Genomic DNA, 113,416 nt, shown 5'->3' with positions numbered 1-113,416 from the left:
CCAACTCGTCCCTTGATCCAGACGTGTACATCCTTGTCGCCGCACTTGTCTGCGATGAGGCCATCTCTTCGGTTCGAAGCCGGATGGCCGCGGTGAGCGCAAACTCCACTGGGTCAAGGAGTCGGCTCGGCGCCGCGCCGAGATCATTGCGATCCTGGAGGACTTGGATGTCCTCTTCGTCTTCGTGGTGCATGAGGGGGAACCTGCGGCGAAGTCGGAACGGCGGCGGCGTAAGTGTTTCGAGCGGCTGGTCTGGGAGCTGTCAAAGGCGGGCGTCGCGGAGATCGTCATCGAGTCCCGGGAAAAGACCCAGAACAAGCGTGACCGGGACCTGCTGGGAGCGCTGCTCGCCCGTCACCGGATTCCCGGCGGCCTCCGGATCCAGCATGTGGCAGGTGCGGTCGAACCGCTTCTCTGGATCGCGGACTGTGCCGCCGGAGCGCTTGTCGCCTACCGATGCGACGACCCCAGCTATTTCAAGAGACTGTCCGAGGTGGCGGAGATTTACCGGATTGGCGGATGAAAGCCGCGAGCCCGGGACCCCACCTCCGGAGGGATCTTCCCGGGCTCACTTCCAACCGCTCCGCAAAGCGGCGGCGATGTCACAGATAGTACTCGACTCGCGCCTCCGGGTCGAGGCCCTTCCTCCCAACGCCCCCAGCGAGGGAACGCTGATTCCCAGCAACCGAGCTCGCCCACAAGTCCCGCGTTTTGACCGTCGGCCCTCACGATCACCGTCCCGCCGCTGCTCGCCGTTGGCGGTTGAAAGGCTTCTCCCGTACGTCGACATGCGCATGCGTGGAGACGGCACGCTGCTCGTCGTCGAGGTCTGCTCGCCGGGCACCCGGATGGTGGACTGGCACGAGAAGCCGCTGGACTACGCGCGGGCCGGGGCACCGCTCTACCTCATCGTCGATCCCGTGACCGATCCTCCGACGATGACGCTGATGAGCAGGCCGGTCGGCGATCTCGCTCCGGACGACGAGCGGCAGCCGTACCAGGAGATCGTGATGGTGGAGGCGGGTCAGCCGCTGGAGCTGCCGGAGCCGTTCGGGATCAAGCTCGACACATCGCTGATCTTCGGCTGAGCTTTCCGGACCGCCTCACGAATCGGCCTGCGGGATCCGGCGGATCAGCTCGGCCAGGCCCTCGGCGTCGAGGAGGTCGACGGGCCGCACGGTCTCGTTCGAGCGGACGTAGTGGAAGGCCGCCCCGACCTTCTCCAGCGGCACCCGGGCGAGCGACGCCCAAGCCAGGCGGTAGGCCGCGAGCTGGACGGCGGCGGTGCGGGCGGCCCGGCCCCGCGGGCGCTCACCGGTCTTCCAGTCGACCACCACATAGCCGTCGCCGTCGGTGAACACGGCGTCCATGCGGCCGCGGACGAGACGGTCCGCGATCATCGTCTCGAACGGGACCTCCAGGTCGAGCGGCTCCCGCGCGGCCCACACGCTCTCCTCGAACCGCTCCTGCAGCTCGGCGACCTGGACGTCGGCCTCGGACAGGTCGTCAGACGCCCCGGGCAGCTCGAAGTCGTCGATCAGCCGCTGCTGCCCCCAGCGCGACTCCAGCCAGGCGTGGAACGCGGTGCCCCGCCGGGCCAGGGGTGCCGGCTTCCTCGGCAGCGGACGCCGTACCTGCCGGGCGAGCGCGGACGGGTCCCCGGCCAGCGTGACGAGTGACGACACGGACAGCCGCGCGGGCAGGTCGACGACCGCCGCCTCTTTGCGCTGCTCGCGCTCCCTGAGGAGCAGCTCGGTGTCACGGGCCCAGGCCCGCGTCCGCTCCCCTCTGTCGGGCGCGGGAATCGCACGGCCTTCCAGCGCCAGTTCCATGGCCTCCTCGACCATGCGGGCGCCCTCCAGCACCGCGTCGCGTACGGACACGGACGGCCAGGCGGCCTCGGGAGGCTCGGCGAGCAGCGGGTTCTCCGCTCCGTCGCTCTCGTTCCAGCGCGCCACCGTGGCCCCCGCGTCGCGGATCTCCGTCAGGAAGTCGGAGGGTTCGAGCGGCTTCGAGGAGGTGCCCCAGCGGTACCCCGAGGCGATCAGCAGGTAGTGCGCGCGGGTCACGGCCACGTACGCGAGGCGACGCTCCTCCAACAGGTCCCGGTCGCGGCAGCGTTCGTCGAAGTCGGCGAGCGCGTCCTTGTCGAGGCCCGCCAGCACCGGCAGGTCGGCCACGTCGCCACGGAGCGGGTACGGCAGCTTGCGGGGGTTCTCCGTCCATCGCGAATTGGTGACCGGCGTGGCGGGGAAGACGCTGCCCTTGGCCAGGCCGCCCTTCTGCGTGGTGATCTGCGACAGGCCTGGGACGACGACGACCGGCCATTCCAGGCCCTTGGACGCGTGGACGGTCATGAGCTTCACGCTGTCAGTCTCGCCGACGCGCCCGGCCTCCAGGCCGAACTCCTCGCTCTCCGCCGCCTTGAGGTAAGCGAGGAACGCGCCGAGCGTGGGGTCCTCCGCGTCCCCGGCGAACCGGGCCGCGGCGTCGAGGAACGCGTCGAGGTCGGCCCGGGCCGCCAGCGCGCTCCCGCCCCGGGCGGCCACCTCGATGTCGAGGCCGAGCCGCCGTTCGATCTCGGTGATGAGGTCGGGCAGCGGCTGGCCCGCGCGGGCGCGCAGCGACCTGAGCTCGCCCGCCAGCGCGGGCAGGCGGACCCGGGCCAGCGGGGAGAACAGCTCCAGCCACTCCGGCCGCTCGGGCAGCTCGTCCAGCGCGTCGATCAGGCTGCCCCGCTCGCTCTCCAGGTCGGCCATCACCTGTTCCAGCGGGTCGTCGGCCCGCCTGCTCTCCTGGCTCAGCTCGCGGGCGAGGTCGCCGAGGACCTTCAGGTCGGCGGGGCCGATCCGCCAACGCGGCCCGGCCAGCAGCCGCACGAGCGCGTCTCCCGCGGTGGGGTCGTAGAGGACGCGCAGCGTGGCCACGATGTCGGCCACCTCGGGGACGGTCAGCAGGCCGCCCAGCCCGACGACCTCGACCGGGATGCCCCGTTCTTCGAGGGCGCGGCGCAGGGTGGGGAACTGCGATCGCTTGCGGGCCAGGATCGCCACGTCCTTGGGCTGTACGGCGTGCGCCCGCTCGCCCTCGCCCCAGGGCAGGCCGTCGGGCGCGTCCTCCGCGCCGAGCGTCCTGGCGATGCCGTCCGCGATCCAGGCGGCCTCGTCCTCGGCGGTCTCGTGGAAGGCGCAGACGACCCGGCCGCGGTCCACCCGGTTGGAGCCGGGCACGAGCACGGGCACGCTCCCGCGCCGCCCGTCCCGCAGCGGGACCTGGATCTTGGCCGCCACGTCGAGTACCCGCTCCCCGTTTCGGAAGCTGACCGAGAGCTGCCGGACCGGCGCGGGATCCCCCGCCGCCGTCGGGAAGTCCTCGGGGAACCGGGACAGGTTGCCCGCCGACGCGCCGCGCCAGCCGTAGATCGACTGGCAGGGGTCGCCGACCGCCGTGACCGGGTGGCCGCCGCCGTACAGGGCGCGCAGCAGCACGAGCTGGGCGTGGCTGGTGTCCTGGTACTCATCCAGCAGGACGACCGAGAACCGCGACCGCTCTGTCGCGCCCACCTCGGGGTGGGCCGTCGCGATCCGCGCCGCGAGGGCCATCTGGTCGCCGTAGTCGATGACCTCCCTGCCGCGTTTCACCCGTTCGTACGCCTCGGCCAGCGGCAGGAGCTGCTCGCGTACCGCCTGGGTGCGCACCGGACGCTGCTGGGCCAGCGTGGTCTTCCCGGGCAGCTCGGCGAGGCGTTCCCGGAGCCACGCGCCCACTTCGCGCACCTCGTTCGCGCCGCGCAGGTGCTCGGCCATCTCACCCGCCAACTCCAGGACCGCGGCGGTGACGCTCGGCGGCCCGAGATCGACCAGGTCCATGGGGCCGTCGTACTGGCCAACGACGCGTGCGGCCATCTGCCAGGCGACGGCCGGCGTCATCAGCCGCATCGTCGGCTCCAGCCCCTCGCGGAGCGCGTGGTCGGTGACCAGCCGGGCGGCGTACGCGTGATAGGTCGAGACGGTCGGCTCGGCGTCGAGCAGCTCTGCCGGGACCAGGCCGGCCGAGGCGAGCCCGCCGAGCCGCCTGCGCACCCGGTCGGCCAGCTCCGCCGCGGCCTTGCGGGTGAAGGTCAGCCCGAGGATCTGCTCCGGCCGGACCAGGCCCGCCGCGACCAGCCAGACGACCCGGCCCGCCATGGTCTCGCTCTTGCCTGACCCGGCGCCGGCCACGACGACCATCGGCTCCAGGCCGGCCTCGATCACGACCGCCTGCTCCTGGGTGGGGGGAAGGATGCCGAGCTTTCCGGCGAGCTCGACCGGGCTCAGCACAGCTGACCTCCGCTGTCGTTGACCGGGCAGGAGATCTTCGCGGCGCAGGTGCGGCAGCCGTCGTTCACCTTGGCGACGAACAGGTTCGCGGACATGCCGGCGGCGACGGTCTCGACGAGCTCCTGCGCCCAGCCGGGTTCGGGGTCCTCCCCGAGCGCGCCCTGCGCCTGCTCCTTCGCCCCGCCCGAGGTGCCCGCCGCCTTGCCCACCTGGACGAGCGCGGCCCCTCCCGGCTCCACCAGGCCGTGCCGTTTGAAGGCGCCCAGCAGCGTGGCGAGCTGGTATGCCCCAAGCTGCGGGTGCCGGTCGAGATCGCCGTCCTTGGGCTTGGTGCCGCCGGTCTTGATGTCGATGATGACCGCCCGGCCGTCACCGTCCCGTTCGACCCGGTCCACCCGGCCCTTGATGTGCACACCCTCGGACAGCACCGCGGTGAACGGCTCCTCCAGCGCGACAAGCTCGCGGGGGTTCTCGCGGTGCCAGCGCAGGAACCGCTCGACCATCTGCTCGGCGACCCTGCGCTGCTTGCGGTTGAACCACACCCCGCCGAAGTCGAACTGGTCCCAGACGTCGTCCAGCCGCCTCGCGAGATCCGGGTCGTCGCCCGTCGCCAGCACGGCGATCGCGTGGATGACGGTGCCGAGGCTCTGCGTCACGCTGGCGCTGCCCGCGCCCACCGCCGTCTCCAGAACCCAGCGGAGCCCGCACTTGGTGAAGTTCTCCACCGCGGACGGCGAGACGCGGACGATGTCGTCCGGCCAGCCGAGGGGGCGGTCGTCGGACAGCGGGGTCAGCGCGTACCAGTCGCGGGGGCTCGCGCCGGGCACCCCGGCCCGGGCCAGCCGGGCGAGGTGCGTCGCGGCGGCCCGGCGCAGCGCCTCGGGCTTCGCCGGGTCGCAGACCGCCGCGCGCAGGTCCGCCACGAGCGCGGGCATGCTGAGCCAGCGGGCCTTGTCGTCCATGGTCACCGGCTCGGCGCCGCCGGGCAGCAGCTCGGACAGGAACCGGGAGGGACGCTCATCGGTGTCCTCGCCGCCGACCGCCGTGACGACCAGCCGGTGGCGCGCCCGCGTGGCCGCGACGTAGAACAGCCGTCGCTCCTCGGCGAGCAGCTTGGACGCGAGCGCGGCCGCGGCCGCCCCGGTGTCGAGCCCGGCTGTGTCCGGCGCGGTGCCTCCGGCCAGCTCGACGAGCGTCTCGATGCCGAGGACCGAGCCGCGCAGCCGCAGGTCCGGCCAGACGCCCTCCTGGACGCCGGGAACCACCACGACGTCCCACTCAAGGCCCTTGGACCGGTGTGCGGTCAGGATGCGTACGGCCTCGCCGTCCGGCGCCTGCTCGGCGAGCGAGTCACCGGGGATCTCCTGCGAGATCAGGTCGTCGAGGAAGACCTCCGCGCCCGCCTTGGGCAGCCGGTCGACGAACCGGGCCGCGTAGTCGAACAGCGCCACGACGCCGTCCAGGTTGCGGTCGGCCTGCGCGCCCCGCGCCCCGCCGGACACGCTGACGTCGGTCCATCGCTCGGCCAGCCCGCTGGCCTGCCAGATCGCCCACAGCACGGCCTCCGGCCCATCCTGTACGGCGGAACGCGCGATCTTGAGTAGCCCGGCGACGCGCTCGGCGGGCGCGGCCACGTGCGGCTCGACCGGGATCAGCTCCCGGGCGTCACGGATCGCGGCGACGAGTAGCTCGTCCGAGGATCGGGGCGTGAACGGCAGCGTCTCGTCGTCGGCGGCCTCGGCGTGTTCCGCGGCGCGCAGGGCGCGACGCAACCTGCGGACGCCGATCATGTCGGTGCCGCCCAGCGGGCCGGTGAGGAGTTCCTCCGCGGTCGCCGCGTCGAGCGCGGACGGCCGGACCGCGACCTTCAGCAAGGTGATGAGGGGCCGCACCCCGGGCTCCTGGATCAGCGGCACCTCGTCGCCGCCGACGACGACCGGCACCCCCGCCGTGACCAGCGCGCGGCGCAGGACCGGGATCTGCCGGGCGGCGCTGCGCACGAGCACGGCCATCCGGGACCACGGCACGCCGTCGAGCAGGTGCGCCCGGCGCAGGGTGTCCGCGACGACGGCGGACTCCTGGCTGGCGCTGTCGGCCACCAGGACGCGCACGCCGCCCGGCTCCGCCCCGGCGACCGGTCGCAGGTCGCGGTGGCCGGTGCGGGTGGCGGGCAGCCGCGCCGCGACCCGCCGGGACGCGTCGAGCAGCTCGGGGCCGCTGCGGCGGCAGACCTTCAACGCGACGGCCGGCGCCTCGTGGCCGTCCAGGGTGCGGAACCGTTCCGGGAACCGGAGGATCGCCTGGACGTCCGCGCCGCGGAAGCCGTAGATGGACTGGTCGGGATCGCCCACCACGATCAGGTCGCGCCCGTCGCCCGCGAGCTGCCGGAGGACGAGCTCCTGAGCAGGGTCGGTGTCCTGGTACTCGTCCACGAAGACCACGTCGTAGGCCGCCCGCTCGCGCCGCCGTACGTCGCCGTCGGTGAGCAGTCCTGCGGCGGCGCGGATCAGCTCGGCGTAGTCGAGCGAGGGCACCGGGTCGAGGTCGAAGCGGTCCTGGTAGCGGTAGGAGAAGAGCCCCACGGCCTGCCAGTCCTCCCGCCCGTGAGCGCGACCGAGCCGGACCAGCGCGTCGCCGTCCAGGCCGCGCTCCGCCGCGCGGGACAGGAAGTCGCGCAGCTCCTCGGCGAACCCCCGGGTGCCGAGCATCTCGCGCATCCGGTCCGGCCAGTGCCGCGCGCCGTCCTCCAGTTCGCCGTGCAGCAGGCGGCGGATCTCCAGCAGCTGTTCCGGGCCGGTCAGCAGCCGGGGCGGCGGCTCGCCCGCCAGGACCGCCTCGCGGCGCAGCAGCGCGTACGCGTAGCTGTGGAAGGTGAGGGCAAGCGGCGTCCTGGTCGTCCTGCGCATCCGGCCGGTGATACGTTCCCGCAGCTCACCGGCGGCCTTGCGGCTGAAGGTGAGGACGAGAACGCGCTCGGGGTCGACTCCGCGGCGCTCGATCCGGTCGACCACGCTCTCCACGATCGTGGTGGTCTTGCCCGTGCCCGGGCCGGCGAGGACGAGGAGCGGTCCCGAACCGTGCTCGACGACGGCCCGCTGGTGCTCGTCCAGAACGGGGGCCGCGTGCCGCCCGACCGCTCCACGCCGCACCAGCCGATAACTCATAACACGCCATTCCACCAGACCACGGGAGCTGATCGTGCCCCGTTGGGCACAGGGTCAGGAGGAGAACACGTGATCGACGAGGCGGGCGGCCGCCTTGCCGTTGTCGTGCGGCGCGTAGGTGCGGACGAACGCGGCGTACCGGTCGGCGAGCTTGGCCGACACCGAGTCGATCGACCGCAGGACCTCGACGACCTCCGGAGAGGTGGCGAGCCGCGGTCCCGGCCGCTGCGCCTCCAGGTCGAGGTAGAGCTCGCGGGCCGACCGGTAGCGGTCCAGGTCCGGCGTGAACAGCACGACCGGCCGGCCGCTCGCCACGAAGTCGAACATCGACGAGGAGTAGTCGGTGACCAGCACGTCCGCGATCAGGAGCAGGTCCGCCATGTCGGGGTAGGTGGTCACGTCGACGGCGAACCCGTCGAGGGACGGCACGTGCGGGAACGCCTGCATCGCGTGGCCGCGCACGAGGACGACGTGGTCCGCGCCCAGGGCGCGCCGCGCGTCCACGAGGTCGAGCTTCACCGAGGCGTTCCTGCGGTCGTAGTCCCGGAACGTCGGCGCGTAGAGGATCACCCGCTTGCCCTCGGGGACGCCGACGCGCCGCCTGATCGCGCTCGCGACGGGCTCGCGGTCCCCGGCCAGCACGTCGTTGCGCGGGTATCCGCTCTCCAGGATCTCGCCCTCGTAGCCGAACGCCTTGCGCAGCACGGAGGAGGCCCAGGGGCTCTGCGAGACCAGGACGTCCCAGCCGCGCACCTCGGCGGCCTGGCGGTGCCAGACCGGCGGCCTCGGCTCGCGCCGCATGTGCGGCAGGTCACGGCCGATGTGCTTGACGGGGGTGCCGTGCCAGGTCTGGACGCACACCTGGTCGTCACGCGTACGGAACCACGGGGGCAGGAAGCCGTTGGACACGATGTACCGGGCGCGGGCCAGCGCCTCGTAGTGCTCCCGGCTGCCCTCCCTGACGACCTTCGGGACGATGTCGCCGCCGAGGCCCAGCTCGGCCGAGCCCGGCGGGACGAAAGCGCCGTCCCTGACGACCCAGATGTGCTCGCTGTCGTCGCCCCGGCGCAGCCGCTCCTCGTAGACCGCGCGCGGGCTGTCGGAGTATGACCTGCCGTCGAAGGAGACGTAGACAGCGGCCTCGCGCACGGGCAGGGCCCGCTCTGAAGGGTAGAAGTTGCGGCTCAGCGCCCAGACTCCGGCGGCGCTGCGCTCGTCGCCCGGCCGGTCCTCGGCCGCCACGAGCACGGGCACGTCGTACCGCGTCGCGACGAACCGGTAGACGCGGCCGTCGATGGTGCGCCGCTCCTCGTCCAGGGCGTCCAGCCCGGCATGGTCGAAGCGGGTCGGCGCGATGGCGGGGCCGTGCTTGCCCGGCGGCGCGACGGACATGCTCCAGATGCCCTCGGCGAGCGGGACGCTCCCTCCGAACCTCGGCATCGCGCCGGGCGCGAGCCGTACCGAGAAGTCCTCGCCGTCCCGCCGCAGCGGAACGCGGATGATCAGGCCGCCGCGGTGCCGAAGCAGCAGGTCACGCGGCCCCGGATCGGGGTCGGGGTACCTGCCGGTGAGGGTGAGCGCGTCGTCCTGCCACTCGGCCGAGGTGATCACGGGCAGGATCTTGTGCCCGGAGATGACCATCCGGTCGCGCCGGTCGCCCTGGACGGTGATCTCGCGGTCGCCGACGATGAGCCGGGTCTCCTCGGCGCCCTCCAGCATCACGGCCGCGGCCGGCTCTCCCTTGGGCTCGACCCAGAGCCGGCGCGCGTCGCGGTCCTTGAGCAACGTCTGGACGCCCAGGGTCAGCGAGAACTCGCTGCCGCCCTCGACGGGGGCGAACTCCGCGGCCATCCGGTGGCCGCCGACCCTGGCCTTGCCCCTGGTGACGGGGTGGCCGGGGATGAAGCCGGTGAGCACGACGTTGTCGCCCTCCAGCCGGACGCGGATCAGCTCGGCCCTCGTCGGCTGCAGCACGACCTGGAGCGCCTTGTCGGACGTCCACACGGGGCGCACCCACCAGCGCGGCTTGACCTGCAGCCCGGCCGGGCGCTCGGTGCGGCCGATGGCGGGGCCGCGGAGCGCGCCGGTCGCCCGCGCCATGCGGCTCCAGATCGCGATCTCGGCGCGCCAGGTGGTGGTGTCCTGGACCGTGTGGCGGCGCTTGAGCACGCGCTTGCCGCCGCGGACCACGGCGCGCAGCGCGGCCCGCCAGCGGAGCGAGAAGGGGTGCAGCTCGGCGGTGAACCCCGCCCAGTCGTAGTTGCAGCCCGGCTCCTTGGCGGCGTGGGTGGCCTCCGGCCGGTAGACGCGCCGGGTCTTCAGCGTGATGTGCGGCAGCCAGCGCGGCCCCTTGAGCACGACCGTCGCGTGGTTGAACCGCCTGCTGCGCACGGACAGCCCGGCGAGGTAGGCGTGGCCGGTGATCCGCAATCGGCCGCCGACCCAGGAGATGTCGTCGATCTGCGTCACCGGCACGAGGTCGGCCTTGCGCAGCCGGAGCAGCTTGTCGTCCACCTCGACGGGCAGATCGGCGTACCACCGTAACCCCTTGCGGACCCGCCGGGACGGCTCCGCCGCGGCGGCGGCCAGCTTGGCCAGCGCGTCGCTCTCGGCGAGTTCCTCGGGGTCACGGGTCTCGATCAGGTGGTACGCGGCGCGACGGCCGACCGGGAGATCGCTCTTGACACGGGCGTCCACCTCGGCGAGGTAGGGTCGCAGAGCCGCGATGGCGTCACGACGGCGCGCGGCCCCCCGCTTGGCCGCCGCGTCCAGCCGCAGTCCGAGCGCTCCGCCGAGCGCCTCGCGATCGACGGCGCGGCGCTCGGCCGGCCCCAGGCCCGCCTCCCGGACCAGGGCGATCAGCGCCTCTATGGACTCACCCCGGTCATAATGCTCCTGAACAGCCCGCAATCGGTCAGCGACCGCGTCGCTCGTGGGCGCGGGTGTCATAGAGGAGGCACCACCCTTCGGAGACCGGTGTTCTAGAAATGGTAAGCGGTCAGCGAGTGCGTCCGTCCCATCGCGCGACTCTCATGTCCGCTCGGTCTCCCCGGAGTGGCGTGCCCTCTTCTCGCCACCGGGCGAGGCATTCGGCCTCGTGTCCCACCGGCGGGGATCCGTCCGCCCTGGGCACGCGCCACCACGGGACGCCGCCGCCCCAGTGGGACAGGACGCGTCCCACCTGCCGCGGTCCACCCTCCCCCAGGTATTCCGCGATGTCCCCGTAAGGCATGACCTTGCCTGGCGGTATCCGCTCGACCACGTCGAGGACCCGCTCGGCGTAGCCGCTCAGGCGCTCCATTCGGCCGGTCCGGCCGCGATGATCTCTTCCAGCTTGCCGAATTCGTAGCTCGACGACCCGTTGATCTGCTCGACGATGCCGTTCCTGATGCCGTACTCCTCACCGTCCTCGCCGATGAGACGGGCGCGGACGAGATCGGAGAGCAGGGCCAGCTGGGCCACGTGCCAGTCCGACCCCGGCTGGCCGGCCAGCCGTCCCGACCAGGTCGCCACCGAATGCACGGCGTCGCCGTGCCGCGCGAGAACCTCGCCGGCCTCCTGCGACCCGCGCAGCTCGAATCCGGCCTCCGCCGAAACCACGCTCGCGAGTTCGGCGTAGGCGAGCGGTGCTTCACGCTCAACGCGCAGCTCGTACCCCATGAGCCGCGACCCTAGCGAACCTTTGCCCCCGACTGTGCCCGATAGTGCCGGGATCGGCCATACCGCAGCCGAACCGCAGCCGAACGGCCATCAACATGTGATCACCGGCGGGTGAGACACACGGCCGCCGCCGCGAAGGCGCCGACGCCGAGGAGGACGCCGATGCCGTAGATCCAGAGCCTAACGGGATCGGCTCCCGGTCGCACGGGTCCCGGCGCGAGCCTGCCGTCGCCGAAGTGCAGGTCCTCGTTCACCCGCACCGTACGGTCGTAACCGCCCAGCTCCCCCGCCCTGGCGAGGGCGGCCGCCGCGTCGACCACGCCGAAGCCGGTCTTCTTGTCATATCCGGGGGCCCCGCGCCGCGAGGTGGAGGTGAGGGCGCGGGCCACCAGTTCGGGTTTCAGGTCCGGATATCGCGCCTTGATGAGGGCGACGACCCCGGCGACGACCGCGCTGGCCGGGCCGCTGCCCGTGCCGCGGCCGTGCCCGCCCCCCGGGAGGGCCACGGGCAGGTCCACGCCGGGCGCGGCGACGAGCACGGACAGGTTCGTGCTGGTGGGGGCGTTCTTCCCGGCCGCGGCCACGCCGACGACGCCGGGATATCCGGCGGGGAACCGCCAGTGGTCCCCGCCGTCGCCCACGCCCGAGACGATCACCACGCCCCGGGAGAGCGCGTAGGAGATCGCGTCGCGGTCCATCCTGCCCACGGAATAGGAGCCCGCGGGGATGCTGATGACGCTCGCCCTGTTGTTCGCGGCGTGCCGGATGGCCCGCGCGAGCGGGGTGTCGATCGCGATGTCCGGCTCCGCCTGCGGATCGACGAAGCCCGCAGTCGGGCTCTCGGAGATCACCGGGATCGACAGGATGCGCGCCCGGGGCGCGACGCCCCAGGCGCCGCCCCCGCTCCCGTCGCCGGCGATCAGCGACGCCGTGGCCGTGGCCTGTCCCGGCGGCGATTTGGCCGTGCCGTAGACGGTCCCCGTCATGTCGGGTCCATGCTCGACCCGGCCTTTCAGCTCGGACGCGCCGTCGTCCACGCGGCCATCGAGGACGGCGACGATCGCGCCCTCGCCCTTGGTCACCTTCCATGCTTTCTCGGCGTTGACGGCGTCGAGCACCGTGCGGTCGCCGCCCTGCGCCGCCGAGGCCGGCGCGGCGGGAAGGAGCGAGAGCGTCACCATCGGCAGCGTCACCATCGGGGCCACGATCGACAGGGCCAGGGCGGCGGCGCGCGGCGCCGCGCGCCTCAACACACGTTCCCCTGGGTGCAGCGCGGGACGTCGGGCGGCTCGGCCAGGGAACGCGCGACGCGTCCGGCGATCGATTGGGCGACCGGCCACATCTCGCTGTTCAACTGCTCCTCCGCGGGCACGGAGTCACGGGTCCGACCGTCGGTGTACCCCACCGACGAGAAGACGATGTACGGCCCGGCCCCCACCCAGCCCGTCCGCTGCCGCTGGGCCGCGCCGAAGAGGTCCGTCACCGTGTTCGGGAAGGCGACCGGCCGTACGCCGACCCGGTCGTCCTGCGGCAGTTCGGCGGCGGTGTCCGCCCTGGTCAGCTCGTCGCGGAGCACCGCGACCCCCACCGTGACGGCGAACGTCGCGGTCTGGTCGACGTACGTGGCCCGCAGCATGGTGACGCAGCGGTGTCTCCGCAGCACGGACGCGACGGGCGAATCGACCGCGGCGGCGCAGGCGCTCTCGGGGGCCACCCCGACCCGGCGGGCGGACTGCTGCGCGCGGCCGAGCCCGGCGTATCCGATCTCCTCAGGGAACACCATGCCGACCGGCCAGGCCCGCCATCGGCGTGCGACGTCCTCCTGGGCGTATTTGGCGCGCTCGGCCCCGGTCAGCGGGCGCGATCGCGTCTCCCGGAGCACGCCGACCGCGCCGAGCAGGACGTTCACGGCGGCGACGGCGAGGACGACGCCCATGATGGCGACGTACGTCGAGCGGAACCTGACGCCCCGCGCCAGCGCGGCCCGCTCCGCGGCCGCCCGGGCCGCCTCGGCCCGCCGCGCGGACGCGGGCCGGCGATGCGCGCGGGGCTGCTTCCCCGGCTGGTCGGGCGACATACCTCGATGCTACGGCTGCGGCTCCGGACGCCAAGGATCAGGCGGAATCAGAGTGTCGTCGTCCTCGCGCCTAGCCCGCCGCATGAGCAGGACGAGGACGACCACGCCGGTGCCGGCCCCGATGAGACCGCCGAGCGCGACGGCGGCGTAGACGGCGATCGCCCGCTGGTCGCGCCGCACCACCGCCACGGGTTCGGGATCGCGCCGCCTGGCCCCGACCTTTCGGGAGGGGCCCTGGACGCCCGGTCCCGTCGCCGTGGCCCGGTGCCGCGCGAGGGCGGCCGCCGTCGTCAGGGCCCGGTTCGCGTTGACCACGCCGAAGCCGGTGCCGGTGTTGTACCTGTTCCTCGTGGAGGTGGACGAGGTGAGCGCCTGCGCCACCAGGGCCGGCGACATCCGGGGATGGCGGGCCTTGATCAGCGCGGCGACCCCGGAGACCAGGGCGGTCGCCTGGGAGGTGCCGCGGCCCACCCAGTACTCGTCGCCGGGGCCGGCGCCGAGGATGTCCACACCCGGCGCGGCCAGCATGACCGAGGAGTTCCGGTTGGAGAACGACGCCCGGCGCAGAGCGGGCGTGACCGCGGCGACGGAGATGACGCCGGGGATGGCCGCCGGGTAGGAGTAGGGGGCGTCGCGCTTGCCCGCCCCCTCGTTTCCCGCCGCCGCGACCAGGACCACGCCTTTGGAGATGGCGTACCGGATGGCGTCCCGCTCCTCCTCGGTCGGCAGGTCCTTCGAGATCGACAGGTTGATCACGTCGGCGCCGTGGTCCACGGCGTACCTGATGCCCTTGGCGACCACGCCCTCATAGCGCATGTCGGAGTTGAACGAGCGGAAGCCTGGTTCCTCGTCTTCGAGGATCACCCGCACCGAGAGCACCTTCGCCTCCGGCGCGACGCCGATGACGCCGTCCTCGTGGCCGGGACCGTGCCCGTGCCCCGCGATCAGCGAGGCCATGTACGTGCCGTGCAGGCGGACGGGGGCCACGCCCCTGGGGTTCGCGCCCGTCGTGAAGTCCCTGCCGATGGTCACTGATCCGGCGAGGTCCCGGTGCTGGGGATCCACCCCGGAGTCGAGGACGGCCACGGTGACGCCCTCGCCCTTGGTGAAGCGCCATGCCTGGGCGAGGTCCAGGGTGCGCAGCACGGGGTCCTGGCTGGCCCGCACGTCGTCGGCGAGCGCCGTACCGGGGAGCAGGGCGACCGTGCAGGCGGCCAGCGTGGCCAGTGCGGCCAGGACGCGGGGCCTCAGCATCGCCATTCCTTGGCCTCGCAGTCGGGCGCGACCGGCGCGGTGAGCGCCGTCCCGATCTGGGCGGCCAGGTCGCCGGCGAAGGTGAAGATGGTGGGCCGCTGCTTGCCGACCCAGCGGGCCGGCCTCCCGTCCACCTGCCCGACCGTGGTCAGCACGACGTACGGCCCGGCCTGCCTGGCCGTGCTCGCCTGGCGGCTGGCGGCGCTGAACCGGTCGGTCACGGTGCCGGGGAAGGCCAGGGCGCGCAGCCCGGGCGAGGGTTTCCCGGCTTTGGGGAAGGCGGCCTCGGCGGCCGAGGCGGAGACGGGGTCGGGGAAGGCGGCGACACCGACGGTGACGACGATCCCCTGGAGCGCGTCGAGGTAGGTGGCCCGCAGGATGGCCCGGCATCCGGCGGCGCGCACGGGGGCGCGCAGCGGGGCGTCGACGGACGCGGCGCAGTCGGTGCGCGAGGAGATGCCGACCCTCCTGGCCGTCTCCCGGCCGCCCTGCTCGCCGGTGTAACCGAGGGTCGCGGGGAAGATCCGGCCGGCACTCCAGAGCTCCCAGCGGCGGGCCACCTCGGCCGCGGACGCCTGTCGCAGCTCAGCCGCGCTCGGGCCTCTGGTGAGTTCGCCGACCGCCGCGCTCGCCGCCACGCCGGCGATGATCGCGCAGATCACGGTGAGTGCGGACGCCACCATCAGCGCCGGCCACGTCCGTGTCCCACTCACGTCAGCGACCTTAACCCCACCTGGGCACAAATCCATCAAATAGACAAAACGACGATGCCGCGGCCGCCGTCCTGATCGTGAGGACGGCGGCCGGGGGACTGGACGTCAGTAGACGGGAAGCGAGGGGTCGACCGTCTTGACCCAGCTCAGCACGCCGCCACCGACGTGGACGGCGTCGGCGAAGCCGGCGTTCTTGAGGATCGCGAGGACCTCGGCTGACCGGGCGCCGGACTTGCAGTGCAGCACGATCTTCTTGTTCTGCGGCAGGCCCTCCAGGGCGGAGCCGTTGATGAACTCTCCCTTGGGGATGAGCACGGCGCCGGGGATGTTGACGATCTCGTACTCGTTCTGCTCGCGGACGTCGATCACGTAGATGTCGTCGCCGCGCTCCTGCATGTCCCTGAGCTCGGCGGCGGTGATCGTGGAACCGGCGGCGGCCTCCTGGGCCTCGTCGGAGATGGTGCCGCAGAACGCCTCGTAGTCGATCAGCTCGGTGATCGTGGGGTTCTTGCCGCAGAGCGGGCACTCGGGATCCTTGCGGACCTTGACGTCGCGGTACTTCATCTCCAGCGCGTCATAGATCATCAGGCGGCCGACGAGCGGCTCGCCGATGCCGGTGATGAGCTTGATGGCCTCGTTGACCTGGATGGAGCCGATCGACGCGCACAGCACGCCGAGGACGCCGCCCTCGGCGCAGGAGGGGACCATGCCGGGAGGCGGGGGCTCGGGGTAGAGGCAGCGGTAGCAGGGGCCGTGCTCGGCCCAGAACACGCTGGCCTGCCCGTCGAAGCGGTAGATGGACCCCCAGACGTACGGCTTGCCGAGCAGCACCGCCGCGTCGTTGACCATGTAGCGCGTGGCGAAGTTGTCGGTGCCGTCCACGATCAGGTCGTAGCCGGAGAAGATGTCCATGACGTTGTCGGTGGTGAGGGCCACGTTGTGGATCACCACGTTGACGAGCGGGTTGATCTCGCGGACGCTCGCCGCGGCGGAGTCGGCCTTGAGGCGGCCCACGTCGGACTGGCCGTGGATGACCTGGCGCTGCAGGTTGGACTCGTCCACGACGTCGAAGTCGATGATGCCCAGCGTGCCGACGCCCGCCGCGGCGAGGTACAGCAGCGCCGGGGAGCCCAGGCCGCCGGCTCCCACACAGAGCACCTTGGCGTTCTTGAGCCGCTTCTGCCCGGCCATTCCCACGTCGGGGATGATCAGGTGACGCGAATAGCGGCGCACCTCGTCGACGGTCAGCTCTGCTGCCGGCTCTACCAGCGGTGGCAACGACACAATCCCACTCCCATTTCAGGGGGTCATCACAAGCATCTAATGACAACCTAGCCGGGGCCCTCCGGCATTCCCCAATCGAGAGGTCAGGCGGGTGGAACGCGTGTCTCGGAGATCAGGCGCGCGGCCTCGCGCGCCACGATCTCGGGGAACTCCATCTGGGCGACGTGCCCGGCGTGCCGGATGGTGACGAGCCGTACATCGGGGAAGGTGCGCCCGGCGCGCAGCGCCATCCGGGCGTCGACCAGCCGGTCCCGCCGACCGTGGATGATCAGCGTGGGCGCGGTCACGCGCGCGGCCTGCCGCCACAGGTTGTCCGGACCGGCGCGGAAGTACTCGCCGACGATGCCCCTGGCGGAGCCGACCAGCGCCGAGGCGGCGTGTTCGAGCGCGTCCCGCCGCCGCAGTTCCTCCACCGCGAGCCGTACGCGTTCGGGGTGGACCCGGTCCAGGTCCGCATAACACATGCCGAGCGTCGCCCGGACCCTCCGCTCCGCGGGGAGCGTCCTCAGCCGCCGGACCGCCCACTCCCCGATGCCGGGGGCGGCGGAGGCGGCCACGCGGGCCGGGCCGTACCTCGGGAGCAGGTCCGGCAGTGCCGGTGACACCAGGACGAGGGACCTGATCAGCTCGGGCCGGGTGGCCGCGACGCGTACGGACACCGCGCCGCCGAGCGAGTTGCCGAACAGGTGGACCGGCCCGCCCAGGTGCTCGATGAGCGCGACGACCGCGCGGGCGTGGCCGTCCACGGAGTAGTCGCCGTCGGCGGGCGCCGGCGAGAAACCCGCGCCCGGCAGGTCGAGGGCCCATCCGGTGACCTCGCCCGCCAGCTCGCCCATCAGGTCGGTCCAGTTGGTCGCGGAGCCTGCCAGCCCGTGAACGAACACGGCCGTCTCCGCTGGGCCGCGGAGGGTGGATCGCACGTGGATCCGCGTCTCCTCCAGCTCGATCAGCTCTCCCGGCCAGTCCGGAATCGGCTCGACACCCACGCGACCTCCCCTGTTCGCCTGCCGTTCCGACGATATCTCCGTCCCGGTACCAGGCGGTCTCAAATCGGACATTCGGGGACATTTCACGCCATAACTAGCGATAAGAGTTCAACATCGTCAATAAAGCGACAAGCAAGGAGTAAAAGCCCAGAGTTGCCGTTTGTCGGGCACTCTGCGCGGAAATCAAGACAACCAGGATGCAGCATTCAGGGGCATCCAGGCCGTTTTCCAAGAATATTTGGGAAATGTCGCAAAACGGGGCAACCATCCTTTCAAGGGGGAAACACAATGCCCAAGCTCAAGAGCGTCATCACGGGGCTTGCCATCAGCACGGCGCTGACCGGCGGCGCCGTCGCACTCGGTGCTGCGACCACCACCACCGCGGCGAGCGCCGGCGTCGTCCACACCTGGGGCGGCGGCTGCGGCGGCGGCTGCGGCGGCGGCGGCTGGGGCGGCGGCGGCTGGGGCCGTGGCGGGCGGAACCACAACCGCAACTTCAACCGGAACCACAACCGTCAGCACCAGCGCAACCACCAGAACCAGAACCAGAACCAGCGTCAGAATGTGATCAACAACATCCGGATCGACCGTGAGCGGGGCTTCGACCGGCGGGGCTTCGACGACGACTTCTAAAGCGAAAGCGATGGCAGGCTCATAGCGCGTCCCCGCCCCACCGAAACCACGGCGTGAACACGAGACACACCGAGGGGCGTGGACCCGCAGGAACAAGGTGGCCACCGAGATTCCCTCACCACACGGTGAGACGTGATTCTCTGCCGCGATGATACGAGGGCTCCCGCAGCGAAGATCGCGGGAGCCCTCACCACAGCGAGACCAAGACCATCCGGTCGGCAGCTCTGTCGACCGGATGGTCTTTTGTGTTCCCACACGCTTTCCGTACGCCGTTCATACGCCTGCTACACGCCTGCCACACGCGCCTTTCACGTTCCGAATGAGACGCGCTCCGGGCGTGCCCGACGACCGCCGTCGACGCACGACCGGCGACGCTCCACCGAGCGCACAATTGCGACATCAGCGACATTTCCCCGCATAATTAGCACTAGTCACGCAACGTCTCCAATAAAGCGACAAGCAGAGGGCAAAAGCCTCCGATCACCGTTTATCCCTCGCCCTGAAAGGAAATCACAACGGCGCGAAGATGATCCGCATAAGGGTCATCCGCCTGTTCTCCGAATTCAGAGAACGTATGAGTGTCGGGGCAAATCAATTCCTTTCAAGGGAGAACCACAATGCCCAAGTTCAAGAACCTCGTCGGGCTTCTCACCCTCAGCACCGCGCTGACCGGTGGTGCCCTCGCGCTGGGCGCCGCAGCCACCACCACCGCGGCGAACGCCGCGGTCGTCCAGGCCGGCGGCTGCGGCGGCGGCGGCTGCGGCGGCGGCGGCTGGGGCGGCGGCGGCTGGGGCGGCCGCCAACACAACCGCAACCACAACCGCAACCACAACCGCCAGCACGAGAACCAGCGCTCGCACCAGCGCGAGCGCCAGACGCAGCGCCAGCACGTGATCAACAACATCCGGGTGGACCGGGGCCGCGGCGACGACGAAGGCGACGACCTGCCGGAGATCCTGACCAACGCCGCCGCGCTCGACGGGCTCGACGGCGACGACGACGGCGCGTAAAGAGCCGCCTGTCGGCGGCGACAAGAAGTGATCCGCGTGCCCGCGTTCAACCGGACCCCGTACGTCTCAGAGCAGGAGGCGAGGAAGGTCAGGGGAGCGCGGGCACGCCCGATGAGGAGACATTCCACTCCCGGAGGAGAGGCGGAACCCTGCCGGCGGTAGGGCTCCGATGAGGGCGGCGACCGCCGCGGCCCTCGCCGGGAACGCGTCCCATCCGGCCGGCATCCTGTCGGCCGGATTTTTTTCACATCACGCCAATTCGGACATAACTTACATTTTCCAGCCAATGCCCGCATACCGCTTCAACACTAGTAATAGAGCGACAAGCGGCACCTAAAAGCCGTCAATCACTGTTTGCCCTCCGATATGGAAGGAAATCACAAACGGACGGGAGTGATCACCAGAGGTCGCCCCCGCGGTCCTTCACGACGATCCGGAGAAACCGGAACGCGAGGGCGACTCGATTCCTTTCAAGGGAGAACCACAATGCCCAAGTTCAAGAACCTCGTCGGACTTCTCGCCATCAGCACCGCACTGACCGGCGGAGCCGTCGCGCTCGGCGCGGCCGTCAGCGCCACCGCGGCGAGCGCGTCCGTCATCCAGACCGGCGGCTGCGGCGACGGCGGCTGCGGCGACGGCGACGACGGGAACGGCGGCGACGGCGGGAACGGCGGGAACGGGCGGAACCGCAACCGGAACAACAAGCACCAGAGCCAGAGCAACCAACAGAGCCAGCATCAGGAGCAGACGCAGTTCCTCATCAACGATGTCGTGATTCCGTCGGACAGGACGCTCCCGCCGACCGCCACCACGACGTCCAGCTCCGACGGCAGGGACATCGTCCGCGAATTCCGGGTCCTCGACTGAGCCCACCGCGCGTGAGAACCGCGAACGAACAGTCGCGCCACCGAGAACGCGATTTCCCGAGCGGGACGTACGGCGGACGCGCGGACGCCGTCCGGTGTGACCGAAAAGCGTTCTCTGCCGGAAGATCGCCTACAGAATTTCCATTGCCACGGTCGGCGGCTCCGCACGCGAATCGCCACCATCTCATATCCGAAGAACGCATCCATCCGGCCGGCGCCCTGCCGGCCGGATGTCTTTTCGGCCCGGGCCGTGCAAGGAATTCACCGGCGGAGCCGCTCGCCGAAGAGCCCGCGCCCTCAACGGCGTCCTGGATCGTCCCCCCGCCCCCCCCCGGAAGCCCTCCACGTCAAATCCGACATATGGGGCATCAAGTCGCAAATCAACTTCTAACGCCTCACTTCATTAATAGAGCGACAAGCAGAGACTAAGAGCGGCCAACCACCGTTTGCCACCCGACATGGACGGAAATCTAGGACAACGTAGCGATGATCCGCCAAGGGTCGTCCGGACATTCTCCTGAGAAGACTCTCAAGAATGTCGGAGTTTCGGCGCAAATCAATTCATTTCAAGGGAGAAAACGCAATGCCCAAGTTCAAGAACCTCGTCGGGTTCCTCGCCATTAGCACCGCGCTAACCGGCGGAGCGGTCGCCCTGGGCGCCGCGACCACCACGACCACGGCGAGCGCCGGCGTCGTCCACACCTGGGGCGGCGGCGGGGGCGGGGGCGGCTGGGGCGGCGGCCGCGGCAACCGCAACCACAACCGCAACCACAACCGCAACCACTCGCGCCAGCACCAGCGCGACGACCAGCGCGAGGAGCAGCGGCAGCGCCAGAACGTGATCAACAACGTCCGTATCCGCCAGCCGGAGGAGCGGCGGGAGCGTGAGGTCCGTGAGGTCCGTGAGGTCCGGGAGAACCGGATCCCGGCTGAGATCCTCGCCCAGCTCGTCGCGGCCCGTGGCGGCAACGGCGGCAACGGCGGCGCCATCGCCGGCGGCGACCGCAACAACGCCAACGGCGGCAACGGCGGCAACGGCAACGCCGCCGGGGCTGCCGACCAGAACCAGCGGTAAGCGCATTCTCCGGCCGTGAGACCACCGAACGACAACCGGACGGCCGGTCTCACCTGATGGAACACCGGCGGCATGTGCCGTCGTCGCGCCTGAAGGCCGTTTCAACGGTGTCCGCGTTCCACAGGGACGCGGTTCTTCCTGGCTGATGTTCATAAAGAGTGCGGGCAGGCCGGAAGGGACCTCGCCGGTCCCGGACGTTGAAAAGGCGCTGGCGCGAAAAGCGCGGGAATCCGTGAGCGAGCCGCCTTGCGTCTCTCGCCGAAAACACCATCCTGTCCGGCCCGCATCATGTGGGCCGGGCAGGGTTTTCAGTTTTCTCCGCTTTCCGGCACCCGCGGTGTGGCGCCCGCCGCCCTTCGACGACGACGCGTACGCCGCAGAAGTAGGCGGCGGTCCCATGCCGGACTCACGTCACCCTACGCAAGTAAATAACCTGCGCGGAGCGACGTGCGCATCAAAACGGAAAAAGCTGACTAAGAACCGTATGGCGTCGTTTGCCGCCCATCGCGTCAGGACATCAAGACAATACGGAAATGCCTCATCAAGGGGCATCCGAGGCATTCTTCGGGGAAATCGCGAAGATGTCAGAGCGTCAAGAGGAACTGATTCCTTTCAGGGGAGAAACGCAATGCCCAAGTTCAAGAACCTCGTCGGGCTTCTCGCCCTCAGCACCGCGCTGACCGGCGGAGCGGTCGCGCTGGGCGCGGCGACCACCACCACCGCGGCGAGCGCCGGCGTCGTCCACACCTGGGGCGGCGGCGGGGGCGGCTGGGGCGGCGGCGGCTGGGGCCGCGGCAACCGCACCCGCAACCACAACCGCAACCACAACCGCGAGCACCAGCAGCAGCGCACGCACCAGCGCGAGGAGCAGCGCCAGCGCCAGTTCGTGATCAACAACATCCGTATCCGCCAGCCGGAGCAGCGGCGGGAGCGCCTGGTCCGTGAGATCAGGGAGAACCGGCCGGAAGACATCCTCGCCCAGCTCATCGCCGCCCGCGGCGGCAACGGCGGCAACGGCGGCGCCATCGCCGGCGGCGACCAGAACAACGCCAACGGCGGCAACGGCGGCAACGGCAACGCCGCCGGGGCTGCCGACCAGAACCAGCGGTAAGCGCATTTCTCCGCCGTGAGACCGCCGAAACGGTCGGTCTCACCCTGCTGAAAACCGGCGGCATATGTCGTCGCCGCACCTGAAGGCCCATTCAACGGCTTCCGCGTTCCACAGGGACGCGGTTCTTCCTGACCGACGTTCATAAAGAGCGCGGGCAGGCCGGAAGGGACCTCGCCGGTCCCGGACGTCGAAAAGGCACCGGTGCGAAAAGCGCGAGCACCCGTGAGCGAACGCCCCACGTCCCTCGCCGAAAACACCATCCTGTCCGGCCCACACCATGTGGGCCGGGCAGGATTTTCGATTTTCCGCCTCTTTCACGGACGCCTCGGTTTCGCGCCTCGATCCGTTGGTGACGCACAGGCACCACCCGTACGCGACAGAGCGCGTTCGCAAACCACGCCATCGCACGCAAGGCAATAACCGGCTCGCGTGGCGTGCTCAATTATATGAAAAGAGCTGACTAAGAACCGTATGGCGTCGTTTGCCACCCCGCACGTCAGGAAATCAAGGAAATACGGAAATGCCCCATCAAGGGGCATCCGAGACATTCTTCGGGGAAATCGCGAAGATGTCAGAGCGCCAAGAGGAAATGATTCCTTTCAGGGGAGAAACGCAATGCCCAAGTTCAAGAACCTCGTCGGGCTTCTCGCCCTCAGCACCGCGCTGACCGGCGGAGCGGTCGCGCTGGGCGCGGCGACCACCACCACCGCGGCGAGCGCCGGCGTCGTCCACACCTGGGGCGGCGGCGGGGGCGGCTGGGGCGGCGGCGGCTGGGGCCGCGGCAACCGCACCCGCAACCACAACCGCAACCACAACCGCAACCACCAGCAGCAGCACGAGCACCAGCGCGAGCACCAGACGCAGCGCCAGAACGTGATCAACAACATCCGTATCCGCCAGCCGGAGCAGCGGCGGGAACGCGAGGTCCGCGAGGTCCGTGAGGTCAGAGGAAACCGGGGCATCGAGATCCCGGCCGATGTCCTCGCTCAGCTCGTCATCGCCCGCGGCGGCAACGGCGGCAACGGCGGCGCCATCGCCGGCGGCGACAACAACAACGCCAACGGCGGCCGGGGCGGCAACGGCAACGCCGCCGGGACTGCCAACCAGCGGTAAGCGCATTCACGAAACTGTGAGACCGCGAGCGACTGTCGGGCGGTAGCCGCATCTCGTCCACACCTCGTCCGCACCGGCGGATGAATTCCACGACACCGGTGCGGACGATCGGGCCGAATAGGCGGTGACTCCCGCCACGAAGCGCGAGGGGTCTCACCTTTCCGGAAACACCGAGGCCCGTCCGGCCGGCGCCATGCCGACCGGACGGGCTTTTCCACATGTGCGGCGACGCGGCACCAGGTCGGATTCCACACGGCGCCGCGTTCGACGCGAAATTCCACCGGCCCGGGTAGGAGTTCCGCACGTGCCCCGATCCGCCGGGAGGCTCACCGGCGATCTCTCCCAGTTTCCGCAATCAATCGCTCATTACGCGGCATCCTCAACGAAACGGCAAGCACACCATAAAAGCCTAATTCGACCGTTTACGGCCTTGCTCGCCAGGCAATCAAGACAATAAGAGATGATCCACTACGGACAATCTCGGACATTCTTCGCGACAATCCAGAGGATGTCCAAAGGCGGGGAAATCACATTCCTTTCAAAGGAGAAGCGCAATGTCCATGCTCAAGAGCGCCGTCGCGGGACTGGTGATCAGCACCGCGATGACCGGCGGGGCCGTGGCCCTGGGGGCCGCGACCACCGCGACCACGGCGAGCGCCGCCGTCGTCAGCACCTGGGGCGGCGGCGGCGGCTGGGGCGGCGGCGGCTGGGGCCGCGGCAACCGCAACCGCAACCACAACCGCAACCACAACCGCCTCCGCCAGCACCAGCGCGACCACCAGACCCAGCACGAGCGGCAGCGCCAGCACGTGATCAACAACATCACGATCCGCCTGCCCAGGCAGATCCTGGACAGGCAGATCCTGGAGAGGCGCGATGAGCCCGAGAGGCCCGCCGTCGTGCAGGTCGCGCCGGGCGAAGTCGGCTGAGCGGAACTCCGAACAACGACCTCGCCGTGATCGCCGCTCGTCCTGGACGAGAGGCCGCGACGAGGGGCACACGGACGAGGGGCGCACTGTTTCCTCGCCCACACGATGAGATTCATCAGTCAGCGCAAAAAGGCGGACGCCACGGGTGAGAGCCCGCGGGTCAGCGCCTTCCACCCACGAGGGCCATCCGGACCGGACGAATTCCGGGCCGGATGGCCGTTTTCTTGTCCGGCTTCCTCGGCTCGGTTTCCCGGCCCAGCCCCTCACCTCGGTTTCCCGGCCCGCTCGGATACGCGTACCGGCGAAGGCGGCCCAAGATCGGCGCAGCCGAGACCGCCGGGATGACGAGCGACCGAGAGCGGGCGGTGGGAGATCGGAGAAAGACTCCTATGGGGTGACAGGTGATCAGCACATCGCCGGGGGCCTACCGACCACAGGCCGAGGGCGCCGCCGGACGCTTCCACCGCCGCCCTCGTCGTCGAACGGGATCACGCGGAACGGCGCGTCCCGCGCTTGCGCGGCGCCTTCTCCTCGTTCTCAGCTCCCGCGGCCGCCTTCTTGCCCTCGGCCTTCCCACCGGACTTCCCGCCGGACTTCCCGCCCGCCGCCGCGGCCGCCTGCTTCCCTGTGGGTCGGCGCGCTTCGCGTTCCTTCTTGGCGGCCTCCACGCTGGCGCGGAGCGCGGCCATCAGATCCACGGCGGGCTTCTCCTCGACCGGGACCTCGGGGGCCACCACTTCCCTGCCGGCTATCTTCGCCTCGATGATCGACTGGAGCGCCTCGCGGTAGGTGTCCTTGTACTCCCCGGGATCGAAGTCCGCGACCATCGTCTCGATCAGGGACTCGGCCATCTTGAGCTCCTGTGGCCGGACCTCGATGTCCTCATCGAGGAACGGGAACGCCGAATCGCGCACCTCGTCCGGCCACAGCATCGTCTCCAGCACGAACACGCCGTCGCGGACGCGCAGCGTCGCCAGCGACTCGCGCTGCCGCAACGCCACCTTCACGATCGCCACCTGGCCCGAGCGCTCCAGCGCGTCCCTCAGCAGCACGTACGGCTTCGCTCCCAGGGCCTCCGGCTCCAGGTAGTACGACTTGGCGAAGTAGATCGGGTCGATCTGCTCGGCGGGGCTGAATTGCAACACGTCGATCCGGCGGGACGTGGTCAGCGGCAGGTCGGCGAAATCCTCGTCGGTCAGCACGACCATGTCGCCGCTCGCCAGCTCGTAGCCCTTGGCGATGTCGGAGTACGGCACCTCTTCACCGTCGACGGTGCACACCCGCTTGTACTTGATGCGCCCGCCGTCCGGCCGGTGCACCTGGTGGAAAGCGACGTCCTTCTGCTCCGTGGCGGAGTAGAGCTTCACGGGGATGGTGACCAGCCCGAACGATATGGCGCCTTTCCAGATGCTGCGCATAACCACATTCTCGTCTCTTTGTTCGAACTACACCATCTTGGGATTCAAAGGACTTACCTGTTGGGCAGGTACCCACTGTGGCGGTGCCTTATCGGCGCCTTGTCGGCGCCTCGGAGGTGCCACAGAGGTATTGCGCGGAGGATGCGGCGTGACCGGGAAGGTACGGGTCGAGGTCGAGGGTAGGAGCCTCACGCTCACCAACCTCGGCAAGGTGCTCTACCCCGACGCCGTGTTCACCAAGGCCGAGGTCATCGACTACTACACCAGGACCGCCCCGGTCCTCCTCCCCCATCTGCGGGGCCGTCCGCTGACGGTCAAGCGCTACCCCGACGGCGTGGACGGCCAGTTCTTCTTCGAGAAGAACGCCCCCGGGCACACCCCTGACTGGGTCCGTACGGTCACCCTGCCCGCGCCCGGCAGCTCGAAGGGCCGCGAGAAGATCGACTTCGCGGTGGTGGACGACCTGGCGACGCTCGTGTACTACGCCAACCTCGCCGCGCTGGAACTCCACGTCCCCATGTGGCGCGTCTCCGAGGAAGGAGTCCCGCTCCCGCCGGACACCCTGGTATTCGACCTCGACCCCGGCGCTCCCGCGACGATCGTGGAGTGCTGCGAGGTCGCCCTTCTGCTCCGCGAGGCGCTGGACGAGGACGGATACGAGGGATCGCCCAAGACCAGCGGGATCAAGGGCATGCAGCTCTACGTCCCGTGGGACTCCGACGAGGACGCCTCCGCGTACGCCAGGGCTCTCGCCCGGCGGCTGGAGCACCGGCACGCGTTCGTCACCAGCGTGATGGCGAAGCGGGAGCGCCCGGGGAAGGTGTTCATCGACTGGAGCCAGAACAACCCGGCGAAGACGACGGTCGCCCCTTACTCCCTGCGGGCCGGCAGCGCCCCAGCCGTGTCGACCCCGCTTTCGTGGGAAGAGGTGGATGCCTGTACGAGCCCGGAACAACTCGTCTTCACGGCACGGGACGTGCTGGACCGGGTCCAGCGGCATGGGGACCTGTTCCGGGCCTCCACCGCATAGCCGGAAAGGCCTGTGGCCGTAGTGTTGGACCTGGCGCGCATCGCGCAGGCTCCGCGGAACGGAGGACGGCAGATGTCCGAGATGGACTCCCTCGGCGAGACCGCCGAGGAGCTCTCGATCGAGACACCCGAGGCGGACGCGGTCGAGCAGCACCAGCGAGTGAAGTCGTCCGACGAGACCCGCTGGCCCGACCAGGTCCCGATCGAGGCCGACCCCGCCGACGCCACCGATCAGGAACGCGTGGTCGAGCAGGACGACGAAGAGGACTACCGCTGACCTGGTTACCCGCGCGTAGGATGGGCGCGTTCCCGCAACGAGGAGACGAGAGTGCCGTGACCGCTACCCCGGACGCCAAGCCCCGGGGCACCCGCCTGCCCCGCATGGCCCGCCGTCGCCAGCTCCTGAGCGCGGCGCAGGAAGTGTTCGTGGAGAACGGCTACCACGCGGCGGCCATGGACGAGATCGCCGAGCGGGCCGGCGTCAGCAAGCCGGTGCTCTACCAGCACTTCCCCGGCAAGCTCGAGCTGTACCTCGCCCTGCTCGACCTGCATGTAGACGACATGGTGACCCGGTGCCACGAGGCCCTCGCGTCCACCACCGACAACAAGCAGCGGGTCCAGGCGGCGATCGGGGCGTTCTTCGACTTCGTGTCCAGCCAGGGCGAGGCGTTCCGGCTGGTCTTCGAGTCCGACCTGCGCAACGTCGCACCAGTACGCCAGCGGATGGAGAGGTCCCTCCGGGAGAGCGCCGACGCGATCAGCCAGGTCATCCAGGAGGACACCGGCTGCTCCAGCGACGAGGCCCACCTACTCGGGGTCGGCCTGGTCGGCATGGCCGAGGTCAGCGCGCGCTACTGGCTCAGCAGCCACGGTTCCATCCCCAAGGAGGCCGCCACCCAGCTGATGGCGCGCCTCGCCTGGCGCGGCATCGGCGGCTTCCCGCGGACCGGCTGAACGCGCGGGATTTCCTGTTCGCTTGACGCGATCAAAGGGCTCACCGCGGCGGCGGACGGCGACCATGGGGATGAGGCGCTGTGTGACGCAGCCCTCTGTGACGCAGCCCTCTGGAAAGGGGAGCCCGATGGAAGTCAAGATCGCTGTTCGGTCGGTACACCGCGAGCTCATCGTGGAGACCGACATGTCGGCCGAGCAGATCGAGGAAGAGCTCCGCCAGGCTCTCGCCGCGGACAAGGGCGTCTTCTCGCTCACCGACACGAACGGCCGGCGGGTGGTCGTCCCCGTGTCCGCACTCGGTTTCGTCGAGGTCGGCGAGGACGAGCAGCGCACGGTCGGCTTCGGCGCCACGCTCTAGGAGTACTGACCACGGACGTTGGTGACAGGCGGGGCGACCGCTGAGGGTCGAACCAGTTGCAAAGGTGAGGGCTTTCGTGGCTCGGCGTGCAACAACCAAACCGCACCCGGCCAGAAAGCCCTCCGATCGGGAGGTTGATGAGGGCCTTCCCTCGCCGGCTCACCGCGGCCCGTAGCGGCATCCAGGAGGAAGGCGGGTGCGGTTCACGCGGTGCGCGTCGTCGCGCCTGCGTCCGATGGTCGGACAACCCGCGCTCCCCCTCCTCAACACGGCGCGTGTCGTCCAGTGGTTCGGCCCGCATCTCGTCAAGGACCTGCTGTAGCGGCGCGAGGCGCTCATGCCTCGCACGGTACAACCGTTGGCCTCGGCACGCCTCTCGATCAGCGGAGCCTGCGGACCCCAGTGGGACCGGACCCCAGTGGGACCAGGCCCCAGCGGGACAGGATCAGCGGACCAGGACCCGGCGGACCAGAACCCCCGGCGGACCGGCCGCCGGGTGGGCGCCGATCCCGCCGCTCACGGGCCCGGCGTGAGTCCCAGGGCCGACATGCGCGTGCCGTGCGCCTCCGTCAGCCGGGCGAACAGCCGCCCGATCTCGGCGAGGTCCTCGCTTCCCGGTTCCACCAGCAGGCCGGCCAGGTCCGGACGGGCCGCCGCGAGCCGCTGCCCCTGGCTCAGCGCCTCACCGACCATCCGGCGGGCCCACAGCGCCAGCCTGCTGCTCAGCCGCGGATCCTCCTCGATGGCCGTGCGGACCCGCTCCACGGTGAACTGGGAGCGCATCCCGTCGGTCAGCACCTCCTCCACCAGCTCGGTGACGGAGGGATCGGCGTGCCGGGCCGCCTCGCGATAGAAGTCCCCCGCGATCCCCGTGCCGACGTACGCCTTGACCAGGGCCTCGTACCAGTCGCGCGGCTTCGTCTGCTCATGCCAGGCGTCGATGGCGGCCACGAACGGCGCCATCGCCTCCTCCGGGTCCACGCCGAACGAGGCGAGCCGGTCGCGCAGCAGCCGGAAATGCCCGTACTCGGCCGCGGCCACGTCGCCGAGCGCGGCCCGGTCGGTCAGCGTAGGCGCCAGCAGCGCCGCGTCCTCGGCCATCCGGAGGAACGCGGTGAGCTCCGCGTACGCCAGCACGCCGAGCAGGTCAACGACACCAGGAGGAGTTTCGTTCATGGATGCAGCGTACGCGGGCCGCTTTCGTCCCGCCCGCGCCGCTGCGCCGGGTGCAAATCACCGGAAAACCTTGACCGAACATCGGGAACGCGGAGAAAACGGTTCCATGTTGTGGTATCGAGTAGACTGGTTCGCGAAAGTGCGACCGCACTGTATTGATCTGGGCCGTCCGGCCCCAGACCCCCAGTAACTGGATGCCGCGGTCGCTGATGACGCCGAAGGCGCAACATCCGTGAGAACACGGCCTGGGAGACCTTACGGCCGAGCAGGTTCCGGAGGCCGCCTTCGCCAACGACTGAGGCAGGTCACCCTGACGACGTTCCGAGACCTGGGAGTGATCCCAGAGATCGCCGATGCCCTCGAGACAGAGGGCATCACTTCACCGTTCCCGATCCAAGAAATGGCGCTCCCGCTGGCAATCGCCGGCCAGGACGTCATCGGCCAGGCACGCACCGGCACCGGCAAGACCTACGCCTTCGGCGTCGCGATGCTGCAGCTCGTGGGCAAACCGCGGAAGAACCGCAAGAAGCCGCGCGGCCTGGTCCTCGTCCCCACCCGAGAGCTCGCCTTGCAGGTCACCGAGGACCTCGTCCTCGCCGCGGGCAAGCTCGGCTCCCGAATCCTCACCGTGTACGGCGGCCGCGCCTACGAGCCGCAGATCGAGGCGCTCAAGAGCGGCGTCGACGTCATCGTGGGCACCCCCGGCCGGCTGCTCGACCTGGTAAAGCAGAAGCACCTCGACCTCGGCCAGATCACCATGCTGGTCATGGACGAGGCCGACCGCATGCTCGACCTGGGCTTCCTCCCCGACATCGAGCGGATCATCAAGCTGGTCCCCGAGAAGCGGCAGACCATGCTGTTCTCCGCCACGATGCCGGGCGAGATCGTCGCGCTGTCACGGCGATACCTCAACCGCCCGATCCACGTCCGCGCCGAGCACAACGACGCCGAGGCCGAGGCGACCCCGCAGACCACGCAGTTCGTGTACCGCACGCACCGCATGGACAAGATCGAGATCGTGGCGCGGCTGCTGCAGAGCACCACGAGCGGTCTCACCATGGTCTTCTGTGAGACCAAGCGCGCCTGCGACATGGTGGCCGAGCAGCTCCACGACAAGGGCTTCGCCGTCGCCGCCGTCCATGGCGACCTCGGCCAGGGCCAGCGTGAGCAGGCGCTGCGGGCGTTCCGCAACGGCAAGATCAACGTCCTGGTCGCCACCGACGTGGCGGCCCGTGGCATCGACATCGACGACGTCACCCACGTGGTCAACTACGACTGTCCGCAGGACGAGAAGACCTACGTCCACCGCATCGGCCGGACCGGCCGCGCCGGGCGCACCGGCGTCGCCGTGACGTTCGTGGAGTGGACCGAGCTCACCCGCTGGAAGGTGATCAACAACGCGCTCAGCCTCGACTTCGCCGAGCCGGTTGAGACCTACTCCAGCTCGCCGCACGTCTACACCGACCTCGACATCCCCGAGGGCACCAAGGGCGTGCTGCCGCGCGCGAACCGCTCCCGGGCGGGCCTGAACGCCGAGGAGATCGAGGACCTCGGCGAGACCGGGCGCACCCGTTCTCGCGGCCGGAACGACCGGTCCGAGCGGGAGGAGCGCCGCGAGCGTCCCGCCCGCACGCCGAGGGAGCGCCGCCGCACCCGCGGGGGCCGTACGACCGAGGCGGCGGCGACCGCCGGCGACCGCAAGCCGCAGGAGACCCCCCGGGTCGAGAAGGTCCGCGAGGCCGAGGAAGCCCTGGAAACGGTGGCCGCGATCCCCGCGGCCGTCGAGGAGATCCGCCCCACGCCCGTCCCCGAGCCCGAGCCCGAGCACGAGCACGATCTCGTGCCCGAGCCGGTGGCCGCGCCCCGGCCGAAGCCGGAGCCGGAGCCGGAGCGGATCATCCCGCCGAGCCCGTTCGTCGTGGTGTTCCGATCTCCCGACCTCGCGACCGAGGACGACATTCCGGCGCCCTCGGCCGCGACGGAGCGCGCGGTCCAGCGCCGCCGGCCATCGCGGTCGCGGCGAGGCGGATAGCCACGGGAGGAAGACCGATCCCCGGCCCGCCGGCCGGGGACGGGAGACCGCCATCCGGCAGTGGGTAAACCCTCTGTAGGAGGCAAGGAGTTATGGGTCACAACCGGCAAAGCGCTGTTGGCGGTGTCGCTGACAGCCTCGCTGGGTATCGTGGTGCCACGTGAGTACGCCGCGATTCCTGACGCTGCCCCCGGGTGTCACCGCCCAGCAGATCGAGACGCCGGCGGGCACGTTCGCGGTCCTCTCGGCGGAGCCCGTCAGCGGTGTCCCCGAGCGCTGGCCCGCGCTCCTCGTCCCCGGATTCACCGGGAGCAAGGAGGACTTCATCTCCGTCCTCCAGACGCTCGCGCAGGCGGGGCGCAGGGTGGTCGCCGTCGACGTCCGCGGCCAGTACGAGACCCCGGGCCCCGACGACCCCTCGGCGTACACCTGCGCCGCCCTGGGCGCCGACATCGACCTGATCGCCCACGCCGTCGGCCAGGGCGAGCCGGTCCACCTGCTCGGGCACTCCTTCGGTGGCCTGATCGCCCGTGAGGCCGTGCTGGACGGCACGGCCAAGCTCGCGTCGTACACGCTGATGAGCTCGGGCCCCGCCGGGATCATCGGGCCCCGCGAGAAGACGGGCCGGATCATGCTCACCGAGCTGCCCGAGTACGGCATCGACCATCTCTGGGCCAACCGGATGGAGCCTGATGCGCTCAAGGCGGGGGTTCCCGACGAGATCGTGGCCTTCCTGCGTAAGCGCCTGTTCGCCCACTCGCCCGCCGGGCTGCTCGCCATGGCCGAGGCGGTGCTGAACGCCCCCGACCGCGTGGACGAGCTCGCCGAGTGCGGCCTCGCCATCCTCATCCTGTACGGCGAGCACGACGACGGATGGCCGCCCCTCCTGCAGTCGGAGATGGCCGATCGGCTCGACGCCGAGTGCGTGGTCGTGCCCGGCGCCGTCCACTCCCCCGCCGTCGAGGCTCCGGAGACGACGGCCGCGGCGCTCACCCGGTTCTGGAACGCCGCGGAGAGCCAGATCCTTCACCACTCCTGAACGGACCCCGTGAGGAGCCCGCGCGGCGTACCGCCTGGGCTGCTGGGGAAGTCGCCTGTCCGACCTGTCGGCAGCGACCTTCCCCAGCCACCTGACGAAGCACTACTGGCGAAGGCCGTCCCAGGAGTTGCGTTCCGGCGCGATCTGGAGGCCCTGCGGGCAGTGTCTCCGGAAGTCGCACCAGGAACAGATCGGCCCGGGGTTGGGCGGGAAAAGCGCGTCGATCTCTGGGGGCACCGGGCCGGCGGCGGCCGCAGGTGATCTGGGGGCGCCGGACCACGCGCGGTAGGCCTCGTCGGCCTCGGACGCCTCCAGCGCGATCTCCTCGGCCCGGCCCAGATGCCGCCCGAGGGACGCGTCGTCGTGCTCCCATTCGGCGACCGAGCCCGTCGGCAGATGGTGCAGCTCGACCTTGCGGCAGGTGCGGTGCATGACGCGCGACGCGGCGATCGCGTACACCGCCAGCGCCAGGGAGGACCGCGCGTCGTCCGCGTCCGGCGCCCGGCGGCCGGTCTTGTAGTCGACCACGACGAGCTCGTCGCCACGCCGGTCGAGCCGGTCGATCCGCCCGGAGACCGCGATGACTGCGGTCCGGGTGGCCACCGTGCGCTCGACGCCGACCGGCTCGTCCGAGGGATCCAGCGTCGCGACGTATCCGGACACCATCTCGCGGGCACGGTCACGCCAGGTGAGGGACTGCTCCTGGTCGCGGAACCCCTCGGTGATCCATCCGCTGGTGAGGAGGGTCGCCGCCGTCATCGGCGTCCGCCGCTCGTACGGCTGCCGCCACCACCCGGCCAGCGCGTTGTGGACCGAGGCCCCCACGCTGTTGTGCGCCCAGGGCGGCCCCTTCTGGGGCATCGGCCGGTCCAGGTAGGTGAAGCGGTACCGGCGGCGGCAGTCGAGCCACGAGTTCAGCCGTGAGGGCGTGCACGCGTACAGCCGTCGCGGCATGCCCTCGAATCCCAGCTGCTCCATGGGGATCGGCTTACTCGTCGTCGAGCGTCAGCCTGATACCGGAGACGCCGGTGCCGTCCACGAGGGGCGACTCGTGCGTCTGCTCGCCACCGCCGGTGAGGGAGCCGGACAGCCAGTGGTCGAACTGCGGCTCCAGGTCGCCGATCGTGGACTCCCCGCCGTGGGCGGGCAGCACACGGGTCCCGTGCGGGAGCGTGAACAGCCGCTCGCCGATGGCGGTGAGCTGGTCGGCCAGCGCGGGGTAGTCTCCGCCGAGCTTGCCCGGGCCGTCGGCCTGGAGGGACTTGCCGGTGAAGACCGCGCCGAGCGACTCGCAGTAGAGCGAGACGCCGCCCTGGGTGATGCCGGGCGTGGTGAGGACCTCGAGCTCGACACCGCCGACGGAGAACATGCCCTCGTCCTCCATCTCGATGTCCGGCCAGGTCTCCTCCCAGGTCTGCCGCCACAGGCGCTTATCCTTGGGGTGGAGGGCGATGACGGCCTCGTCCTTGGCGGCCACCTCGATGGCGCCGCCCACGTGATCGGGCAGCCCGTGGGTGCAGATGACGGCGAGGACCTCGCGCTCGCCCACCTTTTCGAGGATCTTGCCGGCGTCCCGCGCCGGGTCGATGACGATCACCTCCTCGTCGTCACCCACGATCCAGGTGTTGTTCTCAACCTTGTGCTCGACGTCGTCGATCTCGACCACGCCGGAGGTCACCACTCGTTCGATACGCGCTGTCACATTCAGAACCCTACTAGGGAGTGTCTGACACATGCTGCCCGTGGCGAGCGCGGATCCAGATGGATGCGTCGCGAGGCGGAGGAGGCTCATGCCTCGCGCGGCTCGTCGTCGAGGCGTGGGGAGAACGCGCCGAACGGGAGGTCGAGCTCCTGGTCGTTGTCACGGAGGTCGCGCAGGGAGAGCTGAGCGAGCGAGATGAAGCAGCCCACCTCGGCCGGCCAGGCGATCAACCACAGCCAGTTGCCGAGGGCCTCTCCCACGTACACCGCGCGGTCGGGCGGGACCCCCTTGAGGCACCACAGCGCGCCGGGGTGTCCGCGTATCTCGATCTTCGCGTTCGGAGGGCCGGCGTCGAACTCGGTTCCCGGGTCGGGACCGTCCAGCCCCGCGTACGCCGCGCCGAGGCCCACGCCGGGCTCCTCGGCGATGAGCAGCAGGTCGGCGGGGCCGTGCGTGACCGAGGGCCCGGAAAGGGCGACGACGCTGGCTCGGCCTCCGGTGCGCTCGTCCCCCACCTCGGCGAAGCCGGTCACGAGCCAACCGGCGGGCAGCGGCCACGGTACCCACACAGGGACCGCGGACGACTGCCTGAGGGCGTCGAGCGCCGCCTGTGAGGGATGGTGGGGCGGTTGGAAGGGGAGGACGTCCCCGTGCGCGTCGCAGCGCCAGGAGCTGTTCCAGACGTTCGGCTCATGCAGCGGTCCGAAGCACCGCGGGCAGGAAGGCGCGGCTCTCACAATTACCCACGGTGCTTTCCAAGAACCATAGGCGTCAAGAATCTCCCGGTTATCCGGTCGTAATGTTCTGTATGTGGTGAGATGCGTGGGCGCGATCGTCCAGGATCCAGCCGGACGGTTACTGCTGATCCGCCGGGGCCGTCCGCCCGGCGAGGGCCTGTGGTCCCTTCCCGGCGGCAGGGTCGAGCCCGGCGAGAGCGACGCCGACGCCGTACGGCGCGAGCTGCGCGAGGAGACCGGCCTCGACGGCACGGTGGTCGCCCTGGCCGGGACCGTGCTGCGCCCGGGCCCGGCGGGCGTGACCTACGAGATCCACGACTACCTGGTGACCGCCGCGGACGGCCGCCTGACGCCCGGCGACGACGCCACCGACGCCCGCTGGTACGACCTCGACGAACTGGTACGGCTGCCGCTGACCGACGGCCTGCTGGACGCCCTCGTCTCCTGGAAGGTCATCGGTCCGCCGACGACCTGAGCGTGCTCCGCCAGACCGTGAGGTGGTCTTCGTTGTAGGTCACCGACCTGCCGGTGGCGACGACCCGGTCACCCGAGACGGCGACCGAGCCGAGCCACTGCGCCCCGGCCCCGCCGAGGCCGTCCGCGGTGAGCGTGTGGCGGGTCCAGTCCAGCCCGTCGCCGGAGATCCAGACCGTGCTGTCCCCCTCTCCGGCCGGGCCGTGCGCGCCCACCGCGACCACGCCCTGGTCCGCCGCCGCCAAGTCGAGCACCGCGGCCGCCTCCTTCGCCGGCAGCCACGCGTACTCCCAGTGGGAGCCCTCGTCCGACGACACCGCGGAGAAGGGGCGGCCGCCGTCGGCGACGCCGACCGCGATCACCTCGCTCCCGCGCGCCACCACGTGGCGCAGCCCGGCGGAGTGGGTGTCGTCGGGGAGCACCCGCCCCTTGGCCGACCAGTTGATCCCGTCGGAGGACACCCACACGACGCCGGTCTCCCGGTCGGCGGTGCCGGAGCCGCCCACGGCCATGAACCCGGACGGGGTGGCGGTGACGTCCGCGATGCGCACGCCCGCGCCTCCGGCCGGCATGGCGCCCTGGGGCGCCCGGGTGAACCGCTTGAGATCGGGGCTGAACCAGAGAGCGGGCAGCACTCCCATCGCGCCGCGGTCCTCGCCCGCGACCACGTAGCCCTTCGGCCCGGCCGCGACCGCGTTCGGCGCGAGGAGGAAATGACCGGCGGGCACCTCGACGGCCGGGCCGGGCTTCCACGTCCTGCCGTCGGCCGAGGTCACCATGAGGGGCCGGGTGACCGCCGGGTCGGAGGTCGTGGTGCCGACCGCCAGCCAGCCCTTCCGCCCGTGCGCGACCGCGCTCAACGCCTGGCGTCCGGAGCCGCCGAGCAGGTCGGGATAGGTGAGGCTCTTCCAGTTGGCGCCGTTGTTGCCACTGATCCAGATGCCGGCGTCGCCGCCCCCGGAGCCGACGGCGACGAACAGGCCGCCCGCCGCCGCGAGGTTGGTCGTCTCCCTGGCGAGCCGGGTCAGCCCGGCGATCTCCTCGGGAGGGACGGCCTTCGCCTTCCTGCCCTCCCTCGCCGTCATCAGCACGGGCAGGTTCTCCACGTCACCGGGCCCGCGCTCGTCCCCGCCCGCGACGAGCACGCCCGCGTCGGTGATGGTGAGGCCGCGCAGCGTTCCAGGGATCTCACCGAGGTCGGCACTCTTGGTCCACTTGTGCCCGTCCGCGCTGGTGTAGAGCGCGTACCGCTCCCAGGCCGACTCCGTCACCGCCGCGATCCCCGCCGCGGAGGAGGCGAGGCCGCGCACGCCCGCGCCTTCGGGTCCGAGTTTCCCGATGGTGCCGCACCGCTTCCATTTCGCGCCGTCGCCGGAGCAGAGGACCGGCACCTCGCCCGCCGCGGACCGCTGCCGCGTCGGGACCAGCACGAAGCCCTTGCCCGTCGCCGCCAGCGCGCCCGCCTCCGGCCGCACGTCCGCGAGGGCGACGGCCGTACGGAGCCAGGATCTGCCCCCGTCGGCCGAGCGGAGGACCACCGAAGTGGAGTCGCCCTCGCCGGGATCGGCCAGGGCGACGACCTGGTCGCCGCGCGCGGCCACGGCACGCATGCCGCGCACCTTGTCGGGCGGGCCGATCTGGGCGGTGTCCACCCGGGTCCATCCCCGTCCGTCGGGCGAGACCCAGGCCACCGGGCCGGCCGTGCCGTCCCGGAGGGTCGCGGTGCCCACCGCGACGAATCCGGTGGAGGTCCTGGCCAGATCGGTGATCCGGTCCTGGCTCCAGAAGGCGGTCAGCCGGGTGGGGTCCACCGCGGTCCAGGTCCTGCCGTCGGAGGAGACCCACATGCCGCGCGCCGCCGGGCCGGCGGATCCGGGCGCGTCGGTCCCCGCGGCGAGCCAGTGCCCGCCGCCTCCCACGACCCTGCCCACCGCTCCGCCGACGGTGTCGTAACCGGACGGTCCGACGACCCGGCCCAGCTCCCATTTCTTGCCGCCGTCCGCGGAGACGAGGAAGAGCGGTTTCGGCACCGGGCCGCTGATGTCGCTGCCCACGGCCACGACCGTGGAGTCCGCCGACGTGACCGCGTTGAGCACCTGGCTGGAGCCGTTGCCCGGGATTCCGGGGGCGGGGAACGCCGCGTCACCCGACTGGCCGTCGCCCGACGCGAGGAGCAGGCCGCCCGCGGACGGGCCCGAGACCCACCGGGCGACGCCGAACGCGGCCGCGATCAGCACGGCGAGCGCCAGCACCGGCGCGACGTACCTGCGGACCCGGAAGGGGCGCTTGGGCTCGCTCCGCCGCCGGTGGTGATGGTGACGGCCGCCTCCCGGCCGGGGCGGACCCTTGGCCACGAGCACGTCGGGACGGGCCGGACGACCTCCCGGCGGGGCGCCGATCCTCCGCACCGACTCTTGTCGCTCTTGTTGCCGCTGCTCTTGTTGCTCGCGTTGCTCTTGCTGCCGCTGCTCTTGTTGCTCGGGTCGCTCTTGCTGCCGTTGCTCTTGTTGCCGCTGCTCTGGTTGCTCGCGTTGCTCTTGCTGCCGTTGCTCTTGTTGCTCGGGTCGCTCTTGTCGCTGCGGCTGCTCTGGTCGCCGCGACGGCTCTGTCTCCGGCTGTCGCGGTGCCCGGGGCGGGCTCAGATGCCAGGGCCCCGCCTCCTGCTCCGGTTCCCGTACGCGATCCCGTCCGGGCTCGGGTGCGGGATCCCGTACGGGCTCGGGCGGGGCCTGCGGGGCGGGGCGGCCGGAGGCGACGAGCTTGTCCGGCCGGTCGACCAGGCGCCGGGGCGGCCGGGCGGGCTCGTCGGAGTACGGGCGGCGCCCGGCTCGGCGCTGCGGTGGTGTCTCGTCGGACACGGGCGCGCCGAAGGGGGGCAGCGCCCAAGGTGAGGAGCGCTGTGAGGAGCGCTGTGAGGATCCCTCCGCCGAGCCCGGTGAGGGATCGTCCGGGGCGGGCGGGATCGCCGGTGGCGTCGCCAGGTCTTCCTCATCGCGTGAAGGGGGGTCCGAATTCACGCTCCGTGCCTCCACTAGAACGGCGAAACGGACGCGAGCATGTTGATACCCCGTCTCCGGCTGGCGATCACGTCTACAGACCAACACGCGAACGCCGCGCTGACCATACCTCTCTAGTGAGATTTATCGGGAGAGAGTCTGAATTGACCGCTTTTGGGCGATTATCACGATGGCGATGGCGTAGACGCCGAACTGGACGATCGTGCCGACGATCGACTGCCAGGGCACCGACCCCTGCTGCAGCGCGTTCTGCAGCCCGCCCGCGGCGGCCGTCATCCCGAACGCGAACACGTTGTTGACGGCGTGCAGTGCGATGGCCGCCTCCAGGCCCCCTGTACGGATCGCGAGCCACCCCATCAACACGCCGAAACCGAAGACGTAGGCGATGCCCCAGTCGGTGTAGCCGTGCAACGAGGCGAAGGCGGCCGCCCCGACGACGATGCCGGGCACCGGGTTGCGCAGGTAGGCCCCGAACGCCTGGAGGATCCAGCCGCGGAACACGTACTCCTCAGCGGCCGCCTGGAACGGCACCAGCGCGAGAATGACGATCAGAGGGGCCAGGAAACGGTCCCACCCCACCCAGGTGAACCCCGTCGACACACCGGTCGCCAGGAACGTGAGCTGCTGCGCGACCTCACCGAGGACCACCGCGACCAGCGCGACCGGGACGCACCGCAGCAACCAGCGCCAGCGCAGCCGCCCCGCGACGGATGACAGCGTGCCGGGACGCCGCCGCTGCACCGCCCAGGCCGCCCCGGCCACCAGTGGGATCGCCAGGGCGATCAGAACCAGGTTGAACCCGAGCGTCAGGAGGGGATCCGCGAAGATCTGGGTGCCCTCCAGCACCATCGGGACGCCGGCGAGGAGCGAGACCACCGCGGCGACGAGCCCGACCACGACCGACACCACGAGGAATCCGACGACGATGGCGAGCGTGCCGACGATCGGCCGCCACCAGCGATGCAGCGCCGTACGGGCGAGCCGGTCGTAACGGGTGCCCGGCGGCGGGGTCACGCTCCACGGAACCCGCTGCGGCGGAGGAGGCCACTGGTACGGCGGGGCCGGATAGGGCGGCCCCTGATCCCACGGCCCGGGACCCTGCTGTCCCGGACCCCACGGCCCAGCACCCCACTCCCCGGGACCGGGCTGTCCCGGACCCCACGGCGGTGGCGGCTGCCCTTGCGGGGGCCGCTCCGTGGGTGGCTCACCCTGCGCGTTCGGATCCGCCTGCGGAGGCGGGTTCCACTGGGCGGCTGGGTTCCACTGCGGGTCGGTCATTAGTCCATTGTCGGCCGCTCGAAGGTCCGTGCCCTCGTCAGGCCCGCGGCACGGCCCTTGGCCGCCACCACGAGGGCCATCTTGCGGGAGGCCTCGTCGATCATCTCGTCGCCGAGCATCGCCGCCCCGCGCCGCTCCACGGTCGTGTAGTACTCGTACGCCTCCAAGATCATCTCGGCGTGGTCGTAGTCGTCCTGGGACGGCGAGAACACCTCGTTGCCCGCCTCCACCTGGGAGGGGTGCAACACCCATTTGCCGTCGAAACCGAGCGCGGCCGCCCTGCGGGCCACCCGGCGGAAACCGTCCACGTCCTTGATCTGGAGGTACGGCCCGTCGATGGCCTGAAGGTCATTGGCCCGGGCGGCCATCAGGATCCGCATGAGGATGTAGTGGTAGGCGTCGCCCTCGCCGTACCCGGGCGGTTGCTCCCCGACGACCAGGGTCCTCATCCCGATGGACGCCATGAAGTCCGCGGGGCCGAACACCAGCGTCTCCAGCCGGTCGGACGCGGCGGCGATGGCGTCCACGTTGACGAGTCCCCGGGCGCTCTCGATCTGCGCCTCGATGCCGATCCTGCGCGACAGCCCGAGCGCCTTCTCGATCTGGGTGAGCAGCGTGTCCAGCCAGACCACGTGCGAGGCGTCCTCGACCTTGGGCAGCAGGATGCAGTCGAGGCGGTCGCCCGCGCCCTCGACGACGTCGATCACGTCGCGGTAGGTCCACTGCGTGGTCAGGTCGTTGACCCTGACGACGATCGTCTTCCCGGTCCAGTCGCCGTCGCGGAGCGCGCGGACCACGTTCTCGCGCGCCCGCTCTTTCGCGGCGGGCGCCACGGCGTCTTCCAAATCGAGGAAGACCTCGTCGGCGGCGAGCCCCTGGGCCTTCTCGATGAAACGCGGGTTGCTGCCCGGCACGGCCAGGCACGAACGTCGAGCACGCATGGCCCACACGCTAGCGGGAGGCTGTCCGATCGCTACAAAGGAGGTGCCGCGTTCTTGGCTCCGAACTTGCACGGCCATCGGCGAGGCTTTCGCGAAGAATGGCACCGTCTACGAGCTTTGAGGGAGAAAGCGTTGACCGAAATCGCCACCGGGGTGCGCCCCGCCGTCCTGTCCGATCTCATCCCCGGAGCCCGGGTCCGCGACGCCGCCCTCGTCCTCGGCGGAGCCGCGCTGACCGGCCTGGCCGCCCAGTTGGCCTTCCCCGTCCCGGGCTCCCCTGTGCCGGTGACCGGCCAGACCTTCGCCGTCGTGCTCGTCGGCGCGGCGCTCGGCACGAATCGCGCGGCGCTCAGCATGCTCCTGTACGTGCTGGCCGGCATCGCGGGCGTCCCGTGGTTCACCGGCGGCGGTCACGGCCCCGGCGGCGCGGCCTTCGGCTACCTGATCGGGTTCCTCGTCGCGGCCGCCCTCGTCGGCAAGCTCGCCGAGCGCGGCGGTGACCGCACCCCGGCGCGTACGGCCGGCACGATGATCCTCGGCAACCTGGCGATCTACGCCTTCGGCGTCCCGGTCCTGATGGCCGTCACCGGCATGGGCCTGGTTCCCGCGCTCGCCGCCGGCGTGGTGCCCTTCCTCGTGGGCGACGCCATCAAGATCGTCGTCGCGGCCGGGCTGCTGCCCGCCGCGTGGAAGCTCACCGGGCGTTCCGGCCGATGAGCGCTCCCCTGATCGAGGAGGGCGCGAAGAAGTCCGGCGTGCTCTGGGTGACCCTGGCCGCCGGACCGCGCCTGGCCTGGCACGTGTGGCACGCCGGGGCGATCTATCTGGTGACCGGCGGCGGCGAGCAGGAGCTGCCGGGCCTTGCGGAGGCGTCCCGGGTGGAGGTGACCCTCCGCAGCAAGGACAACGGCGCCGAGCTGGTCAGGTTCACCGCCTCGGTCGAGGTGGTGGACCAGTCCGGCTCCCCGGAGGCGGTGGCCGCCCTCGCCAAGGAGCGCCTCAACGCCCCCGACGCCGCCACCCTGACCGACCGCTGGGCCGCCGGGGCCGTCATCCTGCGGCTGACGCCTCCGGCGTGAGCCGTACGGCGGGGTCGGTCTTCGGCCGCGCGGCGGCGGACTGGGCGAGCAGTGCGCCGGCGAGGACGATGACGCCGCCGACGATCTGGGCGCCGCCGAGCCGTTCGCCGAGCAGGAACCAGGCGATGACGGCGCCCGCGATGACCTCGAGCGTCGCCACAGTGGCGCCGACCGCGGCCGAGAGGCGGCGTACCGCGATCACGCCCGTGATGTAGGCGGTGACCGTCGCCACCACGACCAACCACAGCGCGGCGCCGAGCACGGGCAGGGTGTTGCCGCCCACGGTCGCGGTCCGGCCGAACACGGTCCAGTCGATGTTCCAGGGGCGCGAGAGCGGAATGAGCACCACGGCGGCGCCGGCCATGCCCCAGGCGATCAGACCGAGGGGGTCCAGTTCGTCATCCGAAAAAGCATCGTTCATCAGGAAATATCCGGCACAACAGGCGGCGGCGACGAGTCCCGCCATCAGCCCGAGCGCGTCGAGCCGGATGCCGTCCCAGACCTCGACCACGACGGCCAGGCCGGCCACCGCGACCACGGCGCCGAGATAGGCCGACCGCGCCAACCGCAGCCCCCGGACGAAACGCACCCAGACCACGACCAGCACCGGCGCGGTGTACTCAAGGAGCAGCGCGACACCGACCGGCAGCCGCGTGATGACGAAGAAGAACAGGCCCTGGACGGCGGCCACCGCGACCAGCGCGTACGCGGCGACGAACAGCAGCCGGTCGCGGGGAATGCGAAGAGCGCCCGGCCGTACAATCGCGAGAGTGATGACCAGGAGCGCTCCCGCTCCGGCCATGCGCACCCAGACCGCCTCGGTCGGCGACAGCCCGGCGGCGCCCAGATAGCGGGCCATCGGCCCGGAGAAGCCGAAACAGCACGCGGAGGCGACCGCGATCGCCAGGCTCCCCATCCTCACGGGCACCACCTCATGTAACTACCATTAACCCGTTTTGATCCTGTCATACCAGGCCGTCCGCCGCATCCCGGCGTAATCTGGCAAGGTGGATCGGATCTTCGTGGCCCGATTGGCCGGGCTCGCGGTGTTCGACCCGGCCGGTGACCAGATCGGCCGGATCCGGGACGTCGTGGTCGCGTTGCGCGGCCGGCTCCCGCCACGCGTCCACGGCTTCGTCGTCGAGATCCAGCCACGCCGCCGGGTTTTCCTGCCGATCACCCGCATCACCAGAATCGAGTCCCGCGCCGCCATCTTCACCGGCAAGATCAACATGCGCAGGTTCGAGCAGCGCCAATCCGAGACCCTCGCCATCGGCGAGATGCTCGACCTCACCGTGCACTACCAGGGCAAGGAGGTCACCGTGCTCGACCTCGCCATGGAACAGGCGCGGCCGGCCGAATGGGTGATCGGCAAGGTCGCGGTGCGCCGCGGGTCCAGGCGCCGGGGCGAGACGCTCATCGTGGGCTGGGACGAGGTCACGGGCTTCGGCGTGGTCCAGAAGGACCAGGGCGCCGCCAACCTGCTCGCGGTCTTCGACACGATGCGCTCGGCCGACCTCGCCAACATGCTCCACGAGCTGCCGCGCAAGCGGATGGCCGAGGTCGCCGCCGCCCTCGACGACGACCGGCTCGCCGACGTGCTGGAGGAGCTGCCGGACCGCGACCGGGTCACCGTGCTGAGCCAACTCCACGCCGAACGCGCCGCCGACGTGCTGGAGGCGATGAACCCGGACGACGCGGCCGACCTCCTCCAGGACCTGCCCACGGACGAGGCCGAGGCCCTGCTGCGCCTCATGATCCCGGAAGAGGCGGCGCCCGTACGACGGCTGCTGACCTACGACGAGGACACCGCGGGCGGGATGATGACGACCGAACCGGTGATCCTGCCGCCGAACGCGACCGTCGCCGAGGCGCTGGCGCACATCCGGCAGCGCGAGCAGACCCCCGCGGTCGCCGCCCAGGTCTTCGTCGCCCGCCCGCCCACGGAGACGCCGACCGGCCGGTTCCTCGGCGTGGCCCATTTCCAGCGACTCCTGCGAGAGCCTCCGTCCACCCTGCTCGGCGGCGTGATAGACAACACCGTCGATCCGATCAGGCCCGATCTCCCCCTCCCGGGGGTGGCGTCCCTGCTGGCGACGTACAACCTCGTCGCGACGCCGGTGGTGGACGAGCACGGTCGGCTGCTCGGAGCGGTGACGGTGGACGACGTCCTGGACCACATGCTGCCGGAAGACTGGCGGGAGAAACATGACTGAGCTGCTCGACCAGCCGCGGGACGTGACCATGCGGCTCCGTCCTCACTACGACCCCGAGGCGTTCGGGCGGCTGTCCGAGGAGATCGCGCGTTTCCTCGGCACGGCCCGCTTCCTGGTCTACATGACCGTGTTCGTCAGCGTCTGGGTGGCGTGGAACGCTGTGGCGCCGATCAAGTTCGACCCGTATCCCTACATCTTCCTGACGCTCATGCTGTCCCTGCAGGCGTCGTACGCGGCACCGCTGATCCTGCTGGCCCAGAACCGGCAGGCCGACCGGGACCGCGTCCAGTACGAGCAGGACCGGACGGCGGTCGAGCGCAACCAGGCCGAGATCGAGTACCTCACGAGGGAGATCGCCGCCCTGCGGATCGCCATCGGGGAGACCGCGACCAGGGACTACATCCGGTCGGAGTTCCAGCGTCTGCACGAGGAGCTGAGCAGCGGCCCGAACCAGTGACCTCTTCGCCGCCGGCAGCCACGTCGCCACCAGCAGGCCACGAGGGGCCCCGGGTAGGACCCGACGAAACGGCACATGAGCGCTCCCGGTGTTCGGAGGACCACAGCCGACTCCATAGCATGGATTCATGGCACCGACCCCAGAATTGGTGACGGCGGCGCTGGCGACGGTCAATGACCCGGAGATCCGCCGGCCGATCACCGAGCTTGACATGGTCAAGAGCATCGATATCTCCCCCGACGGGGTGGTGCGCGTCGGCGTGTTCCTCACCGTCGCCGGCTGCCCCCTGAAGGACACCATCACCCGGGACATCACCAACGCCGTCTCGAAGATCGACGGTGTGACGCGTGTCCACGTGGACATGGACGTCATGAGCGCCGAGCAGCGCAAGACCCTGCAGACCAAGCTGCGCGGCGACCGGGCCCCCGAGAAGGAGATCCCGTTCGCCAAGCCCGGCTCGCTGACGCGCGTGTTCGCTGTCGCGAGCGGCAAGGGCGGCGTGGGCAAGTCGTCCGTCACCGTGAACCTCGCCGCCGCCATGGCCGACTCCGGCCTGAAGGTCGGCGTCGTGGACGCCGACATCTACGGCCACTCCGTGCCGCGCATGCTCGGCGTGAGCGGGCGGCCCACCAAGGTCGAGGACATGATCATGCCGCCGGTGGCGCATGACATCAAGGTCATCTCGGTCGGCATGTTCAAGCCCGAGGGCAACACCCCGGTGGTGTGGCGTGGTCCCATGCTCGACCGCGCGCTGCACCAGTTCCTCGCCGACGTGTTCTGGGGCGACCTCGACGTCCTGCTCATGGACCTGCCGCCAGGCACCGGCGACATCGCCATCTCCGTGGCGCAGCGGATGCCGACCGCCGAGATCCTGGTCGTCACCACCCCGCAGCAGGCCGCCGCCGAGGTGGCCGAGCGGGCCGGTTCCATCGCCGCGCAGACCCACCAGCAGATCGCCGGCGTCATCGAGAACATGGCGTGGCTGCCCTGCCCGCACTGCGACGAGCGCATCTCGGTGTTCGGCGAGGGCGGCGGCCAGTCCGTGGCCGACGGGCTGACCCGGATCCTCGGCTCCCGGGTGCCGCTGCTCGGCCAGGTCCCCATCGACATGCGGCTGCGCGAGGGCGGCGACGAGGGCAAGCCGCTGGTGCTGACCGATCCCGACGCCCCGGCCGCCGCGGAGCTGCGCCGGATCGCGGCGGGGCTGAGCAAGAAGTCCAGCAGCCTCAAGGGGCTCAAGCTGGACATCTCTCCCGCCGGTCGCTGACCTCACCCGCGACCTCACCTCGCCTGGGCCCGTTCACATCCGTGAGCGGGCCCACGCGCGTATGGGCTGTACGGGATTAGGTCGCTTCCGTGTCGTACGGCGGGATCTCGCCGAAGCCGAGGTCACCGCCCGGAGGCTGGGCCGCGGTCACGGCGGGCACGGCGGGCTCCGACGTGGCGTTCCAGTCGTTCTCGACGTCGTCGAGAAGGTGCTTGCGCACGAAGGCCTTCGGGTTGAGGTCCGCGGGGTCGAAGTTCTTGAACTCGGGCCCGAGGTTGGATTCCAGGTCCGCCTTGGCGTTGTTGGCCATCTGGCGCAGCTGCTTGAGCGTACGGCCCGCCTGCTGAGCGGCCCCCGGCAGCTTCTCCGGGCCGAACACGAGCAGCGCGATCACCACGAGTGCCAGGATCTCTGGCCAGCCCAGTCCGAACACAGGTGATCTCCTTTTTCAGGAACAGCTGGTTTCAGACTAATAGCACCGGACTGGTATTACGACGGCCGTGCCGTGGGGGCCGGGGCGGCGCCGACGGTTACGGTGGCGGTCTTCTCCTCGCCACCATGCCGGAATTTGATCTTCACGTGGTCGCCGGGAGCCTTGCTGCGGATCGTCACGATCAGCTCGCGGCTGTCGTCCACGGGCTGCCCGTCGACCTCCAGGATGACGTCACCGGGCTTCAGGCCCGCCTTGTCCGCGGGACCGCCCGGATTGACGGCGGGCTCGCCACCGCTCACCCCGGAGGCGATGCGGACGCCCTGGCCCCGGTATTCCTGGTCGATGGTGATGCCGATCCTGGAGGTGCGCGCGCTCCCCGTCGTGATGAGTTCCTGCGCGACCCGCCTGACGTGGTTGACGGGGATCGCGAAGCCCAGGCCGATGCTGCCGGTCTGCTGGCCGAGCAACGCCCCGCTGCCCAGCGTGGCGATGGCGGAGTTCACCCCGATGACCCGACCGGACGCGTCGACGAGCGGACCGCCGGAGTTGCCGGGGTTGATCGCGGCGTCCGTCTGGATCGCGTTGATCAGCGCGTAGTCGGAGCCGGTCTCCCCCCCGGCCTCGACCGGCCGGTTGAGCGAGCTGACGATGCCGGTGGTCACGGTGCCGGTGAGACCGAGCGGCGAACCGACGGCGATGACGGGGTCGCCCACCACCACGCCGTCGGAGTTCCCCAGGGTCAACTCGGGCGCCCCGAACGTCTTCGCCGGCTTCACCACGGCGATGTCGGAGTTCGGGTCGCGGCCGACGATCCGAGCGGTGGTCGACTTGCGGTTGTTGAACCGGATCCGGATCTCCCCGCTCTGGGCGGCGATCGCGACCACGTGGTTGTTCGTCACGATGTAGCCGCCGTGGATGATGAAGCCCGAGCCGGTCCCCGCCTCCTGGTTGCCCTTGATCTCCAGCGAGACCACACTGGGCAGCACCTTGGCCGCTATCCCGGCGACGGACTCGGGCGCCCGTGACGTCGAGCCCGTCGGCGCCGCGCCCAGCCGGTACGACGGGTCGGTGCCGGACGGCGGCCTGGTCAGCAGGTAGGTTCCGCAGCTCCCCGCCGCGCCCGCCACCAGCGCGATGACCACGGCGAGGGCGAAGTACAGGCGGACCGGAACCGGGCTCGCGGTACGCGCCGGAGGGAGCGGGTACGGCGGCGGCGGACCCCAGCCGGGGCCCAGGCCGGCCGACCACTGCGGCGCGGGAAGGAAGTCAGGCCGCTCCGGAGTCTCGAACGCACCCGTGTCGTCGGTCATCGGCGCGATCCCTCCTGCGTTCGAATGTCATCGAGCGAGGTGGGAGCGCAGGCTCGGCGACGGGCTGGGCGTCGGGCTCGTCTGCGGTGGAGCCATCCTCTGCTGCGGATTGACGAACTGCACCGGAGGGTTGGGGTTCTGTTGGGTCCCGGTGCCGCCGACGATGAACATCGTACCGAGCGCCACCGCGGCGGACGCGAACCCCACCGCGACATATCCCGCCCGGCGCGCACGGCTCGGCCGCCCGGGCCCCGAGTGCCCGCCGGCCAGGCGGGGACGGTTGTCCCGCGGCGCGAGGCCGTGCATCGCCGGCAGCCTGCTGGAGGCGAAGTCCGGATGGTCCGGGAACGGCCGCATACGCGGCGGGATCGGCCCCCCCGGCTCCGACATGCGCAACAGCGACATGGTGAGATCGACCGGCATGGCCGGCGGCTCCATGGAACGCAACCGGCTCTTCAGCGCGCGCATGGCGTCGACCTCGGCACGGCAGTCCGCGCAGAAGGTCAGGTGGGCGAGCGCCCGCTCGCGCTCCCTGTGACCGAGTTCGCCGTCGATGAGCGCGGAAACGCGCTCGTCAAGATGACTCATGCCCCCTCCTTGCTGAACGAAGGGGGGAATTGGTCATCGTTCCTGTTCGCCCCCGGGGCGCGGTGCTCCAGCGCCTCGCGCAACTGGGCGCGCCCCCGGTGGATCCTGCTGCGCACGGTGCCGAGCTTCACGCCGAGCGTCGCCGCGATCTCCTCATAGGACAGCCCCTCGATGTCGCACAGCACCACGGCCGCGCGGAACTCGGGTGCGAGCGCGTCGAGCGCCGCCTGGATGTCGTGCTCCAGGTGGGCGTCGTCGTACGCCTGCGCCGGGGACGGCTCCCGGCCGTGCAGCCGCTCGGCGGCGTCGTCGGCCAGCCCCTCGAACCTGATGCGCTGCCTGCGCCGCGCCATGTCGAGGAAGAGATTCGTGGTGATCCGGTGCAGCCAGCCCTCGAACGTGCCCGGCGTGTAGCTGGACAGCGAGCGGAAGACCCGGACGAAGACCTCCTGGGTCAGGTCCTCGGCGTCGTGCACGTTGCCGGTGAGGCGGTACGCGAGCCGGTAGACCCGGGCGGAATGGGTTCTGACGACCTCCTCCCAAGTGGGAGGCGTCCAGTCGGACACGGGGGCATCCGCCTGGTGGTCGTGGTCGTCCACCGGGAGTCCTCTCTGCAGGATCGTCGCTACAGCCATAGTGCCTGGTTTCGCCCCTTCCTGCGCACCGCGATCGAGCGGTCTGTACAAAGACCGTTCAAAGCGTGCAACGTCCCCGTTGTGGCGTGAGTTCCCGTTCGACCCCGACTCCCTTAGGCTGCGACAGAATGCAGGAGGGAAGGAGAGGCCGATGGCGACGACCCCGGCCAGCCTGGCCTACGCGGAGGAGTTCGTCCCCGAGGACGAGATCCTGCAATCCGCGCGCCGGCGCGGCATCGAGGTGGGAGCGCCCCCGATCCTGCCCGGAGGCGGGGCGGCGCTCTGCTTCCTCGCCACCGCGATCAACGCTCGCTCGGTGGTCGAGGTCGGCACGGGCTGCGGCGTCTCCGGGCTGTGGCTCCTGCGCGGCATGCGCCAGGACGGCACGCTGACCAGCGTCGACTCCGAGCCGGAGCACCAGCGGCTGGCCCGTCAGACGTTCGCGGAAGCCGGTTTCTCCGGCAGCAGGATCCGGCTGATCGGCGGCCGCGCCCTCGACGTGCTCCCCCGCCTGGCCGACGGGGGATACGACCTCGTCTTCTGCGACGCCGCCAAGCAGGAGTACGGCGACTACCTGGCCGAGTCCGTGCGGCTGCTGCGCCCGGGCGGGATCGTCGCGTTCGACAACGCCCTCTGGCACGACCGCGTGGCCGACCCCACCCAGCGCGACCCGGACACCGTCGCCGTACGGGAGCTGGGCAAGCTGGTGCGCTCCGACGACCGGCTCCGCCCGCTGATGCTGCCCCTCGGTGACGGCCTGCTCGCCGCGGTAAAGCTAACCCAGTGACGTGAGGTAGTGCAGCAGCAGCCGGACGCCGAATCCGGTGCCGCCCTTGGTGACCTCGCCGTCGTCGGCGGTCGCCCGCGCGGGCCCGGCGACGTCCAGGTGCGCCCACGGCCGGCCGCCGGTGAACTCCCTGAGGAAGAGCGCGGCGGCCACCGACCCCGCCGAACCGGACATCTTCCTGTCGACGTTGGCCAGGTCGGCGATGTCGGAGTCGAGGTCGGCGCGATAGTCGTCGATCAGCGGCATCCGCCACAGCCGGTCGCCGCTGGCCTCCCCCGAGGCCAGTAGCGCGTCCGCCAGCGGCTCGTCCGTCGCATAGAGCGCGCCCAGCCGCAGCCCGAGCGCGACCTTGGCCGCTCCGGTGAGGGTGGCGATGTCGATCACGATGTCGGGCTCGAGCTCGGCGTCGGCGTAGGCGAGCGCGTCCGCCAGCACGAGCCGGCCCTCGGCGTCGGTGTTCAGGACCTCGACGGTGCGCCCGCCGTACTGGGTGATGACGTCGCCTGGCCGCTGCGCGGACCCGGAGAACGCGTTCTCGGCGCACGCCACGAGCCCGGTGACCCGCACCGGCACTCCGGCCGTCGCGAGCGCCCCCATCACGGCGATGACGGTCGCGCCGCCCGCCATGTCGGTCTTCATCGTCTTCATGCCCTCTTCGGGCTTGAGCGACAGGCCGCCGGTGTCGAACGTGATGCCCTTGCCGACGAGGACGACGTGCCGGGTCGCCCCCTCGGGGGCGTAGGTGAGCTCCACGAGCCTGGGCGGGGTGGCCGATCCCTGCCCGACCGCGCGGATGCCGCCGAAGCCGACGAGCGCGGCGTCCTCACGGAAGCCCAGACCCGCGTCGGCGGCGACCGACCGCGCCTGCTCCGCGAGCCAGGCCGGGGACTTGATCGACGCCGGAGTGTTGATCAGGTCGCGGGCCAGCGCCGTCGCGCGGGCGATCGTCTCGCCCCGCCGCAGCGCCTTCTCGTCTCCGCCCACGAAGACGATCTCCGGAGGCGTACGGCGCGTACCGATCCTGAACGTGTAGGACGCGAGCAGCGCGCCCTCGGCCAGCGCGGCGGCGTCGGCGGTGTCCGAGGGGTCCGTGGAGTCCGGCACCCGGATGTAGACGGTCGCGCCGCCCTTGACCTTCCTGGCCACGGAGGCACCCGCCTTGCGCAGGTCGGCGGCCGAACCGCGGCCGATGCCGTACAGGAGGACGCGGCGGATGCCCGACCCGAGCGCGACCGGGACCTCGACGACCTCTCCCGGATCCCCCTTGGCCTCGTAATGGGACAGCAGCGCTTCCACCGGCAGAGGTAGCTCCGTCGGAGGAGCGAGATCGTGTCCGAACGGCACGGCGACGAACCGGGCGTCGGCGGCGGGCTCGGCGACGAAGGCCGGCGTGGTCTCTATCGGCACAGGCACCTCCAACAAGGCGGCCCCGGCACCGGGAACATCCCCGCCGCCAGGGCCGAAAATCGAACAGGTCGGCTGGGAGTCAGCCGACCACCTTCTTCAGTGCGTCTCCAAGGGCGCCGGCCTCGTCCGCCGAGAGCTCGACGACGAGCCGGCCGCCACCCTCCAGGGGGACCCGCATGACAATGCCCCGGCCTTCCTTGGTGACTTCCAGCGGACCGTCGCCAGTCCGCGGCTTCATCGCCGCCATGCGTGTATCCCTTCCCACATCGCCGGCTCCCCGGGGGTGGCCGACATATTCACGTCTTGTGTGATGGCCTATTATCCCGCCTCTGAGCTTAAAAAGGTAACGACCATGCCCCGTCCAGTCGATCAAAGGACGTCGGATATGCATTGTCGGCCGCGGATCCTGACAGCACACTGGGTGGGGTGAACGCCCGGGCCGCGCTTTTCGATCTTTACGGAGACCACCTCCGTACCCGCGGCTCACGCGCGTCCGTGGCCGCCCTCGTCCGGCTGCTCGCGCCACTCGGCATCGCCGCTCCGGCCGTTCGCACCGCGATCTCCCGGATGGTCCGCCAGGGCTGGCTCGATCCCGTACGGCTGCCGCACGGCACGCCGCCCTCGCCGGCGACCCGCGCGAGCTGGTGGCCCGTGCCTGGAATCTCAATTTCCTGTTCCGCGATCCCGGGCTGCCCGCCGAACTGTTACCCCCGGACTGGCCGGGAGAGAAGGCCCGCCTTTACTTTGAGCGGGAGGCCGCCCGGCTGCTTCCGGCCGCCGCCGCGTTCGTCGACCTGAACATGGATGGAGCTCATGACCACCGCCAATGACGTCGCCAGCGAGGTTTCCTACGAGATCGGCGACGCCGTCGCCACGATCACCCTGAACCGTCCGGACGCGATGAACTCGCTGACCAGCTCGATGAAGTCCAAGCTGCTGGCGGCCGTGGAGCGCGCGAGGGACGACGCGTCCGTACGCGCGGTGCTGCTGACGGGCCGGGGCCGCGGCTTCTGCGCCGGCCAGGACCTGCGCGAGCACGCGGACAACCTGGAGCGCGGCCGCGGCCTCGACGACACGGTCCGACGGCACTACAACCCGATCGTGCGGGCGCTCACATCGATGGACAAGCCGGTCGTCGCCGCGGTCAACGGGGTGGCGGCGGGCGCGGGCGCCGCGCTGGCGTTCGCCTGCGACTTCCGGGTGGCGTCGGACAGGGCGAAGTTCGCCATGGCGTTCAGCGGGATCGGCCTGGCTCCGGACTCGGGCGCGTCCTGGACGCTGCAGCGCCTGGTGGGACCGGCCCGGGCTCGCGAGTTGCTCCTGCTCGGCGACGTCGTGGACGCGGGCCGCGCGCTGGAGCTCGGCCTGGTCTCCCGGGTCGTCCCCGCCGACGAGGTGCTGACGGTGGCCCGCGAGCTGGCCGTACGGCTGGCGCAGGGGCCCACGCGGGCGTACGCGGCGACCAGGAGGGCGCTGGACTACGCCGCCTCGCACTCGCTGTCGGAGGCGCTCGACCTGGAGGCGGAGCTTCAGGACGAGTGCGCGGCCACGGCCGACCACGCGGCCGCGACCAAGGCGTTCGTCAACAAGGAGCAGCCCCGGTTCGACGGCCGCTGACGTCGTCCCGCACCCAGCAGTCGGCCAGGTGGTCGTTGACCAGCCCGATGGCCTGCATGAGCGCGTAGGCCGTGGTGGGCCCGACGAAGCGGAAGCCGTTCTTCTTCAGCTCCTTGGCCAGCGCCTTGGACGCCGAGGTCTGGGCCGGGATGTCCGTGTTGGTGTGGGGCACCGGCGCGGACAGATCGGCATATTTCCACACCAGGTCGGACAGGCCGCCGGGCAGGTCCAGCGCGGCCCTCGCGTTGGCGAGGGCCGCCTCGATCTTGGCGCGGTTGCGGACGATGCCCGCGTCGCCCATCAGCCGCTCCACGTCCGACTCGTCGAACGCGGCGACCTTCGCTATGGAGAACCCGGCGAAGGCGGCCCGGAAGTTCTCTCGCTTGCGCAGGATGGTCAGCCAGGACAGGCCGGACTGGAACGCCTCCAGCGTGACCCGCTCGAAGACGCCGTCGTCGCCGCGGACGGGCCGGCCCCACTCCTCGTCGTGGTAGGCGATGTAGTCGGGCGCCGAGGTGGCCCACGCGCACCTGATCACCATGCGTCCTCCTCCCGGGTCCCGGTGGCGGCCGCCGTCGCGACCTCGGGGCGGGACGCGGCGTCTCCCGCCGGTTCAGCGGCTTCGGCCGGCTCTGCCCGGTCGGCGTCGCCGGACGCGTTCGCGGGGCCCTCGGGCTCCACAAGGGCCGCGGAGTATGCGGAGTGTTCGGGCTCCGGGGGCACGGCGGGGACCGCGGCGTCCTGCGGGTGACCGTACAGCCGGGCCGTGACCAGCTCGGCGACGCGCTGCTCCAGGGCGGCGATGTGGAGGTCCCGCTCGCCGAGTGCGACCCCGACCCGATGGAGCGTCTCGTCGACGGCGTCCGTCTGGTAGCCCACGAGACCGATCGGCAGCTGGAGCGCGGCCAGGTCGGCCGCCTCCATCTGTCCGCCGGCGGGGAGGACGAGCGGCGGCACATCCGGCGTGAACACGGCCAGCGCGCCGCCATGGCCCTGAGAGACCATCACCGTGACCCCCACGACGGCGACCGCGGCGAGGACGAGAACGACCAGCACATACGAATCGTGCCACAACGTGGGAGCATCGAAGAATGACGCTGGTACTCGGTCCCGATGACCCGATCGACCTGGAATGGGCGCCGGCCGACTCCATGACGGAGGTTTCCGACCTCGTGCGGGCCGGCCGTACGGTCGTGGTGACCCTGCCGGATGATCCCACCGAGGCGGTCGCGGCCGCCGCCGTCTTCGCCTGGGCGGGAGCGCGGGTGTTCCGCGCGACCCCGGAGACGGCCCGGGACGTACGGCTCGCGGTCGAGATGACCGAGTCTCTGGCCGGGCGGCGGCCTCCGGCCCTAACTCGGCGTGGCCTCGCCTAGCTCCTCCGGCGTGGGGCGGAGTTCGAGGCCGGGCTTCTCCAGGAGGTCGAACGCCTCGTGGACGTCGGTCGCCCAGGAGATGGCGTCGAAGACCCCCGGCCGGGTGAAGCCCTGGTCGTACATGCCGTCCACCAGCTCGCGCAGCGGGGTGTAGAGCCCCCAGGGGTCGAGGACGACGAGCGGCTTCTCGTGCATGCCGAGCACGCGGGAGGTCCAGATCTCGAAGAGCTCCTCCAGCGTTCCGATGCCGCCCGGGAGGACCAGGAAGGCGTCGGACCTGGCGTCCATGAGGCCCTTGCGCTGCCGCATGTCCGTGGTGACGATCAGCTCGTCCGAGTCCGTGTCGGCGATCTCGATGTCCACCAGCACCTCGGGGATCACGCCGATGGTGCGGCCGCCGCCCCGCCGCGTCGCGCGTGCGACGGCGCCCATGCAGGAGACGATCGCTCCCCCGCTGACCAGCCCGTGGCCGCGCCTGGCGATCTCGGCGCCCACCTCCGTCGCGAGATCCACATATTTGGGGTCGATCTTCTGGCTGGAGGAACAGAACACGCAGATGAACATCGCTCCACCTTAGAAGCTCGGCTATTGGGCGTCACCGATCGTGTGGCGGCGGGCGGCCTCCTCCCTGCGGGCCGTTCCCTCCTGCTTCCGGTCGGCCGCCACGATGATCTCGACCGCCTCGTCCGGGTCGTCGGTGAGCCGGATCAGGTCCACGTCGGCCGGGGAGACCTTGCCGGACGTGACGAGCGTGGAGCGGATCCAGTCGATCAGCGGCGTCCAGAACTCCGTGCCCATCAGGACCACGGGGAACGAGGTGACCTTGCGGGTCTGAACCAGGGTGAGCGCCTCGAAGAGCTCGTCGAGCGTGCCGAACCCGCCGGGCAGGGTCACGAACCCGGAGGAGTACTTGACGAACATCGTCTTGCGCACGAAGAAGTACCGGAACTCGACACCGAGATCGACGTACTCGTTCATGTGCTGTTCGTGCGGGAGCTCGATGCCGAGCCCGACCGACACTCCGCCGCTCTCCAGCGCGCCCTTGTTGGCCGCCTCCATCACGCCGGGGCCGCCTCCGGTGATCACGGCGAAACCGGCCTCGGCGAGAGCGCGGCCGAGCCGCGCGCCCAACTCATATTCCTTGGAGTCACGGCCGGTACGCGCGGACCCGAAGACGGTCACGGCCGGAGGGAGTTCGGCGAGGGCGCCGAAACCCTCAACGAACTCCGACTGGATGCGCAGCACCCTCCAGGGGTCCATGTGGAGCCAGTCCGTGGGCCCCCTGCGGTCGAGAAGGCGCTGGTCATAAGTGGAGTCGGGAACCATGCTGCCCCGGCGGACGGAGGGGCCCTGGCGGCGTTCCCTGCGGATGGTAGTCATGCCGATCACGCTAGTGGACGCGTCAAAACAATCTTGAAAAATCGCGGAACCGGGATTCAACCGGCCCACGTCTAACAGCCGAGGGTGCTGCTCGGGATGAAAGTGGCTTTCCCCGCCAAATGGCCGGCGAGGAAAGCCACTTTCTTCATTTAGGCGCAGATCAGCCCACGCGGATCACGTCGCGCGGATCACACCGAGCCCGTCAGTCGCGGGCGCACCGACCAGGCGCATCAGGCAGGTGGATCAGGACAGCCAGGCGGTCATCCGGCGCTCGCACTCAACGATCTTGGAGAGCTCGGCGTGCTCGTCGCGCCGATGCGCCACGTTCGGGTCGCCGGGACCGTAGTTGACGGCGGGGATGCCGAGTTCGGAGAAGCGGGCCACGTCGGTCCAGCCGTACTTGGCCCTGGGGACGCCGCCGACGGCCTCGGCGAAGCGCGCGGCCACCGGGTGGGTCAGCCCGGGACGGGCGGCCGGGGCGGCGTCGGTGAACCGCACCTCGAAGTCGGCGAAGACGTCGCGGACGTGGTCCTTCGCCTGATCGACCGAGAGGTCGGGGGCGAACCGGTAGTTGACCGTCACCACGCACTCGTCCGGGATCACGTTGCCCGCCACCCCGCCGCGGATCCCGACCGCGTTGAGGCCCTCGCGGTATTCCAGCCCCTCCACGACCGGCCGCCTCGGCTCGTACGCGTTGAGCAGGTCGAGGATCGGCGCGGCGGCGTGCACGGCGTTGGCCCCCTGCCACGACCTGGCGCTGTGCGCGCGCACGCCGTGCGTCACGATCTCGGCCCGGAGCGTGCCCTGGCAGCCGCCCTCGATCAGGCCGTGGGTCGGCTCCATCAGCACCGCGAAGTCGCCGGCCAGCCAATCGGGGTGATTACGGGTGAGCCTGAGCAGACCGCTGCGCTCGGCCTCGATCTCCTCGCAGTCGTAGAACACGAAGGTGAGGTCGCGGTTCGGCGCCTCCAGCAGGCACAGCTTGAGCATGACGGCGACCGCGCACTTCATGTCGGAGGTGCCGCAGCCGTAGATGAGGTCGCCCTCCACCCGCGAGGGCAGGTTGCCCGCCACAGGGACGGTGTCCACGTGCCCGGCGATCACGACGCGCTCCGCGCGGCCGAGTGCCGTACGGGCGACGAGGGCCTCGCCGTCCCTGTCGACGGACAGGTGCCCGAGGGGGCGCAGCGCCTCCTCGATGGCGTCGACGATCGCCTTCTCGTCGCCGCTGACCGACTCGATGTCCACCAGCCGCGCCGTCAACGCGCGCACGTCCGCGCTCAGGTCCAGGCTCATGTCCGTGCCCTTGTCCGTGTCCGTGTCCGACCGCATGGTCCCCGAGCCTATCTCTCAGAGAACCCGGACCATCTTCGCCCCGGATGCCGCCTCCGAGGCCAGCCAGCCGTCGTGCCCGTCGGAGGCGGTCCACGACACCCCGTCGTACCGGATCTCGCGCAGGCCATACCGCTGGGCGTGCGTGACGTACCAGCCGGCGACCAGCCAGGCCTGCTTGGCCGACGAGTCGTCGCCCAACTCGCGGAGCAACTGCTTGCGCGCGACCTCGGGGCGGAAGTCGACCGGCTGATCCGGCGGCGGATACCAGCAGCGCACGGCCTTCGGGACGCGCCCGGAGAACGCGCCGGCCAGGATCCTGGCCTGCGTCTCGTGCTGCGCGTACGCCGAGCCGTCCGCGGAGCGCTGTACGGCCTGGGCCGCCTCGTGCAGCGGCATCTTGTGGTAGCCCTTGACCTTCTCCAGCGCGACGAAGAACTTCCTGGTCGCGTACACAGGGTCCTGAAGCTGCTTGGAGGTGCCCCAGCCCTGCGAGGGCCGCTGCTGGAAGACGCCCACCGAGTCGCGGTCGCCGTAGGGCAGGTTCGTGAGCTTGGACTCCTGGATGGCGGTCACGTAGGCGATCTGCAGGGCCCGCTCGGGCAGGCCGCGCCGCGCCGCGACGGCGGCGATCGTGGCCGCGATCTCGGACTGCTCGATGTCCAGGTCGAGCGTGCCGTCGGCGGTGGTCATCTTGCAGTGTTCACCGAGCGCGAACGGCTTGGCGCGCTCAAGCAGGTAGTACGCCCCGAAGAAGATGCCCGCACCGAGAACGACGACGATGGCCACGATGGCCAGCGCCGTACGTGAGACGTGTCCGGTCACGCGGCGGACCTCACGAAAGCCGCTCCACCCGGATGGAGCCCGGTGGCAGGGGATGCGCGTACGAGGCGGACCAGCTGCCGCCCTGGACCCGCCGGAAGGCCAGCAGCCTCCCGTCGCCCGCGCGGTAGAGGGCCGAGTCCAGCAGACCACGGTCGGGCAGGCCGGTGGTGCCCTCGGCGCGGAACGCGACCGTGGCACGCCGAACGGGCGAGAACTCCGCGCCCTCTACCATGAGCGTGCTCTTGGCGGGCACCATGCCGTCGGTCGGGACCGTGGTCCAGAGCAGGACCTCCAGGTGACCCGCCCCGTCGGCGCCCGGCTCCCTGCGCTCCTCCACGGACAGCCACTGGTAGCGCCGGTTGCCGTCGTCGAGGAGGTATTCGGTCCGCCGTTCGCCCTGCCGGGACAGATGGAGCGCGCCAATGGCACGGAACCGGACGCCCGCGCAGTGGACGGTGTCGGTCACCTTGATCGTGCGAGGGTCGAAGTATTCCGGCTCGGTTCCCGGGGTCACGCCGGGTGGCGGCGCCTGGGAGCGGCCGGACCGCATCGTGGCCAGCAAGGCGCCCAACACGACGAGCGTCAGGACGCTCAAGGTGAGCACCACCGCTGCCGTCATGCCGGGCGATCCTACTGGAGGCGAAGGACAGCCGCATTTATCCGCTCATCCGTGGCCGTCACGGCGATCCGGACATGCTTCGCGCCGGCCACGCCGTAGAAGTCGCCGGGCGCGACCAGGATGCCACGTCCGGCCAGGGCCTCGACCTGCTCCCAGCAGCCCGTGCCGTCGGTCGCCCACAGGTAGAGCCCGGCCGTGGAGTGCTCGACCCGCCATCCCGCGCGTTCGAGCGCGGGGCGCAGCACGGCGCGGCGGTGGGCGTACCTCTCCCGCTGCTCGTCGGCGTGCGCGTCGTCGTCCAGCACCGCGGCCATGGCGGCCTGGACGGGGGCGGGCATGATCATCCCGGCGTGCTTGCGCACCTCCAGGAGCCGTCGCACCAGAGCCGGGTCACCCGCGACGAAGGCCGCGCGGTAACCGGCCAGGTTGGACCGCTTCGACAGCGAGTGCACCGCGAGCAGGCCCTCGTGCGAACCGCCGCAGACGTCGGGGTGGAGGATCGAGATCGGACTCTCCTCCCAGCCGAGCTCCAGGTAGCACTCGTCGGAGGCGACCACGGCGCCGCGCTCGCGCGCCCAGGCGACGACCTTGCGCAGGTGCTCCGCCGGGAGTACCCGGCCGGTCGGGTTCGACGGGGAGTTCACCCAGACGAGCGGGACGCGCTCGGGGCCGAGCGCCAGCAGGCCGTCGGTGGCGTACGGCGTGGCCCCGGCCAGCCGCGCGCCGACGTCATAGGTGGGATAGGCCAGCTCGGGGAAGATCACCCGCTCGCCGGGCCGTACGCCGAGGAGGGTGGGCAGCCAGGCCACCAGTTCTTTGGACCCGATCGTGGGCAGGATGTCCGCCGCGTCGACACGGACGCCGTGCCTGCGCTCCAACCAGCCCGCGGCCGCCTCACGCAGCCGGGGGGTGCCGTACGTCAGCGGGTAGCCGGGGCTGTCGGCGGCCTCGGCGAGCGCCTTCTGCGCCACGAGGGGCACCGGATCGACCGGAGTGCCGACCGAGAGGTCGACGATCCCGTCCGGGTGCGCCTGCGCGCTCTCCTTGTACGGCGTGAGCCGATCCCAGGGGAAGTCCGGCAACGAGATCAAAAGTGCCCCCTAGTCATCATGAATCCGCCCATCGAGCCTGGACGCTCAATGGGCGGAGTTCCCGCTGGTCAGTGGTCCTCGCCCTGCGGCGGGAGCGCGGCGACGACGGAGTGGTCCTTCTCGATCTTGCCGACCTTGGAGGCGCCACCCGGGGAGCCGAGCTCCTCGAAGAACTCCACGTTGGCCTTGTAGAAGTCCTTCCACTGCTCGGGAAGGTCATCCTCGTAGAAGATGGCCTCGACGGGGCAGACCGGCTCACAGGCTCCGCAGTCCACGCACTCGTCGGGGTGGATGTAGAGCATCCGGTTGCCCTCGTAGATGCAATCGACGGGGCACTCCTCGATGCACGCCTTGTCCAGGACGTCCACACAAGGCTGCGCGATGACGTACGTCACCTTCGGGCTCCTTCTGAGTTGGCACGATTCGACTGCGGGTTGTTCAGACCTAGTATTGCGGTGCCCACCCACAGGCTGAAACGGGAGGGGGACAATCGGCGTGACCTCTCGGCAGGGAGCCCGGCTCGTCGTCGCCATAACCCCCGCAGACGTGGGGAAGAGGGTGACCACGCGACGCGTGGCTCCCGGTGGTTTCCGTGACGCCGTCGGCGTGTTGGAGTCGTGGAGCGCGGGTGTGCTGGCCGTGCGCAAACGGGACGGGACACTCGTGGAGATCTCGGAGGGGACCCTCGTCGCGGCCAAAGTGGTGCCGCCCAGGTAAATCCCGTACACGCTCGGTAAATCCCGCGCGTGCCTCCTCGACCGCCGGTAGCGCCACGTAGAGTATTCGGCGAGTGACCAAACGTGCCAGCGTTGCCGCGATCCTCCTCGTCTCGGTCGTCGCCGCCTGCTCCGCTCCGGCGGGCGAGCCCAAGAAGCTGCCGCCCGCGGACGTGCGCGCCGCCGGTCTGAGCGGCTTCGGCGGCATGGACGGCCTGATCGCCGCCGCCCGCAAGGAGGGCGAGCTCACCGTCATCGGGCTGCCGCACACCTGGGTCAACTACGGACACCTCATCGAGCGGTTCTCCGAGGAGTACGGCATCAAGGTGACCGAGCTGCGGCCCGACGCCAACAGCCAGCAGCAGATCGCCGCGGTGGCCGAGAAGACGCCTCCGGACGTGTTCGACCTGAACCTCGACGTGGCGGTGGCCAACGCGGACAAGTTCGCGCCGTACAAGGTGACCGGCTGGCAGGACATCCCCGACGACCTCAAGGAGGGCAGGGGGCTGTGGTACGCCGCGTACGGCGGTTACATGTCCATCGGCTACGACCCGCGCAAGATGTCCGCGCCGCCGTCCTACGCGGCGCTGCGCAAGCAGGGCATCACAGTCGCGCTGCCCGGTGACCCGCTGCGCAGTGCCTCCGCCTTCAACGGCGTCATGGCGACCTCGCTCAGGAGGGGCAAACCGGACGCCGCCCGCGGGGTCGAGTTCTTCGCCGGGCTCAAGAAGGCGCGCGCGCTCACCGCCCCCGAGCAGGCGACGGCGGTCGTCGACTGGGACTACCTCAACCTGGCGCGCTCCGCGGCCACGACGCAGAACGGCAAACCGACCTGGCTGGTGACGATCCCCCACGACGCGGCCCTCGCCTCCTACTACGTCCAGGCGATCAACAAGAAGGCGCGGCATCCGGCCGCCGCCCGCCTCTGGCAGGAGTTCCTGCTGTCCGACGACGGCCAGAACCTCTTCCTCCGGGGGTACGCCCGCCCGGTCCGGATGGAGGCCATGCAGATGCGCGACACGATCGACCGGGACGCCGCCCGCAAGCTGCCCAAGGCGGTCGGAACGCCGGTGATGCTCACGATTCCCGAGCAGGACGCCGCGAAGTCCTACCTCCAGCAGCACTGGGCGCGGCAAATCGGCTGATTGCGGTCGTGAGTTCGGCGAAGCCGTAAAGTGTGTCCCACACGAGAATGCGAGCCGATCTTGCGATATGAAACCCCCAGCCACACGCGGTGGAACGCTCGCGCCTACGACAATTCCTTCGGCTACGTGTCGGCGCAGGGAGCGCCGCTGGTGGAGCTGCTCGACCCGCAGCCCGGTGAGCGTGTCCTCGATCTCGGCTGCGGCACCGGCGTGCTCACCGCCGAGATCGCCAAGCGGGGCGTACGCGTTCTGGGCATCGACGGCTCCGCCCCCATGATCGAGACAGCCATCGCCCAGTATCCCGGCCTGGACTTCACCGTCGGCTACGGCGACGACTTCACCGTGGTCCAGCCGTACGACGCGGTGTTCTCGAACGCGGCGCTGCACTGGATGAGCCGCGACCCCGACGCCGTGATCTCGTGCGTGCGGATGGCCCTGCGTCCGGGCGGCAGGTTCGTCGCCGAGCTGGGCGGCGCGGGCAACTGCGCCACGCTGACGTCCGCGATGCGCACCGCCTGGCGGGAGCACGGGCTGCGCGAGCCGGAGCTTCCCTGGTACTTCCCCACCCCGGCCGAGTACGCCGTCCGGCTGGAGAAGGGCGGTTTCACGGTGCGCATCCTGGAGTACGTCGACCGTCCCACCCCGCTGGACGAATGCCCCGGCGGCGCGGCCGACTGGGTGCGGATGTTCGCCGGATCGCTCCTCGACGGAGTGCCGCCCGCACTCGTGGAACCGCTTCTGCGCAGGGTGAACGAGCTCGCCGCCCCCGCGCTCAGACGAGAGTCCGGGTGGGTGGCCGACTACGTCCGGCTCCGTTTCGCCGCTGTTCGTCGCTGACGAAATTCCCACTGTCGCAGGGGATTTGTCAGACTATGGTCTGGCTGTACAGACTGATGGGAAAGCGATGAACTTCTGCCTGAGTGACCTTGTGCCACCGCTGCGCTGGAGTGACGCCGCCCGCATCGGAACGCTGACCGCGCCACCCCGTCCGCAGGACGTCCCATCGGACATCCAGCCGGACGACCGGCCGGACGACCGGCAGGACGCCGCCGTGGGCGCGTTGCCGGAGGCGTGGTGGCGCAGCCTGCCCGTCTCCCGCGTACTCGCCGTCCTCGGTCCCGGGGCGCTCGGCGAGTTGGTCACCGAGCTCGCCCTGGAGCAGTGGCCGGCCGCGGCCGTCGGCGACGTGCTCCCCGCCCTGCACATGCTCGACCCGGAAGACGCGGACGACCCCCAGGTCGCGATCGCCCTGGATCGTGCCGGGTCCTGGCCCGGCCTGCTCTCGCTGTCCGCCCGCCAGCTGTCCGACCAGGCGTTCATCAAGGCCCGCCCGGTCCTGACCGCGCTGTTCACCGCCGTGTTCGCGCGGCTCGCGCCGCCGGGCGCGGAACGCTCCGCCGCCGCACGCGCAGTCCAGGAAACCCCCGAGGCGCACGCCGCCCAGGAGCACCCCGCCGCACCGGGCGAGTCCGCCGCGCCCGTCCCGACGGCCGAGCCCGAGAGCCCGCAGGATCCCGCGGAAAGCCCGGATGCGCCCGAACTCCAGGACAGCCTGGACGCGCCCGAACTCCAGGACAGCCTGGACGCGCCCGAACTCCTGGACAGCCCGACCGCACCGGCCGTTTCGGACGACCCGACGACCGATGTGCCGGAAGGGCCTCCCGCCGAGGAACCCGACCTCCCCGCGCTGATCGACGCGGCGTTCGCCGACCTGGACGACAAGACCTGGATGGTCGCCCAGAACCAGGTCTTCGCCGAGACGCCCGCCCCCTCGGAGCAGCTCGCGAAGCTGCTGGCCGTCCCCGTCGAGGACATCGCCGCCGTTGAGGAGTCGCTGCGCGAGCGGCTCTCCGCGTGGCTGGCCGGGCCGGAGGCGGCGCCGTACGACGAGCACGTGAAGCGGGTCGCCGAGACGCTGGGCGTGGCCGCGCCGAAGTCCCGCCTGATCGACGCCGCGCCCTGGCACCGAGGCGAGCTGCCCTCCCTTGAGGTGCCCGCCTGGCAGTTCGTGCTGGCCACGCTGCCCGATCACCGGGTCTCCGGGGACTGGGTGGTGGTCGGCGAGCTGGCCGAGCTGCACGAGAAGACACGCGCCCTCATCCTGGGATCCGAACGGCCGCCCACGGTCACCCGCGCGCTCGAACTGGTCACGTCGCTGGGGATCCATCCCGAGGTCGCCAAGGAGTGGCTGGAGAACGTGCCCCAGCTGCGTATGCGGAGCGGCAACGCCTCCCGGCCGGCCCCCGCTCCGGGCCTGCCGCCGACGCCGGCTCCGGACCCTCCGCCGACATCCGCGCCGGACCCGGCCCCTGTGCTTTCGCCGGACGGCCCCGCACCCGTACCCGCACCCGCGGCGGTACCCACGGCCGCCGGAGATCCCGCGCCCGCGCCCGCTCAGGGTTCCGCGCCGGGTCCCGCTCAGGGTTCCGCGCCGGGTCCCGCTCAGGGTTCCGCTCAGGACTTCTCCCCGGGCTCGCCGCCCGGTCCCTCGCCGGAGGCACCGGCGAAGCAGCAAGGCCAGTTGAAGGACGTCGCGCTCACCCGGCGCTGCTTCCGCCAGCCCGACGGGCGCTGGTGGCTGCGGGTCGATGTGAACGCGCAGCATCTGGAAGGAGCGGAGATCTCCCTGCCCAGCGGATTCGCCGCCTACCTCGGGCTCTCCCCGGGCGGCAGCCGTACCGTGCGAAGCGCCACCGGAGACGTCACGTTCTCGTGGCAGGCCCACCCGGCCCTCGGGTCGCTCCAGCCGACCCTCTCGGAGATGACGGCCAAGGAGGGAAGCCACATCTTCCTGACGCTCTCCGACGAGGGGATGCTGCGGGTACGGCACCTCCCGGCGGCGAGCGGCGGAGATGCGACCGCGCGGGCGCTCCGGCTGGTGGGCTACACCGCGCCGGGAGGCACCCGCGAACAGGCGGGCCGGGTCATCGCCACCAGGATCGGCCTGGCCGGCCCCGTCGGCCAGACCGAGCTCCTCACCCGCCTCCGAGAGCGAGGGGACCGCGACCTCCTGTCCCTGTTGGGTTAGCCGGAGATGCCAAGCCTCGCGATCTCACCGGAATTCGTCAGGAAGCTCGCCGCGCTGGACGCCGCGGCCCGCCGGGACGCCGCCGTCGCGCTGCGGCGGTTCCTGCACAACTCCCTCGCCGCGCCGCACCCCGAGCGGGTGCGCAACGGCCGGGACCCCCGCCTGGCCACCCTGCGCCTGTCCGCCGGCCACCGCGGCGTCGTCGTACGCCAGGAGGACACCTACTGGCTGCTGACCCTGCTGCCTGACGACGAGGCGTGGTCCTACGCCCAGCGGCACCGCGTCGGCGTCAACACGGCCATCGGGGTCGTCGAGGTGTGGGACGCCGAGGCCGTCGACCAGTCCGAGGCCGCCCTGCGGCGGGCCTCACAGGGCAGCGACCACCGCCTGTTCGGCACGTTCTGCGACAACGACCTACTCGACCTCGGCATCGACGCGACGCTGCTCCCGATCCTGCGGCTGATGACCTCGGAGGCCCACCTCACCGGGATCGAGCCGTTCCTGCCGGAGAGCCAGCTCGCGCCGCTCATGGCGCTGGCCAAGGACGGCTCGCCGGCCGCGGCCTGGTCGGAGCTGGACGGCTGCCGCTGCATGGAACCGGGCCCTGGGGATCGGCGGGGTGGGATAGGAACTGCCGACCCCGACGACCTGATCGCGGCACTGCGGCGCAGCCCCGGCCGGGCGGCCTTCGCCACCAGCCAGCAGGAGCTGGAGCGGATCCTCAACGCCCCGCACTGGGCCACGTTCCTCTATCCGCCGCAGCACACCTACTCCAACTGGGAGCGGTACGACCGGCCGACGCTGGTCACCGGAGGCGCGGGCACCGGGAAGACGGTCATCGCCCTCCACCGTGCCGCGTACCTGGCCCGCGCCGGGACCGGACCCGTCCTGCTGGTCACCTTCTCGCAGGCGCTCGCCTCGGAGCTGGCCGCCCGGCTGGACCTGATCATCGATGACGAGACGGTGCGGGAGCGCATCGAGGTGCGCAACGTCGACCGGCTCGCGCACCGCATCGTGTCCGAGGCCGAGGGCCGCCCGCCGACCTTGGTCGGCACCGGCGATCTGGCCGCGCTGTGGCAGGAGGCCGCGGGCAGCAGGTTCGCCGCGGCCTTCCTGCTGCGCGAGTGGGAGCAGGTGATCCTCTCCCAGAACCTGCGCACCCTGGACGAGTACATCGCCGCTCCGCGCTCCGGCCGTACGGTCGAGCTGTCCCCCGAGATCCGCGGCACGGTCTGGCGCGCGGTCCAGTACGTCACCGAGCGGCTGCGGGAGTCCGGCCGCCGTACCCTGCTCCAGCTCGCCTCGGAGGCCGCCGAGCTGCTCGGCCGGTCAACCGGCGACATGCTGGGCGACGAGGCGCCGGGGCGGGAGCCGTACCGGCACATCGTGGTGGACGAGGCGCAGGACCTGCACCCGGCGCAATGGCGGCTGCTGCGGGCGGCGGTGCCGTTCGCGCCGAACGACATGTTCGTCGTGGGCGACCCCCACCAGCGCATGTTCGACACCCGCGTGGCGCTGGCCGGGCTGGGCATCCCCACGCGGAGGTTCCACCTCAAGATCTCCTACCGGCTGCCGCACGAGATCCTGTCGTTCGGCATCCGGCTGCGCGGCGGCGGGCCCGCGGACGGCCTCGTCGAGGGCGTCGCGGAGCTGCACGGCTATCGGGCGCTGCAGCACGGGCCGCGCCCCACGGTCCTCGGGTACGTCTCTCAGGAGGCGGAGCTGGCCGGGCTGGTGTCCCACCTTTCCTCGTGGCTGGCCGACGGCGTGCCCGAAAGCGAGATCGCCGTGGCGGCCCGGACCACCGACCTGGTGCGGGCCGCCCGTACGGCGCTGGAGCAGGCCGGGATCAACGTCAAGGTGACCATGCTGCACGGTATGAAGGGACTGGAGTTCCGGCGTGTGGCCGTGATAGGCGTGGCTGACGGAATCGTGCCGGCACCCGAAGCACTGACCCCTGCCGCCGAGGATCCGACGGCTCGGGCTCACGACCTGCAACGCGAACGGGGGCTCCTCTACGTGGCATGCACGCGGGCCAGCGAAATGCTCTACGTGTCCCACACCGGACGGGCGAGTCCCTTCCTACCCGCCTGATCCCCTAGTCTGAACTGCGGATATATTCCCCTTGCCGGTTGGACCTGCATTGAACCTTAGCCTGAGCGACATCGTGCCTCCCCTGCGCTGGACCGCACCCAGTCAGGTCGAGCCGATCGCGAGCGACCCCGGTCTTCCAGACGCGTGGTGGCAGGCGATTCCCCTCGATCGGGCCTGTGCGGCGGTGGGGATCGAGCGGGTCGTCTCCCGGCTGGTGGATCTCACCACGGCCTGCTGGGGGCATCTGGCGCTCGGCGACATCCTGCCGTTGCTGAGGTTCACCAACCCGCGGGAGAGCCTCCAGACGCCCGGCCCGCGCGAGACCGTGCAGCAGCTCTTCGTCGACGTCATCGGCAAGCTCCTGGAGACGGAGCCGGTCGAGGAGGCGCCGGGCACCCCCGTCGCCCCCGCGCTGCCCGAGCGTCCGATCCCCGAGATCATCGATGAGGTCTTCGCCCGGCTGGACGACCGGCAGCGCACCATCGCCAGGGACCGGCTCTACGCCGAGCACCGGGTGACGCTGGACGAGCTGGCCCAGCGGTTCTCGGTGACCCGCGAGCGCATCCGGCAGATCGAGCGCGACCTGCGTGACCATGTCGAGTCGTGGCTGACCTCGCCCGAGGCGGCCGCCCTGACCGCGCACCTGACCTGGCTGCGCGGCCGTCTCGGCTCCGCCGTACCCGCCGACGATCTCGCCGCGGCGGTCCCCTGGCACCGCGCCGAGCTGTCCACCCTGGGGATCCCCACCTGGCGGTTCCTGCGCACTCTGCTCACCGGCTACGAGCAGGTGGACGGCTGGCTGGTCTCCGGAGGGGCCGATGAGCTGCGGGAGAAGACGCGGCAGCTCTTCGCCGATGGCCCGCGTCCCCTGGCCGACGCGGTGTCCCTGGTCGCCCAGCTCGGCATCCGCGAGGACGTCGCCGAGCGCTGGCTGGCCGCCGTCCCGCACCTGCGGGTGCTGGAGGGACACGTGGTCCCGTGGCCGCGCAGCGTCAACGACAAGGCCGAGGCCGTGCTCGCCGTGGCCGGCACCGCGCTGTCCCCCGAGGAGATCCAGTCGCGGATCGGCGAGGACTACAGCCTGGTGGGGATCCGCAACCAGCTCACCGCCGACGACCGGTTCCTGCGTCTCGACCGCAACAAGTACGGCCTGCGGCGCTGGGGCGGCGAGGAATACCTCGGCATCCGCGAGATGATCACCCGCGAGATCGAGCGGGCGGGCGGCGAGGCGTCGGTCAGCACGATCGTCAGCAACCTCACCTCGCGATACGAGGTGAGCGAGAGCTCCGTCCGGGCGTACGCCGGCGGTCCGGGGTTCGAGCGCACGCAGCGCGGCTGGATCCGGGTGGCGGGCCAGGAGCAGGCCGAGCCGTACCAGCCGCGCCGGGACGTGTCGATGACCCGCCGCTGCTTCCGCAGCAGGGACGGCCGCTGGTGGCACCGGGTGGACGTCAACCCCGAGCACCTGCGCGGCTCGGGATCGCCGCTGCCCACCGGCTTCGCCGCGCACCTCGGCATGGCCCCGGGCGGGCAGCTGACCGCCTCCACCCCGTCCGGCGAGGTGGTGATCAGCTGGCACAACCAGCCGACGATGGGGTCGATCCGGCCGGTGCTGGCGGGATACAACGCCTCGGAGGGCGACCACGTCTTCCTCACCGTCTCCGACGGCGGCGAGCTGCTGACCCGCTTCCTGCCCGCCGCCGCGCCCGGCCTGGCCGCGCTCAACCGGGCGCTGCACCTCATCGGCTACACCGCTCCGGTCGCCTCCGAGGCCGAGGGCCTGCGGCTCATCGGCGCCCGCATCGGGCTCCCTGAGGGCGCCTCCCGGGAGGAGATCATCGCCCGGCTGCGTGAGCGGGGCGATCGGGACATCCTCACCTTCCTCGAGTCCTAAAACCCGTCGGCCTCTGGGGTCAGCTTCGGAGGGTGTCCGACAAATGCTGCCCCGTCGCGATCTCGTGAGTGGGGCGACAACGTGACTGCGCCATCTGGGCCGTGCGCAGCAGGGCTTGATTGGTCAGACACGACCTAAGCTCGGAGCATGTTGCGGCTCCATGACACTCTGCGGGACAGCGTCGTACCGGTCGTCCCGGCGGGGGCGCGAGCGCTGCGGATGTACATCTCCGCGTCGCCGGACCCGCTGGCGTACCTGCTGCCCGACCTCGTACGACGGGTGATCGAGCGGAACGGCCTGCGGGTGCTGACCCATGGCGATGCCCACGAGCCCGGCGCGCCGCTGGCGCTGAACGTCCACCTGTCCCCGCCCCTGCCGTACGCCGGGGAGCCCGTCGATCTCGTGCTCGGTCCCGGCGGGCCGGACGGGCGGCACCGCGTGGTGGGCGGGCCACTGCTCTTCGAGGGGCGTGCGGCGACCGCCACGCTGGTCACCGACGTGGAGGCCGCCGGCCTCGACCCGCTGGCCGTACGACTGGCGTTCCTGGAGCATCACTACCGCGGCCTGGTGGACCTGACCTGGGATCTGCTGCGTTCGGCCGACCGGACGGTCCGGCGGTGGCGGGGACGCGTCGCCCGGTGGGCGGAGTCGCCGAGCGGACCGATCGCGAAGGAGCCGGCCGCCCGGGTTCTGGAGGCGTTCGACGACGATCTCGACACGTCGCGCGCCCTGCGGCTGGTACGCGAGCTCGAGATCGATGAGTCGGTGGCGCCAGGCTCGCGGTTCGAGACCTTCCTGTACCTCGATCACATCCTGGGCCTCGACCTGTCCTCTGACATCGGGAAGCTGTTGGCCTGACGTTCTCCTGCGCCCCAGGGCGAACTCCTCGCAGGTGGGCGCTCGCAGACCGGATCAGGGCTCGATGTCACCGGGCCTGGCCGCGCCACCAGGGGCGCCGGGGGGCATAGCCTCCGTCCTCCAGCCCGGCCAGCCGCTCGAACACGTTCCACGAGGCGGGATCGCCGCAGATCAGCAGCGAGACGGCGGCCGCGATCACGTAGAGCGGGAGCATCGGCAGCCCGGCGCAGAGGACATATTGCGTGGCGTGCCGGGACTCGTGGTCGAGCAGCTCGCCCACGAGGTAATCGTCGGCGTGCTTGGTGAGGATCACGTTGCCGACCGTGAAGGCCCCGGCGACCGGGAACGGGATGCGGTAGCCGTGCGCCAGGATGAGACCGTTCTCCCCCTTACGCGGGGTGGCCCCGCCGATCAGCGCGATCAGCAGCCCGGCCGGGGTGGAGAGATTGACGACGTTGACGACCTGCCGGACCCGGTGCCATCTCATTCCGACCCATTCAGTGCCTCAGAAGCCACGAACCTCGGGATCGCGTGACCATGATCGCGAGTACGAGGGCCGCCACCCCGCCGTAGAGGTACCAGTATCCGGCCGAGTTCGCGGCGATGACCAGGTCTCCCTCGGCCCGCTTGCTGGCGAGGAAGAACGAGACGAGCATCCAGCCGCCGGCGGGCACCAGCGCTCCGGTCTTGCCGCCGATGAGCCGTCCCATGGCGTACGGCACGGCGAACAGGACCGGCAGCCACATGATCGCCGCGATGGGCACGTCACCGGCGTACCACGCGTGCTCGAAACCACCGACCACGCCGAGCGCGACGCCGAGCACGAAGAGCATGCCGTAGGCCGCGCCGGTGACGGCGGGAGACTCCCCGGGCTCCGGACCCGGACCCGGACCGGGGGCAGGGGCAGGAGCGGGAGCGGGACCCGGACCCGGACCGCCCGGACCGCCAGGGCCGCCGAGACCACCCGGACCGCCCGAATTGTCCGTACTTCCGGGACTAGTCGATGCCTGCAAAAAGATCATCCTCACGGTTGTACGGCTCGCCGATGCCTCCCACCTCGTACGGCGCGCCGCCGCCGGGCGGGCCGGGAACGCCGGCGTGGAGGATGAAGTGCTCGACGCCGAGCGCCGCCTGGCCGACGTTGTTGGAGAGCGCGAACCACGGGGCGTCGACCGCGATCTGCGTGGCGTGCGCGCGCATCGCGTCCAGCTTCGCCGTGACGTGGGCGCGGGCGTCGATCTCCGTGGTCACCTCCTCGTCCGCGCAGCCGAACGGCAGGGCGTCGACGTCCTCACCCCAGAACTCGACGTCGGCCTCGCGCATCACGTCGGCGGCGCGCTTCATCACCGACTTCGGCATGGCCGTGTAGTAGAACTTGGCGATCTGCCAGGGCTCCCCGCCGGGATGCGCCGGATCGGCCGCCAGCTCGAACGCTCGCCACGCCACGCGGTACGCCTGGATGTGGTCGGGATGGCCGTAGAAGCCGTTCTCGTCGTAGGTGACGAGCACCTGCGGCCGTACCTCGCGGATCACCGTGACCAGCTCCGCCGCCGCCTCGTCGAGATCGGCCCGCCAGAAGCAGTCGGGCCGGTCGTTGGTGGGGGCGCCCATCATGCCGGAGTCGCGCCACCGGCCGGGACCGCCGAGGAACCTGTGGTCGGTGACCCCGAGCGCCCGGCAGGCCGACTCCAGCTCGCCGATGCGGTGCTGCCCGAGCGTGTCGTCCCGGTCCGCGGCCAGGTGCGCCAGCTCCGGCGGGATGACCTCGCCCTCTTCGCCGAGCGTGCAGGTCACCAGCGTGACGTGCGCGCCCTCCGCGGCGTACTTGGCCATGGTCGCCCCGGTGCCGATCGTCTCGTCGTCGGGGTGGGCATGCACGAGCAGCAATCGCCGGTCAGTCATGCTCCGAGCCTAGCTGGCAGGATGGGGAGCTATGACTGAGAGCTTTCCCCGGCTGTTCGCCCGGACCCGGCGCTTCACCCTGGGCGTCCCTCGCGGCTTCACGATCTCTCCTGACGGCGGTCGGGTGATCTTCCTCCGGTCGAGGTCCGGCACCGATCCGGTGACCTGCCTCTGGGAGTTCGACGTCGCGACCGGCGCCGAGCGGCTCGTCGTGGACCCGCTCGTGCTCGGCGCCGCCGACGAGGACCTGCCGCCGGAGGAGCGCGCCCGTCGGGAGCGGTCCCGCGAGGCCGCCGGCGGTGTGGTCGCCTACGCCACCGACTCCGCGGTCGAGCAGGCCGTCTTCGCCCTGTCCGGAGCTCTCTACCTGGTCGATCTCGCGGCGGGAGCCGTACGCCGTCTGGAGACCCCGGGACCGGTGATCGACCCCCGGCTCAACCCTCTGGGCACCCACGTCGCGTACGTCACCGGGGGCGCGCTGCGGGTGCGCGATCTGGCCACGGACGAGGACGTCGCCCTCGCCGCCGAGGACGGCGTCACGTACGGCCTGGCCGAGTTCATCGCCTCGGAGGAGATGAGCCGGATGCGCGGCTACTGGTGGTCCCCCGCCGGTGACGCGCTGCTGGTCGAGCGGGTGGACGAGGCCCCGGTGACGCGCTGGCACATCGCCGACCCGGCCAACCCGGCGTCCGAGCCCGCGACCGTGGCCTATCCGGCGGCGGGCACGCCCAACGCCCGGACCGAGCTGTTCGTGTTCGGCCTGGACGGCTCCCGCACCGCGGTCCCGTACGGCGACGAGTACCTCGCCACGGCGATCTGGGACGACCACGGCCTGGCGATCGTCACCATGCCGCGCGATCAGAAGGCCATGCGCCTGTTCACGGTCGCGGACGGTCGTCCCACGCTGGTCCGCGAGGACATCGATCCCGCGTGGGTGGAGATCATCTCCGGCGTTCCCGACCACCTGTCCGACGGCAGCCTGGTCTGGGTGGCCGACTCCGAGGGCGGGCGGCGCCTGATCGTCGACGACCGGCCGGTCACGCCTCCGACCCTGCAGGTCCGCTCGGTGCTGGCCGTCGACGGCGACACGATCCTGTTCCAGGCGAGCGCCGACCCCACGGAGGTCCAGGTGTGGACCTGCTCGGCGGGCGTCCTCACCCGGGTCAGTCCCGAGGAGCCGGGCGTCTACAGCGGCACGGCGGCCGGCGGCACGACGGTGATCATCGGCTCCACGCTGGAGAGCCAGACCTCGGTCACCCGGATCTTCCGCGACGGCCGGCTGTGCGGCCACATCGACTCCCACACCGAGCGGTCCGGGCTCGACCTGCGCGTCTCGTTCGTCCCGACCGGCAAGCGCAACCTGGCCACGGCCGTGCTGCTCCCCTCCTGGTACGAGCCGGGCACCGCGAAGCTGCCGGTCCTCATGGACCCGTACGGCGGCCCGGGCGCGCAGCGCGTGCTCGCCTCCGGCCGGATGTTCCTGGAGTCGCAGTGGTGGGCCGAGCAGGGCTTCGCGGTGATCGTGGCCGACGGCAGGGGCACTCCCGGCCGCGGCCCGGCCTTCGAGCGCGAGGTGCTGCACGACTTCACCGTGACGCTCGACGACCAGGTGGAGGCGCTGCACGGCGCGGCGCAGCAGTATGACCTCGACCTGTCGCGGGTGGGCATCCGCGGCTGGTCGTTCGGCGGCTATCTCGCCGCGCTGGCCGTGCTCCGGCGTCCGGACGTGTTCCACGCGGCGGTCGCGGGCGCTCCGGTGACCGAGTGGCGGCTGTACGACACCTGCTACACCGAGCGGTACCTCGGCCACCCGGACGAGGGGCACTACGACGCGTCCTCGCTGCTCGCCGACGCGGAGAAGCTGGAGCGGCCGCTGCTGCTCGTACACGGCCTCGCGGACGACAACGTGGTCGCCGCGCACACGCTGCGGCTGTCGTCGGCGCTGCTCGCCGCCGGACGCCCGCACACCGTGCTGCCGCTCTCCGGCGTGACCCACATGACGCCGCAGGAGGTCGTCGCGGAGAACCTGCTCCTTCTCCAGCTCGACTTCCTCAAGAAGGCCCTGGGCTGAGAGTCCCCTGGCCAGAGCGTCTGGCAGGCGCCGCCCATCACGGGCGGCGTCTGCCAGACACGACGTCGCCGTCGGCTCAGGAAGGGTCCTTGGCCGGTCCGGCGACCCCGCTGCCGTGCCAGCTCTGCCACAGCGCGGCATAGGCGCCGCCCGCCGCGGCCAGCTCGTCGTGCGAGCCCAGCTCGCTGATCCGGCCGTCCTCCACGACGGCGACCCGGTCGGCGTCGTGGGCGGTGTAGAGCCGGTGCGCAATGGCGATCACGGTCCGCCCCTCCAGGACGGCCGCCAATGATCGCTCCAGGTTGCGCGCGGCACGCGGATCGATCAGCGAGGTCGCCTCGTCGAGCACGAGCGTGTGCGGGTCGGCCAGCACGAGGCGGGCGAGCGCGAGCTGCTGCGCCTGCGCCGGTGAGATCGCGGTTCGGCCGGAGCCGACGATCGTGTCCAGTCCCTGGTCGAGCTGCTCCACCCACTCCCACGCCTCCACCGCGGCCAGCGCGCGCCGGACCTCGGCATCGGAGGCATCGGGACGCGCGATCAGCACGTTGTCGCGCAGCGTTCCCCGGAAGACGTGGTGCTCCTGGGTGACCAGCGCGACATGCCCGCGCAGCTCGTCGAGCGGCAGCTCGACCAGCGGTGCCCCGCCCACGGTGACCGAGCCGGTGCGCGGGCCGTGGATGCCCGCGAGCAGCCGGCCCAGCGTGGACTTGCCCGCGCCGGACGGGCCGACCATGGCGAGCCGCTCACCCTGGCGTACGGTCAGGTCGATGCCGTGGAGCACGTCGCGTCCCTCGCGGTAGGAGTACCGGACGTCGGAGGCCCGGAGCTCCTCGCCGTCGGGCCGCACCGCCCCGGCCAGGCGGTCCTCCTCGACGTTGGCCACGCCGAGCAGGCGGGCCATCGAGGCCCCGCCGACCTGGAGCTCGTCGATCCAGGACAGCAGCCGGTCCAGCGGGTCGATGAGCTGCTGGACATAGAGCGTCGCGGTGGTCACCTGGGCCACCGAGACCCAGCCCTCCATGGAGAACAGGCCTCCGATGAGCAGGGTGGCCACGACCGGGATCACGTAGCCGAACTCCACGGCCGGGAACCACACCATGCGCAGGCCGAGGGTGTACCGCTCGGCCTTCCAGGATCGCGCGATGTCGCCGTCCGTCCTGCGGTGGCGGCGCTCCCGCAGGCCGAGCGCCTCCACGGTCCGCGCGCCGTCCACGGTCTCGGCCAGGCCCTCGGTCATCTCCGCGTACGCGGCGTTCTCCCGCAGGTAGCCGTCTCTGGCGCGGTTGAGGTACCACCGCGTGGCGATCCACAGCACCGGCACGGCGAGCAGCGACGGCACCGCGAGGATGGGCCCGGTCACGAGGACCGCGCCCACCACGAAGAACCCGGTGACGATCGCGATCAACGTCTCGGGCACGGCGTGCCGCACGCTGCGGGACAGGGCGTCCACATCGCGGGACGTGCGGGTGAGCAGGTCACCGGATCCGGCCCGCTCGACGGTGGACAGCGGAAGGGCGAGAACCTTGTCGACGAAGTCCTCGCGCAGCTCGGCGAGTACCTTCTCGCCCAGCCGGGACGAGGCGTAGACGGCGAACCTGACCAGAACGGCCTGCGCGACCACGAAGCCGCCGATGGCCAGGGCGATCGCGTCGACGTTGACGGCGTCGGTCCCGTCCTTGACGGCCTGGACCAGATCGCCGAGCAGCCGGGGCGCGGCCAGTCCCGTGGCGGCGGCCAGGGCATGCAGTCCCAGCGCGAGCGCCAGCTCGCGGGGGTACTTCAGTGTGAGCCGCCGCGCGTAGGCGCGTACCTGCGCCTGGTCGGCGACCGGCAGGATCTGGCGTGCCATCGCCTACTCCTCCCCTCGGGTGACCGTGGACTGGTACGCGGGTTCCGCGGCGAGCAGTTCCCGGTGAGTGCCCTCGGCCCGCACCTTGCCGTCCTCCACGAAGAGGACGAGGTCGGCGTGGTCGAGGACGAGCGGGCTGGTCGTGCAGACGAGGGTGGCGCGGCCCGCGCGCGCCCGCCCCAGCCGCTCGGCGATCCGCGCCTCGGTGTGCGCGTCCACCGCGCTGGTCGGCTCGATCAGGATCAGGATCTCGGGGTCGGTGACCAGCGCCCTGGCCAGGCGCAGCCGCTGCTGCTGGCCGCCGGAGAACTCGCGGCCGGACTCGGCCACATGGGCGTCCAGGCCATCGGGCAGCGCCTCCACGACGTCCTCCGCGCAGGCGGCCGTCAGGGCGAGCCGCACCGACTCGTCGGAGGCCGTGCCGGTGATGTCCAGCTCGTCGCGCAGACGGCCGGTGAAGAGTTTGGCCGCGTTGTCCGCGACGAGGATGTGCCGCCTGACCTCCGCCATCGGCAGGTCGGCCAAGGGCCTGCCGTCCAGTGTCACCTCTCCGGGCGCGTACCTCCCGAGCCGGTCGGCGATCGCGATCGCGTCCTCAGGTACCGCCGCCGCCACCGCGGTCAGCAGTCCTCGGCGCACCGTCAGGCCGGACTTCTCGTCGTGCAGGTCGCCGCCAGAGGGCATGCCGGCGTCGCCTCCGGTGAACTCCGGGTCCAGCGCGAGGATCCGGCAGACCCGGCGGGCCGCCACGTGTCCCTTGGTGATCCTGTCGGCCGCCTCGGTGAGCGTACGGAGCGGCGCGATGAGGAACACCGCGTAGCCGTAGAAGGTGACGAGCTGGCCCGCGCTGATCTCGCCGGCGAGCGCGAACCGCGCGCCGAGCCAGGTCACGCAGGCGATGAGCAGTCCGGGGAGCAGGATCTGGGCGCCTTCGAGCACCGACTCGACCGAGGCCACCCGGACTCCGGCCCGCCGCACCCGCTGCGACTCCTCGCGGTAGCGATCGGCGAACACCCGCTCGCCGCCGATGCCGCGGAGCACCCGCAGGCCCGCCACGATGTCGGAGGCCCGCGTGGCCAGCTCGCCCTGCAGGTCGCGCTGTAGGTGCTGGCGGCGATGCAACGGCCTGAGCAGCGGGCCGACGGCGACCGCCATCACCGGCACACCGATCAGCACCATGAGCCCGAGCGGCAGCGACGTCTTGATCACGATGACCGTCACCGTCGTGATGGCGACGACCGCTCCGGTGCCGCGCAGCAGGATGTCCATCGCGTTGCCGATGTGGGCGATGTCGGAGTTGCCGACGCTCACCACCTCGCCGGTCGAGAGCCGTTTCGGCAGGGTCGCCCCCAGCCGGGTGGCCTGCCGCGAGGTGACCTGGACCGTGCGGTACGCCGCGGCCAACCAGGTGAACACGGCGAACCGGTGTCGCAGGACGCCCGCGACCGCCTGCACGACGCCCAGCCCGAGCAGGACGAGGGACCAGCGCACCAGAGCGCCCGTGTCCGCCGACAACAGGGCGTCGACGGCGCTGCCCAGCGCGGCGGGCACGAGGGCCTGCCCCAGCCACCACAGGATGGCGAAACAGATGCCGATCAGGAGCGGAGCTCGCTGGGCGCCGGCGACCCACAACAGGTAGCGGATGGGACTTCGGGCATCGGGAACGCCGGGATCGGCGACTGGCAAGGAGAGCATGGCGTCTTCAAGGCTCACAGGCCGCTCCCCGGCCCGGCAAACGATTTTCCCGACCGCGTGTCGCGTGGCCGGATGTAAACCTGGGTTGACATCTGCGCGACGTAAACCTAGGTTGACATCATGAACGACACGGCGCAGCTGGCCAGTGATGCCGGCAGCCGCGACCCCGGCATCGGACTGCGGGCCGTCCGGGCCCTGCGGGTGCTGGTCGAGCGGCTTGAAGCACTGCAAGTGGAGAACGCGCGGGCCGAGGGCTGGTCCTGGCAGGAGATCGCCACCCTGCTGGGCGTCACCAGGCAGGCGGTCCACAAGAAGTACGCGGGCGGGCGGGGACTACTGAGACGGGAGAAGTAGGCATGTTCGAACGGTTCACCACGAACGCGCGGCAGACGGTGACCCAGGCGCAAGAGCACGCCCGGCGACTGCAGCACCGGAGGATCGGCACCGAGCATCTCCTGCTCGGCCTTCTCGGGCAGCCGGACACGCTGTCAGCACAGCTCCTGAACGAGCACGGCCTCACCCTGGAGCGGGCGGAGGCGGCCGTGCTCCAGGCCCTTCCCGGCCCGAACTCCCCGGGCGGAGACCTGGACGCCGAGGCTCTGGAGACGATCGGCATCGACCTCGCGGCGGTGCGGGAGAGGATCGAGGCGAGCTTCGGGCCCGGCGCCCTCGATCGCGCGCCGAGCCGGAACCATCGCGGCGTGCTGGCCAGCGGCCGCCATATCCCCTTCGACGCAGGCGCGAAGAAGGCCCTCGAACTGTCCCTGCGCGAGGCGCTCGCGCTCAAGAGCAAGGCCATCCAAGACGGCCATATCCTGCTTGGCCTGCTGCGGGAGGCGGAGGGCCTCGGTGCGCGGATCATCAGCGGCTCGGGCATCGACGTCGCCACCCTCCGGACCGAGCTGGAACGCCGGCTCCGCTGAAGCCCGCCGCAAAACCGCGCCACGGGCCGGCGACTCCCCGGACGGCCACGCGACATCACCCGCATCACTCCGCGCACATGGCCTCCGCGACGCGCTCGCGCCAGTCGGCCTCCCGGCCGGCGAACTCGGCGGGGGCCAGCACGGAGAGATCGCGGGTGCGCGGGTCGTGCCGCAGCCGGATCACGGCCCGCTCCTGCCGCACCGGCCGTGACACGCGATGCGCCGCCGCGACGTCGGCGGTGGTCACCACCTGTTCCGCCGAGATCTCGACACCCCGGCGGCCCGGCGGCCGGTCGAAGAGCGCCGAGGCGAGCACGTGGCCCAGGCCGTTGAAGAGGTGCAGCCAGCCGTGCAGCTGGCCGCCCGTGAGCCTTGCGGCCCGGAGCTCGGGCAGGCCGAGCCAGGACAGGCCGTTCGTACGCATGACGCACCGATCATCGTCGCCGACGGCGAAGCCGACCGACACCCAGTCTCCGACGGCGAAATCCTCGCGGGTAAGAAACGGCCCCGGGCGCCACGGGTCCGGCAGCACCCTGGGTCTCCGTGGATCGAGGCGGGCCCCACCGGTGAGCTCCGCCAGGCGGTCGGTCGCCAGGGCGCACCAGTGCAGGTGGCTGGGCGGCCAGCCCGGCGGAGCCGTACAGGTGACGCGGAGGTGGCCCTTCGCCATCTCCAGCAGGACCGCGACAAGCGGGTCGACGTCGGGCGAGCAGTCCGGGCAGGAGAGCACCCTGATCGCGTGGGCGAGGGACGGATCGGTGCCGTCGATCTCCTCGACCCGCAGCTCGACCTCCGGGGGCAAGGCCTCCACCAGCTCGGCGACGGCCCCGGCGGGAACGGGCTCCTCCGGAGCGGCGACAACGTAGGCGGCGCTCACCGAGGCGGCCACCGGCAGCAGGATCTTGGCGGACATGGGCACCCTCCACTGGACGACGAAGGCCCAGGCTGTCAGCGCGGCGAGCGGCCCTCCTCTCCCGAACACCGTCCTGTGGAAACCCCCGGCCGTGTGGAAAACCCTTAGGTCGTGTCTGACCGGTCACCAAGTCCCCGCGCCCTCCCACGATCTCGCCGGACGGGAATCAGCTTCGTGAGCGACGCCGTGGCGACGGGTGTTCGGCGGCACCGGCTGTGGTGAGCTCGGCGGTCAGATCCTTCGGCAGCGCGTACGGCGACACGCGGCCGGCGCGCAGCCAGTCGCGGAGCGCCGCCCGTCGATCCGCCCGCTCCTGTGGAGGATCTCCCGCAGGCCACGTCCCCGCCCGGTGAAGACCTGCCTGACGAAGTCCTGGTACCGCGCGCGGTCGGCGACGAGCGGGGTCCCCCTGCGGACCATGGTGAGCAGCCCGCCGTCCACCGAGGGCACCGGCCGGAAGGATCGGGCCGGGACCCGTGAGTGCACCTCGAACTCGTACCACGGCCACCAGCTCGCGGTGAGCAGGCTGGCCCCGCCCACACCCGCCCTGCGGCGGGCCACCTCCCACTGCACCAGCAGCACGGCGGCGTGCCAGCCGGTTTCCGCGAGAAGGCGGCGCAGGATGGAGGTCGTCAGGTGGAACGGAAGGTTCCCGACGATGACGTGCGGATGCCGGGGGAACCGGAAACGCAGGGCGTCCGCGTTCACCACGGACACGTTCTCGGGGGTGCGCCGCTCCAGGCGGCAGACGCGCCTCGGATCGATCTCCACGGCGGTTATCGGCCGCCCTGACCTGCTCAGCGGCAGGGTGACGGCGCCGTCTCCGGGACCGATCTCCACGATCGGTCCGGTCGTACGCGCGACGAGCCGTTCGATGTCGGCGATCACCATAGGGTCGACGAGGAAGTTCTGGCCGAGCTCGTGTCGGCCGCCCGGATAGGGCTGGGGCATGGGTCTGCTCCGCGCTGGCTGATCGGAGCCGGGCAGCATGGAACTGCCGCACCGGCGAGGACTCCCGATGTGCGGCGGAGCTGGAAGATGTGAGGGTCAGCCCGCCGCTAGGCGCGGCGGGGCCTCATGAAAGCTGCGCAAAATGCGCAACATGCGCTACCCATGCCCGACACCCTAGCCGAGAAGTCCGCTCAGCGGCCGCAGGCGATCAAGGGCCGGGCGAGGAGCCGCAGCCGTCGCCTCGGGTCAGCCCGGAGCCATCCGGCTGAGGTGCTCCCAGGCGCGGTACAGCTCGGTTCGAGCGTGATCCATCTCCTGGACGAGGTCATAGGACCGGCTTCCGAGGATCAGCCGCCGGGGCGGGTCCGGCAGTGCGGCCAGCTTCATGATGACGGGCGCGGCCGTGCTCGGGTCCGGGCCGGCGTCCTCACCCCACATCTCCGCAAGTTTGGCTCTCAGGGCCTCGTAAGCCGGTTGGGGCGTGGTCGCCGTGGTGCCGGTGGTGAACAGCCCGGTGTCGTAGCCGCCCATCTGCACGATGGTGACCTTGATGCCGAACGGCTCGACCTCCATCGCGAGCGCCTCGCTGAGCGAGTCGAGCGCCGCCTTACCGGCGCCGTAGAACCCGACGGAGGCCATGCCGCCGGCGGTGCCCATCGAGGTGATCTGCAGGATGCGACCCGACCCCTGCGCCCGCAGGTGAGGGACCACAGCCTGGGCCACCCAGACCGCACCGAAGAAGTTGACGTCGAGATGGGCCCGGATCTGCTCCTCCGTGGCCTCCTCCACCATGCCGTACAACAGCCCGCCGGCGTTGTTGACCACCACGTCGAGTCTGCCGAAGGCGGCCGCGGCCTGGTCCACACCTACGCGCACGGCTTGGCGGTCGGAGACGTCCAGCGGAAGCCGTACGAGACCGTCCGGATGCTTCGCGGCCAGGTCCGCGAGCGGCTCGACATCGCGGGCGGCGGCTACGACACGGTCTCCGGCGGCGAGGGCGGCTTCGGTGAACGCCCTGCCCAGGCCCCGGGAAGCGCCGGTGATGAACCATACTTTTCCGGTCGTCACAGGGCCTCAGCTCCTTCTCATATCGAGACGATCCGTCTCGTCTCGGTGCTGCTCCAGTTTGCGCCGATATGCCAACACTGTCAAGACGAACCGATCCGTCTCGTTTTGGTAGTAGCCTCGACCCATGCCGGACGCGAAGAAGCCGAACCCCGCCCGCCGCAACGAGCGGTCGCGGCAGGCGATCCTTGCCGCCGCTCGCGAGCTGATCTCCGAGATGGGGTATGCGAAGGTCTCGATCGAGGCCATCGCCGCCCGTGCGGGCGTGGGCAAGCAGACGATCTACCGGTGGTGGCCGTCCAAGGGAGCCGTGGTCTTCGACTCCTTCCTCGCGCTCAGCGGGAACCCCGAGGAGGAGGGGACGGCGTTGCCCGACACGGGCGACATCGAGGCCGATCTCAAGCTCGTCATGCGCGCGACGGTGGCCGAGTTCGCCGACCCGGACTTCGAGGCGCCGATCCGGGCGCTCAACTCGGAGATCATCAACGATTCCGACCTCGCCGCCCAGTACCGGGAGAAGCTGGCCCGTCCCGTGGACGACGCCAAGAAAGCCCGGCTGCGCAGTGCGCAGGAGGCCGGCCAGCTCGCGGCGGACGCCGACCTCGACCTGGTGCTCGAAGTGCTCTACGCCCCCCTCTACCAGCGGTGGCTGCACCGCTCAGGGCCGCTCACCGCCGAGTACGCCGACGCTCTCGTCGACATCACGCTCAAGGCTTTCCGCCCCTGACGGCTTCCCCGCGTTGACTCCCCCGGGGCGACTTCCCCGGATCGAACAGTACGACGCGGGCGCATTCCGCTGGGCATGCCGTCCGCATCGCCCAGCGCATCCCCGCGCGACCGCCGTGATCTGACCCAACCGCACGACCGACCGGCCCCTCACTCGATCTTTGATCGCCTACGGCCAGTGGGCCGATCACTTCCGCACGTAGGTGAGGACGGCCATCCCGCTGTCGAGGACACGGGTGCCGGTGAGCTCGAAGTACGCCGGGGAGAAGTCGGCGGTGAACAGAGGGATGCCGGACCCGGCCACGACGGGATAGATCTTGATCACCAACTCGTCGATCTCGGGGAGCACGGCGCCGGCAAGGCGGGCGCCGCCGGCCAGGTAGATGCCCTTGCCGTCCTCGGCCTTGAGTTCACGGATCTTGGCGAGCACATCGCCGGTGACGATCTCGACGGCCGGATCGGGGCTGCCGGCGATGCTCCCGGACACCACGTACTGGCGCATGTGCGCGTACGGGCTGGTCACGCCGATTTCCAACGCCGGCTCGTAGGTGACGCGCCCCTGCACCACGGTGTCGAAATCGCGGTTGCCGTCGTCGAGGCCGAACTGGGGGCGGACATGAGACGGCAGCGTGTCCGGATAGTCGTCGCGGATGAAGTCGATGACATCCTGCGTCACCGGGAAGAAGTCGGCGGCGCCGTCCGGAGCGGCGATGAAGCCGTCGATGGTCATGCCGATGTAGTACGTGAGCTTTCGCATGCGCTTCTTTCGTCGAGTGGGGGTCCGGGGAACCGGCAGCGGCTATTTCTTGGTGTAGGTGAGGACGACCGCGCCGTTGCTGAACGTGCGGGTATCGACGAGATCGAAGAGCTGCGGCTGGAACGGCGCACTGAAGACCGGGATGCCCGCGCCGATGACCACGGGGTAACGCTTGATGATCAGCTCGTCGATCTCGGGCAGCAGCGTGCCCGCCAGCTTCCCGCCCCCGCAGAGCCAGATCCCGAGGCCGTCCTCCTGCTTGAGCCGGCGCACCAGCTCGACCGGGTCACCGGTGACCAGCTCCACCTCCGGGTCGGTGATCTCGGCGATGGTGGTCGACACGACGTACTGGCGCAGGTGGCCGTACGGACTGGTGATTCCGGCGTCCAGCGCAGGCTGGTAGGTGCCGCGGCCCATCAGGACGGTGTCGAACCGCTTGTTGGCGACGCCTTCGAGACCCGCGGGGCCGCGGAAGGCGGTGGGGACGGTCTCGGGCTGCGCGGAGTTGAGGAACCGCGCCATGTCCTCGGCCTCGGGGAAGAAGCCGAATCCCCCGTCGGGGTCGGCGATGAAGCCGTCGATCGTGGTGGCGACGTAGTACGTGAGCTTTCGCATCTGATCCTCTTTGGCGTCTTCTCGGGGTGATCTCAGCGTTGTTTCCAGCGTTGTTCTCGGTGGTCGCGGGGGCGGCGGATCCGGCCGCCGCTCACCTCGCCCCACCGGGCTTGGGAAGCGGCCTCGGCCGGGGTACGGATCGCGGCTGGGGAGCCTGCCGGCGGTCGTGCCGCGGCTGCGGCAGGGACCGCTCCGGCCTGCCCATCCGACCGGGCAGAGCCGTCGCGCCGGCGATCGCGGAAAGGGCGGTGAACTCGACTCGCATACGGGGCCTTTCGTCGCTACGCATGTAGTACTCTGCTTGGAGTGGTTAGACCGTAGTACTACATTCAGAGTGGTGTCAACCGAGATCGTTGGAGATGCGAAATGCGGCAGAATCCGGCAAGACGGGCGGCGCTCGTCGACGCCGCCATCGAAGTCCTGGCCCGTGAGGGGGCGCGCGGCCTGACCTTCCGCGCGGTGGACATCGAGGCGAAGGTGCCGAACGGCACGGCGTCGAACTACTTCGCCAACCGTGACGATCTGCTGACCCAGGCGGGGGCACGCGTCTACGAACGGTGGCAGCCGGACGCCGCGGCATTCGCCGAAGTGGCGAAGGGGCCGCGCGACCGCGCCCATCTCACCGCGCTGATGCGCGAGATGGTGGGCCGCCTGACCGACTTCCCGGCGGGCTACCTGGCCCTGATCGAACTGCGCCTGGAGGCCACCCGCCGCCCCGAACTGCGCGCCGTGCTCACTCGCAGGATCCAGGCCGACCTCGACGCCAACATCGGCTTCCACCTGGAGGCCGGGATGCCGGGAGACGCCACCACGGTGGTGCTGCTCTACATGGCGCTGAACTGGCTGATCCTCGAGCGGCTCACCCTGCCCGGCATCTTTCCCGGGCCGCAGGTCGACGACCTGATCGCGGCCGCGGTCGAGCGCATCCTGCCCCCGGAGGCCCAGTAGCCGCCCGCATCGTCCGGGTCGTCGCCCCGAACACGGGCCGCCGCGTTCGAATAGCCTGGCGCCCCATCACCACCTTTCAGGAGGGACCCCCGTGAAGAAGATCCCCACCGTCTTCCTCCGCGACTGGGATGGCACCCCCAAGCACGTGACCAAGGAGCCCAACCCGGACTGCGCCTGGGTCTTCGACGGCGAAGGCGTCGCCACCCGCAAGTACGACGGCACCTGCGTCGCGTACCTGGTCCTGGATGAGGCCGGCGGAACCCCCGGCTGGTACGCCCGCCGCGAGGTGAAGCCCGGCAAGACCGCACCGGACGGCTTCCGGGCGCTCTCCACGGACGAGGAGACGGGGAAGACGATCGGCTGGGAGCCCGTCGAACAGTCGGCGTTCGCGAGGTGGCACGCCGAGGCGCTCGACGGGATGGAACCGCAGATCGGCACCTACGAGCTCGTCGGACCGAAGGTCAACGGCAACCCCGAGCGGCAGGACCGCCACCGCCTCATCAGGCATGCCGAGGCCGAGGTCCTCGACCTCCGCGACCTCACGTACGACGGGGTCCGGGCCATCGTCACCCGGCTCGCCGAGGAGTACGGCTGCGAGGGCATCGTCTGGCACCACCCCGACGGCCGGCGGATGGCGAAGATCAAGGCACGCGACTTCCCGTCGACGCCCTGACGCCGTCCCCCCGGCGGACGCCCCAAAAGAACGCGGAACCGCACAACACCGGCACGCCCGGACATCTCCGCCAGGACGCGACGCGGCCCCAGTTCCGCGAGGAACCGGGGCCGCGCTGTGAAACGCGAAAAGGCGTGAGCCACACACCCAGGGGATGTACGGCTCACGCCTCCGGCGATGCCGGTGTCGTTACTTGGACGCCTTCAGGTAGTCGGCGTTCATGCGGGCGATCGTGTCGAGGGGGATGCCCTTCGGGCAGACCGCGGTGCACTCACCCGTGTTGGTGCAGCCGCCGAAGCCCTCCAGGTCCATCTGCTCGACCATGGCCTTGGCCCGCGAGTCACGCTCGGGCTGGCCCTGCGGCAGCAGGCCCAGGTGCGTGATCTTCGCGGCGGTGAACAGCGAGGCCGACCCGTTCGGGCAGGCGGCCACGCAGGCGCCGCAGCCGATGCAGGTGGCCGCGTCGAACGCCGCGTCCGCGTCGTCCTTCTTCACCGGGACGCTGTGCGCGTCCGGGGCCGAACCCGCCGGGACGCTGATGAAGCCACCGGCCTGGATGATCCGGTCGAACGCCGACCGGTCCACGACGAGGTCCTTCACCACCGGGAACGGCGCGGCGCGCCACGGCTCGATGGTGATCTCGGCGCCGTCGGCGAAGTGCCGCATGTGCAGCTGGCAGGTGGTGGTCGCGCGCTGCTCGCCGTGCGCGACACCGTTGATCACCATGCCGCACATGCCGCAGATGCCCTCGCGGCAGTCGTGGTCGAAGGCGATCGGGTCGTCGCCCGCGAGGATCAGCCGCTCGTTGAGTACGTCCAGCATCTCCAGGAAGGACATGTCCGGCGAGACGTCCTCGACCTTGTAGGTCACCATCCGTCCCTCGTCGGACGGCCCGTTCTGACGCCAGACCTTCAGGGTCAGATTCATGCTCACCGCTCCTCGTCGGCTACGCGAAAAGCCTGCCGCGCGGCGCTTTCCATTCCGCTCATCGCGTCGCGCTCGCTCACTTGTAGCTCCGCTGGGTCATCTTGACGTACTCGTAGTCGAGCACTTCCTTGTGCAGGGTCGGGCCGTCCTCGCCCCATTCCCAGGCCGCGACGTAGGCGAAGTTCTCGTCGTCGCGCAGCGCCTCGCCGTCCGCGTCCTGGGACTCGGCGCGGAAGTGGCCGCCGCAGGACTCCGTACGGTGCAGCGCGTCGATGCACATGAGCTCGGCGAGGTCGAAGAAGTCGGCGACCCGCCCGGCCCGCTCCAGAGCCTGGTTGAGGCCCTCGGGGTCGCCCGGCACCTTGACGTTGTTCCAGAACTCCTCGCGCAGCTCGGGAATCCGCTCCAGAGCCTTGCGCAGCGACTCCTCGGTGCGCTCCATGCCGCAGTAGTCCCACATGAGCTTGCCGAGCTCGCGGTGGTAGGAGTCGGCGGTGCGGGTGCCGTTGACGCTCAGCAGCTTGTCGATCTTCTGCTGGACGGCGTCGCGCGCCTGCTCCACGGCCTCGGGGTCCACGTCGCCGAACTTGGTCGCACCCGCGAGGTAGTCGCCGACCGTCGTCGGCAGCACGAAGTAGCCGTCGGCCAGGCCCTGCATCAGCGCGGACGCGCCGAGGCGGTTGGCGCCGTGGTCGGAGAAGTTCGCCTCGCCGACCACGAACAGACCGGGGATCGTGGACTGCAGGTCGTAGTCCACCCACAGGCCGCCCATCGTGTAGTGCACGGCGGGGTAGATGCGCATCGGCTGCTCGTACGGGTTCTCCCCGGTGATGCGCTCGTACATCTCGAAGAGGTTGCCGTACTTCTTCTCGACCGCGTCACGGCCGAGGCGCGCGATGGCGTCGGCGAAGTCCAGGTAGACGCCCAGCCCGCCGGGACCGACGCCGCGGCCCTCGTCACAGACGTTCTTCGCGGCCCGGGAGGCGATGTCTCGCGGCACGAGGTTACCGAAAGCCGGATAAATCCGCTCAAGGTAGTAGTCGCGCTCTTCCTCCGGAATGTCGGCGGCCTTGCGCGTGTCGCCCTTGGCCACCGGCACCCACACGCGGCCGTCGTTGCGCAGCGACTCCGACATCAGCGTCAGCTTCGACTGGTAGTCGCCGCTGACGGGGATGCAGGTCGGGTGGATCTGGGTGTAGCACGGGTTGGCGAACATCGCCCCGCGCTGGTGCGCCCGCCAGATCGCCGTGGTGTTGCAGCCCTTGGCGTTGGTGGACAGGAAGAACACGTTGCCGTACCCGCCGGTGGCGAGGACGACCGCGTCCGCGAGGTGGGTCTCGATCTCGCCGGTCACCATGTCGCGGACGATGACGCCGCGGGCACGCCCGTCGCTGATCACCAGGTCGAGCATCTCGTGGCGGGTGTGCATCTCGACGGTCCCGGCCGCGATCTGCCGCTCAAGCGCCGAGTAGGCGCCGAGCAGGAGCTGCTGGCCCGTCTGCCCCCGGGCGTAGAACGTACGGGACACCTGCGCGCCACCGAAGGAGCGGGTGTCCAGCAGACCGCCGTACTCCCGGGCGAACGGGACGCCCTGGGCCACGGCCTGGTCGATGATGTTCACGCTGACCTGCGCCAGCCGGTACACGTTGGACTCGCGGGCGCGGAAGTCGCCGCCCTTGACCGTGTCGTAGAAGAGCCGGTAGACGCTGTCACCGTCGCCGCGGTAGTTCTTCGCGGCGTTGATCCCGCCCTGCGCGGCGATGGAGTGCGCGCGCCGGGGCGTGTCCTGGTAGCAGAACGACTTGACCTTGTAGCCGAGCTCGCCGAGGGTGGCCGCGGCCGACCCGCCCGCGAGGCCGGTGCCGACCACGATGACGTTGATCTTGCGCTTGTTGGCCGGGTTGACCAGCTTCGCCGAGAAGCGGCGCTTGTCCCAGCGGTCCTCGATCGGGCCCTCGGGCGCCTTCGTGTCCCGGATCGGCTCGCCGACCTTGTATCCGTGCGTCTGGTCGCTCACTTGATCACTCCGATCATCACCCCGACGGGCACGGACAGGAAGCCGATCACGAGAACCAGCGACACCAGCGCCGCGGTCGCCTTCAGCTTCCCGTAGCTCCGGCCGCCCGCCAGGCCCAGCGTCTGGAACGCGCTCCACAGGCCGTGCCGCAGGTGCAGGCCGACCATGATCATCGCCACGACGTAGAAGAGGGTGACCCACCAACGCGAGGGGTCGAAGCCCGCCACCAGCCGGTCGAACGGCTCCGCGTCGAAGCCCTTGGGGTTGACCGCGCCGAAGGTCATGTCCAGCAGGTGCCAGATGACGAACAGCAGGATGATGACCCCGCCGTACCGCATGGTGTGGGTGGCGTAGCCGTTGGCCTGGGACTTGCGCTTCGCGGCGTACTTCACCGGCCGGGCCTGGGCCGCGCGGCGGGCGAGGGACACGGCGGACCACATGTGCAGGACCACCGCGACCACGAGAACGATCTCGGTGACGGTCAGTAGCACGCGGTAGGGCACGGCGGGTGAGCCCATGGTCCGCAGCCATTCGGCATAGTGGTTGAAGGCGTCCGCTCCGAAGAACGCCTTGAGGTTGCCGGCCATGTGGCCGAGCAGGAAGAGCACCAGGATCGCACCCGTGACGGCCATGACGGCCTTCTTGCCGTTCGACGAGCCGAAGAAGCCCGGACGGCGACGTGTGGGGGGACTTGTCTGCGCTGCGTGAGGGGCGACCGGCGAAGTGGCCGACCCTCGGTCTATCGTGGCTGTCACAGCTGCTCACGGTAGGTTCGGGCTCCGAAGCGCGTCCAAGTCATCGCGGGCGTCGTTTCGATAGCCGCAGGCTATGACCTGTGGCCCGTACGGCTTGCGCGTTCCGGCGGCCTCGGCCGAATGCGACAAATCTCACAGCCGTACGCTAGGGAGGCGTGCAGCTCCAACAACTCGCGTATTTCGTGGCGGTGGCCGAAACCCGGCATTTCACTCATGCCGCCGAGCGGATGCGGGTTGCCCAGCCTTCACTGAGCAAGCAGATCAGGACGCTGGAGACCGAGCTCGGCGCGCCGCTGTTCAGCCGGGCCCGCGGCAACGTGACGCTGACCCCCGCGGGCGAGGCGCTGCTGCCGCTCGCCCGCCGCATACTGGCCGACGCCGACACCGCGCGCCGAGAGATCGCCGAGCTGGCCGGGCTGCGCCGTGGCAGGGTACGGCTCGGCGCCACGCCGTCCCTGTGCGCCGGGCTGCTGGCCGACGCGCTCGCCCGGTTCCATCGGGACTATCCGGGCGTGGAGCTGCTCGTGGATGAGAGCGGCTCCCGCGACCTCGTCCGCGACCTGGCCAGGGGCCAGCTCGATCTCGCGCTCATCATCCTGCCGCTGCAGAGCAGCGATCCCTCCCTCGTCACCGAGGAGATCCTCAGGGAGAACCTGGTCGTCGCCTCTCCGCCGGGCCGGAGCAAGCCGTACATGCGGATCGACGACCTGCGCGGGCGTCCGCTGGTGATGTTCCGGCGCGGATACGACCTCCGCGAGGCGACGCTGACCGCCTGCCGACAGGCGGGGTTCGAGCCGCGGTTCGCGGTCGAGGGCGGCGAGATGGACGCGGTGCTGCGCTTCGTTGAGGCGGGTCTCGGGATCGCGGTGGTGCCGTCCATGGTGCTGGACGGGCGGCCCGGCCTCGCGGGCACTCCGCTCGCTCCCCCCGGCCTGCGCCGCACCATCGCGCTGGCCCATCGCAAGGACGTCGAACCCACCCGCGCCGCGCAGGCGTTCCGCTCGACGCTGCTCTTCTACCTCACGGAGGCCGCCCGCGACGGCAGCCTCCCCCAGGGCATCGAGCTCATCAGCACGGATTGACGCGCTGTCCAACTGATCCGACTGATCCGACCGACCCCGTTCACTCCCTCGCCCCGATGACGTCGGCCGGCCTGTCACGCAGGACCAACCGGGCGGGGACGACGGTGGCGGCCAGGGCCAGCGCCGCCGCCGCCGCGACCACCGCCAGGTAGGTCACCGGCGGCACGTACGGCGTGGCCGATCCGGTCATCCCCGTGCTGAACGCGGCGAGCGTCACCAGGGCGACGCCCGTACCGAGTGCCGCCGAGACCAGCACCGCGACGAAGGTCTCCCAGCGCAGCATGCGCATGATCTGCCGCCGGGTGGTGCCGACGAGGCGGAGCAGCGCGAACTCACGGGCCCGGTCGGAGGTCGCCATCGCGAGCGTGTTGACGACCGCGATCGCGGTGAAGGCGATGATCAGGCCCATCGCCACGTAGTTGACCTCGGCGTTGGCGGGTGTGGCGGTCGCCTCGACCCGGTCGAGCACGCCCACGCCCGGATGGTCGCGCAGGGCGGCGGCCAGCACGGCCCGGTCCACCGACGGGGCGGCCACGAGCACGGTCCGGGCCAGCGGGTCGTCCACGTGCGCGGCGACCAGATCGTGCGGCAGCGTGAGATCGGCGAAGCCCAGACCGCGGGTGTAGACGGCGGCGACCGTGAGCGTGGTGGGTGTGCCGTCGCCGAGCGTCAGCGCCACCGGGTCGCCGACGGACACGCCCAGCCCCTCCGCCGCGGTCTCGCTGACCGCGAGCGTGCCCGCGCCCATGCGGTCCACGGAGCCCTTCCGCACGCCGAGGTCCATGGTGGACGCGAGACCTTCGGGGGTCACGCCCTGCGCGCCGTACCTCGTCAGGCCGACCCGGACCGAAGTGCGCAGGACCTCGGTCACCGCCACCACGCCGGGCACCTTCCGTACGGCGTCGGCCGCCACCTCGGGGACCCGCGGCCCGAGGACGTGATCGGCGCGGGTCCCGGCGTGGGCCTGCTCCTGGGCCGCGTGCCCCATGGTCGTCTGGACGAACAGGATCGTGCAGGTCATCACCACCATCAGGCTGAGTGGGGTGACGACGGCGGCGAGGCGGCCGGTGGACGCCCGCAGGTTGGCCGCGGCGAGGTGCCCGCCCACCCGGAAGGCGCGCATCGGCGCCCCGAGCACGGTGGCGGCGCCCCTGGCGATGACGGGGCCGAGCAGGGCGATCGCGGTCGTCCACACCAACGCGGTCAGCATGGTCACCGGGCTGGACGCGGCCTCGATCGACAGTGTGGACAGCACCAGCGTGAGCGTGACGGCGACGCCGAGGCAGAGCAGCCCGGCGCTCAACCGGCCCCAGGGCAGCCCGGCCCGGCGCAGCGCGGCCTCTCCCAGCGCCTCGACCGGTCGGAACCTGATGGTGCGGCGGGCGGAGATCCTGGCCGCGGCCCACGCCGCCAGCACGGTCGCCCCGAGCGCGGCGAAGAAGGGGAACGGGCTCAGCACCAGGTCGAGGTTCGACGGCATCGCGCCGAGGTCCACGAACCGCGACCGCAGCCAGAACGCCAGCCCGACACCCAGCGCGGCGCCCGGGACGCCCGCGACCAGGCCGATGAGCAGGGCCTCGCCGCCGAGCATCTTCCTGATCTGCCGGGGCGTGGCGGCGACCGCGCGGAGCAGCGCGATCTCTCGCTGGCGCTGCTGGATCGACAGCGCGAACGTGCCCACGACCACGAGGATCGCGACCAGCAGCGAGGTGCCGCCCAGCGCGCCACCGAGGCTGATCAGCTTGATCCTGGCGTTCTCGGCGTCGAGGAACTCGACCGTGCCACGGTCGTCCCCGGTGTAGACGAGCGTGTTCGTGCCTTTCAGCACCGCGTTCACGCCGTCCGGCACGGCCGCGGCGTCCCCCTCGGGGAAGACGCCGATCGCGCTGATGGAGTCGGCCGCGCGCCCGCCCAGCAGCCCGGCCAGCCTGCGGGCCTCCGCCGTGCCGAAGAACAGGGTGGCCTGGCTCTCCAGCGCCTGTGCCGTCACGCCTACCACGCGGTACTCGCCCGCGGCCTCGACGGTGAGCCGCGCTCCGACGGCCAGCCCCGACCCGGCGTCGGCGACCACCTCTCGGGCCGCTCCCGGCGCACGTCCCGCACGCAGGGTGAAGGGGGTCAGCACGGCGGATTCCCAGCCGTGGCCGGTGAACGTGGCACTGCCGGAATGGACGGGGAAGGTCACCTCGGCGACCACCGAGCGCACCCCGGGGACGCCCGCCAGCCGGTCGGCGAGAGAGGCGGGCACCCAGGCCCGCTCGGACAGCGGCTTGGCCTTGACCTTCGTCTTGACCTCGCCGTCCCCCTTCTCCTTCGTGATCGTCTCGCGGACGTTCTGGTCCCCGGCGACCAGCACGGGAGTGCCCATGTACCGCTCGGGCCGAATCTGGCTGCGCAGCCCGGTCTCCAGCAGGGCGCCGCAGGCGCAGACGAGCGCGGCGGCGCACAGCAGCGCGAAGAACGCTCCGGCGAAGCCGGCCTTGCGGCTCCGCATTGTCTGCAGGGCGAACCCGATCATCACACCCACGCTCCCAACCGGGTCATGCGGTCGGCGACCCTGTCAGCCGTCGGGGCGCTCATCGTGTCGACGATGCGGCCGTCGGCGAGGAACAGCACGGTGTCGGCGTACGACGCGGCCACCGGGTCGTGGGTCACCATCACCACCGTCTGGCCGAGGCCGTCGACCACCTCCCTGAGCAGGGTGAGCACGTCGCGTGCCGTCACCGTGTCGAGCGCGCCGGTCGGCTCGTCGCCGAAAACGACCTCGGGCCGGGTGACCAGCGCCCTGGCGATCGCCACCCGCTGCTGCTGCCCGCCGGAGAGCTGCGCGGGCCGGTGCCCGGTACGGCCGTCGAGCTTGACCCGCCGGACGACCTCGTCCAGCCAGGGCCGGTCCACAGCGGACCCGGCCAGCCGCAGCGGGAGCGTGATGTTCTCCGACACCGTCAGGGACGAGACCAGGTTGAACGCCTGGAACACGAAGCCGACCCGCTCCCTGCGCAGCTCGGTCAGCCGCGTCTCGTCCATCCCCGCCAGCTCGGCGCCGCCGAGCCGTACCGAACCTGAGGTCGGCCGGTCCAGCCCCGCCGCGCAGTGGAGGAACGTGCTCTTGCCCGAGCCGGACGGCCCCATCACAGCGGTGAAGCCCCCGCGCGGGATGCCGATCGTCACCTCGCGCAGGGCGGCCACCGCGCCCTGCCCCTTGCCGTACACCTTGCTCACGGCGTCCAGCCGTACCGCGTCGTTCATGGAATTCAGCCTGCTGATCCGGGGAAACGCGGACCAGAGAGCCGATCACGAGTCGACCATGACGACATCATGAGTCGGACACTGATAGACATATTGCCGTGATCAAGGTTCTGCTGGCCGAAGATCAGCACGTGGTACGCGGAGCGCTCGTCGCGTTGCTGGAGCTGGAGGGCGATCTGACGGTGGTGGACGCCGTCGGCTCGGGCGACGCCGTGCTGCCCGCCGCGCTCCGGCACCGGCCGGACGTCGCCGTGCTCGACATCGACATGCCCGGCCTGGACGGCCTCGGCGCCGCGGCCGAGCTGCGCGCGAAGCTGCCCGACTGCCGCGCGCTGATGCTCACCGGGCACGGCAGGCCGGGCCACCTGCGCCGGGCGCTGACCGCGCAGGTCAACGGGTTCCTGCTGAAAACCGCGCCGCCGGACGACCTGGTCGCGGCGATCCGCACGATCGCCGCCGGAGGCCGCGTCCTCGACCCCTCGCTGGCCGTCGCCGCCTGGGACCTCGCCGACAACCCCCTCACGCCGCGTGAGGCCGGCGTGCTACGGCTGGCCGCCGGTGGCGCCGAGGCGACCGAGATCGCCGAGGAGCTGTTCCTCACCGCCGGGACCGTCCGCAACTATCTCACCGCGATCGTGGCGAAACTCGGTGCGCGCAACCGTACGGACGCCGTCCGCATCGCCCAGGAGGCCGGCTGGATCTAGGACAGCGCCCAGATCGAGGACGGCGCGGAGCCGGAACCAGCCGTCCCCGTCCACCCGGGCGGTCAGCTCCCCGCCGAGCGCGGCCATCCGGGTGGTGAGGTTGCCGATGCCCGAGCCCGGCCGGGTCCGTCCGGCCTCCGGGCTCACCCCGTCGTTCGCCACGACGAGCCGTACAACGCCCCGAGAGACCTCGGAGTCGATGTGGCAGCGCCGCGCGGAGCTGTGCCTGAGCACGTTGGTCACGGCCTCGCGCAGGACCGTGCCCAGTGCGGTCTGCGCGGGGCCGGGCAGCGGTCCGTGGCCGAGCGAGAGCCGGACCTCCAGACCGGCGGCGGTCAGCACGGAGCGGGCGGACTCCGCCTCCTCCTCCATCGACATCTCGCGGTGGTCGCCCGACGCGCTCCGCAGGTCGGCCCGCGCCCGCTCGGCCATCGCCATGACGTCGGCGATCTCCGCGCGAGCCCGCGCCGGATCCACCTCCGCCAGGCGGCGGGCCAGCTCGCACTTGAGCAGGATCGCCGCCAGATTGTGGCCGAGCAGATCGTGCAGGTCGCGGGCGGCGCGCAGCCGCTCCTGGACGACCGCGGCCCGGGCCGGCTCCTCCCGCGAGTCCTGCAGCTCCTTGACCAGCCGGGCCAGCCGGACCAGGCCGTGGATCACCAGCCCGGTGACCAGCGTGCTGATGGTGTAGTTGACGACCACCCCCGCCGGGAGCCCCAGCGCGGCTCCGATCGCCGCCACGCTCGCCATGACGGCCGCGACGAGCGACCACGACACCGCCGGGCGGAACGCGAGCAGCAGCGGACCCGCCAGGAAGCCGGCCACACCCAGCCAGGCCCGGTCGAACACGAACAGGGGCGGGTAGGTGAGCAGGGCCATGGCCACGAGCGCGTACGTATGACGCCCGCGCACGGACCGGAACTGGAGGAACGCGATCACGGCCAGGCACGCCGCGGCCGGGAGCACCAGCTCTCCCGGGACGAGGAGCAGCGCCTTGACGCAGAATCCGGCGAGGACCGTGGCGAGCAGGACGATCGACAGGCCATATGCGGTGTCCGGCGGCGGCGGAGCCGGCGGCGTGGCCGGGATGGCGGCCTCGACCGTGAAACGGCCGTCCGGATCGAGCCCGGCGCGCACGTCACCGCCCGCCGCCGCCATCCGGTCGATGACGTCGTCCAGCCCTTCGACGCCCGCGCCCGCCGTGCGCACGCCGTCGTTGGTGACGCGCAACCGGACCATGCCGTCGCGGTGGAGGGTCTCGATCACGCAGTGCCGGGCCGTGCCGTGCCGTACGACGTCGGTGACGGCGTCGCGGAGCACGGTCGCGAGCAACGCACCGGCCGATCCGAGCGGCTCGGTATGGCCGATCCGCACGACCACCTCGGTCCCCGCCGCGGACAGCAGCGCCCGCGCGGTCGCCACCTCCGGGGCGAGCGACAGCGCCCGGTAGCCCGCCGCGGCCGAGCGCGCGTCGGCGAGGCAGCGCCGGGCCGTAGCGGCGACCTCCCCGATCGTCTCCTTCATCGTCGCGGGGTTGTCCGGCCCGCGGCTGTTCTGTTCGTTGGCCCGACGCGCGCCGCGTTCGATGGCGTCGAGCCCCCGGCCGATCCCCTCGTTCAGCTCGGTGGCGATCCGGAGGCGCTCCTCGGCGACGGCGGCCATCGCGAGCCCGAGCCGGGCGGCCGCGACGTCGTCCACCCGGTCCGCCATCCGGGTCAGACCGTAGATCACCAGCGCGATGAGCAGCGTGTTGATCGTGGCGTCGATCATGATGAACGCGTCCGCCGAGCGCACGGCCTGGACGAGGGCGGCACCCGCCACGACGAGGACCGCCGCGGGCCACGCGGAGACCAGCAGCAGCGACCCGGCCAGGAAGCCGAGGACGCCGACGGACATGCCGAGACCGAGCACCCCCAGCGCCGCGAGGCCCGCCTGTACGGCGAGCAGCGCCGGGCCGCGGAAGCGCCGCCACCGGGGAACGACGTACGCGAGCTGGAGTACGAGGACGGCCAGGGCCAGCGATGCCTCCGCCACGCCGTCGGCGGCCAGCACGTACACGGCGGCGAAGCCGGCGAGCATGACGGCGGTGGTCAGCCGCGCGAGCCGCGGGACCGGTTCCGCGCCCGCGAAAGCGGGTTTCTCCCGGCTCACTCCAGCCTCGACCTCCCCTTTGGTCAAGGGTCAGTCTCGCAGAACGCCCGAGAAATCCGGACATGTGGGGGAATACTGCCGGAGCACTCCCGAGACGTGACGACAATCACACTCTCTTGCCGAAATAGGGGGTGACCCTTCTCACATTTTGCCCTGTCAGCGTCGTAACGTATCCCCCACCAACACGCGTCGGCGTTGTTACACACCTCGCTGTTACACCTGTGGCGCATCGGCCGGCGCGACACGAATGAACACCCGGACCCCCTCGGCGTACAACAGGGTCCGCAGAAGGTGGAGAGGTCTCTGATGACCCAGACAACGGCCGAAACCCCGGCCAGAAAGCAGCGCGCCCAGCTCAAGGTACGCACTCTGCGCACCGACCGATGGTGGCTGGCCCCGGCGCTGACATTCACCGGGCTGATGACATTCCTTATTTACGGGTTCTGGGCGATTTTCGACCAGAGCTACCTGGCGGGGCAGTACATCGCGCCCTTCGCCTCGCCGTGCCTGGCGACGTCGTGCCCCGAGGGGGCGCGCCTGTTCGGCCTGGCCCCCATCGGCGACTGGTACACGTGGCCTCCCGGGCTGCTGATCCTCGGCCTGCCGGGCGGCTTCCGGCTGACCTGCTACTACTACCGGAAGTCCTACTACCGCTCGTTCTGGCTCTCGCCGCCCGCCTGCTCCGTGGCCGAGCCGCACGGGAAGTACACCGGCGAGACGCGCCTGCCGCTGATCATCCAGAACATCCACCGCTACTTCTTCTACTTCGCGGCGATCATCGGACTTATCCTCACCTATGACGCGGTTCTCGCGTTCAGGGATAAAGAGGGCAACTGGGGACATGTGGGTCTCGGCTCGATCATCCTCTTGGTCAACGCGATCCTGATTCTCGCCTACACCTTCGGCTGCCATTCCTGCCGGCACATCACGGCGGGCCGCCTGAACAACTTCTCCAAGCACCCGCTCAGGTACAAGGCGTGGACGTTCGTGTCGAAACTCAACGCCAAGCACCAGCAATTGGCCTGGGCGTCGATGTTCTCGGTCATGATCGCCGACCTCTACGTCCGGCTGGTCGCCAAGGGCATCATCAACTTCCCGTTCGCCTAACGAGGGATCACAGTGGAAATCGAGCGTCACGAATACGACGTCGTCGTCATCGGCGCCGGAGGCGCCGGACTCCGCGCGGCGATCGAGGCGCGGCAGCAGGGCAAGCGCACGGCCATCGTCTGCAAGTCGCTCTTCGGCAAGGCGCACACCGTCATGGCCGAGGGCGGCGCCGCGGCCGCGATGGGGAACGTCAACCCCGACGACAACTGGATGGTGCACTTCCGCGACACCATGCGCGGAGGCAAGTTCCTGAACAACTGGCGGATGGCCGAGCTGCACGCCAAGGAGGCCCCGGACCGGGTCTGGGAGCTGGAGGCGTGGGGCGCGCTGTTCGACCGCACCAAGGACGGCAAGATCAGCCAGCGTAACTTCGGGGGCCACGAATACCCCCGGCTGGCGCACGTCGGCGACCGCACCGGCCTCGAACTCATCCGCACCCTGCAGCAGCGCGTCGTCGCGCTCCAGCAGGAGGACGAGAAGCTGCACGGCGATCCCGAGGCGTACATCAAGGTCTTCGCCGAGTGCACGATCACCCGCCTGCTCAAGGAAGGCGACGCCATCGCCGGGGCCTTCGGCTACTGGCGGGAGACCGGAAAGTTCCTCCTCTTCGACGCTCCGGCCGTGGTGCTGGCCACCGGCGGCATCGGCAAGTCCTACGTCGTCACGTCCAACTCCTGGGAGTACACCGGCGACGGCCACGCGCTCGCGCTGCTCGCGGGCGCGCAGCTGATCAACATGGAGTTCATCCAGTTCCACCCGACGGGCATGGTCTGGCCGCCGTCGGTGCGCGGCATCCTCGTCACGGAGTCCGTCCGCGGCGACGGCGGCGTGCTGCGCAACTCCGAGGGCCGGCGCTTCATGTTCGACTACGTGCCGGACGTGTTCAAGGACAAGTACGCCACGACGGAGGAGGAGGGCGACCGCTGGTACACCGACCAGGCGAACAACCGCCGCCCTCCGGAGCTGCTGCCGCGTGACGAGGTGGCCCGGGCCATCAACTCCGAGGTGAAGGCGGGCCGCGGCTCACCGCAGGGTGGCGTCTTCCTGGACGTCTCCACCCGGCTGCCGGCCGATGAGATCGTCAAGCGGCTCCCGTCGATGCACCACCAGTTCAAGGAGCTGGCCGACGTCGACATCACCAAGGAGCCCATGCAGGTCGGCCCGACGTGCCACTACATCATGGGCGGCGTGGAGGTGGACGCCGACACCGGCGCCGCGTCCGTGCCCGGCCTGTTCGCGGCCGGCGAGGTGTCCGGCGGCATGCACGGCTCCAACCGCCTCGGCGGCAACTCCCTGTCCGACCTGCTGGTCTTCGGCCGCCGGGCCGGGGCGGGCGCCGCCGCGTACGTCAACGGCCTGGCGAAGCGGCCGGTCGCGGCGGAGACGGCGGTCGAGGACGCGCGGACTGAGGCGCTCGCACCCCTGGAGCGGTCGGGCGGCGAGAACCCCTACGAGGTCCACCACGAGCTGCAGCGGACGATGAACGAGCTCGTCGGCATCATCCGCAAGGCCGAGGAGGTCTCCGAGGCCCTGGAGGCGGTCGAGAAGCTCAAGGAGCGGGCGGCGCACACCGCCTCTCCTGGCGGCCGGATCTACAACCCCGGCTGGCACCTCGCCCTCGACCTGCGCAACATGCTGCTCGTCAGCGAGTGCGTCGCGCGCGCCGCGCTGCTGCGCGAGGAGAGCCGGGGCGGACACACCAGGGACGACTACCCGAAGATGTCGCCCGAGTGGCGGCGCAGGCTCCTGGTCTGCTCGGCGACGCCGGACGGCGCGGCCGTGAGCGTCGAGGAGCAGACCCAGCCGTCGATGCGCGGTGACCTGCTGGCCCTGTTCGACCGGACGGAGCTCAGCAAGTACCTCACCGAGGACGAGCTGGCGGAGTACGACGCGGTCAAGGAGTCGTGATGGGATACAAGGCCAAGTTCCGCGTCTGGCGCGGCGAGGGCGGCGAAGGCCGCCTGGAGGACTTCACCGTCGAGGTGAACGAGGGCGAGGTCGTCCTCGACGTCATCCACCGGCTGCAGGCCACACAGGCTCCCGACCTCGCGGTCCGCTGGAACTGCAAGGCGGGCAAGTGCGGCTCCTGCTCGATGGAGATCAACGGCAAGCCACGGCTGGGCTGCATGACGCGGATGTCCACGTTCGAGGAGTCCGAGACGATCACGGTCACCCCGATGCGGACGTTCCCCGTCATCAAGGACCTGGTGACCGACGTCTCGTTCAACTACCAGAAGGCGCGCGAGATCCCTTCGTTCACGCCGCCGGAGGACGTCGAGCCCGGCGAATACCGCATGCAGCAGGTCGATGTCGAGCGGTCCCAGGAGTTCCGCAAGTGCATCGAGTGCTTCATGTGCAACAACGTCTGCCACGTCATCCGTGACCACGAGGAGAACAAGCCGGCCTTCGCCGGCCCGCGCTTCCTCATGCGAATCGCGGAGCTCGACATGCATCCGTACGACGTGGTCGACCGCAAGGAGTCCGCGCAGGACGAGCACGGCCTCGGCTACTGCAACATCACCAAGTGCTGCACCGAGATCTGCCCGGAGCACATCAAGATCACGGATAACGCGCTGATCCCGATGAAGGAGCGCGTCGTCGACCGGAAGTACGACCCCCTGGTCTGGCTGGGCAACAAGATCTTCAAGCGTTCCAGCTGATCCGGGGCCTCCGGAGCCGTCCGGAAGCGTATGCGGCCGCCCGCGCCTCACCGCGCGGGCGGCCGTGCCGTGTTCCGCCCCGATCCGGCCACGCCCGGGATGTCGCCGAGTCGAGGTCCGGTCTCACCACGCTCGGGACGTGCCGTGTTCCGCCCCGATCAAACCGGGCCGGGGGCGCACCGCTCGCCGGGCCCTGCCCGCCGACGGGGCGCGCTCAGGCGCCCTGGTCCGGACGCGGGAACACCGCGGTCTCGTCCGGCCCGGTCGCGTCCGGCCCTGTCGCGTCCGGCCCGGTCGCGGCGGGAGCCGCGCTCCCCGGAACGTCCTGGCGCGGCGCCGCCGGGTCCGGCTCGTTCACCGCGTAACTCCAGGCGTCCATCTGCTGCCCCTGAGGGTGCTCGCCCTGCGGTTGCCGGCCCTGGGGCGCGGCGCCGCACCCCTGGGGCATCCCGTACGCCTGGGGCGTCGCGTATCCCTGCTGGGGGCCGTACCCCTGCGGCGGGGCGTATCCCGGCTGCGCCGCCATCGGATAGCCCTGCGGGTAGCCGTAGGGCTGCGGCTCGCCCATGTAGGGGTAGCCGTAGGCCGGCGGGTACGCCACCGGGACCGGTACGAAGCTGACCATCGGCGCGTACGCCGGGCTCGCGAGATAGCCGGGCGCGGACGCGGTCGCCGGGCCCGCCTTCCGTACGGCCGCCCGGTGCGCCATCCGCCGCAGCCGGCCCTCGAAGACGAGCCAGGCGAACAGGGCGATCAACACCAGCAGCGCGGCCGGAATGGCGAGCTTGTGGCTCAGCGTGACCTGGTCGAACTCGGGGGCCGCGTTCCGGAGCTCGTACGCCGCCCCGCCGGGGTTCGGATCCGCGAAATCCGTCTGTTCCGCGGCCGGCTCGGACGGGGGGTTCTCCGCCGGCGGCAGGACGACCTCCGGTTCGCTCTCCTCCGGCGCCGGCGTCGGCGTCGTCTCGTCGACGTCCGGGATCGGCGGGGCCGAGAGGGTCTCGATCGTGTTCGGCACGGGCGAAGGCGTGGTGGGCGCGGTCGTGTGGCCGGGAGCCGGGCTGGGCGTCGGCGTGACGGTGACCGTCGCCGTCACCACCGGACTGCCGGATTGGCTCGGGGTCGAGCCCCCCGGGGTCTCGGTGATCGTCACCGTGACCTCGGGCGGGCATGTCTGGCCGACGTCGCACGGCTCGACCCTGTCGTCCGCGGCCGCGGCGATCACCGGGATGGCGACCAGCACCGAAATCGCGATGATCAGGGCGGAGAAGGCAGCCCTCAGTCGTGCGCTACCGCTCACTGCCGCCTCCGTCGCTTCCCGCTTTGACTAAAGCGGAATTCTACTTAGACAAAAGGCACAGTAAAGACATCTTACGAGGAACCATTGAGCAAACCTTGGACGGCCCCGACAATCGGCAGGTCAGCGGGCAGCCACTCGACGTCGTAAAACTCGTCCGGAGCCAGCCAGCGCAGCGCGAGATGCTCCAGCGGCGAGGGGGAGCCCGACGCGATCGTGGCGAGCCAAACCCGCAGGATGGAGCCGTTCGAGAGGGGCCATTCGCCGCCGACCCTGCGGCCGACGACGATTTTCACGCCGAGTTCCTCGACGCATTCGCGCACCAGGGCGTCGTGGTCGCTCTCGCCGGGGTCGACCTTCCCACCGGGAAACTCCCAGCCGCCCTTCAGCTCGGGCGGATCGGCCCGCTGCGCGGCCAGGAGCCGGCCATTCTCGATGATCGCTGCGCCGACGACGATGGTGTCCATGGCCCTTACGTTAGAGCGGCTCTTTTCAATTGCTCCAGCACATCCGCGTTCTGGAGCGGACGGGTGAACCCCACCAGATTGCCCCGATCGGCATATGTCGTGACCTTGATGGGTCCGCACCGGGTGCAGCGGGCCTCGATCATCTTCCCCGGCGACACGATCATGCCGACGTGTCCCGGCCGGTCGGGCGCGGTACCCGGACCCGCGTCGAAGAACACGAGGTCCCCCGGCTGCTCGCTGCCCGGCTCGACGCGTACGCCGAAGGGCCACTGGCCGAAGGTCGTCCGCGGGATCGTCAGGCCCGCGTTGCGGTAGGCCATGTAGATGATCCCGGAGCAGTCGAAGGCGTCCGGCCCCGTCCCTCCCCACAGGTACGGCTTGCCGCGCTGGTCCAGGGCGTACTCCAGGATCTTCCGTACGACATCGCTCGGGGCGTCGACCGTGTCGCAGGCGGGGTTCGGCGTGTCGATGCCGCCCGTGGCGGCGTAACGCTTGGCGATCGCCAGCACCTGGTCGACGTACCAGTCCGCGCGGTTGTAGACGAAGATCGCCCGCCTGAGATCGTCGGGGGCGCCGTTGCGCTTGAGCATCTTCGCCGCGGCCAGGATCGCGTCGGCGGGGTCGTAGACGTCGCCGTACCCGTCACCGTCGCCGTCCGAGGCGTAGCCGTTGAAGTCGGTGCCCATCTTGATCCTGGACGTGCCGCCCCAGGTGCTGATCAGGAACTGCATGGGACCGGCGGCGCCGGCGTAGTTGGTCCCGTCCTGCACGCCGGGGAGCTTCGACCGGCCGTGGTCGGTCTCCCGCTTGCCCACCGCCGCCAGGACGTTCCACTGGACGCCGATCTGCTTGCCGAACTTCTTGTACAGCTTCAGATAGTCGGCGGGGATGTCGTCACGGGCGGCCGGCGACAGGTCGGCGACCGTGGCGGCCTCGGCGCAGTCCGCACCGCTGCCCAGGCCACCGCCCAGCAGGAGCGACGGCGAGGGCGTCATCAGCATGATCGAGCCGAACAGCGTGAACGGGACGAGCACCGCGAGGGCGACGGCGATCCCGCGCCACGAGAGCCTGCCCGCCAGAGCCTTGGGCGGCATCACGGCGCCGTGTCCCCGTCCTGACCGGCGTCCGCGGGCTGCAGGTCGTAGACGCGCCAGTCGGTGCCGACCTTGATCACGGTCACCGCGAACTCGTCACGCTGCGCCTTCTGGCCGCTCTTCGCGGTGATCTGCCGGAGTGAGCCGACCACGAGCGTCACCATGTTGGCCGTCATGTCCCGGATGGAGCGCACCGCCGCCGTGCCGTGCGACACGACCTCGTCGGACCGGTTGTGGTTCACCAACGCGGGCGCGGTCGTCGTGCGGGTCAGGTCGGCGCCGAACTCCACCGTCGCGAACCCCGAGAGCCGCTTCGCGAACGCCGTCGGGTCCTCGTCGTACCGGAAGGTCCCGTACGCCTCGGTGAAGCGACGGGCGAGATCGGCCGCCGCGCCCAGCTCCGCCTTGGACAGCGGCAGATAGGAGTAGATGTCGAAGGCGGCGGGCGTGGTGGCGACCTGGCTCGGGACCGCTGTCGGCACCCGGCCGGGCACCCGGGTCTTGGACGGCTCGGTCACGCCCGGGGCGGAGCCGGACGCGTCGTCGCCCGACGGGCCCGCGGAGGTGAGATAGACGCCGACGACGGCCAGGACGACCACGACCCCGGCGAAGGCCAGCCCCCGCCGGCCGTCCCTACCCTTCATGGTCACTCCTTGTCGGAGCCGGAGGGCCTCGCCCAGAAGGGACCGGGCGCGTCATCGGGGCTGCGCCCGCTCTCGCCCCGGCTCGACAGCCACAGCGGAGGCGCGTCGGAGGATCGCGACCTGTCGGACCCGCCGCCGAACCAGCCGCTTCCCGACGACCGTCCGCCGGAGCCACCCCTGGAGGACGACCCACTCGCCCCACTCGATCCGCCTGATCCGCCTGATCCGCCTGACCGGCTCGACCCGCCGGAGCCGCCCCTGGAGGACGACCCGCCCGACGACCCCGATCTGGACCACCTGCGGCCACCGGAACCGCTCGACCCGCCCGAACCGCTCGACGGGCGCGAGGCCCAGCCACCCGAACGGCCGCTGAACCAGCCGCCCCCCGAACCGCCAGAACCGCCCGAACCCGATCCGGAACCCGACGAGAAGCCCGGGCCGGAGCCGGTGGATGTGCGTACGGGCGTCGCGGGCCGGACACCGGAGAGGTTGAGCGGCGGAGCCGACCCCTGGCGTGGGATCGCGGTCACCTTGCGCCGCCCCGGACCGGGTGCGTCGGTCTCCAGCGGCACCGGCTGCGCGCCGGCCCTGACACCGGGGACCGCAGCCGCGGCCGCTCCCTCCTCGCCGCGTACCTTGCCCTGGGCCACCGAGGAGGCGGCCACCGCGGCCGCGGTCCCCGCGCCGGCCGCCATGGCGGCGGCGCCGATGACCGGCTCGGCCTTGCGCAGGCCCCATCGACCGACCCGGCTCGCCGCCACCGGAGGCAACGCGTTCGCGGCCCGCGACAGCGTGGGCGCGCTGGCCGCCTCGCCGAGCATCCGGGTCGTGAGGGTGTGCCCGTCCATCGAGGAGAACAGGTGCTGGAACGGCCTCCGGTAGAAGAACACCGCGATCGTCAGCAACGCCATGAAGAGGATCTGCATGCCCCACGGCAGGTTCGTCGAGATGATCAGCGAGTAGCCGTACACGAGCACGCCGAGCACCAGCGCCAGCACGGCCTGGCGGAGCAGCGTGCCGATGACCATCTCCACCCACCGCATCGCGATGATCCGCCCGGACCCGGGGTGGACGCCGATCAGCAGGAACACCGGCCCAAGGATCAACAGCAGCAGGAAGCCGATCTTGAGCGCCAGCAGGGACACCGCCACCAGGAAGATGAGCAGGCCCGCGACCATGGCCGCGATGAACGCGCCGATCGCGATGCCGAGCCGGCTGGTCCAGTCCTTCCCCTGGAAGAGGAAGTACATCGAGGTGCTCTCCAGCGGCTTGGCGATCTCCTCCTCGAAGCGCTTCTGGTGGGAGTCGGTGCCCGGCATCTGCCTGGCCGCCTGCTCCTCGCGGTCGATCGCCTGGATGTCGAGCAGCTTGGGAGCCATGACCTGCACGACCGGCGCGTTCGTGTCCGCCGTGCCGAACTCGCCCATCAGCCACGGCTTGCAGACCAGCGTGGACCAGAGCGCGTCGGCGTTCTGGTCCACTCCCGGCGTGCCCGGCTGGGCGTACCCGCCGGCCTTGGCCTCCGCGTCGCCGCCCTCCTTGGCGGGCAGGCAGGACGCGCCCCCGGCCCCGGGCAACCCGGAGAACGCCGAGTTGACGATCTCGCCCGTCTTGTCCGTCACGACCTTGCCGAGCCCGGTGAAGTCCCCCGGGCGGCTGAAGAACCAGACCGCCACGGTCACCGCGAGGACCATCCAGATGACGCCCTCGGTGGTCGTCGTCGCCCGCTTGCGGATGAGCCCGTACCACGCGAGCCAGATCGCGCCGAGGATGACGATCGGCCGCAGGTACGGCCAGTACATCGCGTTGGCGAGGTTGGTGACGATGTCGTCGACCACCTCCTTGATGGGCTGGATCGGCCCCTCCGACGCCGCCGCCTGGTAGGTGCTGATCGTCAGCCGGTCGACCGCCTTGGCCCAGGAGAAGATCGCGTTCGCCCAGGAGTTGCCCAGCACGGCGGTCACGTCCGAGCAGCCCAGGTCGTACGTGTGCCAGAACTGGCCGGCCATGCCGTACCGGCCGTAGTTGGTGAGCGGAGTCTTCTCCGGGGCGGCGGCCGGCTCCGCGCCCGCCCCGGCGGCGGCTGCGGTCGCCGCGCCGGTGTCGGGCGGTGGAGGCTTGACCAGGCCGTCCACGCCGCCGTCGACGATCTCGGGAGCGAGGGCAGGGGAGAGATCACACGGGCCTGCGGCATTGGCCGTGCCGGAGAGCGCCAGGGGCAGCGTGAGGAACGCCGCGAAGACCACGAGAAGCAGGGCGAGCCTGCGCCGATTACCAGAGCGAGCGCGACCGTTCACTCGCATTCTCAAGACCGCACCTCCTGCGCGACCCCCGACTTGCCGGCACCCCCGCCAAGAAGATCACGCCTTTTCTCGTTCGGTTTGTCGTGGGTCGGATTCGTGTCGAGCCAGCGGAGCAGCTCCTCGGAGATGAGGTCCACCCCTATCCGGCCGGCGCGCCCGTCCAGATCCCGGAAGACGCACTCCCCGTTGCCCAGGGACCGCAGCACCGCCTTGTGCGCTTCCGACGAATCGACCCCGAGAAGTTCCATCACGTGCTCGACCTCCACCCGCTCCGTGGAGCGGAACGCGAACACCGACGAGAGACAGTTGGTGACCTGCTCGCTCAGCAGGTCACCGGCGTTCTGGGAGACCAGGACGAGTGCCGTGTTGCGGGATCGGCCCATCCGCGACACCTCCGGCACCAGCTTGGCCCCCTCCGGCGTGGAGGTGATCGCCCACGCCTCGTCCAGGAAGATGGCCTTCGGCGTGCGCCGGTCCAGGCCGTTCATCAGCCGCCGGGCGAACTGGGAGACCAGGTACAGCAGCGCCACCGAGAGCCGCTGCTCGTACGAGTAGTCGTCCCTGGCCGTCGCCACGTCGGGAAGGGTCAGGCCGCCCAGGGTGAACACCGTCGTCCAGCCCTCGGTGTCGATCTGGTCGCCGCCCGAGGGGTCGAAGCAGAGCTGCGCCAGGTGCATCTCGGACATCGAGCGCAGCACGGCCCCGAGGTTCTTGGAGGCCGGGTCCTCAGACCGCTCCAGGTGGTCGACGACCTTGCCCAGCGACGGATCCGGCTGGTTGGAGACCGCCGCGACCGCCTGGATCATCGCCGACTCCCGCTCCTCCGACATGCGCGGCAGCAGCAGCCGAAGGGTCTCCGTCGCCATGGTCTTCTTGGCCGCGATGTCGTCGCCGAACGAGAACGGGTCGAGCAGCCCCGGCGCCGCCGCCCCGAGCGGGATGATCCGCGCCCGGCGGCCCCGGTCCTCCAGCAGCCGCACCAGCGACTCGGCGTCGCCCTTGGGGTCGATGACCGCGACCGTCACCCCGCGCAGCGCCATCTGGTAGATCAGCAGTAGCGCCAGGGTGGTCTTGCCGCCGCCCGGCTCGCCGGTGATCGCGATGGCCGTGGGGCGGTTCCTCGTCGCCGCGACCAGCGGATCGAAGTGGACGATGCTCCGCGCCCGCCCCAGCGTCTCCCCGACGTACGGCCCGAGCCAGCCCGCGCCCGACTCATCCACCCGGTCGCCCAGATCGACCGTGGCGGTGGCCATCCCGCCCGCGATCGTGCGCAGCGGCTGCCGCTGCGCGTACGCGTTGACCCGTACCTTCTCGCCGGGAAGGGCTTCGCAGAACAGCGAGAACTGGTCGCCGGTGGAGTTCACCACGTCGATGCCGAGATCGCGATAGTGCTCCACGATCGCCTCGACCCGCTGGACGCAGATCTCCTCGGTGGGGGCGCTCACGCTCAGCCGGTGCCAGCCGTACACGAAGGGGAGCCGCTCCTTGGTGATGCCGTGCTCCAGCATCCGGGCCGCGTCGATCTGCTCCGCCAGCGCGAGCGGCGCCTCGGCGCCCGCCTCGCGGATGTGGATGTCCATGTCCCGCGCGTGCGCCAGCTTCCTGGCCACGTCCTTGCTCGCCATGACGGGAGGGATCAGCCGCATCCTGCTGGAGATCTCTACCGGGAACGGCATCTGGTCGGCGAAGTGCATCCACGGCTCGCCGTCCGGGAACGGCATCAGGTCGGGGAACCGGGCGAACGACAGGTGCGCCGTGAACGAGTCGCCGGTCGGCTGCTCGATCCGGAGCAGGGAACGCCCGTTGTGGATCTGCCCCTCGACCAGGGATTCGATCTCCCCCTTGCCCCACCTGCGCCGCGGCGAGGCCGACGGCGGCGGGTCGCCCAGCGCTCCCGACACCGCGTGCTGGAACAGCCAGGCGATCTCGGTGGAGGTGGCGTGGCGGGCGTACAAGGAGCTGGAGGCGAGCGCCCGGCCGAGCCGCTCGGCCTGCTCCGTCCACCGCTCGATCTCCCGCTCGGGCACGTGGTCGTCCTCGATGCCGAGCGCCTTCTCGCTGCGCAGGTAAAAGCCGAACAGCTGGGCGAGCGCCCCGGTTCCGAGCTGGGCCCCTCGCCGGCCCAGCCGTACGCCGAGGTAGATCTCCTTGCTCCAGAAGTCCTTCGCCCAGACGTGCCGGTACATCTCCTCCAGGTAGTCGCGCCACCCCGGTCCCTCGTCCGACGTGGCGTTCAGGGCCATCGCCCACTCCGCCGCCGGATAGGTCCGGTGGGCGACCCGCAGGTGGACCTCCGCGTCCGGCATCCGGATCGCCGCGAGCGCGATCGTGATGTTCGTCGCCAGAGCCTCGCGCTCCTCCGGGGTGACGAACTCGTAGCTCACCGTCGGAAGCCGGAAGTACGCCCACGCCGCGGAGTCGGTGAGGAGGACACGATCGTCGAAGTACCGCACCGCGAGACGGCTGCGCGTCCTGCTCACTGGTCGCTCACCACTCCCCGCTGACTACGCGGACCGCTCGTCCCTCGCGGGCCACTCCGCTCGCATGTCGGGTTCGCTCCGCGCTCACTGGTCGCTCACCACTCCCCGCTCACCTGGCCACCTCCTGCTTGTGCTGGTTCGCCGCCAGCCCGCTCGCGATCACTCCCGCGAGGGCCACGTACGCCCTGCGGCCCCCCGGCCGGAGGCGGGCCGGGTCGACCGGCCCCTGGCGGGAGAGCTCGTCCTCCCAGGGGATGCGCACGATGGCCCGGCAGCGTCCCCTGGCCACCGCCTCGGCCTGCTCCACGTCGGACGCGCTGCGCCTGCTCACGCCGTTGACCACCATGACGGCCCGGCGGCGCAGGTCGGAGCAGCCGTGCCCGTCCAGCCACTCGTACGTCATGGCCACCGCGTCCGGCGCGTGCTCGCTGGCCGGAGCCACCAGCACGAGCTGGTCGGCGTACGGCAGGAGCCGCGCGGCCAGCGCCGCCGCCGGGTCCACGACGATCAGGCGGTAATGACGGTCGAGAGCCGCGAGCATCCGCGGCCACCCCGCCTCCAGGCGCTGCGCCGCTCCCGCGTCGGAGTCGGCGCCGACCACCTCCAGCCCCGAGTCGCAACGCGTCGTGTATGCCCGCATGCCGAGGTAGCCGCTCACCCCTCCGGAACCCGCGAGGAGGGAGCTCAGCGTCTCCGGCGACTCCGCCGTGATCCGCGTGGTGAGCGTCTGGTCCCCGGTGCCCGCGTCGAGGGCGAGGATCCGGTCCCCGCGGTATTTGGCGAAGGTGTGGCCCAGCATGAGCGCCGTCGTCGTCTGCCCCGCACCGCCGGTGCAGCCGAGCACGAGGATCCGCCTGCTCCCTGTGAGCATGGTGCGGGCTCGCGCCTCGTCGATCTCCATCCCGTCGGTGCGGCCTCCGCCGCCGCCTACGACGACCTGCGCGATCCTGCGCCAGCCCCCCGAGGTGTCCCTGCCGACGACCGATTCGACCCGGCGCACCTTCGGCTGGTCGCCCGGCGCCACGGCCCTGATCGAGACCGGCACCGGAGGCGCGTCCGCGGGCTCGCGCACCGGCTCCCTGACAGGTCCGCGCTCCGTGACCGACTCCTCGGCCGCCGACTCCTCGGGCGCGAGTGCGTGTCTCGGCGGCTCGTGCGCGGCCTCGCGCATCTCCTCCGGTACGGAGTCCGCGCGAGCGTGTCTCGGCTGGTCATGCACGGGCCGTTCGGCGGCAGAGACCTCAGACACGGAGACCTCGGACACGGAGCCGTCAGGTACGGCGGCGTCGGACACGGAGCCGTCAGGTACCGAGGCGTCAGACCGGGCGGCGTCAGGTACGGAGGCGACGGCGGTCGCGGAGCCTTCCTCCACAGGGCCGTCCGCCGCGCGGTCATCCACCACGGGCGCTTCCGTCGCCGGGCCGACCGCCGCATGATCGCCCATCGCGGGGCCGACCGTCGGGGACGCTTCCGTCGCGGGCGTCTCCGTCGAGGACCAGACCTTCGGTGGGAGGCGGGGGGTGTCCTCGCCCGGGGGGACGGCGCCGCGCTCGCCGGCCCGCGCCCGGGGCCCGGGATCCGGCAGGCCCAGCTCCCGCACGGGCCGCTCCGGTGCGCGCCGCTCTCCCGTCCCGTCCTGGGCGGAGGCGGCCAGCCTCCGGAGCTTGCGCAGGGCATCGGGACCGATGGGCGGCACGGTGGCATCGCCGTACCGTGGGGTTCCGGAAGCCGCCCGCTCGGATCGTGCGGCCCCCCGTTCACCTCCGGAGGCCGCCGGCTCCTTCCTGGGAAGCGCGCGCTCGGCGGCGGCCGGTCTCGCCGGCGCGCCGGCCACGTTGCTTCTGGTGGGGGCGGGCGCGGACGTGGCTCCCGAAACGGGCGCGGAGGCGGCTCCCGGCGCGGGCAGCGGCATGGGCGGGGGCATGGGCGGGGGCACGGGGACGGGCTCGGCGACGGCCGGGACCGCGGCGGCCGCCGCCTTCGCGGCGGCGGCGACCGCGGGCCGCACGCTGGGGGCTGAGGCGCGGCGCTGCCGGCTCTTGGCCCGGCCCTTCCCGGCGGGGACGGACCGCCAGACCCGTACGGTGAGGGTGATCTCGTCCGGCTCGCTGACCGGTGCCATGCGGCACCACGTACGGGGCTCGGCCAGGTAGCGCACCTGTGACTGGAGCAGTTCGGTGAGCCGCTTGCCCTCGATGACGGGCCGGGTCGACAGCCAGGTCACGATCCCGGGAGGGACCAGGTAGACCACGTGCCACGGCGCGTCGAAGGGGAGCCCCACGAGGAAGAGGAACGTCCACCAGGGGACGAGGACGCCCACGAACACACCGATCCAGACGATGGGAAGCGGTGTCGGCAGCTTCAGGTCGTACAGCTTGTAGAGCCGCTTCTCAATTCGCCAAATATTGGTATATGTGGGCAGATCCACCCGATCCTCCTCTCTGCCAGATCACTTGATGCCGAGCGCCCCCGCGATCGCCCTCGCCGTCACCTCGATGATGTTGGGCACGTAGAAGATCACGCCGATCGCGATCGCCAGAATGATGAACTGCATGAATCTGGTGATCTCTCGAGTGAAGAGGAAGAAGATCGCCACGACGGACACCACGACCAGGAAGAGCGGCGCGAAGAACTTGCGCAGGAAATCCGCCAGGCCCTCGGTGTTGATCCCTGTGACAGGTGGAGCCGACGGATCCAACGCGATCTCCACAATGGTGTTCAGAATCAATTCACGCCCTCCCGGGGTATGGATCAGCGGCGTCGTGTTCGGTCATGCGCTACCCCACGGGGCGGCTCGCGCCCTGAACTGCCTCGACGAACCATTTGCCGCCCTGCTTCTCCACCGTGAGCCGGTAGGCCTGCTCCAGCCCGGCCGGCTGGGTGGCCGGATCGTCCGTACGCGAGTTGGCGGCGCCCCCGCCCGGTGACACGGCCCACACGACGACGGCGGTGACCTCCCTGGTGCTCCCCTCGCCCGCCGGGACCACGACATCCTTGAGCTGGGCGAGCGAGAGCGCACCGTCGAAGCCCTCGATGGTCACGCCGTTCGCCACATAGCGCTGCAGATCCACCTGGTCGCCCGCGGCGTACGCCTTGAAGAAGCCTTCGAGCTGGGGACGCAGCTCCGACTCGGTCGCGGAGTCGCGGTCGGGCTCGCCCACCGCGGGCAGCCCCGCCGGCCCGGGCGCGGGCAGCAACCCCGGCCGCGCGGACACGACGAACCTCGATCCGTCGTAATAGACCGGCACGGAGAGCAGCCCGCGCCTGCTGCCCGCCTGATATGTCACGGTGACGACGGCGTTGGCCGAGTCGCGCACGCTGATTCCCGCGAACTGGAACGCGCCCGCGGACATCTGGCCGTAACCATTCCAGCCGAACTGCTCCTGCGCGCCCTCGGGGAGAAACGCCTTCAAACGATCCGCTCTTTGTCGCGGATTAGACGCGTTGAAATTCAGGTAGACCGCGGCGAACTGATTTGCAAATGCGGCGGCTTGCGTCATCGGAAAACCGGAATCGCTCGGCTCGGGCGTGGCCCCGGTCGTGGCACCCTCCTGGGTGAACCGTTCGAACGGCGCCCGCACGCCGTTGACGACGATCACGATGATCAACGCCCACAGGATCGCGCGGCCGGTCCAGACGAGCCAGCGGCCCCCACCGCCGCTCCAACCCCCGCGCCTGCGGGCGCTCCCGCTCGAGGCGAACACCCGATCAGGGTCCTGGGGAGGGGACGACTCGGGGTCGCCAGCGATCCGAGGATCCGGCTGGACGTTCGACCTGCGAGCCATCACGCCTCCGCTCGCGCCGATCCCCCGGGCTGGCGCGGTGTCGTCTTACTCTCGATCCGGTTAGCCGCATTGAAGTTTTCACCCTAGCGGTCGGCCCGATTCTTCCAGGAAAGCCACGCCCATGGTGCAAGCATCGCCGCAACCGAGCAAACCAGGACTCATCCCGGCCCCACGCCCCATGCCTAACCGTCGCACCGGAAAAGTACGTTACGCCTGGCCAGCGGCATCATCGATTACCTAACCGCCAGGTATTGCTGTCCTCGCAGCTCAGAGACGTAGCGGGCCGGCGATCAGACGTTGAAGCGGAACTCGACGACGTCGCCGTCACGCATGACGTAGTCCTTGCCCTCGATCCTGGCCTTGCCGGCGGAGCGCGCCGCGGTCATCGACCCGGCCTCGACCAGCTCGTCGAACGAGACGACCTCGGCCTTGATGAAGCCGCGCTGGAAGTCGGTGTGGATCACACCTGCGGCTTCGGGGGCGGTGGCGCCCTTGCGGATCGTCCAGGCGCGGGTCTCCTTCGGCCCGGCCGTCAGATAGGTCTGCAGCCCGAGCGTCTCGAAGCCGACGCGGGCGAGCTGGGCCAGGCCGGACTCCTCCTGGCCGACGGACTGCAGCAGCTCCAGGGCCTCCTCGTCCGGCAGCTCGACCAGCTCGGACTCGATCTTGGCGTCCAGGAAGACGGCCTCGGCCGGGGCGACGATCGCGGACAGCCGCGCGCGCAGCTCCTCGTCCACCAGCTCGTCGGCGTCGAGGTTGAAGACGTACAGGAACGGCTTGGCGGTGAGGAGGTGCAGCTCCCGCAGGTCGGCGGGGTCGATGCCTGCCGCCTTGGCCCCGGCGTACAGGGTGGTGCCGGAGTTGAGCAGCTTGGCCGCGGCCTCGGCGGCGTCCAACTGGGCCTTGCGGTCCTTGTTGGTCCTCGCCTCCTTCTGGAGGCGAGGCAGCGCCTTCTCGATGGTCTGCAGGTCGGCGAGGATCAGCTCGGTGTTGATCGTCTCGATGTCGCGCTCGGGGGCGACGTCGCCGTCGACGTGCGTGACGTCAGGGTCGGAGAACACCCGGATCACCTGGCAGATCGCGTCGGTCTCGCGGATGTTGGCGAGGAACTGGTTGCCCCTGCCCTGACCCTCGGACGCCCCCTTGACCAGACCGGCGATGTCGACGAACTCGACCTTCGCCGGCAGGATGCGCGCCGAGCCGTAGATCTCGGCAAGCTTGGCAAGACGCGGGTCGGGCACGCCGACGATGCCCACGTTGGGCTCGATCGTGGCGAACGGGTAGTTCGCCGCCAGGGCGTTGCCGCTCTTGGTCAGCGCGTTGAAGAGGGTGGACTTGCCGACGTTGGGCAGGCCGACGATGCCGATGCTCAGGCTCACGTAGGCCGAGTTTACGGGCCGCTACGGGTTACTCCGACACCAGACAGGCAGATCACCTCGGTTCCCCGCAGGGAATGGAGATAGTGGTCGGACCCCTCCACGCACCGGCTCGGCGACTCGACCCGGCCGGTGACCTTCGCCCACGCCCGGTCGGACGTGCAGGCGACCTTGACCAGCAGGCGGGTCGAGGTCGGCAGGGTGGGACGCTCGACGCAGTCCCCCGTCGCGACGACCCGCCCCTCCTTGCCGAGGCAGGCCACCTGTCCGCCCCTGAGCGGAAGCGCCTCGACGGTGCCCAGCGGGCACTGCCGGGCCGTGTCAGTCACGCTCGTCACGCGGCCGTACCAGTCCCCTGCGGCGCACGGCCGCTCCCCGCCGCGTATGGCGACGCAGTCACCGGCACGCAGCACGCCACCGCCGCTCCCCGGGTCGCCGGGATGGGGGCCGTCCACATTGCGCACGCAGGCCGTACGGCCGGAGCCGAGGGAGACGAACTCGTCGGTGTCGGCCGGGCACTGGGGCGGATGCTCGGCGATCCGGTTGACCTGGCCCGTGGCCCGGTCGCAGAGTACGAGCCCGACCCTCGCGCCGGTCCGCCGCACGCACGCGCCGTCGGCCCAGGCCAACGGTGACGAGGCGGGCGCGGTGGCGGTCTCCCGGCCGGCGGCGACGACCGCGCCCACCCCCACGACGAGTGCGATCACCACCCCGGCCGTTATCCCGGCTATCTGGGGGCGCAAGCCGTAAGTAGTCACATGACGACTTTGAGTGATGAGCGCTGCTCGCACAAGCCGAACGCGATCCCGATCCTGCCCGCGCCGACGACCGCGTCACGGGGATCCCGTGCCTGCCGGGGCTCACGGCAGAAGGGTGACATCAGCGCGCCTCCCCCTCCGGAACCGGATTGCCTGGGATCATCCCGAACCGTGGATGTCGTGGCGCTCGTCCTCCAGCTCGCCGTAGGTCTCGCCGTGGGGCTCCTGATCGGGTTCCTGCTGGCACGGGCCAGAATCTCCGAGGCCGAGGCGAGAAGACGGGCGGCCGAGGACAAGGTCACCTACGTCGAGAGCCAGCTCGCCGAGCGGTTCCAGGCGCTCAGCGCCCGCGCCCTCGACCTCAACAACCTGCGCTTCCTCGAACTCGCCGAGAACCGGCTGAACACCACAAGGGCCGAGGCGAACGGCGACCTCGACCAGCGCAGGCAGGCCGTCGAGAACCTGGTCGGGCCGCTCAGGGAGACGCTCTCGAAGGTCGAGAACCAGCTCCGCGAGAGCGAGCTCGGCGCTCGCGCCGCCCGCGCCGAGCTGGGCAAGCAGATGGAGTTCGTACGGCAGAGCTCCGAACAGCTCAGGAGCCAGACCACGGCCCTGGTCCGCGCGCTGCAACGGCCGGAGGCACGGGGCCGCTGGGGCGAGCTGCAGCTCCGCAGGGTCGCCGAGATCGCCGGCATGGCCCGGTTCTGCGACTTCGACGAGCAGGTCAGCGCCGCCACCCCGGACGGACTCGTCCGGCCGGACATGGTCGTACGGCTCAGCGGAGGCAAGAACATCATCGTGGACTCCAAGGTCTCGCTGGCCGCGTACCTGGAGGCCGCCGAGGCGAGCGACCCGGACCTGGCCTCAGCCCGGCTCGACGCGCACGCGCGGCACCTGCGCGACCACGTCGACCGGCTGGCCGCCAAGGCCTACTGGCAGGCGTTCAGCCCCGCGCCGGAGTTCATGGTG

The 113,416-nt window shown here is 70.9% G+C and carries 106 protein-coding genes and 3 pseudogenes (1 of these 109 running past the window's edge); 47 read left to right on the top strand and 62 right to left on the bottom strand.

The genetic code is table 11. The features are described from left to right. Positions 1 to 163 precede the first annotated feature (163 nt). Positions 164 to 523: a hypothetical protein gene (locus tag QSK17_RS09265; protein WP_285704128.1), complete on the top strand. Its 360-nt coding sequence runs from the start codon at positions 164 to 166 to the stop codon at positions 521 to 523. Between the two features lie 265 nt (positions 524 to 788). After that, entirely contained in the window at positions 789 to 1,088 is a 300-nt protein-coding gene (locus QSK17_RS09260) for a Uma2 family endonuclease (RefSeq protein ID WP_285704127.1), read from the top strand. A 15-nt stretch (positions 1,089 to 1,103) separates the two neighbouring features. Here QSK17_RS09260 and QSK17_RS09255 read toward each other — a convergent pair whose 3' ends face one another. The 11 genes from QSK17_RS09255 to QSK17_RS09205 form a co-directional block, all read right to left on the bottom strand. Continuing rightward, the gene (locus QSK17_RS09255; RefSeq protein ID WP_285704126.1) at positions 1,104 to 4,319 is read right to left on the bottom strand and encodes an ATP-dependent helicase; all 3,216 of its coding nucleotides are present in this window, start codon (positions 4,317 to 4,319) and stop codon (positions 1,104 to 1,106) included. Next, complete coding sequence (locus tag QSK17_RS09250) at positions 4,313 to 7,483, bottom strand: ATP-dependent helicase (RefSeq protein ID WP_285704173.1); 3,171 nt, start codon at positions 7,481 to 7,483, stop codon at positions 4,313 to 4,315. Before QSK17_RS09250 ends, QSK17_RS09255 begins: the two co-directional genes overlap by 7 nt. A gap of 54 nt (positions 7,484 to 7,537) precedes the next feature. Further along, positions 7,538 to 10,432: a CDP-glycerol glycerophosphotransferase family protein gene (locus tag QSK17_RS09245; RefSeq protein WP_285704125.1), complete on the bottom strand. Its 2,895-nt coding sequence runs from the start codon at positions 10,430 to 10,432 to the stop codon at positions 7,538 to 7,540. 49 nt (positions 10,433 to 10,481) lie between these two features. Continuing rightward, the gene (locus QSK17_RS09240; RefSeq protein WP_285704124.1) at positions 10,482 to 10,784 is read right to left on the bottom strand and encodes an MGMT family protein; all 303 of its coding nucleotides are present in this window, start codon (positions 10,782 to 10,784) and stop codon (positions 10,482 to 10,484) included. Further along, on the bottom strand, positions 10,772 to 11,143 hold the full coding sequence (locus QSK17_RS09235; protein WP_285704123.1) for a hypothetical protein: 372 nt from the start codon (positions 11,141 to 11,143) through the stop codon (positions 10,772 to 10,774). The genes QSK17_RS09240 and QSK17_RS09235 overlap by 13 nt, the downstream gene beginning before the upstream one ends. 101 nt (positions 11,144 to 11,244) lie before the next feature. Continuing rightward, positions 11,245 to 12,396, bottom strand: coding sequence for a S8 family serine peptidase (locus tag QSK17_RS09230; RefSeq protein ID WP_285704122.1), 1,152 nt, complete (start codon positions 12,394 to 12,396; stop codon positions 11,245 to 11,247). Beyond that, positions 12,390 to 13,220: a hypothetical protein gene (locus tag QSK17_RS09225; RefSeq protein ID WP_285704121.1), complete on the bottom strand. Its 831-nt coding sequence runs from the start codon at positions 13,218 to 13,220 to the stop codon at positions 12,390 to 12,392. The genes QSK17_RS09230 and QSK17_RS09225 overlap by 7 nt, the downstream gene beginning before the upstream one ends. 9 nt (positions 13,221 to 13,229) lie before the next feature. Then, positions 13,230 to 14,474, bottom strand: a complete 1,245-nt coding sequence (locus tag QSK17_RS09220; RefSeq protein ID WP_285704120.1) for a S8 family peptidase — start codon at positions 14,472 to 14,474, stop codon at positions 13,230 to 13,232. Further along, entirely contained in the window at positions 14,468 to 15,187 is a 720-nt protein-coding gene (locus tag QSK17_RS09215; RefSeq protein ID WP_285704119.1) for a hypothetical protein, read from the bottom strand. The genes QSK17_RS09220 and QSK17_RS09215 overlap by 7 nt, the downstream gene beginning before the upstream one ends. A gap of 105 nt (positions 15,188 to 15,292) precedes the next feature. Further along, positions 15,293 to 16,471, bottom strand: coding sequence for an adenylyltransferase/sulfurtransferase MoeZ (moeZ, locus tag QSK17_RS09210; RefSeq protein WP_285704118.1), 1,179 nt, complete (start codon positions 16,469 to 16,471; stop codon positions 15,293 to 15,295). 83 nt (positions 16,472 to 16,554) lie between these two features. Continuing rightward, the gene (locus tag QSK17_RS09205; protein ID WP_285704117.1) at positions 16,555 to 17,457 is read right to left on the bottom strand and encodes an alpha/beta fold hydrolase; all 903 of its coding nucleotides are present in this window, start codon (positions 17,455 to 17,457) and stop codon (positions 16,555 to 16,557) included. A 288-nt stretch (positions 17,458 to 17,745) separates the two neighbouring features. On the opposite strand from QSK17_RS09205, the gene QSK17_RS09200 reads away from it, so the two are divergent. The 7 genes from QSK17_RS09200 (at position 17,746) to QSK17_RS09170 (ending at position 24,194) form a co-directional block, all read left to right on the top strand. After that, positions 17,746 to 18,090 (top strand): hypothetical protein, encoded by a 345-nt coding sequence (locus QSK17_RS09200; protein ID WP_285704116.1) that lies wholly within the window; start codon positions 17,746 to 17,748, stop codon positions 18,088 to 18,090. Between the two features lie 617 nt (positions 18,091 to 18,707). Further along, positions 18,708 to 19,100: a hypothetical protein gene (locus tag QSK17_RS09195; RefSeq protein WP_285704115.1), complete on the top strand. Its 393-nt coding sequence runs from the start codon at positions 18,708 to 18,710 to the stop codon at positions 19,098 to 19,100. Positions 19,101 to 19,586: 486 nt separating this feature from the next. After that, positions 19,587 to 19,967, top strand: a complete 381-nt coding sequence (locus tag QSK17_RS09190) for a hypothetical protein (protein ID WP_285704113.1) — start codon at positions 19,587 to 19,589, stop codon at positions 19,965 to 19,967. A gap of 582 nt (positions 19,968 to 20,549) precedes the next feature. Beyond that, complete coding sequence (locus QSK17_RS09185) at positions 20,550 to 21,041, top strand: hypothetical protein (RefSeq protein ID WP_285704112.1); 492 nt, start codon at positions 20,550 to 20,552, stop codon at positions 21,039 to 21,041. Between the two features lie 628 nt (positions 21,042 to 21,669). Next, a complete protein-coding gene (locus tag QSK17_RS09180) occupies positions 21,670 to 22,152 on the top strand; it encodes a hypothetical protein (protein ID WP_285704111.1) in 483 nt (160 codons plus the stop codon). 615 nt (positions 22,153 to 22,767) lie between these two features. Then, a complete protein-coding gene (locus QSK17_RS09175) occupies positions 22,768 to 23,265 on the top strand; it encodes a hypothetical protein (protein ID WP_285704110.1) in 498 nt (165 codons plus the stop codon). A 554-nt stretch (positions 23,266 to 23,819) separates the two neighbouring features. Continuing rightward, positions 23,820 to 24,194, top strand: a complete 375-nt coding sequence (locus QSK17_RS09170) for a hypothetical protein (RefSeq protein ID WP_285704109.1) — start codon at positions 23,820 to 23,822, stop codon at positions 24,192 to 24,194. 488 nt (positions 24,195 to 24,682) lie between these two features. Here QSK17_RS09170 and ku read toward each other — a convergent pair whose 3' ends face one another. Continuing rightward, a complete protein-coding gene (gene ku / locus QSK17_RS09165; RefSeq protein ID WP_285704108.1) occupies positions 24,683 to 25,612 on the bottom strand; it encodes a non-homologous end joining protein Ku in 930 nt (309 codons plus the stop codon). Positions 25,613 to 25,760: 148 nt separating this feature from the next. On the opposite strand from ku, the gene ligD reads away from it, so the two are divergent. The 5 genes from ligD to QSK17_RS09140 all read left to right on the top strand — a co-directional run bounded on the left by ligD (position 25,761) and on the right by QSK17_RS09140 (position 28,275). Beyond that, a complete protein-coding gene (gene ligD, locus QSK17_RS09160; RefSeq protein ID WP_285704107.1) occupies positions 25,761 to 26,642 on the top strand; it encodes a non-homologous end-joining DNA ligase in 882 nt (293 codons plus the stop codon). Positions 26,643 to 26,714: 72 nt separating this feature from the next. After that, positions 26,715 to 26,918, top strand: coding sequence for an Rv3202a family protein (locus QSK17_RS09155; protein ID WP_285704106.1), 204 nt, complete (start codon positions 26,715 to 26,717; stop codon positions 26,916 to 26,918). A gap of 56 nt (positions 26,919 to 26,974) precedes the next feature. Beyond that, the gene (locus QSK17_RS09150; protein ID WP_285704105.1) at positions 26,975 to 27,595 is read left to right on the top strand and encodes a TetR/AcrR family transcriptional regulator; all 621 of its coding nucleotides are present in this window, start codon (positions 26,975 to 26,977) and stop codon (positions 27,593 to 27,595) included. 127 nt (positions 27,596 to 27,722) lie between these two features. Continuing rightward, the gene (locus QSK17_RS09145) at positions 27,723 to 27,953 is read left to right on the top strand and encodes a DUF3107 domain-containing protein (protein WP_285704104.1); all 231 of its coding nucleotides are present in this window, start codon (positions 27,723 to 27,725) and stop codon (positions 27,951 to 27,953) included. Positions 27,954 to 28,149: 196 nt separating this feature from the next. Beyond that, positions 28,150 to 28,275, top strand: a complete 126-nt coding sequence (locus tag QSK17_RS09140) for a hypothetical protein (RefSeq protein WP_285704103.1) — start codon at positions 28,150 to 28,152, stop codon at positions 28,273 to 28,275. Positions 28,276 to 28,469: 194 nt separating this feature from the next. Here the strand turns inward: QSK17_RS09140 and QSK17_RS09135 are convergent, their stop codons facing one another. Then, a complete protein-coding gene (locus QSK17_RS09135; protein WP_285704102.1) occupies positions 28,470 to 29,129 on the bottom strand; it encodes a ferritin-like fold-containing protein in 660 nt (219 codons plus the stop codon). A 400-nt stretch (positions 29,130 to 29,529) separates the two neighbouring features. On the opposite strand from QSK17_RS09135, the gene QSK17_RS09130 reads away from it, so the two are divergent. Both QSK17_RS09130 and QSK17_RS09125 read left to right on the top strand, forming a co-directional pair. Then, entirely contained in the window at positions 29,530 to 31,161 is a 1,632-nt protein-coding gene (locus QSK17_RS09130; protein ID WP_285704100.1) for a DEAD/DEAH box helicase, read from the top strand. Positions 31,162 to 31,321: 160 nt separating this feature from the next. Then, positions 31,322 to 32,200, top strand: a complete 879-nt coding sequence (locus QSK17_RS09125; protein WP_285704099.1) for an alpha/beta fold hydrolase — start codon at positions 31,322 to 31,324, stop codon at positions 32,198 to 32,200. Positions 32,201 to 32,302: 102 nt separating this feature from the next. Here QSK17_RS09125 and QSK17_RS09120 read toward each other — a convergent pair whose 3' ends face one another. The 3 genes from QSK17_RS09120 to QSK17_RS09110 form a co-directional block, all read right to left on the bottom strand. Then, complete coding sequence (locus tag QSK17_RS09120; protein WP_285704098.1) at positions 32,303 to 33,178, bottom strand: RecB family exonuclease; 876 nt, start codon at positions 33,176 to 33,178, stop codon at positions 32,303 to 32,305. Positions 33,179 to 33,188: 10 nt separating this feature from the next. Further along, a complete protein-coding gene (locus QSK17_RS09115) occupies positions 33,189 to 33,902 on the bottom strand; it encodes an MBL fold metallo-hydrolase (RefSeq protein WP_285704097.1) in 714 nt (237 codons plus the stop codon). Positions 33,903 to 33,988: 86 nt separating this feature from the next. After that, a complete protein-coding gene (locus QSK17_RS09110; protein WP_285704096.1) occupies positions 33,989 to 34,639 on the bottom strand; it encodes a DUF6758 family protein in 651 nt (216 codons plus the stop codon). A gap of 73 nt (positions 34,640 to 34,712) precedes the next feature. Between QSK17_RS09110 and QSK17_RS09105 the strand changes: the two genes are divergently transcribed. Further along, positions 34,713 to 35,114 carry an NUDIX hydrolase gene (locus QSK17_RS09105; protein ID WP_285704095.1) on the top strand — a complete coding sequence of 134 codons (402 nt, stop codon included), beginning with the start codon at positions 34,713 to 34,715 and terminating at the stop codon, positions 35,112 to 35,114. Here QSK17_RS09105 and QSK17_RS09100 read toward each other — a convergent pair. After that, positions 35,092 to 37,521 carry a hypothetical protein gene (locus QSK17_RS09100; RefSeq protein ID WP_285704094.1) on the bottom strand — a complete coding sequence of 810 codons (2,430 nt, stop codon included), beginning with the start codon at positions 37,519 to 37,521 and terminating at the stop codon, positions 35,092 to 35,094. The two genes, QSK17_RS09105 and QSK17_RS09100, sit on opposite strands and share 23 nt — an antisense overlap. 15 nt (positions 37,522 to 37,536) lie before the next feature. Between QSK17_RS09100 and QSK17_RS09095 the strand changes: the two genes are divergently transcribed. Further along, positions 37,537 to 38,004 (top strand): hypothetical protein, encoded by a 468-nt coding sequence (locus QSK17_RS09095; RefSeq protein ID WP_285704093.1) that lies wholly within the window; start codon positions 37,537 to 37,539, stop codon positions 38,002 to 38,004. Positions 38,005 to 38,253: 249 nt separating this feature from the next. On the opposite strand, the gene QSK17_RS09090 is transcribed toward QSK17_RS09095, so the two are convergent. Together QSK17_RS09090 and QSK17_RS09085 are read right to left on the bottom strand one after the other, a co-directional pair. Then, positions 38,254 to 39,408: a CPBP family intramembrane glutamic endopeptidase gene (locus tag QSK17_RS09090; RefSeq protein ID WP_285704092.1), complete on the bottom strand. Its 1,155-nt coding sequence runs from the start codon at positions 39,406 to 39,408 to the stop codon at positions 38,254 to 38,256. Next, the gene (locus tag QSK17_RS09085) at positions 39,408 to 40,349 is read right to left on the bottom strand and encodes an HpcH/HpaI aldolase/citrate lyase family protein (RefSeq protein WP_285704091.1); all 942 of its coding nucleotides are present in this window, start codon (positions 40,347 to 40,349) and stop codon (positions 39,408 to 39,410) included. Before QSK17_RS09085 ends, QSK17_RS09090 begins: the two co-directional genes overlap by 1 nt. A gap of 132 nt (positions 40,350 to 40,481) precedes the next feature. Between QSK17_RS09085 and QSK17_RS09080 the strand changes: the two genes are divergently transcribed. After that, positions 40,482 to 41,066, top strand: a complete 585-nt coding sequence (locus QSK17_RS09080) for a biotin transporter BioY (RefSeq protein WP_285704090.1) — start codon at positions 40,482 to 40,484, stop codon at positions 41,064 to 41,066. Further along, the gene (locus tag QSK17_RS09075) at positions 41,063 to 41,428 is read left to right on the top strand and encodes a hypothetical protein (protein WP_285704089.1); all 366 of its coding nucleotides are present in this window, start codon (positions 41,063 to 41,065) and stop codon (positions 41,426 to 41,428) included. The genes QSK17_RS09080 and QSK17_RS09075 overlap by 4 nt, the downstream gene beginning before the upstream one ends. On the opposite strand, the gene QSK17_RS09070 is transcribed toward QSK17_RS09075, so the two are convergent. After that, positions 41,400 to 42,344: an EamA family transporter gene (locus QSK17_RS09070; RefSeq protein ID WP_285704172.1), complete on the bottom strand. Its 945-nt coding sequence runs from the start codon at positions 42,342 to 42,344 to the stop codon at positions 41,400 to 41,402. The genes QSK17_RS09075 and QSK17_RS09070 overlap by 29 nt on opposite strands. 91 nt (positions 42,345 to 42,435) lie before the next feature. Between QSK17_RS09070 and QSK17_RS09065 the strand changes: the two genes are divergently transcribed. From QSK17_RS09065 to QSK17_RS09055, 3 genes are all read left to right on the top strand, one after another. Then, a complete protein-coding gene (locus QSK17_RS09065) occupies positions 42,436 to 43,644 on the top strand; it encodes a magnesium transporter MgtE N-terminal domain-containing protein (RefSeq protein WP_285704087.1) in 1,209 nt (402 codons plus the stop codon). After that, positions 43,637 to 44,101 (top strand): DUF1003 domain-containing protein, encoded by a 465-nt coding sequence (locus QSK17_RS09060; RefSeq protein WP_285704086.1) that lies wholly within the window; start codon positions 43,637 to 43,639, stop codon positions 44,099 to 44,101. The genes QSK17_RS09065 and QSK17_RS09060 overlap by 8 nt, the downstream gene beginning before the upstream one ends. Before the next feature lie 127 nt (positions 44,102 to 44,228). Beyond that, on the top strand, positions 44,229 to 45,368 hold the full coding sequence (locus QSK17_RS09055; protein WP_285704085.1) for an Mrp/NBP35 family ATP-binding protein: 1,140 nt from the start codon (positions 44,229 to 44,231) through the stop codon (positions 45,366 to 45,368). A gap of 76 nt (positions 45,369 to 45,444) precedes the next feature. Here the strand turns inward: QSK17_RS09055 and QSK17_RS09050 are convergent, their stop codons facing one another. The 4 genes from QSK17_RS09050 to sigE are packed head-to-tail and all read right to left on the bottom strand — an operon-like array spanning position 45,445 to position 48,334. After that, positions 45,445 to 45,801 (bottom strand): sec-independent translocase, encoded by a 357-nt coding sequence (locus QSK17_RS09050; protein ID WP_285704084.1) that lies wholly within the window; start codon positions 45,799 to 45,801, stop codon positions 45,445 to 45,447. A 56-nt stretch (positions 45,802 to 45,857) separates the two neighbouring features. After that, positions 45,858 to 47,111 (bottom strand): S1C family serine protease, encoded by a 1,254-nt coding sequence (locus tag QSK17_RS09045; RefSeq protein WP_285704083.1) that lies wholly within the window; start codon positions 47,109 to 47,111, stop codon positions 45,858 to 45,860. Positions 47,112 to 47,138: 27 nt separating this feature from the next. Beyond that, the gene (locus QSK17_RS09040) at positions 47,139 to 47,699 is read right to left on the bottom strand and encodes an anti-sigma factor (RefSeq protein ID WP_285704082.1); all 561 of its coding nucleotides are present in this window, start codon (positions 47,697 to 47,699) and stop codon (positions 47,139 to 47,141) included. Then, positions 47,696 to 48,334 (bottom strand): RNA polymerase sigma factor SigE, encoded by a 639-nt coding sequence (sigE, locus tag QSK17_RS09035; protein WP_285704081.1) that lies wholly within the window; start codon positions 48,332 to 48,334, stop codon positions 47,696 to 47,698. The genes QSK17_RS09040 and sigE overlap by 4 nt, the downstream gene beginning before the upstream one ends. 151 nt (positions 48,335 to 48,485) lie before the next feature. Between sigE and QSK17_RS09030 the strand changes: the two genes are divergently transcribed. Then, positions 48,486 to 49,121, top strand: coding sequence for an O-methyltransferase (locus QSK17_RS09030; RefSeq protein ID WP_285704080.1), 636 nt, complete (start codon positions 48,486 to 48,488; stop codon positions 49,119 to 49,121). Here QSK17_RS09030 and QSK17_RS09025 read toward each other — a convergent pair. Continuing rightward, positions 49,110 to 50,528, bottom strand: a complete 1,419-nt coding sequence (locus QSK17_RS09025; protein WP_285704079.1) for a leucyl aminopeptidase — start codon at positions 50,526 to 50,528, stop codon at positions 49,110 to 49,112. The two genes, QSK17_RS09030 and QSK17_RS09025, sit on opposite strands and share 12 nt — an antisense overlap. A 79-nt stretch (positions 50,529 to 50,607) precedes the next feature. Beyond that, positions 50,608 to 50,775, bottom strand: coding sequence for a DUF3117 domain-containing protein (locus QSK17_RS09020; protein ID WP_082777371.1), 168 nt, complete (start codon positions 50,773 to 50,775; stop codon positions 50,608 to 50,610). 179 nt (positions 50,776 to 50,954) lie between these two features. Here QSK17_RS09020 and QSK17_RS09015 point away from each other — a divergent pair. From QSK17_RS09015 to QSK17_RS09005, 3 genes and pseudogenes are all read left to right on the top strand, one after another. Continuing rightward, positions 50,955 to 51,065 (top strand): annotated as a pseudogene (locus QSK17_RS09015) (PaaX family transcriptional regulator C-terminal domain-containing protein); the annotation flags it as partial. Between the two features lie 107 nt (positions 51,066 to 51,172). Further along, positions 51,173 to 51,358: a PaaX family transcriptional regulator C-terminal domain-containing protein gene (locus QSK17_RS09010; RefSeq protein ID WP_285704078.1), complete on the top strand. Its 186-nt coding sequence runs from the start codon at positions 51,173 to 51,175 to the stop codon at positions 51,356 to 51,358. Continuing rightward, positions 51,342 to 52,145, top strand: a complete 804-nt coding sequence (locus QSK17_RS09005; protein WP_285704077.1) for an enoyl-CoA hydratase-related protein — start codon at positions 51,342 to 51,344, stop codon at positions 52,143 to 52,145. Before QSK17_RS09010 ends, QSK17_RS09005 begins: the two co-directional genes overlap by 17 nt. Here QSK17_RS09005 and QSK17_RS09000 read toward each other — a convergent pair. Then, positions 52,111 to 52,686, bottom strand: a complete 576-nt coding sequence (locus QSK17_RS09000; RefSeq protein ID WP_285704076.1) for a DNA-3-methyladenine glycosylase I — start codon at positions 52,684 to 52,686, stop codon at positions 52,111 to 52,113. The two genes, QSK17_RS09005 and QSK17_RS09000, sit on opposite strands and share 35 nt — an antisense overlap. Continuing rightward, on the bottom strand, positions 52,680 to 53,201 hold the full coding sequence (locus QSK17_RS08995) for a hypothetical protein (RefSeq protein ID WP_285704075.1): 522 nt from the start codon (positions 53,199 to 53,201) through the stop codon (positions 52,680 to 52,682). Before QSK17_RS08995 ends, QSK17_RS09000 begins: the two co-directional genes overlap by 7 nt. A gap of 35 nt (positions 53,202 to 53,236) precedes the next feature. Between QSK17_RS08995 and QSK17_RS08990 the strand changes: the two genes are divergently transcribed. After that, positions 53,237 to 53,521, top strand: coding sequence for a hypothetical protein (locus tag QSK17_RS08990; protein ID WP_285704074.1), 285 nt, complete (start codon positions 53,237 to 53,239; stop codon positions 53,519 to 53,521). Here QSK17_RS08990 and QSK17_RS08985 read toward each other — a convergent pair. The 7 genes from QSK17_RS08985 to fdxA all read right to left on the bottom strand — a co-directional run bounded on the left by QSK17_RS08985 (position 53,498) and on the right by fdxA (position 59,163). Further along, on the bottom strand, positions 53,498 to 54,085 hold the full coding sequence (locus QSK17_RS08985) for an LOG family protein (RefSeq protein WP_285704073.1): 588 nt from the start codon (positions 54,083 to 54,085) through the stop codon (positions 53,498 to 53,500). The two genes, QSK17_RS08990 and QSK17_RS08985, sit on opposite strands and share 24 nt — an antisense overlap. Before the next feature lie 21 nt (positions 54,086 to 54,106). Continuing rightward, the gene (locus QSK17_RS08980; protein WP_285704072.1) at positions 54,107 to 54,901 is read right to left on the bottom strand and encodes an LOG family protein; all 795 of its coding nucleotides are present in this window, start codon (positions 54,899 to 54,901) and stop codon (positions 54,107 to 54,109) included. 243 nt (positions 54,902 to 55,144) lie between these two features. Continuing rightward, complete coding sequence (dapE, locus tag QSK17_RS08975) at positions 55,145 to 56,233, bottom strand: succinyl-diaminopimelate desuccinylase (protein ID WP_285704071.1); 1,089 nt, start codon at positions 56,231 to 56,233, stop codon at positions 55,145 to 55,147. A gap of 18 nt (positions 56,234 to 56,251) precedes the next feature. Beyond that, positions 56,252 to 57,058, bottom strand: a complete 807-nt coding sequence (locus QSK17_RS08970; protein ID WP_285704070.1) for a hypothetical protein — start codon at positions 57,056 to 57,058, stop codon at positions 56,252 to 56,254. A gap of 10 nt (positions 57,059 to 57,068) precedes the next feature. Further along, on the bottom strand, positions 57,069 to 57,677 hold the full coding sequence (locus QSK17_RS08965; RefSeq protein WP_285704069.1) for a DUF4178 domain-containing protein: 609 nt from the start codon (positions 57,675 to 57,677) through the stop codon (positions 57,069 to 57,071). Positions 57,678 to 57,688: 11 nt separating this feature from the next. Then, positions 57,689 to 58,768: a succinyldiaminopimelate transaminase gene (dapC, locus tag QSK17_RS08960; protein ID WP_285704068.1), complete on the bottom strand. Its 1,080-nt coding sequence runs from the start codon at positions 58,766 to 58,768 to the stop codon at positions 57,689 to 57,691. Positions 58,769 to 58,836: 68 nt separating this feature from the next. Further along, complete coding sequence (gene fdxA, locus QSK17_RS08955) at positions 58,837 to 59,163, bottom strand: ferredoxin (RefSeq protein ID WP_285704067.1); 327 nt, start codon at positions 59,161 to 59,163, stop codon at positions 58,837 to 58,839. A gap of 100 nt (positions 59,164 to 59,263) precedes the next feature. Here fdxA and QSK17_RS08950 point away from each other — a divergent pair, with 100 nt between their 5' ends. The 7 genes from QSK17_RS08950 to QSK17_RS08920 all read left to right on the top strand — a co-directional run bounded on the left by QSK17_RS08950 (position 59,264) and on the right by QSK17_RS08920 (position 68,503). Continuing rightward, on the top strand, positions 59,264 to 59,485 hold the full coding sequence (locus tag QSK17_RS08950) for a putative acetyltransferase (RefSeq protein ID WP_285704066.1): 222 nt from the start codon (positions 59,264 to 59,266) through the stop codon (positions 59,483 to 59,485). Positions 59,486 to 59,558: 73 nt separating this feature from the next. Next, positions 59,559 to 60,629 carry an ABC transporter substrate-binding protein gene (locus tag QSK17_RS08945; RefSeq protein ID WP_285704065.1) on the top strand — a complete coding sequence of 357 codons (1,071 nt, stop codon included), beginning with the start codon at positions 59,559 to 59,561 and terminating at the stop codon, positions 60,627 to 60,629. 60 nt (positions 60,630 to 60,689) lie between these two features. Beyond that, entirely contained in the window at positions 60,690 to 61,466 is a 777-nt protein-coding gene (locus QSK17_RS08940; RefSeq protein WP_285704064.1) for a class I SAM-dependent methyltransferase, read from the top strand. Between the two features lie 67 nt (positions 61,467 to 61,533). Then, complete coding sequence (locus QSK17_RS08935) at positions 61,534 to 63,657, top strand: hypothetical protein (RefSeq protein WP_285704063.1); 2,124 nt, start codon at positions 61,534 to 61,536, stop codon at positions 63,655 to 63,657. A 6-nt stretch (positions 63,658 to 63,663) separates the two neighbouring features. Then, positions 63,664 to 65,751: a UvrD-helicase domain-containing protein gene (locus QSK17_RS08930; protein ID WP_285704062.1), complete on the top strand. Its 2,088-nt coding sequence runs from the start codon at positions 63,664 to 63,666 to the stop codon at positions 65,749 to 65,751. A 49-nt stretch (positions 65,752 to 65,800) separates the two neighbouring features. Beyond that, entirely contained in the window at positions 65,801 to 67,645 is a 1,845-nt protein-coding gene (locus QSK17_RS08925) for a sigma factor-like helix-turn-helix DNA-binding protein (RefSeq protein WP_285704061.1), read from the top strand. Positions 67,646 to 67,792: 147 nt separating this feature from the next. Next, complete coding sequence (locus QSK17_RS08920) at positions 67,793 to 68,503, top strand: cysteine--tRNA ligase (RefSeq protein WP_285704060.1); 711 nt, start codon at positions 67,793 to 67,795, stop codon at positions 68,501 to 68,503. Positions 68,504 to 68,570: 67 nt separating this feature from the next. Here the strand turns inward: QSK17_RS08920 and QSK17_RS08915 are convergent, their stop codons facing one another. The 3 genes from QSK17_RS08915 to mshB are packed head-to-tail and all read right to left on the bottom strand — an operon-like array spanning position 68,571 to position 70,405. After that, positions 68,571 to 68,990, bottom strand: coding sequence for a hypothetical protein (locus tag QSK17_RS08915; protein ID WP_285704059.1), 420 nt, complete (start codon positions 68,988 to 68,990; stop codon positions 68,571 to 68,573). 10 nt (positions 68,991 to 69,000) lie between these two features. After that, positions 69,001 to 69,525: a DUF6113 family protein gene (locus QSK17_RS08910; protein WP_285704058.1), complete on the bottom strand. Its 525-nt coding sequence runs from the start codon at positions 69,523 to 69,525 to the stop codon at positions 69,001 to 69,003. Then, positions 69,500 to 70,405, bottom strand: a complete 906-nt coding sequence (gene mshB, locus QSK17_RS08905; RefSeq protein ID WP_285704057.1) for an N-acetyl-1-D-myo-inositol-2-amino-2-deoxy-alpha-D-glucopyranoside deacetylase — start codon at positions 70,403 to 70,405, stop codon at positions 69,500 to 69,502. Before mshB ends, QSK17_RS08910 begins: the two co-directional genes overlap by 26 nt. A 31-nt stretch (positions 70,406 to 70,436) precedes the next feature. On the opposite strand from mshB, the gene QSK17_RS08900 reads away from it, so the two are divergent. After that, positions 70,437 to 72,476, top strand: a complete 2,040-nt coding sequence (locus tag QSK17_RS08900) for a S9 family peptidase (RefSeq protein WP_285704056.1) — start codon at positions 70,437 to 70,439, stop codon at positions 72,474 to 72,476. A 76-nt stretch (positions 72,477 to 72,552) separates the two neighbouring features. On the opposite strand, the gene QSK17_RS08895 is transcribed toward QSK17_RS08900, so the two are convergent. Further along, positions 72,553 to 74,325, bottom strand: coding sequence for an ABC transporter ATP-binding protein (locus QSK17_RS08895; RefSeq protein ID WP_285704055.1), 1,773 nt, complete (start codon positions 74,323 to 74,325; stop codon positions 72,553 to 72,555). Between the two features lie 3 nt (positions 74,326 to 74,328). Then, positions 74,329 to 76,038 carry an ABC transporter ATP-binding protein gene (locus QSK17_RS08890; protein ID WP_285704054.1) on the bottom strand — a complete coding sequence of 570 codons (1,710 nt, stop codon included), beginning with the start codon at positions 76,036 to 76,038 and terminating at the stop codon, positions 74,329 to 74,331. 102 nt (positions 76,039 to 76,140) lie between these two features. Here QSK17_RS08890 and QSK17_RS08885 point away from each other — a divergent pair, with 102 nt between their 5' ends. Then, the gene (locus QSK17_RS08885) at positions 76,141 to 76,374 is read left to right on the top strand and encodes a helix-turn-helix domain-containing protein (RefSeq protein WP_285704053.1); all 234 of its coding nucleotides are present in this window, start codon (positions 76,141 to 76,143) and stop codon (positions 76,372 to 76,374) included. A 2-nt stretch (positions 76,375 to 76,376) separates the two neighbouring features. Next, positions 76,377 to 76,943 carry a Clp protease N-terminal domain-containing protein gene (locus tag QSK17_RS08880; RefSeq protein ID WP_285704052.1) on the top strand — a complete coding sequence of 189 codons (567 nt, stop codon included), beginning with the start codon at positions 76,377 to 76,379 and terminating at the stop codon, positions 76,941 to 76,943. A 64-nt stretch (positions 76,944 to 77,007) separates the two neighbouring features. Here the strand turns inward: QSK17_RS08880 and QSK17_RS08875 are convergent, their stop codons facing one another. From QSK17_RS08875 to QSK17_RS08865, 3 genes and pseudogenes are all read right to left on the bottom strand, one after another. Next, complete coding sequence (locus QSK17_RS08875) at positions 77,008 to 77,856, bottom strand: hypothetical protein (protein ID WP_285704051.1); 849 nt, start codon at positions 77,854 to 77,856, stop codon at positions 77,008 to 77,010. 166 nt (positions 77,857 to 78,022) lie between these two features. Beyond that, positions 78,023 to 78,807, bottom strand: a pseudogene (gene erm / locus QSK17_RS08870) (23S ribosomal RNA methyltransferase Erm). Between the two features lie 246 nt (positions 78,808 to 79,053). Next, complete coding sequence (locus tag QSK17_RS08865) at positions 79,054 to 79,875, bottom strand: SDR family NAD(P)-dependent oxidoreductase (RefSeq protein ID WP_285704049.1); 822 nt, start codon at positions 79,873 to 79,875, stop codon at positions 79,054 to 79,056. 124 nt (positions 79,876 to 79,999) lie between these two features. Between QSK17_RS08865 and QSK17_RS08860 the strand changes: the two genes are divergently transcribed. Further along, positions 80,000 to 80,599 carry a TetR/AcrR family transcriptional regulator gene (locus QSK17_RS08860; protein WP_285704048.1) on the top strand — a complete coding sequence of 200 codons (600 nt, stop codon included), beginning with the start codon at positions 80,000 to 80,002 and terminating at the stop codon, positions 80,597 to 80,599. A gap of 186 nt (positions 80,600 to 80,785) precedes the next feature. Here QSK17_RS08860 and QSK17_RS08855 read toward each other — a convergent pair whose 3' ends face one another. Continuing rightward, entirely contained in the window at positions 80,786 to 81,355 is a 570-nt protein-coding gene (locus QSK17_RS08855; RefSeq protein ID WP_285704047.1) for a dihydrofolate reductase family protein, read from the bottom strand. A 42-nt stretch (positions 81,356 to 81,397) separates the two neighbouring features. Beyond that, positions 81,398 to 81,970 carry a dihydrofolate reductase family protein gene (locus tag QSK17_RS08850; RefSeq protein WP_285704046.1) on the bottom strand — a complete coding sequence of 191 codons (573 nt, stop codon included), beginning with the start codon at positions 81,968 to 81,970 and terminating at the stop codon, positions 81,398 to 81,400. Positions 81,971 to 82,336: 366 nt separating this feature from the next. Between QSK17_RS08850 and QSK17_RS08845 the strand changes: the two genes are divergently transcribed. Together QSK17_RS08845 and QSK17_RS08840 are read left to right on the top strand one after the other, a co-directional pair. Next, the gene (locus tag QSK17_RS08845) at positions 82,337 to 82,918 is read left to right on the top strand and encodes a TetR/AcrR family transcriptional regulator (protein ID WP_285704045.1); all 582 of its coding nucleotides are present in this window, start codon (positions 82,337 to 82,339) and stop codon (positions 82,916 to 82,918) included. Between the two features lie 91 nt (positions 82,919 to 83,009). Beyond that, complete coding sequence (locus tag QSK17_RS08840) at positions 83,010 to 83,591, top strand: hypothetical protein (protein ID WP_285704044.1); 582 nt, start codon at positions 83,010 to 83,012, stop codon at positions 83,589 to 83,591. A gap of 189 nt (positions 83,592 to 83,780) precedes the next feature. Here QSK17_RS08840 and QSK17_RS08835 read toward each other — a convergent pair whose 3' ends face one another. The 3 genes from QSK17_RS08835 to QSK17_RS08825 form a co-directional block, all read right to left on the bottom strand. Then, positions 83,781 to 84,518 (bottom strand): succinate dehydrogenase/fumarate reductase iron-sulfur subunit, encoded by a 738-nt coding sequence (locus QSK17_RS08835; RefSeq protein ID WP_285704043.1) that lies wholly within the window; start codon positions 84,516 to 84,518, stop codon positions 83,781 to 83,783. Between the two features lie 76 nt (positions 84,519 to 84,594). Further along, positions 84,595 to 86,535 (bottom strand): fumarate reductase/succinate dehydrogenase flavoprotein subunit, encoded by a 1,941-nt coding sequence (locus QSK17_RS08830; RefSeq protein WP_285704042.1) that lies wholly within the window; start codon positions 86,533 to 86,535, stop codon positions 84,595 to 84,597. After that, complete coding sequence (locus QSK17_RS08825; protein WP_502889167.1) at positions 86,532 to 87,167, bottom strand: succinate dehydrogenase cytochrome b subunit; 636 nt, start codon at positions 87,165 to 87,167, stop codon at positions 86,532 to 86,534. The genes QSK17_RS08830 and QSK17_RS08825 overlap by 4 nt, the downstream gene beginning before the upstream one ends. 278 nt (positions 87,168 to 87,445) lie before the next feature. On the opposite strand from QSK17_RS08825, the gene QSK17_RS08820 reads away from it, so the two are divergent. Then, on the top strand, positions 87,446 to 88,372 hold the full coding sequence (locus QSK17_RS08820; protein WP_285704040.1) for a LysR family transcriptional regulator: 927 nt from the start codon (positions 87,446 to 87,448) through the stop codon (positions 88,370 to 88,372). A 40-nt stretch (positions 88,373 to 88,412) separates the two neighbouring features. On the opposite strand, the gene QSK17_RS08815 is transcribed toward QSK17_RS08820, so the two are convergent. Further along, positions 88,413 to 90,890, bottom strand: coding sequence for an ABC transporter permease (locus QSK17_RS08815; protein ID WP_285704039.1), 2,478 nt, complete (start codon positions 90,888 to 90,890; stop codon positions 88,413 to 88,415). Next, positions 90,890 to 91,621: an ABC transporter ATP-binding protein gene (locus tag QSK17_RS08810; protein ID WP_285704038.1), complete on the bottom strand. Its 732-nt coding sequence runs from the start codon at positions 91,619 to 91,621 to the stop codon at positions 90,890 to 90,892. Before QSK17_RS08810 ends, QSK17_RS08815 begins: the two co-directional genes overlap by 1 nt. Positions 91,622 to 91,719: 98 nt before the next feature. On the opposite strand from QSK17_RS08810, the gene QSK17_RS08805 reads away from it, so the two are divergent. Next, complete coding sequence (locus QSK17_RS08805; RefSeq protein ID WP_285704036.1) at positions 91,720 to 92,325, top strand: response regulator transcription factor; 606 nt, start codon at positions 91,720 to 91,722, stop codon at positions 92,323 to 92,325. 390 nt (positions 92,326 to 92,715) lie between these two features. Here the strand turns inward: QSK17_RS08805 and QSK17_RS08800 are convergent. Next, a pseudogene (locus QSK17_RS08800) lies at positions 92,716 to 93,075 on the bottom strand (histidine kinase); the annotation flags it as partial. Between the two features lie 1,707 nt (positions 93,076 to 94,782). Between QSK17_RS08800 and sdhC the strand changes: the two are divergent. Genes sdhC through QSK17_RS08785 form a run of 3 tightly spaced genes read left to right on the top strand, consistent with a single transcriptional unit; the run spans position 94,783 to position 98,243 of the window. Continuing rightward, on the top strand, positions 94,783 to 95,583 hold the full coding sequence (sdhC, locus tag QSK17_RS08795) for a succinate dehydrogenase subunit SdhC (protein ID WP_285704035.1): 801 nt from the start codon (positions 94,783 to 94,785) through the stop codon (positions 95,581 to 95,583). Positions 95,584 to 95,595: 12 nt separating this feature from the next. After that, positions 95,596 to 97,491 carry a fumarate reductase/succinate dehydrogenase flavoprotein subunit gene (locus QSK17_RS08790; protein ID WP_285704034.1) on the top strand — a complete coding sequence of 632 codons (1,896 nt, stop codon included), beginning with the start codon at positions 95,596 to 95,598 and terminating at the stop codon, positions 97,489 to 97,491. After that, positions 97,491 to 98,243: a succinate dehydrogenase/fumarate reductase iron-sulfur subunit gene (locus QSK17_RS08785; RefSeq protein ID WP_285704171.1), complete on the top strand. Its 753-nt coding sequence runs from the start codon at positions 97,491 to 97,493 to the stop codon at positions 98,241 to 98,243. The genes QSK17_RS08790 and QSK17_RS08785 overlap by 1 nt, the downstream gene beginning before the upstream one ends. A gap of 214 nt (positions 98,244 to 98,457) precedes the next feature. Here the strand turns inward: QSK17_RS08785 and QSK17_RS08780 are convergent, their stop codons facing one another. From QSK17_RS08780 to QSK17_RS08730, 11 genes are all read right to left on the bottom strand, one after another. Continuing rightward, positions 98,458 to 99,543, bottom strand: coding sequence for a hypothetical protein (locus QSK17_RS08780; RefSeq protein ID WP_285704033.1), 1,086 nt, complete (start codon positions 99,541 to 99,543; stop codon positions 98,458 to 98,460). Positions 99,544 to 99,614: 71 nt separating this feature from the next. After that, positions 99,615 to 100,007 carry a (deoxy)nucleoside triphosphate pyrophosphohydrolase gene (locus tag QSK17_RS08775; RefSeq protein WP_285704032.1) on the bottom strand — a complete coding sequence of 131 codons (393 nt, stop codon included), beginning with the start codon at positions 100,005 to 100,007 and terminating at the stop codon, positions 99,615 to 99,617. Between the two features lie 5 nt (positions 100,008 to 100,012). Further along, positions 100,013 to 101,101, bottom strand: a complete 1,089-nt coding sequence (locus QSK17_RS08770) for a C40 family peptidase (RefSeq protein ID WP_285704031.1) — start codon at positions 101,099 to 101,101, stop codon at positions 100,013 to 100,015. Next, positions 101,101 to 101,745: a hypothetical protein gene (locus tag QSK17_RS08765; protein ID WP_285704030.1), complete on the bottom strand. Its 645-nt coding sequence runs from the start codon at positions 101,743 to 101,745 to the stop codon at positions 101,101 to 101,103. Before QSK17_RS08765 ends, QSK17_RS08770 begins: the two co-directional genes overlap by 1 nt. Before the next feature lie 2 nt (positions 101,746 to 101,747). Next, positions 101,748 to 104,048, bottom strand: a complete 2,301-nt coding sequence (locus tag QSK17_RS08760; protein ID WP_285704169.1) for a hypothetical protein — start codon at positions 104,046 to 104,048, stop codon at positions 101,748 to 101,750. Positions 104,049 to 104,050: 2 nt separating this feature from the next. Then, positions 104,051 to 106,528 (bottom strand): ATP-binding protein, encoded by a 2,478-nt coding sequence (locus QSK17_RS08755; protein ID WP_285704029.1) that lies wholly within the window; start codon positions 106,526 to 106,528, stop codon positions 104,051 to 104,053. 109 nt (positions 106,529 to 106,637) lie between these two features. After that, on the bottom strand, positions 106,638 to 108,956 hold the full coding sequence (locus tag QSK17_RS08750) for a conjugal transfer protein (RefSeq protein WP_285704028.1): 2,319 nt from the start codon (positions 108,954 to 108,956) through the stop codon (positions 106,638 to 106,640). Positions 108,957 to 108,977: 21 nt separating this feature from the next. Next, the gene (locus tag QSK17_RS08745; RefSeq protein WP_285704168.1) at positions 108,978 to 109,250 is read right to left on the bottom strand and encodes a hypothetical protein; all 273 of its coding nucleotides are present in this window, start codon (positions 109,248 to 109,250) and stop codon (positions 108,978 to 108,980) included. A 55-nt stretch (positions 109,251 to 109,305) separates the two neighbouring features. Continuing rightward, on the bottom strand, positions 109,306 to 110,232 hold the full coding sequence (locus QSK17_RS08740) for a conjugal transfer protein (RefSeq protein WP_285704027.1): 927 nt from the start codon (positions 110,230 to 110,232) through the stop codon (positions 109,306 to 109,308). Between the two features lie 371 nt (positions 110,233 to 110,603). Beyond that, positions 110,604 to 111,692: a redox-regulated ATPase YchF gene (gene ychF / locus QSK17_RS08735; protein ID WP_285704026.1), complete on the bottom strand. Its 1,089-nt coding sequence runs from the start codon at positions 111,690 to 111,692 to the stop codon at positions 110,604 to 110,606. Positions 111,693 to 111,703: 11 nt separating this feature from the next. Next, a complete protein-coding gene (locus QSK17_RS08730; protein WP_285704025.1) occupies positions 111,704 to 112,447 on the bottom strand; it encodes an LppU/SCO3897 family protein in 744 nt (247 codons plus the stop codon). Between the two features lie 171 nt (positions 112,448 to 112,618). Here QSK17_RS08730 and QSK17_RS08725 point away from each other — a divergent pair, with 171 nt between their 5' ends. Then, a protein-coding gene (locus QSK17_RS08725; RefSeq protein WP_285704024.1) for a DNA recombination protein RmuC crosses the window boundary here: on the top strand, positions 112,619 to 113,416 show its 5' portion. The gene runs 483 nt beyond the window's last position; only the first 798 of its 1,281 coding nucleotides appear in the window; its start codon is at positions 112,619 to 112,621; the stop codon falls past the right edge of the window.

The sequence above is a fragment of the Microtetraspora sp. NBRC 16547 genome (assembly GCF_030268965.1).
In the GTDB taxonomy this organism is placed as follows: Bacteria; Actinomycetota; Actinomycetes; order Streptosporangiales; family Streptosporangiaceae; genus Microtetraspora.
The sequence above is the reverse complement of the archived record's forward strand: the minus strand, read 5'-3'. Positions and strand labels throughout refer to the sequence as shown.

Excerpts from the sequence above, each read along its gene's own strand:
- QSK17_RS09120 (WP_285704098.1), bottom strand. The coding sequence starts at position 33,178 with ATGGAGCAGCTGGGATTCGAGGGCATGCCGCGACGGCTGTACGCGTGC.
- QSK17_RS08815 (WP_285704039.1), bottom strand. The coding sequence starts at position 90,890 with ATGATCGGGTTCGCCCTGCAGACAATGCGGAGCCGCAAGGCCGGCTTC.
- QSK17_RS08860 (WP_285704048.1), top strand. The coding sequence starts at position 80,000 with ATGCCGGACGCGAAGAAGCCGAACCCCGCCCGCCGCAACGAGCGGTCG.
- dapE (WP_285704071.1), bottom strand. The coding sequence starts at position 56,233 with ATGCGGTCGGACACGGACACGGACAAGGGCACGGACATGAGCCTGGAC.
- QSK17_RS09195 (WP_285704115.1), top strand. The coding sequence starts at position 18,708 with ATGCCCAAGTTCAAGAACCTCGTCGGGCTTCTCACCCTCAGCACCGCG.
- QSK17_RS09180 (WP_285704111.1), top strand. The coding sequence starts at position 21,670 with ATGCCCAAGTTCAAGAACCTCGTCGGGCTTCTCGCCCTCAGCACCGCG.
- QSK17_RS09170 (WP_285704109.1), top strand. The coding sequence starts at position 23,820 with ATGTCCATGCTCAAGAGCGCCGTCGCGGGACTGGTGATCAGCACCGCG.
- QSK17_RS08785 (WP_285704171.1), top strand. The coding sequence starts at position 97,491 with ATGGGATACAAGGCCAAGTTCCGCGTCTGGCGCGGCGAGGGCGGCGAA.
- QSK17_RS08965 (WP_285704069.1), bottom strand. The coding sequence starts at position 57,677 with ATGACGGCAGCGGTGGTGCTCACCTTGAGCGTCCTGACGCTCGTCGTG.
- QSK17_RS09020 (WP_082777371.1), bottom strand. The coding sequence starts at position 50,775 with ATGGCGGCGATGAAGCCGCGGACTGGCGACGGTCCGCTGGAAGTCACC.
- QSK17_RS08920 (WP_285704060.1), top strand. The coding sequence starts at position 67,793 with ATGTTGCGGCTCCATGACACTCTGCGGGACAGCGTCGTACCGGTCGTC.
- QSK17_RS08875 (WP_285704051.1), bottom strand. The coding sequence starts at position 77,856 with ATGTCCGCCAAGATCCTGCTGCCGGTGGCCGCCTCGGTGAGCGCCGCC.
- QSK17_RS08985 (WP_285704073.1), bottom strand. The coding sequence starts at position 54,085 with ATGTTCATCTGCGTGTTCTGTTCCTCCAGCCAGAAGATCGACCCCAAA.
- sigE (WP_285704081.1), bottom strand. The coding sequence starts at position 48,334 with ATGGCTGTAGCGACGATCCTGCAGAGAGGACTCCCGGTGGACGACCAC.
- QSK17_RS09130 (WP_285704100.1), top strand. The coding sequence starts at position 29,530 with ATGGCGCTCCCGCTGGCAATCGCCGGCCAGGACGTCATCGGCCAGGCA.
- QSK17_RS08885 (WP_285704053.1), top strand. The coding sequence starts at position 76,141 with ATGAACGACACGGCGCAGCTGGCCAGTGATGCCGGCAGCCGCGACCCC.
- QSK17_RS08910 (WP_285704058.1), bottom strand. The coding sequence starts at position 69,525 with ATGATCTTTTTGCAGGCATCGACTAGTCCCGGAAGTACGGACAATTCG.
- QSK17_RS08810 (WP_285704038.1), bottom strand. The coding sequence starts at position 91,621 with ATGAACGACGCGGTACGGCTGGACGCCGTGAGCAAGGTGTACGGCAAG.
- QSK17_RS08845 (WP_285704045.1), top strand. The coding sequence starts at position 82,337 with ATGCGGCAGAATCCGGCAAGACGGGCGGCGCTCGTCGACGCCGCCATC.
- QSK17_RS08760 (WP_285704169.1), bottom strand. The coding sequence starts at position 104,048 with ATGCGAGTGAACGGTCGCGCTCGCTCTGGTAATCGGCGCAGGCTCGCC.
- QSK17_RS09185 (WP_285704112.1), top strand. The coding sequence starts at position 20,550 with ATGCCCAAGTTCAAGAACCTCGTCGGGTTCCTCGCCATTAGCACCGCG.
- QSK17_RS09075 (WP_285704089.1), top strand. The coding sequence starts at position 41,063 with ATGAGCGCTCCCCTGATCGAGGAGGGCGCGAAGAAGTCCGGCGTGCTC.
- QSK17_RS09135 (WP_285704102.1), bottom strand. The coding sequence starts at position 29,129 with ATGAACGAAACTCCTCCTGGTGTCGTTGACCTGCTCGGCGTGCTGGCG.
- QSK17_RS09155 (WP_285704106.1), top strand. The coding sequence starts at position 26,715 with ATGTCCGAGATGGACTCCCTCGGCGAGACCGCCGAGGAGCTCTCGATC.
- QSK17_RS09030 (WP_285704080.1), top strand. The coding sequence starts at position 48,486 with ATGGCGACGACCCCGGCCAGCCTGGCCTACGCGGAGGAGTTCGTCCCC.
- QSK17_RS09260 (WP_285704127.1), top strand. The coding sequence starts at position 789 with ATGCGCATGCGTGGAGACGGCACGCTGCTCGTCGTCGAGGTCTGCTCG.
- QSK17_RS09070 (WP_285704172.1), bottom strand. The coding sequence starts at position 42,344 with ATGGGGAGCCTGGCGATCGCGGTCGCCTCCGCGTGCTGTTTCGGCTTC.
- QSK17_RS09235 (WP_285704123.1), bottom strand. The coding sequence starts at position 11,143 with ATGGGGTACGAGCTGCGCGTTGAGCGTGAAGCACCGCTCGCCTACGCC.
- QSK17_RS09145 (WP_285704104.1), top strand. The coding sequence starts at position 27,723 with ATGGAAGTCAAGATCGCTGTTCGGTCGGTACACCGCGAGCTCATCGTG.
- QSK17_RS08915 (WP_285704059.1), bottom strand. The coding sequence starts at position 68,990 with ATGAGATGGCACCGGGTCCGGCAGGTCGTCAACGTCGTCAATCTCTCC.
- QSK17_RS09055 (WP_285704085.1), top strand. The coding sequence starts at position 44,229 with ATGGCACCGACCCCAGAATTGGTGACGGCGGCGCTGGCGACGGTCAAT.
- QSK17_RS08935 (WP_285704063.1), top strand. The coding sequence starts at position 61,534 with ATGAACTTCTGCCTGAGTGACCTTGTGCCACCGCTGCGCTGGAGTGAC.
- QSK17_RS08835 (WP_285704043.1), bottom strand. The coding sequence starts at position 84,518 with ATGAATCTGACCCTGAAGGTCTGGCGTCAGAACGGGCCGTCCGACGAG.
- QSK17_RS09000 (WP_285704076.1), bottom strand. The coding sequence starts at position 52,686 with ATGGTGATCAGGTGCGCGTGGGCCACCTCGGCGCCCGACTACATCGCC.
- QSK17_RS08765 (WP_285704030.1), bottom strand. The coding sequence starts at position 101,745 with ATGAAGGGTAGGGACGGCCGGCGGGGGCTGGCCTTCGCCGGGGTCGTG.
- QSK17_RS08855 (WP_285704047.1), bottom strand. The coding sequence starts at position 81,355 with ATGCGAAAGCTCACGTACTACATCGGCATGACCATCGACGGCTTCATC.
- ku (WP_285704108.1), bottom strand. The coding sequence starts at position 25,612 with ATGCGCAGCATCTGGAAAGGCGCCATATCGTTCGGGCTGGTCACCATC.
- QSK17_RS09045 (WP_285704083.1), bottom strand. The coding sequence starts at position 47,111 with ATGACCGACGACACGGGTGCGTTCGAGACTCCGGAGCGGCCTGACTTC.
- QSK17_RS08895 (WP_285704055.1), bottom strand. The coding sequence starts at position 74,325 with ATGGCACGCCAGATCCTGCCGGTCGCCGACCAGGCGCAGGTACGCGCC.
- sdhC (WP_285704035.1), top strand. The coding sequence starts at position 94,783 with ATGACCCAGACAACGGCCGAAACCCCGGCCAGAAAGCAGCGCGCCCAG.
- QSK17_RS08880 (WP_285704052.1), top strand. The coding sequence starts at position 76,377 with ATGTTCGAACGGTTCACCACGAACGCGCGGCAGACGGTGACCCAGGCG.
- QSK17_RS09220 (WP_285704120.1), bottom strand. The coding sequence starts at position 14,474 with ATGCTGAGGCCCCGCGTCCTGGCCGCACTGGCCACGCTGGCCGCCTGC.
- QSK17_RS09240 (WP_285704124.1), bottom strand. The coding sequence starts at position 10,784 with ATGGAGCGCCTGAGCGGCTACGCCGAGCGGGTCCTCGACGTGGTCGAG.
- QSK17_RS09190 (WP_285704113.1), top strand. The coding sequence starts at position 19,587 with ATGCCCAAGTTCAAGAACCTCGTCGGACTTCTCGCCATCAGCACCGCA.
- QSK17_RS09090 (WP_285704092.1), bottom strand. The coding sequence starts at position 39,408 with ATGACCGACCCGCAGTGGAACCCAGCCGCCCAGTGGAACCCGCCTCCG.
- mshB (WP_285704057.1), bottom strand. The coding sequence starts at position 70,405 with ATGACTGACCGGCGATTGCTGCTCGTGCATGCCCACCCCGACGACGAG.
- QSK17_RS09005 (WP_285704077.1), top strand. The coding sequence starts at position 51,342 with ATGACCACCGCCAATGACGTCGCCAGCGAGGTTTCCTACGAGATCGGC.
- QSK17_RS09250 (WP_285704173.1), bottom strand. The coding sequence starts at position 7,483 with ATGAGTTATCGGCTGGTGCGGCGTGGAGCGGTCGGGCGGCACGCGGCC.
- QSK17_RS08775 (WP_285704032.1), bottom strand. The coding sequence starts at position 100,007 with ATGGACACCATCGTCGTCGGCGCAGCGATCATCGAGAATGGCCGGCTC.
- QSK17_RS09225 (WP_285704121.1), bottom strand. The coding sequence starts at position 13,220 with ATGTCGCCCGACCAGCCGGGGAAGCAGCCCCGCGCGCATCGCCGGCCC.
- QSK17_RS08990 (WP_285704074.1), top strand. The coding sequence starts at position 53,237 with ATGACGCTGGTACTCGGTCCCGATGACCCGATCGACCTGGAATGGGCG.
- QSK17_RS09175 (WP_285704110.1), top strand. The coding sequence starts at position 22,768 with ATGCCCAAGTTCAAGAACCTCGTCGGGCTTCTCGCCCTCAGCACCGCG.
- QSK17_RS09200 (WP_285704116.1), top strand. The coding sequence starts at position 17,746 with ATGCCCAAGCTCAAGAGCGTCATCACGGGGCTTGCCATCAGCACGGCG.
- QSK17_RS08770 (WP_285704031.1), bottom strand. The coding sequence starts at position 101,101 with ATGCCGCCCAAGGCTCTGGCGGGCAGGCTCTCGTGGCGCGGGATCGCC.
- QSK17_RS08930 (WP_285704062.1), top strand. The coding sequence starts at position 63,664 with ATGCCAAGCCTCGCGATCTCACCGGAATTCGTCAGGAAGCTCGCCGCG.
- QSK17_RS09245 (WP_285704125.1), bottom strand. The coding sequence starts at position 10,432 with ATGACACCCGCGCCCACGAGCGACGCGGTCGCTGACCGATTGCGGGCT.
- QSK17_RS08900 (WP_285704056.1), top strand. The coding sequence starts at position 70,437 with ATGACTGAGAGCTTTCCCCGGCTGTTCGCCCGGACCCGGCGCTTCACC.
- QSK17_RS09085 (WP_285704091.1), bottom strand. The coding sequence starts at position 40,349 with ATGCGTGCTCGACGTTCGTGCCTGGCCGTGCCGGGCAGCAACCCGCGT.
- QSK17_RS09040 (WP_285704082.1), bottom strand. The coding sequence starts at position 47,699 with ATGAGTCATCTTGACGAGCGCGTTTCCGCGCTCATCGACGGCGAACTC.
- QSK17_RS09060 (WP_285704086.1), top strand. The coding sequence starts at position 43,637 with ATGACTGAGCTGCTCGACCAGCCGCGGGACGTGACCATGCGGCTCCGT.
- QSK17_RS08825 (WP_502889167.1), bottom strand. The coding sequence starts at position 87,167 with ATGGCCGTCACGGGTGCGATCCTGGTGCTCTTCCTGCTCGGCCACATG.
- QSK17_RS08850 (WP_285704046.1), bottom strand. The coding sequence starts at position 81,970 with ATGCGAAAGCTCACGTACTACGTCGCCACCACGATCGACGGCTTCATC.
- QSK17_RS08980 (WP_285704072.1), bottom strand. The coding sequence starts at position 54,901 with ATGACTACCATCCGCAGGGAACGCCGCCAGGGCCCCTCCGTCCGCCGG.